The 109,768-nt window shown below is 40.3% G+C and carries 110 protein-coding genes, 6 pseudogenes and 1 riboswitch; of the genes and pseudogenes, 21 read left to right on the plus strand and 95 right to left on the minus strand.

Annotated elements, in window-relative coordinates; translation table 11 throughout:
- A partial coding sequence (locus A3I3_RS0100005) for a transposase (RefSeq protein ID WP_018370691.1) occupies window positions 1–201 on the plus strand: 201 nt, incomplete at its 5' end.
- A 69-nt stretch (window positions 202–270) separates the two neighbouring features.
- Here the strand turns inward: A3I3_RS0100005 and A3I3_RS10025 are convergent.
- From A3I3_RS10025 to A3I3_RS0100170, 34 genes and pseudogenes are all read right to left on the minus strand, one after another.
- Window positions 271–1,635, minus strand: a pseudogene (locus A3I3_RS10025) (VirB4-like conjugal transfer ATPase, CD1110 family); the annotation flags it as partial.
- Entirely contained in the window at window positions 1,538–1,936 is a 399-nt protein-coding gene (locus A3I3_RS0100015; RefSeq protein WP_000542589.1) for a PrgI family protein, read from the minus strand. The gene A3I3_RS0100015 and the pseudogene A3I3_RS10025, both read right to left, overlap by 98 nt.
- A 3-nt stretch (window positions 1,937–1,939) precedes the next feature.
- On the minus strand, window positions 1,940–2,206 hold the full coding sequence (locus A3I3_RS0100020; RefSeq protein WP_018370693.1) for a hypothetical protein: 267 nt from the start codon (window positions 2,204–2,206) through the stop codon (window positions 1,940–1,942).
- Between the two features lie 147 nt (window positions 2,207–2,353).
- Entirely contained in the window at window positions 2,354–3,367 is a 1,014-nt protein-coding gene (locus A3I3_RS0100025; protein ID WP_018370694.1) for a tyrosine-type recombinase/integrase, read from the minus strand.
- Window positions 3,354–4,313, minus strand: a complete 960-nt coding sequence (locus A3I3_RS0100030; RefSeq protein ID WP_018370695.1) for a tyrosine-type recombinase/integrase — start codon at window positions 4,311–4,313, stop codon at window positions 3,354–3,356. The genes A3I3_RS0100025 and A3I3_RS0100030 overlap by 14 nt, the downstream gene beginning before the upstream one ends.
- Window positions 4,313–5,590: a tyrosine-type recombinase/integrase gene (locus tag A3I3_RS0100035; RefSeq protein WP_240366762.1), complete on the minus strand. Its 1,278-nt coding sequence runs from the start codon at window positions 5,588–5,590 to the stop codon at window positions 4,313–4,315. The genes A3I3_RS0100030 and A3I3_RS0100035 overlap by 1 nt, the downstream gene beginning before the upstream one ends.
- Window positions 5,591–5,715: 125 nt before the next feature.
- The gene (locus tag A3I3_RS0100040) at window positions 5,716–6,579 is read right to left on the minus strand and encodes a VirB6/TrbL-like conjugal transfer protein, CD1112 family (RefSeq protein WP_018370697.1); all 864 of its coding nucleotides are present in this window, start codon (window positions 6,577–6,579) and stop codon (window positions 5,716–5,718) included.
- Between the two features lie 12 nt (window positions 6,580–6,591).
- A complete protein-coding gene (locus tag A3I3_RS0100045; protein WP_000394209.1) occupies window positions 6,592–6,807 on the minus strand; it encodes a Maff2 family mobile element protein in 216 nt (71 codons plus the stop codon).
- Window positions 6,808–6,810: 3 nt separating this feature from the next.
- On the minus strand, window positions 6,811–7,122 hold the full coding sequence (locus A3I3_RS0100050; protein WP_018370698.1) for a hypothetical protein: 312 nt from the start codon (window positions 7,120–7,122) through the stop codon (window positions 6,811–6,813).
- Between the two features lie 316 nt (window positions 7,123–7,438).
- A complete protein-coding gene (locus A3I3_RS0100055) occupies window positions 7,439–7,876 on the minus strand; it encodes a GNAT family N-acetyltransferase (RefSeq protein ID WP_018370699.1) in 438 nt (145 codons plus the stop codon).
- Between the two features lie 76 nt (window positions 7,877–7,952).
- A pseudogene (locus tag A3I3_RS10030) lies at window positions 7,953–9,185 on the minus strand (VirD4-like conjugal transfer protein, CD1115 family); the annotation flags it as partial.
- Between the two features lie 41 nt (window positions 9,186–9,226).
- Entirely contained in the window at window positions 9,227–9,391 is a 165-nt protein-coding gene (locus A3I3_RS0100065) for a transposon-encoded TnpW family protein (RefSeq protein WP_004831908.1), read from the minus strand.
- Between the two features lie 174 nt (window positions 9,392–9,565).
- The gene (locus A3I3_RS0100070; protein WP_018370700.1) at window positions 9,566–10,354 is read right to left on the minus strand and encodes an alpha/beta fold hydrolase; all 789 of its coding nucleotides are present in this window, start codon (window positions 10,352–10,354) and stop codon (window positions 9,566–9,568) included.
- On the minus strand, window positions 10,351–10,548 hold the full coding sequence (locus tag A3I3_RS0100075; RefSeq protein WP_018370701.1) for a hypothetical protein: 198 nt from the start codon (window positions 10,546–10,548) through the stop codon (window positions 10,351–10,353). Before A3I3_RS0100075 ends, A3I3_RS0100070 begins: the two co-directional genes overlap by 4 nt.
- Window positions 10,549–10,619: 71 nt before the next feature.
- Entirely contained in the window at window positions 10,620–12,080 is a 1,461-nt protein-coding gene (gene mobQ / locus A3I3_RS0100080) for a MobQ family relaxase (protein ID WP_018370702.1), read from the minus strand.
- A gap of 239 nt (window positions 12,081–12,319) precedes the next feature.
- The gene (locus tag A3I3_RS0100085; RefSeq protein WP_009216383.1) at window positions 12,320–12,640 is read right to left on the minus strand and encodes a DUF3847 domain-containing protein; all 321 of its coding nucleotides are present in this window, start codon (window positions 12,638–12,640) and stop codon (window positions 12,320–12,322) included.
- Between the two features lie 128 nt (window positions 12,641–12,768).
- Window positions 12,769–13,521: an alpha/beta fold hydrolase gene (locus tag A3I3_RS0100090; protein ID WP_018370703.1), complete on the minus strand. Its 753-nt coding sequence runs from the start codon at window positions 13,519–13,521 to the stop codon at window positions 12,769–12,771.
- Window positions 13,522–13,589: 68 nt separating this feature from the next.
- Window positions 13,590–15,260: a recombinase family protein gene (locus tag A3I3_RS0100095; RefSeq protein ID WP_018370704.1), complete on the minus strand. Its 1,671-nt coding sequence runs from the start codon at window positions 15,258–15,260 to the stop codon at window positions 13,590–13,592.
- Between the two features lie 52 nt (window positions 15,261–15,312).
- Window positions 15,313–15,552 (minus strand): annotated as a pseudogene (locus A3I3_RS10365) (type IV secretory system conjugative DNA transfer family protein); the annotation flags it as partial.
- Between the two features lie 143 nt (window positions 15,553–15,695).
- Window positions 15,696–16,313 (minus strand): SAP domain-containing protein, encoded by a 618-nt coding sequence (locus A3I3_RS0100100; RefSeq protein WP_018370705.1) that lies wholly within the window; start codon window positions 16,311–16,313, stop codon window positions 15,696–15,698.
- 37 nt (window positions 16,314–16,350) lie between these two features.
- Window positions 16,351–16,746 carry a nuclear transport factor 2 family protein gene (locus A3I3_RS0100105; protein WP_018370706.1) on the minus strand — a complete coding sequence of 132 codons (396 nt, stop codon included), beginning with the start codon at window positions 16,744–16,746 and terminating at the stop codon, window positions 16,351–16,353.
- A 61-nt stretch (window positions 16,747–16,807) separates the two neighbouring features.
- Window positions 16,808–18,268, minus strand: coding sequence for a MobQ family relaxase (gene mobQ / locus A3I3_RS0100110; protein WP_018370707.1), 1,461 nt, complete (start codon window positions 18,266–18,268; stop codon window positions 16,808–16,810).
- Window positions 18,269–18,509: 241 nt separating this feature from the next.
- A complete protein-coding gene (locus A3I3_RS0100115) occupies window positions 18,510–18,830 on the minus strand; it encodes a DUF3847 domain-containing protein (RefSeq protein WP_004611934.1) in 321 nt (106 codons plus the stop codon).
- A 110-nt stretch (window positions 18,831–18,940) separates the two neighbouring features.
- A complete protein-coding gene (locus A3I3_RS0100120; protein ID WP_018370708.1) occupies window positions 18,941–19,876 on the minus strand; it encodes an acyl-CoA thioester hydrolase/BAAT C-terminal domain-containing protein in 936 nt (311 codons plus the stop codon).
- 102 nt (window positions 19,877–19,978) lie between these two features.
- Window positions 19,979–20,170 (minus strand): transposon-encoded TnpW family protein, encoded by a 192-nt coding sequence (locus tag A3I3_RS0100125; RefSeq protein WP_018370709.1) that lies wholly within the window; start codon window positions 20,168–20,170, stop codon window positions 19,979–19,981.
- A gap of 80 nt (window positions 20,171–20,250) precedes the next feature.
- Window positions 20,251–22,089 (minus strand): recombinase family protein, encoded by a 1,839-nt coding sequence (locus A3I3_RS0100130; protein WP_018370710.1) that lies wholly within the window; start codon window positions 22,087–22,089, stop codon window positions 20,251–20,253.
- A 59-nt stretch (window positions 22,090–22,148) separates the two neighbouring features.
- Window positions 22,149–22,478, minus strand: a pseudogene (locus tag A3I3_RS0100135) (VirD4-like conjugal transfer protein, CD1115 family); the annotation flags it as partial.
- Entirely contained in the window at window positions 22,475–22,960 is a 486-nt protein-coding gene (locus tag A3I3_RS0100140; protein ID WP_018370712.1) for a PcfB family protein, read from the minus strand. The gene A3I3_RS0100140 and the pseudogene A3I3_RS0100135, both read right to left, overlap by 4 nt.
- Window positions 22,960–23,997: a DUF6017 domain-containing protein gene (locus A3I3_RS0100145; RefSeq protein ID WP_018370713.1), complete on the minus strand. Its 1,038-nt coding sequence runs from the start codon at window positions 23,995–23,997 to the stop codon at window positions 22,960–22,962. Before A3I3_RS0100145 ends, A3I3_RS0100140 begins: the two co-directional genes overlap by 1 nt.
- A 73-nt stretch (window positions 23,998–24,070) precedes the next feature.
- A complete protein-coding gene (locus A3I3_RS0100150; protein WP_018370714.1) occupies window positions 24,071–24,352 on the minus strand; it encodes a CD1845 family protein in 282 nt (93 codons plus the stop codon).
- Window positions 24,353–24,363: 11 nt separating this feature from the next.
- Window positions 24,364–25,212, minus strand: a complete 849-nt coding sequence (locus tag A3I3_RS0100155; RefSeq protein WP_018370715.1) for a KilA-N domain-containing protein — start codon at window positions 25,210–25,212, stop codon at window positions 24,364–24,366.
- A gap of 110 nt (window positions 25,213–25,322) precedes the next feature.
- Window positions 25,323–26,069 (minus strand): annotated as a pseudogene (locus tag A3I3_RS10035) (type I restriction-modification system subunit M); the annotation flags it as partial.
- Window positions 26,070–26,145: 76 nt separating this feature from the next.
- Window positions 26,146–27,081, minus strand: coding sequence for a dihydroorotate oxidase (locus A3I3_RS0100165; RefSeq protein ID WP_018370717.1), 936 nt, complete (start codon window positions 27,079–27,081; stop codon window positions 26,146–26,148).
- A gap of 121 nt (window positions 27,082–27,202) precedes the next feature.
- A complete protein-coding gene (locus tag A3I3_RS0100170) occupies window positions 27,203–28,327 on the minus strand; it encodes an AI-2E family transporter (protein ID WP_018370718.1) in 1,125 nt (374 codons plus the stop codon).
- 123 nt (window positions 28,328–28,450) lie between these two features.
- Here A3I3_RS0100170 and A3I3_RS0100175 point away from each other — a divergent pair, with 123 nt between their 5' ends.
- Window positions 28,451–29,245, plus strand: a complete 795-nt coding sequence (locus A3I3_RS0100175) for an ABC transporter ATP-binding protein (RefSeq protein WP_018370719.1) — start codon at window positions 28,451–28,453, stop codon at window positions 29,243–29,245.
- On the plus strand, window positions 29,238–30,773 hold the full coding sequence (locus A3I3_RS0100180) for a hypothetical protein (RefSeq protein WP_018370720.1): 1,536 nt from the start codon (window positions 29,238–29,240) through the stop codon (window positions 30,771–30,773). The genes A3I3_RS0100175 and A3I3_RS0100180 overlap by 8 nt, the downstream gene beginning before the upstream one ends.
- Before the next feature lie 38 nt (window positions 30,774–30,811).
- Here the strand turns inward: A3I3_RS0100180 and A3I3_RS0100185 are convergent, their stop codons facing one another.
- From A3I3_RS0100185 to A3I3_RS0100290, 22 genes are all read right to left on the minus strand, one after another.
- Window positions 30,812–32,869 carry a cation:proton antiporter gene (locus A3I3_RS0100185; protein WP_018370721.1) on the minus strand — a complete coding sequence of 686 codons (2,058 nt, stop codon included), beginning with the start codon at window positions 32,867–32,869 and terminating at the stop codon, window positions 30,812–30,814.
- Between the two features lie 17 nt (window positions 32,870–32,886).
- A complete protein-coding gene (locus tag A3I3_RS0100190) occupies window positions 32,887–33,138 on the minus strand; it encodes a hypothetical protein (RefSeq protein WP_026129823.1) in 252 nt (83 codons plus the stop codon).
- A gap of 348 nt (window positions 33,139–33,486) precedes the next feature.
- Window positions 33,487–34,044: a tRNA 5-(aminomethyl)-2-thiouridylate-methyltransferase MnmM gene (mnmM, locus tag A3I3_RS0100195; protein WP_018370723.1), complete on the minus strand. Its 558-nt coding sequence runs from the start codon at window positions 34,042–34,044 to the stop codon at window positions 33,487–33,489.
- Entirely contained in the window at window positions 34,038–34,973 is a 936-nt protein-coding gene (gene mnmL / locus A3I3_RS0100200; RefSeq protein WP_018370724.1) for a tRNA modification radical SAM protein MnmL/YtqA, read from the minus strand. The genes mnmM and mnmL overlap by 7 nt, the downstream gene beginning before the upstream one ends.
- Window positions 34,974–35,074: 101 nt before the next feature.
- On the minus strand, window positions 35,075–35,377 hold the full coding sequence (locus tag A3I3_RS0100205; RefSeq protein ID WP_018370725.1) for an MGMT family protein: 303 nt from the start codon (window positions 35,375–35,377) through the stop codon (window positions 35,075–35,077).
- On the minus strand, window positions 35,374–36,024 hold the full coding sequence (locus A3I3_RS0100210; RefSeq protein WP_018370726.1) for a phosphatase PAP2 family protein: 651 nt from the start codon (window positions 36,022–36,024) through the stop codon (window positions 35,374–35,376). The genes A3I3_RS0100205 and A3I3_RS0100210 overlap by 4 nt, the downstream gene beginning before the upstream one ends.
- Window positions 36,014–36,592, minus strand: a complete 579-nt coding sequence (locus A3I3_RS0100215; protein ID WP_338092257.1) for an ECF transporter S component — start codon at window positions 36,590–36,592, stop codon at window positions 36,014–36,016. The genes A3I3_RS0100210 and A3I3_RS0100215 overlap by 11 nt, the downstream gene beginning before the upstream one ends.
- Before the next feature lie 119 nt (window positions 36,593–36,711).
- Window positions 36,712–36,824, minus strand: a riboswitch (FMN riboswitch).
- 40 nt (window positions 36,825–36,864) lie between these two features.
- Window positions 36,865–37,380, minus strand: coding sequence for a tRNA (cytidine(34)-2'-O)-methyltransferase (locus A3I3_RS0100220; RefSeq protein ID WP_018370728.1), 516 nt, complete (start codon window positions 37,378–37,380; stop codon window positions 36,865–36,867).
- 166 nt (window positions 37,381–37,546) lie between these two features.
- On the minus strand, window positions 37,547–37,792 hold the full coding sequence (gene yidD, locus A3I3_RS0100225) for a membrane protein insertion efficiency factor YidD (RefSeq protein WP_018370729.1): 246 nt from the start codon (window positions 37,790–37,792) through the stop codon (window positions 37,547–37,549).
- Window positions 37,789–38,511 carry a pseudouridine synthase gene (locus tag A3I3_RS0100230; protein WP_018370730.1) on the minus strand — a complete coding sequence of 241 codons (723 nt, stop codon included), beginning with the start codon at window positions 38,509–38,511 and terminating at the stop codon, window positions 37,789–37,791. The genes yidD and A3I3_RS0100230 overlap by 4 nt, the downstream gene beginning before the upstream one ends.
- Window positions 38,501–39,079, minus strand: a complete 579-nt coding sequence (gene scpB, locus A3I3_RS0100235) for an SMC-Scp complex subunit ScpB (RefSeq protein WP_018370731.1) — start codon at window positions 39,077–39,079, stop codon at window positions 38,501–38,503. The genes A3I3_RS0100230 and scpB overlap by 11 nt, the downstream gene beginning before the upstream one ends.
- The gene (locus A3I3_RS0100240) at window positions 39,072–39,782 is read right to left on the minus strand and encodes a segregation/condensation protein A (RefSeq protein WP_018370732.1); all 711 of its coding nucleotides are present in this window, start codon (window positions 39,780–39,782) and stop codon (window positions 39,072–39,074) included. Before A3I3_RS0100240 ends, scpB begins: the two co-directional genes overlap by 8 nt.
- Window positions 39,782–40,528, minus strand: coding sequence for a site-specific tyrosine recombinase XerD (xerD, locus tag A3I3_RS0100245; protein WP_018370733.1), 747 nt, complete (start codon window positions 40,526–40,528; stop codon window positions 39,782–39,784). The genes A3I3_RS0100240 and xerD overlap by 1 nt, the downstream gene beginning before the upstream one ends.
- The gene (cbpB, locus tag A3I3_RS0100250; RefSeq protein WP_018370734.1) at window positions 40,525–40,986 is read right to left on the minus strand and encodes a cyclic-di-AMP-binding protein CbpB; all 462 of its coding nucleotides are present in this window, start codon (window positions 40,984–40,986) and stop codon (window positions 40,525–40,527) included. Before cbpB ends, xerD begins: the two co-directional genes overlap by 4 nt.
- Window positions 40,983–41,507, minus strand: a complete 525-nt coding sequence (locus A3I3_RS0100255) for a metallophosphoesterase (protein WP_018370735.1) — start codon at window positions 41,505–41,507, stop codon at window positions 40,983–40,985. Before A3I3_RS0100255 ends, cbpB begins: the two co-directional genes overlap by 4 nt.
- The gene (locus tag A3I3_RS0100260) at window positions 41,486–42,469 is read right to left on the minus strand and encodes a nucleoside-triphosphate diphosphatase (protein ID WP_018370736.1); all 984 of its coding nucleotides are present in this window, start codon (window positions 42,467–42,469) and stop codon (window positions 41,486–41,488) included. Before A3I3_RS0100260 ends, A3I3_RS0100255 begins: the two co-directional genes overlap by 22 nt.
- Window positions 42,466–43,260 carry a glutamate racemase gene (gene racE / locus A3I3_RS0100265; RefSeq protein WP_018370737.1) on the minus strand — a complete coding sequence of 265 codons (795 nt, stop codon included), beginning with the start codon at window positions 43,258–43,260 and terminating at the stop codon, window positions 42,466–42,468. The genes A3I3_RS0100260 and racE overlap by 4 nt, the downstream gene beginning before the upstream one ends.
- Before the next feature lie 319 nt (window positions 43,261–43,579).
- Window positions 43,580–43,825: a YneF family protein gene (locus A3I3_RS0100270; protein WP_018370738.1), complete on the minus strand. Its 246-nt coding sequence runs from the start codon at window positions 43,823–43,825 to the stop codon at window positions 43,580–43,582.
- Between the two features lie 50 nt (window positions 43,826–43,875).
- The gene (locus tag A3I3_RS0100275; RefSeq protein ID WP_018370739.1) at window positions 43,876–45,126 is read right to left on the minus strand and encodes a diaminopimelate decarboxylase; all 1,251 of its coding nucleotides are present in this window, start codon (window positions 45,124–45,126) and stop codon (window positions 43,876–43,878) included.
- Between the two features lie 99 nt (window positions 45,127–45,225).
- Window positions 45,226–45,915, minus strand: coding sequence for a Bax inhibitor-1/YccA family protein (locus A3I3_RS0100280; RefSeq protein ID WP_018370740.1), 690 nt, complete (start codon window positions 45,913–45,915; stop codon window positions 45,226–45,228).
- A 22-nt stretch (window positions 45,916–45,937) separates the two neighbouring features.
- Window positions 45,938–46,429: an HD domain-containing protein gene (locus tag A3I3_RS0100285; RefSeq protein ID WP_018370741.1), complete on the minus strand. Its 492-nt coding sequence runs from the start codon at window positions 46,427–46,429 to the stop codon at window positions 45,938–45,940.
- A 45-nt stretch (window positions 46,430–46,474) separates the two neighbouring features.
- A complete protein-coding gene (locus A3I3_RS0100290) occupies window positions 46,475–47,215 on the minus strand; it encodes a TrmH family RNA methyltransferase (protein ID WP_018370742.1) in 741 nt (246 codons plus the stop codon).
- 30 nt (window positions 47,216–47,245) lie between these two features.
- Between A3I3_RS0100290 and A3I3_RS0100295 the strand changes: the two genes are divergently transcribed.
- Both A3I3_RS0100295 and yidC read left to right on the plus strand, forming a co-directional pair.
- The gene (locus A3I3_RS0100295; RefSeq protein WP_018370743.1) at window positions 47,246–47,524 is read left to right on the plus strand and encodes an acylphosphatase; all 279 of its coding nucleotides are present in this window, start codon (window positions 47,246–47,248) and stop codon (window positions 47,522–47,524) included.
- 140 nt (window positions 47,525–47,664) lie between these two features.
- On the plus strand, window positions 47,665–48,555 hold the full coding sequence (gene yidC, locus A3I3_RS0100300; protein ID WP_051073097.1) for a membrane protein insertase YidC: 891 nt from the start codon (window positions 47,665–47,667) through the stop codon (window positions 48,553–48,555).
- A gap of 87 nt (window positions 48,556–48,642) precedes the next feature.
- On the opposite strand, the gene greA is transcribed toward yidC, so the two are convergent.
- From greA to gndA, 17 genes are all read right to left on the minus strand, one after another.
- A complete protein-coding gene (gene greA / locus A3I3_RS0100305) occupies window positions 48,643–49,125 on the minus strand; it encodes a transcription elongation factor GreA (protein WP_018370745.1) in 483 nt (160 codons plus the stop codon).
- Between the two features lie 65 nt (window positions 49,126–49,190).
- Window positions 49,191–50,882 carry an endolytic transglycosylase MltG gene (gene mltG / locus A3I3_RS0100310; RefSeq protein WP_018370746.1) on the minus strand — a complete coding sequence of 564 codons (1,692 nt, stop codon included), beginning with the start codon at window positions 50,880–50,882 and terminating at the stop codon, window positions 49,191–49,193.
- A gap of 169 nt (window positions 50,883–51,051) precedes the next feature.
- Complete coding sequence (locus tag A3I3_RS0100315; RefSeq protein ID WP_018370747.1) at window positions 51,052–51,543, minus strand: GNAT family N-acetyltransferase; 492 nt, start codon at window positions 51,541–51,543, stop codon at window positions 51,052–51,054.
- A complete protein-coding gene (locus A3I3_RS0100320; protein ID WP_174222130.1) occupies window positions 51,533–52,069 on the minus strand; it encodes a GNAT family N-acetyltransferase in 537 nt (178 codons plus the stop codon). The genes A3I3_RS0100315 and A3I3_RS0100320 overlap by 11 nt, the downstream gene beginning before the upstream one ends.
- Before the next feature lies 1 nt (window position 52,070).
- Window positions 52,071–53,402, minus strand: coding sequence for a UDP-N-acetylmuramate--L-alanine ligase (gene murC / locus A3I3_RS0100325; protein WP_018370749.1), 1,332 nt, complete (start codon window positions 53,400–53,402; stop codon window positions 52,071–52,073).
- Window positions 53,403–53,424: 22 nt separating this feature from the next.
- Window positions 53,425–54,021 (minus strand): divisome accessory protein ZapJ, encoded by a 597-nt coding sequence (gene zapJ / locus A3I3_RS0100330; protein ID WP_018370750.1) that lies wholly within the window; start codon window positions 54,019–54,021, stop codon window positions 53,425–53,427.
- Window positions 54,022–54,148: 127 nt separating this feature from the next.
- Complete coding sequence (locus A3I3_RS0100335) at window positions 54,149–57,244, minus strand: pilus expression-regulating Snf2 family helicase (RefSeq protein WP_018370751.1); 3,096 nt, start codon at window positions 57,242–57,244, stop codon at window positions 54,149–54,151.
- 88 nt (window positions 57,245–57,332) lie between these two features.
- Window positions 57,333–57,593 carry a SemiSWEET family transporter gene (locus tag A3I3_RS0100340; protein ID WP_018370752.1) on the minus strand — a complete coding sequence of 87 codons (261 nt, stop codon included), beginning with the start codon at window positions 57,591–57,593 and terminating at the stop codon, window positions 57,333–57,335.
- Between the two features lie 42 nt (window positions 57,594–57,635).
- Window positions 57,636–58,946: a ribosome biogenesis GTPase Der gene (der, locus tag A3I3_RS0100345; RefSeq protein ID WP_018370753.1), complete on the minus strand. Its 1,311-nt coding sequence runs from the start codon at window positions 58,944–58,946 to the stop codon at window positions 57,636–57,638.
- A gap of 18 nt (window positions 58,947–58,964) precedes the next feature.
- On the minus strand, window positions 58,965–59,678 hold the full coding sequence (locus tag A3I3_RS0100350; RefSeq protein ID WP_018370754.1) for a nitroreductase family protein: 714 nt from the start codon (window positions 59,676–59,678) through the stop codon (window positions 58,965–58,967).
- Window positions 59,675–60,574: a primosomal protein DnaI gene (gene dnaI / locus A3I3_RS0100355; RefSeq protein ID WP_018370755.1), complete on the minus strand. Its 900-nt coding sequence runs from the start codon at window positions 60,572–60,574 to the stop codon at window positions 59,675–59,677. Before dnaI ends, A3I3_RS0100350 begins: the two co-directional genes overlap by 4 nt.
- The gene (locus tag A3I3_RS0100360; RefSeq protein ID WP_018370756.1) at window positions 60,575–61,747 is read right to left on the minus strand and encodes a hypothetical protein; all 1,173 of its coding nucleotides are present in this window, start codon (window positions 61,745–61,747) and stop codon (window positions 60,575–60,577) included.
- Window positions 61,748–61,749: 2 nt separating this feature from the next.
- Window positions 61,750–62,220, minus strand: coding sequence for a transcriptional regulator NrdR (gene nrdR / locus A3I3_RS0100365; protein ID WP_018370757.1), 471 nt, complete (start codon window positions 62,218–62,220; stop codon window positions 61,750–61,752).
- A gap of 182 nt (window positions 62,221–62,402) precedes the next feature.
- A complete protein-coding gene (locus A3I3_RS0100370; protein ID WP_003029933.1) occupies window positions 62,403–63,218 on the minus strand; it encodes an endonuclease/exonuclease/phosphatase family protein in 816 nt (271 codons plus the stop codon).
- A 16-nt stretch (window positions 63,219–63,234) separates the two neighbouring features.
- Entirely contained in the window at window positions 63,235–65,424 is a 2,190-nt protein-coding gene (locus tag A3I3_RS0100375) for a PTS transporter subunit IIBC (protein WP_018370758.1), read from the minus strand.
- Window positions 65,425–65,634: 210 nt separating this feature from the next.
- Window positions 65,635–66,324, minus strand: coding sequence for a response regulator transcription factor (locus A3I3_RS0100380; protein WP_018370759.1), 690 nt, complete (start codon window positions 66,322–66,324; stop codon window positions 65,635–65,637).
- Between the two features lie 133 nt (window positions 66,325–66,457).
- Window positions 66,458–67,882 (minus strand): NADP-dependent phosphogluconate dehydrogenase, encoded by a 1,425-nt coding sequence (gene gndA, locus A3I3_RS0100385; RefSeq protein WP_018370760.1) that lies wholly within the window; start codon window positions 67,880–67,882, stop codon window positions 66,458–66,460.
- A gap of 206 nt (window positions 67,883–68,088) precedes the next feature.
- On the opposite strand from gndA, the gene A3I3_RS0100390 reads away from it, so the two are divergent.
- The 4 genes from A3I3_RS0100390 to A3I3_RS0100405 are packed head-to-tail and all read left to right on the plus strand — an operon-like array spanning window position 68,089 to window position 70,417.
- Entirely contained in the window at window positions 68,089–68,754 is a 666-nt protein-coding gene (locus A3I3_RS0100390) for a TetR/AcrR family transcriptional regulator (protein ID WP_018370761.1), read from the plus strand.
- Window positions 68,744–69,478 carry an ABC transporter ATP-binding protein gene (locus A3I3_RS0100395; RefSeq protein WP_003029928.1) on the plus strand — a complete coding sequence of 245 codons (735 nt, stop codon included), beginning with the start codon at window positions 68,744–68,746 and terminating at the stop codon, window positions 69,476–69,478. Before A3I3_RS0100390 ends, A3I3_RS0100395 begins: the two co-directional genes overlap by 11 nt.
- Window position 69,479: 1 nt before the next feature.
- Window positions 69,480–70,190: an ABC transporter permease gene (locus A3I3_RS0100400; protein WP_223873782.1), complete on the plus strand. Its 711-nt coding sequence runs from the start codon at window positions 69,480–69,482 to the stop codon at window positions 70,188–70,190.
- Window positions 70,190–70,417: a hypothetical protein gene (locus A3I3_RS0100405; protein ID WP_018370763.1), complete on the plus strand. Its 228-nt coding sequence runs from the start codon at window positions 70,190–70,192 to the stop codon at window positions 70,415–70,417. Before A3I3_RS0100400 ends, A3I3_RS0100405 begins: the two co-directional genes overlap by 1 nt.
- A gap of 180 nt (window positions 70,418–70,597) precedes the next feature.
- On the opposite strand, the gene A3I3_RS0100410 is transcribed toward A3I3_RS0100405, so the two are convergent.
- Window positions 70,598–71,137, minus strand: coding sequence for a DUF177 domain-containing protein (locus A3I3_RS0100410; protein ID WP_018370764.1), 540 nt, complete (start codon window positions 71,135–71,137; stop codon window positions 70,598–70,600).
- A gap of 186 nt (window positions 71,138–71,323) precedes the next feature.
- Between A3I3_RS0100410 and A3I3_RS0100415 the strand changes: the two genes are divergently transcribed.
- Together A3I3_RS0100415 and A3I3_RS0100420 are read left to right on the plus strand one after the other, a co-directional pair.
- The gene (locus A3I3_RS0100415; protein ID WP_003041551.1) at window positions 71,324–71,524 is read left to right on the plus strand and encodes a hypothetical protein; all 201 of its coding nucleotides are present in this window, start codon (window positions 71,324–71,326) and stop codon (window positions 71,522–71,524) included.
- Window positions 71,508–72,737 (plus strand): MFS transporter, encoded by a 1,230-nt coding sequence (locus A3I3_RS0100420; RefSeq protein ID WP_018370765.1) that lies wholly within the window; start codon window positions 71,508–71,510, stop codon window positions 72,735–72,737. The genes A3I3_RS0100415 and A3I3_RS0100420 overlap by 17 nt, the downstream gene beginning before the upstream one ends.
- A gap of 38 nt (window positions 72,738–72,775) precedes the next feature.
- Here A3I3_RS0100420 and htpX read toward each other — a convergent pair whose 3' ends face one another.
- The 4 genes from htpX to A3I3_RS0100440 all read right to left on the minus strand — a co-directional run bounded on the left by htpX (window position 72,776) and on the right by A3I3_RS0100440 (window position 76,505).
- The gene (htpX, locus tag A3I3_RS0100425; RefSeq protein WP_018370766.1) at window positions 72,776–73,678 is read right to left on the minus strand and encodes a zinc metalloprotease HtpX; all 903 of its coding nucleotides are present in this window, start codon (window positions 73,676–73,678) and stop codon (window positions 72,776–72,778) included.
- Between the two features lie 2 nt (window positions 73,679–73,680).
- Complete coding sequence (locus tag A3I3_RS0100430) at window positions 73,681–74,247, minus strand: LemA family protein (RefSeq protein ID WP_018370767.1); 567 nt, start codon at window positions 74,245–74,247, stop codon at window positions 73,681–73,683.
- Between the two features lie 108 nt (window positions 74,248–74,355).
- Window positions 74,356–75,795 (minus strand): NCS2 family permease, encoded by a 1,440-nt coding sequence (locus A3I3_RS0100435; RefSeq protein WP_018370768.1) that lies wholly within the window; start codon window positions 75,793–75,795, stop codon window positions 74,356–74,358.
- A gap of 107 nt (window positions 75,796–75,902) precedes the next feature.
- Window positions 75,903–76,505 carry a DUF1361 domain-containing protein gene (locus A3I3_RS0100440; protein WP_018370769.1) on the minus strand — a complete coding sequence of 201 codons (603 nt, stop codon included), beginning with the start codon at window positions 76,503–76,505 and terminating at the stop codon, window positions 75,903–75,905.
- Between the two features lie 126 nt (window positions 76,506–76,631).
- Here A3I3_RS0100440 and A3I3_RS0100445 point away from each other — a divergent pair, with 126 nt between their 5' ends.
- The 8 genes from A3I3_RS0100445 (at window position 76,632) to A3I3_RS0100480 (ending at window position 84,949) form a co-directional block, all read left to right on the plus strand.
- Window positions 76,632–77,447 (plus strand): Cof-type HAD-IIB family hydrolase, encoded by an 816-nt coding sequence (locus tag A3I3_RS0100445; protein ID WP_018370770.1) that lies wholly within the window; start codon window positions 76,632–76,634, stop codon window positions 77,445–77,447.
- Window positions 77,448–77,685: 238 nt separating this feature from the next.
- Window positions 77,686–78,708 (plus strand): alcohol dehydrogenase AdhP, encoded by a 1,023-nt coding sequence (gene adhP / locus A3I3_RS0100450; protein WP_018370771.1) that lies wholly within the window; start codon window positions 77,686–77,688, stop codon window positions 78,706–78,708.
- Window positions 78,709–78,928: 220 nt separating this feature from the next.
- Window positions 78,929–79,918, plus strand: a complete 990-nt coding sequence (locus A3I3_RS0100455) for a PTS sugar transporter subunit IIB (RefSeq protein ID WP_018370772.1) — start codon at window positions 78,929–78,931, stop codon at window positions 79,916–79,918.
- A gap of 457 nt (window positions 79,919–80,375) precedes the next feature.
- Complete coding sequence (locus tag A3I3_RS0100460) at window positions 80,376–81,179, plus strand: PTS mannose/fructose/sorbose transporter subunit IIC (RefSeq protein ID WP_018370773.1); 804 nt, start codon at window positions 80,376–80,378, stop codon at window positions 81,177–81,179.
- A gap of 17 nt (window positions 81,180–81,196) precedes the next feature.
- A complete protein-coding gene (locus tag A3I3_RS0100465; protein ID WP_018370774.1) occupies window positions 81,197–82,108 on the plus strand; it encodes a PTS system mannose/fructose/sorbose family transporter subunit IID in 912 nt (303 codons plus the stop codon).
- A gap of 72 nt (window positions 82,109–82,180) precedes the next feature.
- Entirely contained in the window at window positions 82,181–82,555 is a 375-nt protein-coding gene (locus A3I3_RS0100470) for a DUF956 family protein (protein WP_018370775.1), read from the plus strand.
- Window positions 82,556–82,764: 209 nt separating this feature from the next.
- A complete protein-coding gene (serS, locus tag A3I3_RS0100475) occupies window positions 82,765–84,039 on the plus strand; it encodes a serine--tRNA ligase (RefSeq protein WP_018370776.1) in 1,275 nt (424 codons plus the stop codon).
- Between the two features lie 109 nt (window positions 84,040–84,148).
- On the plus strand, window positions 84,149–84,949 hold the full coding sequence (locus A3I3_RS0100480) for a PrsW family glutamic-type intramembrane protease (protein WP_018370777.1): 801 nt from the start codon (window positions 84,149–84,151) through the stop codon (window positions 84,947–84,949).
- A 47-nt stretch (window positions 84,950–84,996) separates the two neighbouring features.
- Here the strand turns inward: A3I3_RS0100480 and A3I3_RS0100485 are convergent, their stop codons facing one another.
- Both A3I3_RS0100485 and A3I3_RS0100490 read right to left on the minus strand, forming a co-directional pair.
- Window positions 84,997–85,635: a GDSL-type esterase/lipase family protein gene (locus A3I3_RS0100485; RefSeq protein ID WP_018370778.1), complete on the minus strand. Its 639-nt coding sequence runs from the start codon at window positions 85,633–85,635 to the stop codon at window positions 84,997–84,999.
- 158 nt (window positions 85,636–85,793) lie between these two features.
- Complete coding sequence (locus A3I3_RS0100490; RefSeq protein ID WP_018370779.1) at window positions 85,794–87,230, minus strand: glycoside hydrolase family 1 protein; 1,437 nt, start codon at window positions 87,228–87,230, stop codon at window positions 85,794–85,796.
- A 116-nt stretch (window positions 87,231–87,346) separates the two neighbouring features.
- On the opposite strand from A3I3_RS0100490, the gene A3I3_RS0100495 reads away from it, so the two are divergent.
- On the plus strand, window positions 87,347–88,222 hold the full coding sequence (locus A3I3_RS0100495; RefSeq protein WP_018370780.1) for a helix-turn-helix transcriptional regulator: 876 nt from the start codon (window positions 87,347–87,349) through the stop codon (window positions 88,220–88,222).
- 48 nt (window positions 88,223–88,270) lie between these two features.
- Here A3I3_RS0100495 and A3I3_RS0100500 read toward each other — a convergent pair whose 3' ends face one another.
- From A3I3_RS0100500 to A3I3_RS0100575, 15 genes are all read right to left on the minus strand, one after another.
- A complete protein-coding gene (locus A3I3_RS0100500) occupies window positions 88,271–89,506 on the minus strand; it encodes a CapA family protein (protein ID WP_018370781.1) in 1,236 nt (411 codons plus the stop codon).
- 12 nt (window positions 89,507–89,518) lie between these two features.
- Entirely contained in the window at window positions 89,519–90,241 is a 723-nt protein-coding gene (locus A3I3_RS0100505) for a DUF554 domain-containing protein (RefSeq protein WP_018370782.1), read from the minus strand.
- A gap of 111 nt (window positions 90,242–90,352) precedes the next feature.
- A complete protein-coding gene (locus A3I3_RS0100510; RefSeq protein WP_018370783.1) occupies window positions 90,353–92,275 on the minus strand; it encodes a beta-glucoside-specific PTS transporter subunit IIABC in 1,923 nt (640 codons plus the stop codon).
- Between the two features lie 461 nt (window positions 92,276–92,736).
- A complete protein-coding gene (gene recG, locus A3I3_RS0100520; protein WP_018370784.1) occupies window positions 92,737–94,752 on the minus strand; it encodes an ATP-dependent DNA helicase RecG in 2,016 nt (671 codons plus the stop codon).
- A 35-nt stretch (window positions 94,753–94,787) separates the two neighbouring features.
- Window positions 94,788–95,897: an alanine racemase gene (gene alr, locus A3I3_RS0100525; protein WP_018370785.1), complete on the minus strand. Its 1,110-nt coding sequence runs from the start codon at window positions 95,895–95,897 to the stop codon at window positions 94,788–94,790.
- Complete coding sequence (gene acpS, locus A3I3_RS0100530; protein WP_019231880.1) at window positions 95,887–96,249, minus strand: holo-ACP synthase; 363 nt, start codon at window positions 96,247–96,249, stop codon at window positions 95,887–95,889. Before acpS ends, alr begins: the two co-directional genes overlap by 11 nt.
- A 60-nt stretch (window positions 96,250–96,309) precedes the next feature.
- On the minus strand, window positions 96,310–97,341 hold the full coding sequence (locus A3I3_RS0100535; protein ID WP_018370787.1) for a 3-deoxy-7-phosphoheptulonate synthase: 1,032 nt from the start codon (window positions 97,339–97,341) through the stop codon (window positions 96,310–96,312).
- Window positions 97,342–97,357: 16 nt separating this feature from the next.
- On the minus strand, window positions 97,358–98,389 hold the full coding sequence (locus tag A3I3_RS0100540) for a 3-deoxy-7-phosphoheptulonate synthase (RefSeq protein WP_018370788.1): 1,032 nt from the start codon (window positions 98,387–98,389) through the stop codon (window positions 97,358–97,360).
- 75 nt (window positions 98,390–98,464) lie between these two features.
- Complete coding sequence (gene secA, locus A3I3_RS0100545) at window positions 98,465–100,981, minus strand: preprotein translocase subunit SecA (protein ID WP_018370789.1); 2,517 nt, start codon at window positions 100,979–100,981, stop codon at window positions 98,465–98,467.
- Between the two features lie 119 nt (window positions 100,982–101,100).
- A complete protein-coding gene (locus A3I3_RS0100550) occupies window positions 101,101–102,948 on the minus strand; it encodes an APC family permease (protein WP_018370790.1) in 1,848 nt (615 codons plus the stop codon).
- A gap of 152 nt (window positions 102,949–103,100) precedes the next feature.
- Entirely contained in the window at window positions 103,101–104,045 is a 945-nt protein-coding gene (gene manA, locus A3I3_RS0100555) for a mannose-6-phosphate isomerase, class I (RefSeq protein WP_018370791.1), read from the minus strand.
- A 308-nt stretch (window positions 104,046–104,353) separates the two neighbouring features.
- On the minus strand, window positions 104,354–105,205 hold the full coding sequence (locus tag A3I3_RS0100560) for a 5'-nucleotidase, lipoprotein e(P4) family (protein WP_018370792.1): 852 nt from the start codon (window positions 105,203–105,205) through the stop codon (window positions 104,354–104,356).
- Window positions 105,206–105,551: 346 nt separating this feature from the next.
- Window positions 105,552–107,174, minus strand: a complete 1,623-nt coding sequence (locus A3I3_RS0100565) for an ABC transporter ATP-binding protein (RefSeq protein ID WP_018370793.1) — start codon at window positions 107,172–107,174, stop codon at window positions 105,552–105,554.
- Window positions 107,164–108,930: an ABC transporter ATP-binding protein gene (locus A3I3_RS0100570; RefSeq protein WP_018370794.1), complete on the minus strand. Its 1,767-nt coding sequence runs from the start codon at window positions 108,928–108,930 to the stop codon at window positions 107,164–107,166. The genes A3I3_RS0100565 and A3I3_RS0100570 overlap by 11 nt, the downstream gene beginning before the upstream one ends.
- Complete coding sequence (locus A3I3_RS0100575) at window positions 108,923–109,384, minus strand: MarR family winged helix-turn-helix transcriptional regulator (protein ID WP_018370795.1); 462 nt, start codon at window positions 109,382–109,384, stop codon at window positions 108,923–108,925. The genes A3I3_RS0100570 and A3I3_RS0100575 overlap by 8 nt, the downstream gene beginning before the upstream one ends.
- 249 nt (window positions 109,385–109,633) lie before the next feature.
- Here A3I3_RS0100575 and A3I3_RS10765 point away from each other — a divergent pair.
- Window positions 109,634–109,768, plus strand: a pseudogene (locus A3I3_RS10765) (ISL3 family transposase); the annotation flags it as partial.

Raw genomic sequence — 109,768 nt, forward strand, 5'->3', positions numbered from 1 at the left:
CAGGCGCTTTTATCTCCCCAAGGTAGACAGATTTTCGCTCAACGCAAGATTGATGTGGAACCTGTCTTTGGGCAGATAAAGGCTTGTTTGGGTTACAAGAGATGTAATCTGAGAGGGAAGCGTCAAGTGAGAATTGACATGGGATTGGTACTTATGGCCAATAACCTCCTAAAATACAATAAGAGAACGACTCAAAATTAAAAAGCTAGAGTTCCGCAATTGGGAAGCTCTAGCTTTTTTTGTGGCTGAGAATTATTTTGTCCCAGGCTCTAAGGCATTTAATCCATAGTACAAGCTATTTGACGAGTTTATGAAAAGCTCCTCTGTTGTAAATGGTAAAAAGACTGCTGTAGATGATGAGGTTAACCCTCTATCTATCTCAATCTTATTTACGCCAAGAGGTAATACACTGATAAAACCTTGTTCTTGACTATGATCTAAGCGTTTAATCTTACAATTATGCTTACTTGCAATAGATGAAATCTGAGAAATAGTCGTATCTAGCTTTTGTACTGTCCTTGCAAAATTCATAAAGACAATCGTTACGATAAACATATGCTCATCTCTTGTCTGGAGGTCTTTTAAAAGCATCTTAATATTATCACCATAGGTAATTAAATCACTTGGTAAGATATCCATGTCATAGCCACTTCTAACTGCCTTTTTATTTTCCTCAATCTTCATCTTATCAATATCTGTATTTTTTCTTTTCACCATTTTAATAGCTTCTGTCTGCTCAACTGCCTTGATATGAAAAGAAATATTGATGTTGTCATCTATATCTAAAAATTCTGCAAGCATTCTATCCGATAGCTCACTTGCAAGTATTTGAAGATGACTTACAGCTCCAATATATTTTCCAAACTTAAAATACTTACTTGGCACGAAGTTAAAAGAATCTGGTGCAATAACAGTCTTTGTACTTTCTCTTGGTTTTAAGTCTTTATAGGAAAAAGAAAAGAGCTTATCTGGATTTAAAATATCATGCAATACCTTTAATCTTTCTTCTCCAGTTAAGCCCTCAGCACGAACTCCCATGCTCTTTAGATTTGATAATATATCAATCTCAAGTCGCTCAAGTTTTGCAGTCGCTTGCTCCAAACTATCCGCTTCAACTCCAAAGGTGATATACTTCGATTTCTTTAAACCATTATTTCCCTTTGCAAGCTGACTTTTTAACATCTCACGAAACTCTAATCGAATATCATCATAACCATCATTTTTATCCGGCATCTGAATAGCTGCTTTTAATTCATTATTTCTTCCAAGCTGATTGATATATGAAAACTCAATATCTACACTTGGATCAAAAGAGTTTAAGACATTCGCAAATTGATTGAAAATCAAATCCTTATCTTCTTCTAAGGCAAGCTGATAGTTTATATCCTGAAATGCAATACACTTATTATAGTGCTTTTCATCAAGCTGGCATATTCCACTTTTTAGCATTCTCAGATAAGGTATTGTATCTTCAACAGTATATCTCTTAGGCTCTTTCTTAAATATTAAGTCGATTAGAGAAGCTTTTTTCTTCTGCTTAGTCAGCTTTTCTTTTTTCAGGTTTCTTTTGTTTTCCTTTAATACCTTTTGATTTTTTTCTAATTGAATTTGCTGTATTTTTCTTTTCTTGTTCAAGGTAAACCTCCTTTCTCACTCGCTTCTGTGGTTGATAAAACTTGTGTAGATATATGTGCTTAAAATATTTCTCAAAGGTAAGTCCATCTTTTTCAAATAGTGTTACAAAGAAGATTGGAAGAGTTGATACAATTAAAAACAGTATCGCTATATCATTAGGCATAAACTTTCTCATAAATAAATAGACTGGTATACCAACCAGTCCAGCAAGTGTAAATCCAATTAATTGTCTTCTTGTAAGGTTAAAGGCTACCTTTGTTTTTACCTTTTTTAAATCTTTGGGAATTGGTACATAGCCCATAGCTTACCTCCCATCTTCTTTTTCCTTTGAAAATGCTTCAAAATGTTCATAGCATGAAGCAACTTCATTTCTCATCTCTTCTAATTCTGACTCAATGAATGCATTTTTCTGCTCTTGATAATAAAGAATAGATTTTACATCATCTCTTGTACTTTTTACTTCATCTTCTAAATTCTTTAATTTGTTCCTGTTAAAAATCGAGATAGCAAATGCTCCAATTCCTACTGCAATAATTGAAACAGGAAACAACTTTTTCTTTACTTCTATCATTAAAAATCCTCCTTAATGTGCGTTTAGAATATTAGACCGATGTCGGTCTAACGTATTTAATGCCTCGTAAAAAATAAGACCGACATTCCTATTAAAACCAAGGTCTGTCCCTTTGTTTATGGCAAAAAATATCGGTCTAATTCTAAGTTATTTTAGTCCTAATAATTTTAACTTTTCATCCTCAGAAAGGCTGTCCCACTTTCTTGAGGGTTGAGTGCCAATCATCTTTCTTAATGCTTCTGCCACCATTTCAATATCTGTTTCTGCGTAGATTTCTGTGGTTGAAATAAATTCATGACCAAGAAGCTTTGCAATCTCCGGTAGTGAAAGCCCAAGACGGTACATTTGTGCACCATAAGAATGGCGAAGCAGGTGTGGATGCACAGACGGAATAGAAGAATCTGTTTTTCTGGCAGAATCTCCATATTTTTTAAGGATTCGCTGCACATTATCTTCTGACATGGGATTTAACCGACCATGTATGGTTGTATAAAACAGATATTCCTCTTGGTTGTTCTCTGGGTGGAAAAGTTCACAATAATAATTGAAGTTTTCAACAAACGCACTTTCCGAAACAGGAACAATTCTTGGTTTATTGCCTTTTCCAGTTAAGCAGACATATGGATAATTATCTTCCATAACAACATCTTTGACTTTTACAGATAGCATTTCATTTAACCTTGCGCCTGTGGAAAACAAAAAAAGGATGATAAATCTATCTCTGATTCCGATTCGAGTGCGTAGCGGTTGTTCCAAAAGCAAAAGTACTTGTTCTTTACCAAGCCAGTTGTGTTTTTTAGGACGCACTGTTTTACTTTTCAATGTGGAAAGGCTTATTTGCAATGGTACTAATTCGATGTTCTTGGAAGCAATGTATTTCACGTATGATTTTAGTGCTGCAAGCCGGACATTTCGTGTACCGATACTGTTGTTCTCCGCTACCCATCCGATATATTCACGAATAAGCGGATCTGTAACAAAATCAAAAGTTATAGAGTCCACTTGTTTTGAATACTTTTCCAAAAGATACATTCGGAAAGAGTTAAGGGATTCCCTGTAGGTGTTGACAGTTCGTTCGCTTTTTAATTCAATCCGCATATCATTGAAAAAGTCTTTCACATAGGAAAAGAACATCGCTTTCTGTTGTTTATTCTTCGACATATACAACACCGATCCTTTCCTCCAGTTCCTTCAGCTTTTTCCTGTAAACAGGAAAAAGCTGTGAAGTAATGTGAAGATAATACATGGTATAACGGATATGCTTATGCCCCATATATCTGCATAAGTATTGCATCCAGTTGTAAAAGTCTTCTCCGTATTCTGCACATTTTTTGATATTTTGTACCGCAAACAAGTGCCGCAATCCGTGAGCCGTGAACTTTTTGCCGGTACTCTCATAAAAAGTAGCTTGCTTTAATACGGAGTCAAAAACTTTTCCGACATTGTAGCTTTTATAGTTTTCTTTAATAATACTTGGTTGGAAGAAATATTTACGGTTAGGAACTACACTGCTATAAGCGTTATTAAAAGAGTTACACAGGGCACAAAGGTCATCACTTATTGGCAGTTCTCGGTCTTTGAATCCTTTACTGTTGAAAATTCGTAGTTTTCCTTGAATAAGATCAACATCTTCAACCTTTAGATTACAAGCTTCAGAAGAACGAAGTCCGCAACTGTAAGTCATCCTAAAAAGTACAGGAAAAATCATGTCGTTATGTGGAAATGTTGGTGTGTTTGTGATGGAAGAATCAACCAGTTCAAAAAACTCTACTAACTGCTCATCACTGAAAATTCGTGGTTCTTCTGCATGGGCGTATCTGATTCTGTAACTTGGAAGATATGCCGGTTTCCCAATCGCCTGTTGGTATTCTCCAAGATGTGCCATTGTGCGTACACGGCGAGACATGTGGCAACGGGATTCAGAACTTGTATTGTGAATCCACTCTTCTGCAATGGTATCGGATAATATATCCTCATCGGGATAATTTACAATGCAAAAGTTATCAAAATCACGCAAGAAAAAATCAATATATTGAAGTTGCAGACCGCCATTTCTTAATACGGCAAGCATTTCATTTATATCGTGGGAAAATTTACTTTGATACATTAAAAAGCCCTCCCATGATACGGTATTGCCGAAAGCTCAAGGGCACAGCGTTTCATCTTTGTTTCATCAGTGGAAAGATAGCATTGAACAGCATTCTTATCAATGTGTCCCAACATTTCAGAAATCATAGGAAGTGGTGTGCCGCATTTGAGCAACCTTGAAGCATAGGTTCTTCTGAAAATATGAAGCCCATCGTGTGGGATTGCTTCAAAAGACTCCGTGTTTTTTGCACGGTATTTAATGCGATAATGCTTTCGTGCAATTTTTTGTGGTGGTCCGACAGCAGTAATAAAAATATATGCAGTTTTACAATCACGGCGTTCATTCAGAACATAATCAATAATTGCGTTCTGAGTTTTATTATCAATGGGCATTTGCAGAGCAACTCCCGTTTTTTGTTGGCGGATAGTTATAACACCTTTTTCCCAGTCAATGTCATTGAATTTCAGATTTCTGATGTCGCATTCTCTAAGTCCAACATGGAGTGCAAGAAAAGCAATTGCTTTATCCCGGAGATTTACAAGACTATCAGGTTCATCCGCAATAATATCCCTCTCCATCTGTGAGGTGAGAGTAGTGATGATTCTTTCAGTGGACAGTCGTAATCGTGGAATAGCACAGTGAAGATATTTTTGATCAGTATGTCCATCTTCCACAAGGAATACAAGGAATTTTTTCAGGCTGCAAACTTCTGTCTGAATTCCTTTGGGTTTTCGGTTGTAAAATCGTTCTGATGCAAAGTAGCTGACGATTTCTGCATTACGGACTTGCGATATTTGACTGATTCCTTGTTTTTCCAAGTAAAGTAACATAAATCGTGCTTCAGAGACATATCTCGGAATCGTATTTTCATTTAAAACTCCAGAAAGATAGATTTTATATTTTTCTAAGACTTCTTGGAATACTATACTTTTAGGCTGTATAGGAGTTTTGCTCTGATAATGTGTCCAGTGAGTCAGTGTCTCTGATCGTTGCTTTTCAATGAGGATAATAAAACGGCGCAAAGCTATCCATTCAATATATGAGGTGCTCATTTTTGACGGTGGATCATGCTCAAGACTATCTACCCATTGTAGGCATAAATCACAATTAAACGGCTTATCCCGTGAACGAAGGTGCTCCACAAGACGATCTGTAAACTGCCGGAACTTATCTATCAGGGTGCCTGACGTAGTTCCCATGGCGGTAATGGTTTTGTGTGTTTCGTCAATTAGATGACGAAGTTCAATTTCATTAAAATTCATTTTTTCTACCCTTTCTTCTGTATTAAGCGACAACGCCGCTATTTGAAATATACCAGAAGCTTAGGGTAGTTAAGCAAAGCAACTTAGAATTAGACCGATATTTTTTGCCATAAACAAAGGGACAGACTAAGGCAAAAGAGATTTATCGGTATAAATAATTACGAGGCATTAAATACACTCTTTGCAAGCGTTCCACTCTTTAGCATTATTAGACCAAGAAGTAATGCATAGCCTAATATCATAAAGGTACTTGCATGAATGTCCGTTATCTTTATCGTCTTTACTAAAACTGCGTAAATACCCAAGCATATAATCAAGAATAAGCCTTGAAGCCCAATAGCAAATAGACCTTTGATATAATTTGTTCCAATTTGTCCCCATTCCTTATTTCCCATAGTGGCAAATGGAATTGCTGAAACTGAACAGTAAACATATATCTCAAACATTCTGCCATATACAACTAGCATAATGACTACCGACATAACCTGTATTGCAACTTTAACAAGTGAGGTTTCAAAGAGTATCATCACCAGTTCTCCAAGACCTTTATCTTTTAATCCCTCAACCATCTGAACAATTTGATCACCTGAAACGGTAGCAGAAGTATTGATTACTCCTGCCGCCTGATTTACAAGGTGTTGTGCAACATCAAAGACTGCCATTGAGAATGTAAAGGCATGAGATACTAGCCATACCGCTATCCACATCTTTATCATGTATTTAAAAAACTCAAAGGTATCTGTATCGTGCATATTGTTCTTTTGCATAACCATATTTATCAGCTCAATACATAAAACTGCTGTAATGATCAAACCTGCAATTGGAATAATGACACTATCATTGATACTCTTAATAAAGTTAAATACCTCTGAGTTCCATCCCATTGGTGTCTTTCCTATATCGGTTGCAACTGCTCCGACTTTATCATTAATGTCGATAAACATTGACTCAAGATTTGCTTGGATACCTCCGAGAAGAAGCTCTTTAAAAAATTCCTCTATCTTATCGAAAATACCAAACATAGGCTACTCTCCTTACTTCAATACATTTGAAAGTAATGGGATTAATTTTAAGCCGATTAGAACAATGCCGCCCCCAGCCATAAGTTGTTTAATACCTTGAGATTTTGCTCCAGGGTTATCATTACCATATCCCTCCATAAGGTTGATAACACCCCATGCTCCAAGACCAGCACCTACTGCCATTACCAAAATCTTTAATACATTTACCGCCTGTGTAAAAAATTCCATTGTTTATTCCTCCTCGTTTTCTTCTTTCTTTTCAATTTTGTTCATAGACATAACTACAAAATTCTTATATGTCTTTTCATTTTTAGTTCGTTTATTAAAGTATCCATATACATGAATGAAATCACCTTCTGAAAATTCCTTAGCCACTTCAGATTTATTGCCATAGGCTGCACAGTTGATATACTCTCTACCTTTTCCATATCCTTTCGAAAGGGCAAAATTTACAACTTGAACTTCTTCATCACCTCTTGTAAAAGTTCCAAAAGTAGGTTCTTTTAACAGATTGGCATTGATATTAATCATTTCTTTGTCCATTTTTTCCTCCAATTAAAAAGCAACTGAAAAGTTAATTCCAATCGCCAAGTATTTGTATATTTAGTTATCTATTAGGTAGGGCTTCTTATCCTTATCATCTTTTCTCCTTTACTTTCTGTAACATATTTAAAGGAACTAGCATTTTGTCGTGTATATATTAGTGAGCGGCATTTGAAATACTAGTTAGCAACTCTTGCGAGTTTTCCCTATTTATTGATCGCAATATAAATTGAAAATAGGCATGAAAAAAGACGATAGATGTTGCTTTTCTATCGTCTTTAATATCTTATATTCAGTTCGACAAACTGGGATTTATCTAATCAAAAATTTTAATGAATCTCTTCTGTATTTTGTCACATAAATATCCAATATTTTCATAGAATTTGTGTGCTTCCAAACGTGTTGATGCTGAATTTAATCTGATAAATGCTAATGAATCACTTTTAGCTTTTAGTTCCAACTGACTCATCAATTTCTTTCCAATGCCTTTACCTTGAAAATCCGGAAGTACTGCTAATCCCAGAATATTTAATCCCACATCTGAATAAAGACTTTCATAAACTTCTGCATGTACAAATCCAACAATTGTATGTGAATCCTCATCCTCATACACATAAATGTAATGATGGTTTATATCGTTTGATAACTTTTCTATTTGTCTACTTATTAATTCAACAGATGCCTTATACCCTAAAGAAATATCACATATTTTTTGTATTAATGCAGCATCATCTTTTCTTATATTTCTTATCATCATATCTCTCCATAAATTCTAATTTGTTCTATTATACCAAATATACCCATGTCACATAAAGCTATAACAGAAAATATTACAATCTTGTAATTACTGTATTTCTATTCATCTTAACTTTGCCTTTTCTTCTGATGTATTCTTCAATATCAAACACATTCTTTTTATCATAGTCTTCCAAGAGCTTGTAATTCTTGTGCTTTGTAATATCGAATTTGTCTGACAAAAACGGTCTGACACCTCGAAGCTGAAAAATACACTTACTGCCATCCATAACCGTTATCTCATCCTGACTCATCAGCTCCTTTCCTGTCTTTTGATAATTCAGTCCATAACTATTGGCATTGGATCTTGTTTCCGATGTGTTATATAGGTCTATGGTTTCTTTACCCAGTGTTTCAGATAGTTCTTTAAGTGTGGTCTTTTCCTTTCCACCAAGAAACAAGGTACTATCACAGTTACCTACAATCGTATCTGCATTATCTTTATAAATTGCCTTTAGCTGAGATTGTGCTTGCAAGATAATACTTGCTGAAATTTCTCTTGAACGGATTGTCGCAATCAATTTCTCAAATTTGGGAATTAAGCCGATATTTGCAAACTCATCAAGCAAACACCTTACATGGACAGGTAATCTTCCTCCATATTCGTCATCTGCCTTATCACAAAGTAAGTTAAATAGCTGTGAGTACATAATAGACACCACAAAGTTAAAAGTATCATCTGTATCTGAAATAATGACAAACAATGCTGTCTTTCTATCTCCAAGTGTATCAAGTTCAAGTTCATCTTCTTTCATCAAGTCCCTAAGCTCTTGAATATCAAAAGGTGCAAGCCTTGCACCACAAGAAATAAGAATAGACTTCGCCGTTTTTCCAGCAGCAAGTTTGTATTTCTTATATTGCTTAACTGCAAAGTGTGTAGGCTCTTTCTTTTCCAATGCTTCAAATAGTCTATCAATGGGATTCATATATGTTTCATCATCTTCCCTGACTTCTGAAGCGTCTATCATATCCAGTAGTGTTGCAAAGTTCTTTTCTTCTCTTGGAGCTTCATAGAAGATATATCCAATAAGAGCTGTATAGTAGAGCTTTTCAGCTTTCACCCAAAAATCCTCACCTGCTTTTTCACCCTCTCCCTTTGTGTTTGCAATGATTGTCTGTACCAATTTGAGTATGTCTTTTTCACTTCTGAGATAGGCGAATGGATTATACTTCATGCTTTTTTTGAAGTTGATGGTATTTAAGATTTTTATCTCATAGCCATTATCTTCAAGCATCTTGCCACACTCAATAACTATCGTTCCTTTTGGGAAGATTTGTCAAGGACATAAACAAAATTTCTTTGACAAATTTATATCTTTTCTGTTTCTCTCTTGATTAACTTCAGTATTTTATCCTTGTATGTTTCTCCTGTACCTTGTTTGAAATGTAGGTTTACAGTATATTTTGTCTTTCCAATATCCATTATTAACTGTTTATTGGGTGGTGCTTGTATTTCTCTTTTTTCTTCTTTCATAAGTCCTCCTTTCCGATTTTAGACAAAGAAAAAACAGTAAACCAATTTGATTTACTGTTTTCAAAATAATATTCTATTGTATTATTTAATTTCTATTTTCAGTTAGAAAAACTGGGATTTGTTTTCCCACAGCATTCAATTTTTCTCATAAAAAACAATATCTTTTCAGTCTATTTATTCTGCACTTGTCCAAAAATCCTCTACAGTTTCATTAAACTCTTGTGGCACATCCATATTGACACAGTGTCCTGCATTTTCAAAAATGGCTACCCTACAATTTGGCTCACTTATTTTCCATTGTTTTACTGCCTCTAATTCCATTGGAATATCAAAGCTTCCACATCCAATCAACAAAGGGTAATTTCGTTTTCCAGTTTTATACTTATTTATCATACTATTGAGCCTTGCCATAAATATAAATGATTTTTTAGGAAAAAGTATGTTCATATCAAAAAACTCATCTTGTGCCTGTAAAGTATACGCAGAAATTTTCTTGTTCTCTTTTGCAAACCACTTAATCGAAAAGAGAGCTTTCAACATCATCACCTTCTGTTTCGCACCATTTTGCTTTTGCATTTTAATATCAACATTATTGATATCATATCCTCCAAAGCAAGCCATTGAACTTACTGAGTTTGGATAATGATTCGCAAAATCCTGTGCCAATACTGCTCCTAATGAAACACCGACAATATGTACTTTTTCAATATTTTCCACCTTTAAGATTTCGAATATCCATTCTGACATTTTATCTATGCCATCCCCTTTTTGGGTATCCGTTGACTGCCCATGACCAATAATGTCAACAGCCAAAATATTGTATTTGTTGTGAAAGTATTCAAACTGTGATTTGAACATATTATGATTGACAAAAGCAGCGTGAATAAAAAGTATCCATTCAGTATAATCTCTTCCACTGATAAAATATGTGATTGGTGAATTAACTAACTTTATTGATTTCATATCTTGCTTCCTTTCATTTCATCAAGAAGTTTTTGCCACCACTCGATATTGAATTTCATAAGATCTTTTCCATATCGAGTTGCAGTAAACTGATAATGAAGAATATCCTTATTTTCATCAAAACTTTGAAGCATAGTTTCTGCAGTGCCGTTCAAAACAGGTTTTATTTTCTCTTGCATTTCTATTTTCCCCAAATGTAAACGCCTCCTTCAAATTTTATTTTTTGTCTTCACTAGTTAATATTATATACTTTTTTTACTTAGTTTTATAGGTCTAACTCATTCCTATTTACCTGTGATAGTTGTTTTTCTTGTTCCTGTAACTGCTCTATACAGGTCTTAACTTTTTCAGCATGCTCTACTTCTTCTCGTATTTCTAATATTTGACTATATAGGCTCTTTTTATCTTTCTTCAAAGTGGTAAGTTCCGATTTCCATTTGGATATATTTAAGGTCTTACTTTCCCCTAAATGCTCTTTGAGATGTTTCCTTGCACTTTCAAATAGAATAAGCTCCGCCGTATGCTCATTATAAAAATCTTCCTGTTTTATTTTCTTTAATTTCGTATAGGCTTTGTAGATGTCCTTATACTTCAAATATTTCTCGGCTTGGTCAATAAGCTGTACTTTACCATCTATTTTCTTTTCAGTATCTTTAATGGCTCTTGTGGTCTTGTAATTCTTATCTCTTAAAGTAACTATACTTTCTTTCAGTTCAGATAAGGAAATAATGTTTTTCTCTTTTAAGAATTGATAGCTTTCGATGTATTTTTCTAAATCTGTATTATGGTTATCTGCATTTTTACGGATAAGATTTTCAAAAACGGATAGCAAATTTTCTTTGGGTGGGAGGGTGGATTTGAGTTTATCAGTTTCTGCTTTTTCTTCTTTTCCAATTCCCCTTATCCATCTCATTAAGGCTTTTATTCTTAACTTGATTTCTTGTAATAGCCTATTCTGTTTTCTGATTTCCCGATTGATATTTCCTCTGTCGGTGGCTATACCTTTCTTCTCCATTTGACTTGCTGATACTCCTAAATGAATGGTCGGTATTTCTTCTATGCCCTGTCTTTGATAGGAACGATGGTCTACTTTTTCCTGTATGCTATTTTCTTCAAGATATTTGTTTGTAATATCTGCCCATGTCTTTCGCCACTCTTCCGCTTTGTCTTGCTCGTTCCAATCGACTGTATTTATTTTCCTTGTTTTGTAATTGCCATTTTTGAGTTTTACTTTTTCTCCGTTTTCATCAAGGATATATTCCTTTTTTGATTTTGCTCCCCATTTTTTATCTTCATTTAACGGTCTCATAGTTAATAGGATATGAGCGTGTGGATTCCCGTCATTTTTATCGTGCAAAGCAATATCGGCACACATACCGACTTTTACAAAATTTTCTTTTACATATTCTCTTACAAGTTCTATCTGTTTTTCCCTGTTTAATTCTTTGGGTAAGGCGATTTCTATTTCTCTTGCAAGCTGTGAGTTTTTACTTTTTTCTATTTTCTCTACACTGTTCCATAGCGTTCCTCTGTCTGAAAATTCCTGTGGTGCGTTTTGTGGTAATAGGATTTCTGTATGTGCTATTCCGCCTTTTCTTGTAAAGTCATGGACTATGCCGTCATATTCATTTTTTATCTTTTCGCCACTTCGATAAGAAGCTGCTGCAACCGCACTTTTGCCTTTGCCTCTTGAGATAATCTTTATACTAAGATGATATATCGCCATAGCTAAAACCTCCTCTCTTTTTCTGATGTGGATACAGTGGCGATGGATAAGACTTACTAAAAAAATCGGATTGTTTTTTATCCGGTTTCTTTTGGTAAGTACACAAGGGGTAGGAAATTTATTTCCGTAGGGGAGTGTAGCTCCCCTGTATCAGCTTTAGCTGATATGCTCTCTGCAAGAGCCTTCGGAGAACGCACACACCCTTTAGGGTGTATAAGTGCGCTCTTGTAAACAAGGGACTACTGCTCTGTTTCCGTTACTTTCTCTTGTTTTTCTATGTTTTCTTCTTCCGTTTTTTCTCTTTTCTCCATGATTTTTAGGATTTTTTCATTTATTGCTTCTTTGATATTTGGGAATGTAATTAGCTGATAAAATTCATCTTTGGTAAAATCCTTGCTTTCGTTAAAGATACTTTCAAAAACTGCTCCTTTTTCATAAAGCCTTTTATCTCTTTTCTTTCGTTCTTCCTGTTTCTGCTGACTGATGAGTTTTTTTCTTTTGTTTTGTAACTGCTTAATTTCCTCTTCTGCCATTAAGATTTTTTCATCTATATTTTTCATTTTCTGTTCTCCTTTCTGATTTTTAGTAAAGAAAAAACAGTAAACCGATTTGATTTACTGTTTCGTGAACTGCTATGTTATAGCTTGTATTTAATTGTTTTACTTCGACAAACTGCAATTTGTCTGTCTCAAAACAATTCGTTTATCATTGTCACAAATAAATCCGGTTTCAGTAAAACAAGACCTGCATGCCCCAGTTTAGGCAAAACCTTGAATTCTGTTTGCGGAAAATGCTGATTCATGTAGGCGATATCAAGTTTTCGCTCCTTTTCTTCGCCATCGGCATACCAGTAATGCATTTGCGTATCGACCTTCGGAATGGGCTGTGGAATCTTATAGTTGTTGCATGAGTCAAAAGTTCTCCATAACGTTTTTCTACTGGAGCACTTCAAAACATCTGCAACATATTGAAGATCTTCCTTCGAATATTCATCGGTAGCAAAAGCCTTCTCAAGCAAGCGCACTCCACCTGTCCTGCCCAGCATCACCATGAGATAGTCTCTCAAGGCGATAAAGCGTGTGACAAGCCATGGTAGCTGATATGGTGTAATGCCTCCGTCCATAATGCAGTGTCTGATTGGAATAAGTTGTCCAAGCGTTACCATTAAAGCAACGGAGCCGCCCATCGAGCACCCATATACTGCATACAATTCGGCAATCTCTTCAGCCTGAAGCCACTCATTCAATTCGGCAGCGATCTTCTCAATGCTTGTAAAGTCACTTTCATCCTCAGAATCATATCCGGGAAGAGCCGGGATAATCAGATGATATTTGTTTTTGAGAAGCGGAATTAAATGTTCAAAATAATCCCATCTTACAACAGAAGGATGTATCAGCAGAATTGCTTGTTCATTACCTTTTCCAAATTCATGTATATTCATTAGTCTAATCCATCCTGTGTACAAATTCTAATTTTTCTCTCTAAATAATTAACAATGTTATACCATTTTTAAGCCATTTTTTCTATATCGGCTTTTTGTGGTACTTGACAGTTGCCTATAAAGTTAAAATACACATCAACTTGTTGTTTTCTATCTTTTCCTTTTCTTCCCCCTGTGGCTTCATGGACTACAACTTTTTCTATATACTCATTTATCATTGGGACTGTCAGTTCTTCAATATCGGTATATTTTTCTATCATCTTTAGGAATTTATCGGTGTCAACTTTTCTCTGATGATAGCTTTCTATTTCATCTTCAAAATACTGTATTTGCTTTTCTAATTCTTGTTGCTCCGTGTCATAGATATTAAATAATCTATCAAAGTGTTTTGCGGGAATTTTTCCAAGTGCATGGTCTTCATATAGCTTTGTAATAAGGGTTGTTAGTTCTTCATTTCTTGAAGATAATTTTTCTAATTTCGTTTTATCATCTTGATACTTTTCTTCCCTTTTTTCATCGGATAATTTGTTCATCACTTTTAGAAATTCTTGCTTTTCTTCTTTTGCAAAATCTGTGATTTCTTTGATTGATTTTAGGAGAATTTCATTCACTGTTTTTACCTTGATGTAGTGCATACTGCAAGAGCCTTTTCTGTGTCTGTAATGTTGACATACAAAGCAATAATCACAATCATATTTCTTTTCTTTATATTCTGCCGGCTCTCTGTAACTTAATTTACCTCCACAATCTGCACAGATTAAAAGTCCTGTAAAGGGGTGTGAGGTTGTTCCGTACTTTGGACTTCTTCTCACTGTTTTTCTTAACCTTTGAGCGTTATTCCATGTTTCTTCGTCAATGATGGCTTTATGGGTGTTTTTGAAGATAATGAGTTCATCTTCTTTTGCCTTTCTGCGTTTCTTAGTTTTGTAATCAAGGCATATTGTTTTACCAAGTACAGTATGACCCATATATTCTCTTTTTTCTAAGATATAACCTACTGTGGTCGGTGTCCAAAAATACGGGTCTTCTATTCCTCTTTTCTTTGAGCTATGGTTATTTTCGGGGTAATGTATTTGGGCATAGGCTGACGGAATAAGGACTTTATCTTTGGTTAATATGTCTGCTATATGTGTTACTCCATATCCCTCTATTACAAGCCTGTAAATGCGTTTTACGACCTTTGCACTCTCTTTATCGACAAGTAACTCCTGTTTGTTCTTAGGATTTCTATAATAGCCGTATGGAACGCTTGGTGATACTCTTTTACCCTCTTCCATTCTTGCTCTAAAGATGGATTGTATTTTTCTTGAGGTATCTCTTGCATACCATTCATTCATAATATTTAGAAATGGGGTAAAGTCGCTTTCTGCTTGTTTTTCGCTATCTATTCCGTTATTGATGGCGATAAACCTTACTCCCTTTTCTTTGAAAAGTATTTCGGTGTAAAAGCCTACTTTAAGGTAATCTCTGCCAAACCTACTCATATCTTTTACTATCACAGTAGATACTTTGTTTTCTTCTACTGCTTTTATCATTTTCTGAAATCCCTCTCTATCAAAGGTTGTTCCGCTTACTCCATCATCGGTATAGTGATAGATATTTACAAAGCCGTTTCTTTTCGCATAACTTTCAAGTAGTTGCTTTTGATTAGTGATGGAATTGCTTTCTCCCTGCATTTCATCATCTCGACTTAAACGCTCATAAAGGGCTGTTTGTCCTGTTCTTTTTGTATTTGACATGAGAATTACCTCCTTTCCAAGTTTTTTATTTTCTCTGTCCCTAAGAGGTTAATCCTTTAGGATCTGTTACGCAATATGACGAGTGCATTTGCATTAGGTTTGGCTTTACATAAAATCTTGTCTTTCCGGAGCCTGAACCACCAATAACAAGTACATTTTTATTTCTTGCATACTTTGGATTTGCTGGTCTGCCATTCATGGTTAATCGCTCAGTTTGAGTAAGCAAGATATTGTTTTGGAATTTTCCATCCATATACGGCTCTATATCTTTTCTTGTTCCCCATGAAGCGGTTCGTCAAGTACCTTTTTATATATATGGATGCTTTTTCTATAAGGCTTTTTTCTTTTGGGCAGAGAAAAACAGTAAACCTTTTTTGATTTACTGTTTTCGTGTTAGCTTTTATTAAATTGTTGGTTTAGCAAGCTGAAAATATCCTACTTGCAATACTCTTTTATTTTATAAGCATATTCAGTCAAAATATTCTTTGAATAAATTTTTTCATTTCTTGAATTTCTAACTTCTTTCCAAAGAATGGAAGCTACTTTTAATTTATTTGAATAGTTGCAACTATTTTCATCTGCACAGAAATCCTTTAAAAATTGATTCCATTGACAAACCGAATTATCATACTTGGCATAATCCGATTTTCCATAATAAACTTTCAGCATATCTTGAATTGTAAAACTCAAATCATTTTCGCTTTTTACTTTTCTCCAAGCAGTAGCCATATCAGCAGTAAATTTAAATGGTGAAACATCTGTTAAAATTGAGAAATATTCTCTAAATTGTGTGTTAAATGAGAACCCACATTCAAGTAATGGCATATCTAAGGTAATAGTTTCCACTTTTTTCTTTTCATTTTTTATTGATGACTTTTTAATCAAATTACCCTTAAAGTACTGCTCAATAATATCATTCAGTTCCTGTTTTGTCCCTCTATATTCAAGTCCTAATGACTTACATATCTGTGAAAGTTCATCACGGTACCAATAGTATTTATTAAACTCATCAAAGGATGCGATTTTATCAAACTCAGGTCTACTCTCTATCAAAAAAAACACCTCCTTAAAAACAGTTTAGATTTTCATCTTAAAATAATGGTGTTTCACTCTCTTTATAAGGATTGTAGTTATTGCAATTACAGCCAAACTCTTTTAATGCTTTTATCTTATTATCGGCTGTCCAAACAATCAAAGAAATACCGTCAAATTCTTCAACTTTCCCCTCATTCATTTTATTTTTGAAGTGCCATTCTACAATAGTTTGATTATCCTTATGAAAAAATTGCTTTATATCCCACGCAAGCACTATTCCTCTTGTATTCCACTCGTTAAACCAGTGCTTTACTGTTTGACGGTTTTCATACTTAGGACACCAACTCTCAATATAAATTACATCATCAGAAAAAATTTCATCTATCCCTAAGTCTTGTTGTGTAAGCCACATATCAAACCATAAGCGAATGATTTTCTCTCTTTCATTCATAAATTTAAGCACCTCCAAAATCAAATAATTATTTATAATTATACCATTTTTTCGCTTAGTTTTATAGGTCTAACTCGTTCCGCTTTACCTGTAATAGTTGCTTTTCTTGTCCCTGTATCTGCTCTATACAGGTTTTAACTTTTTCTGCCTGTTCTACTTCTTCTCTTATCTCTAATATTTGATTGTAAAGGCTCTTTTTCTCTTTCTTCAAAGTGGTAACTTCTGTTTCCCATTTACTGATGGCTAAGTTCTTACTTTCTCCTAAATGCTCTTTCAAATATTTCTTGGCACTCTCAAATAAAATAAGTTCTGCTGTATGCTCGTTATAAAAATCTTCCTGTTTACTTTTCTTTAATTTTGCATAGACTTTGTAGGTGTCTTTATTCTTCAAATATTTTTCTGACTGGTCGATGAGTTGTGTTTTTTCATCAATCTTTTTCTCGGTATCTTTTAAGACTCTTGTGGTCTTGTAATTCTTATCTCGTAAATTAGTAATGCTTTCTTTTAATTGATTGATACTTGTAATGTTTTTCTCTTTGAGTAACTGATAACTTTCAATATATTTCTCTAAATCTGCATTATTCTTATCTGCATTTTTATGGATAAGATTTTCAAAGATGAATAACAGGTTATCTTTGGGTGGGAGGGTGGATTTTGTATTTTCTTTTTCTGTTTTTTCTTCTTTTCCAATTCCTCTTATCCAATTTAGTAATGCCTTTATTCTTCTTGAGATTTCTCTTAAAATCATATTTTGATGTTTGATTTCTCGGTTGATATTTCCTCTGTCTGTGGCTATGCCTTTCTTCTCCATTTGGGTTGCTGATGCTCCTAAATGAATGGTAGGTATTTGCTCTATGCCTTGTCTTTGATAAGAGCGGTGATCCACTTTGTCTTGTATGCTGTTTTCTTCAAGATATTTGTTTGTAATGTCTGCCCATGCTTTTCGCCATTCTTCTGCTTTGTATTGCTCATTCCAATCTGTTGTATTTATCTTTCTTGTTTTGTAATTGCCATTTCTAAGTTTTACTTTCTCGCCATTTTCATCAAGGATATATTCCTTTTTTGATTTTGCTCCCCATGTTTTATCTTCGTTTAATGGTCGCATGGTTAGTAAGATATGAGCGTGTGGGTTTCCGTCATTTTTATCGTGTAGGGCAATATCGGCACACATACCGACTTTCACAAAATTTTCTTTTACATACTCTCTTACAAGTTCTATCTGTTTTTCTCGGTCTAACTCTTTGGGTAAGGCAATTTCTATTTCTCTCGCAAGCTGTGAGTTTTTGCTTTTTTCTATTTTCTCGACACTGTTCCATAGTGTTCCTCTATCTAAAAATTCTTGTGGTGCGTTTTGCGGTAAAAGAATTTCAGTATGGGCTATTCCGCCCTTTCTTGTAAAGTCGTGGACTACTCCGTCATACTCGTTTTTTATATTTTCGCCACTTCGATACGCAGAAGCTGCTACTGCACTTTTGCCTTTGCCTCTTGAGATAATCTTTATGCAAAGATGATATATCGCCATAAGAAAAAACCTCCTTTCATTTTTCGATATGGTTATGGTGGCGATAGATAAGACTTCCTAAAAAAATCGGATAGCTTTTTATCCGATTTCTTTTGGGAAGTACACAAGGGGTAGGAAATTTATTTCCGTAGGGGAGTGTAACTCCCCTGTATCAGCGTTAGCTGATATGCCCTCTGCTAAGAGCCTTCGGAGAACGCACGCACCTGTTAAGGTGTATATGTGCGCCCTTGTAAACAAGGGACTATTCCTCGATGTCCGTTACAATCTCTTGGTTTTCTATATTTTTACTTTCTGTTTCTTCTCTGCTTTCAATGATTTTTAGTATTTTAAGATTGGCTTCTTCTTTACGAATTAGAGATGTGATGAGCTGATAAAATTCATCTTTGGTTAAATCCTTGCTTTCGGTAAAGATACTTTCAAAGACTGCCCCTTTTTCATATATCCTTTTATCTCTCTTTTTTCGTTCTTCCTGTTTCTGCTGACTGATGAGCTTTTTCCTTTTGTTTTGTAACTGCTTGATTTCTTCATCTGCCATTAAGATTTTTTCTTCAATGTTTTTCATTTTCTCGTTTCCTCCCTTTCTAATTTTGAGTAAAGAAAAACAGTAAACCTTTTTTGATTTACTGTTCCTGTGGTAATTTTTATTAAATTGTTAGTTCTACAAACTGAGATTTAACGATCCGAATTTATCCACTGATGCAGTTCTTCCGATACACGCGCATCAACATCAATTCGCGCCTGCTTACATTCTTTCGGATATTGCTTTGCCTCTTGAAAACACATACCGATAAACAGGCCGGAACCCACGGGAAGAATCCCTGTGAGCATGGTCTGCGGAAACATAAAATGCGTTCCATGTTCATAGGTCATGAGAACTACGCTGTTATCCGCCTTCTTTTCTTTCAGTCTGTCACCCATTCTGCGAATGTATTTGCAAGTATCCCAGAGCACGTCATCCTCCGCCCCGATCAGCAGAATGCGGCCTTTTATGTTTTCAACTTTAATTTTTTCTTCTTCCTGCAGAGGATGCCTTTTCTCCGATTCATCAAACATATCGCGGCTGGCAACCATTGCCCCACGCCGTTTGGATTCTTCAGAAATCTTCTGCCAGTATTCCGGGTGCCGGTACGCGTAGGGCAGGTACGGGAGCGGCTCGCCATGATACGAAACGGAGGACTCCCCATCCCCGGGCCGCTCATGGGCGCCGTCCTTTCCGTCCTGATAAAAGCCCTCCATCAAAAAATCAGAGGGAGAAACGGCAATGGTCAGCGTGATTTCCGGAAAGTAAGACGCCGCGACAAGCGCAAGCATCCCAGTTGTTGATGCACCCATAATCCCAATTTTTTCATTGCCCATCGTTTTAAGAAAAGCAATCGCTTTCTCGAAGCGTTCGAGCGGATAGTTATGGTGGCCGTAATCCTTCTTTGCCGGAGACATGGTAAGTACATTCAGTCCTCTTTTTTGCAGCCATTTAACGCCGCCCTTTGCCATTAAATCTTTTGTATCATCTCCGAGCATGGCGATGATACCGCACTTGCCGCCATTCGGATTCGGCCAGTATACGCCGTTATAGCCATCTTTCTCTATTGTTTTGATTTCTTTTTTCACATCTCACATCTCCTCTGAAAATTCTAATTCGTTTATCTATATTGACTAATATTATAGCATTTTTTTCGATATTTTTCTACTGTCATATTTCTCTACTCACTACTATTTACCCTTTGAATGTATAACTTTGAACATTTTATCTTGAAATGTTTCTTTACTATTTTTATCAAAATATATCTCTGTTATAAAGGTCTTTCCATTTATCTTCTTTGTAAGAATACCATCTGGCTTTTGGAGTTTTGGTTGTTCTTCTGTCTGTATTTCTTTCATATCTGTTTTCTCATTTTCTGCCATTTAGTTCCTCCTTTCTACTTGCACAAAAAAAGATTTCCTGTACTTAGGAAACCTCTTTTGCGATTGGTTGATATTTGGTTTTAGGTTGTTGCTTGTAACTTCTTTTTTGCCCTGTATTCTCTTGCTTTTAATTTTTCATACTCTCGGCACTTTTCAAGGTTTTTGGCTCGGTATTCTTTGTAATATGCCCTACGATATGCTCTGGCTTTTTCTTTCTTTGCTTCTTCTATTTCTTCCCTCATTTGTAGCATTTCTTCTTTTGTCGGCTCTATCTGTTTTGTAAGTTCATTTTCAAATTTTCCGATATAGTTAAAATAAATCTCTATTCGCTGAACAACATATTTTGCTCTTTTTATATCTCTTTCATGTACTATGATTTTACTGATAAACTCATTGATAATGGTGGGGGTAAGTTCTTCAAAGTTGGAATAGCTTTCTGCAAGTCTGATAAATCTCTTTGCTCTTTTGTTTGCATTTTCACATTCGGATAAGCGTTCTTTGATTTCTTCTTTTTCTTCTTTTAAGGTGTAATATTCTTCTGCATACTTTCTTGATAACTGTTCATAGCGTTCTGTATCCATATTTCCAAGTGCATTATCTTCATAGAGCTTATTCATCACTCTTTCTATCTGTTCCATTCGGTCTGTGATTTGTGGCATACGCTTTTGGTTCTTCTTGACTTCTTCGGTCTGTTCTTTATACAGACTTTTCTTTACAAGTTTCTCAAATTCTGCTTTGTTTTCCAAAGAATACTGTGCTATCTTTCGCAAGACTTCTGCAATATTTTCCATGACTTCATCTACATCAATGCGATGTGGGGAGTTGCATTTAGGGTGCTTTGCTTTTCCTTTGGCATATTCACTGCAATAGGTTACATGCTGTACTTTTCCGTTTTTGTGTATGGTGCGAATGTGCATTTTAGTTCCACAATCTTTACAGTACATCAAACCTGATAGTGCGTGAATTTCTCCGTCTCCGTTTGGTCTTTTGACAGGTGCGTTTTTTAGCATACGCTCTACATTTTCAAAGGTAGTTCTATCTATTATCGGCTCATGGACATTTTCTGTTATTTGCCATTTGCTTTTATCTACATAATGGTTTCTCTTATCTCTGTAATGCTTTTCGGTTTTGAAGTTGACTACATCGCCACAATACTCCTGTCTTTTCAGTATGCGTGTTAGGGTTGCTTTGTTCCAGTTATATCTGTTTTCCTCATTGAGAGGTTTGCTTTTGGCTGTTCCTCTGTCTTGTTGTTTCATATAAAAGGCTGGGGTTAGTATTTCTTTTTCTTTCAGATAAACGGCTATCTGATTTCTGTTTTTCCCCTCCATAAATAGCCTAAAAATGAGTTTTACAACTTCGGCAGCTTCTCTATCGACTATCCAATAATCTTTGTTGTTAGGGTCTTTTATATAGCCGTATGGAGCTTCTGTTGCGACAGGCTTTCCGTTTGCTCCTTTGGTCTTAATTCCTGTTTTTACTTTCTTGCTGATGTCTCTTGCATACCACTCTGACATGATGTTGATAAAGGGGGCAAATTCCAATGTGTTTTGGTCAATACTGTCTATACCGTTATTGATGGCGATAAAGCGTACATTGTTTCTTCTAAATATCTCCATTGCATTACCGACTTGAAGATAATCTCTTCCCCATCTCGTCATATCTTTCATGATGACAATTCCGATTTTGCCTTGCTCTACATCGCTTATCATCTGTGTATAAGCTGAACGGTCAAAGAACCTACCGCTTTCATCATCGTCGATATAGTGGCGAATGTTTATCAGCTTTTTATCTCTTGCATACCTTTCTAAAAATGCTTTTTGATTGACAATACTATTACTCTCGCCACCATCTCTATCTTCATCACCAACTGAAAGGCGGGAGTATAGTGCTGTGATTTTATTGTGATATTCTATCATGGCATTATCCTCCTTTTTTGTGTCTATATATCACTCCTGTTCAGTTAATATTATGCAACCCATCGTGCTGAACCATACTCTTTCCCCTGTCGGAACTTTTTTGCATTTTTACCTTTGGTATAGACAATAAATTTAATTAAAGCCGCCACTCCCACGCCCATTAAAACATCAGTCGGATGAATACTTGGAATAAAGCTCATGGTGTTAAGTTCCAATATTCCTTGGAAAATTTTGTCTATTACATCGCCACCCGTATATGCTCTTACATGGTGAGAGAAGATGTTGCAAATATATAAAAATGCAAGATAGGGAATGTTCTGCTTTAGAAACTTTGCCTTATCTTGCACTTTGAATAAGCCTTTGATGTCTTTTAATATCTTATCTATCATAGGCTCTGCTCCTTTTGTTTATTCTTGACTTTATCTTTAGAAATAGTATTCTTTGCCATCTCTTTGAATTTCTCTATGTTCTCATGAATTGACTCCTTATTTTTCTCTTTCTTCTCAATATTTGAAAGCACTTTTTGAAAAGCTTTATTCATAACTTTTGTATCTTTTGCTTGGAAAAATACCGAATGTGTACCTGTTTCCTTATCTTTCATCACTGAGAATTTAACACCATGTTTATTCAATTCTTTTTTTAGTTCTTTTAATTCACCATCTTTAACATTGATTTCTTCAAGCTGACCTTTCTTAACCATATCTTTTAGTTTGATTTCATTTCCCTCAGCCTTGATAAGTTTATCTAAGCCACCATGTTGTTTAGATCTCTGTTGTAACTTCTTTACCTGGCTTAAGATTTCTTGGTAGGTTGCCTTTAAGACATTCACTTCAATATTAACTACTCTATTAGAAATTTCTTCATTTATCATTAGTAACCTCCTTCCCTCATATCATAACTAACAAGTGCTGTATAATAGGCATCCATATTGCTTGGGGCATTATATGCTGCCGTTAAGATAAATGCTCTTACATTTCTTATTTTTGATTCGTTCTCTGATAAAGCATTTACAAGATACTCCATATGCGAAGAATCTAATTCTCTAAATCTCTCTTGAACAACATATGCTGGTAATTTTGTTTGATTTATTGTGACTGTATCTTCCGCATTTAATACCATAACATCAGCTAAAACTTTAATTATTTCATCAAAGGTTTTAGCAATAATCTTATTGCCCAGTTTCATATGTTCGTTGTATCCTGTGCTTTCTCTTAATTCTTCTAAACAAGATTTATATGATTTTATTTGTTTACGTCCTTCCTCCATTCTGTCCCCTGAATAAAACAGATCTCTTTCATAGATGGGTAGGTGGGAGGAATTCTCTGTAGAAATATCTGAAGTAATCTTTGATGAATTATTTGTAGTAATCTCTGGTAATGGTTCATGCAAGTTGCCATAATGCACTGGTAGATTTTCATCAAATGCATCGGTGCTAATTGCCTCATTGCATTGATTGATTTTGCCCTCTTCCATTGGTGCATTTTGCCCTAATGCATTAGACATAGCTCTTTTACTTACTTGTTCTAATATTTTTCTTTCTTCCTCTTGTTTTCTTTGATTTAGTTCAAGATAAAGTTCTTCTAATTTCTTGTCATTTATTGTGTACCACTTCGTTTTGTCTCTAGGATCTTTATTATAATTACCGACTAAAAGATAGCCCGCTTTTTCAAGCTTAGAAAAAGTTCGTTTCACTGTATCAACACTTAAATAGTCGAAATCTTTTTCTTGCCATGCTCGTATTGAGTTATATGTCCAATACTTGCCATCATGATAATTGTTGCCAGACTTCTTATTTATTTCAATCCAGTAATTTATTTGTTGAAGCACAAGAGCTTCATTTAAACCTAGTTCTCTGGCTAATGCTTTATTTGCCAGTATTGGTTGTTCATCAAATAAATACATACTCATATCATCGCCTCCTTTCTCTTAAATTTAGGCATAGAAAAAGACGATAGATTTATATTCCATCGTCTTAACTCTCTTATATTTCCTTTAATGGATCTTTTGCTACTTCAAGGTATGCTGTAATCCACAGTGCAATTTTAGGTAGCCCATAAGGACTGATCAAGAATGACAGTAGTAATGCTGCTATTCCTGTTGCCATATCTTTTTGTATAAAGCAAGCTACTGCTCCTATAAATACTAGAAAAGATATTATACCTAAAATCATTCCACTAACTTTTATAATAAATTTTAGAAAAGCAATTAGTATCGACAAGAGCAATATTATTGGAAATAAGATAATTTTCAATGCCCATCTCATAACACACCTCTCTACTTCTTTGACTTATCCTCTAAACTCTTAATTCCTGTATTGTTCAACTTCTCAATTGACATCAGCTGAGTTCTGGCAAGCTTTCTAAGTTCTATCATTCTTTCTTTTTGTTCCATACCTTTACCGATAAGAACCGCATTATAGCTTTCCATATTTGCAAGTACAAGTAACTCATTCAAACTTGCATAATCTCTCATGTTACCCTTTAAGTCAGGATTTTCTTCACGCCACTGTTTAGCTCTTTTATTAAATAATGCAACATTGAGCATATCTGCTTCACTTGCGTATTTATAAGATAACTGTTCGCTAGTAAGATCCTTTAAGAGGTATTCTTTGATTGCATTCGTATGGATTTTGTAGTTGATTTTTGAAATTTCTCTATTCAGATTCCATCCCAGTGACAATCTTGAATTTTCATCTGATTTAAGTCTCTTATAATCTTGAATAATGTAAAGCTTAAATTCTGGTGAAATCCATGAAGCAAATTCCATTGCTATATCGCTATGAGCAAATGTGCCTCCATATCGTCCTGACTTAGAAACAATGCCTATCGCATTTGTCTTTTCAATCCATTTTTGTGGTGATAGTGTAAATGCGTTACTACCTGCTTCATTTCTAAACCTATCGAATTCGATAGGTTTAAAATCAGGATTATGCATTGATTCCCATAAACCTAAAAATTGAATATTATCTTTGCTTCTCAACCAGTTATTAATAACTATAAATGGTTCATCACTTTTATATCTAGCAATATCCGTTAGACTTATATAGTCGTTTTTAAAGTCTTCAGTATAAATTTGAATAGCAAAACCTTTTGCTTCAATCGTCTCTTTTTTCGCCTTAGACATACGAGTTCCTCCTTTATGCTGATGTACTGTTTACAACATTTATTATCGTAATAACTGCTCTAAACAGCACACCAACTATTCATTTTTTTGATTTTAAACTTTGGTAGAAGCTCTAAAACCCTTGTATTTACTTGACTATTTGCCTGTGTCATTATTATGACACGAAACCCGCATGCAGGATCGTAAATTTTGTTGATTTTATTTTTCTCATCTTTTCCAAGCATGACAATTTTAGCCAATAGTTTAGAAACACTTTGCGGTGTGAAAAATTCTCCACCCGATTTACCAGCATTAGAAGCATAATTGGAAATTAAATACTCATAAGCATCACCAAACAAGTCAATTTTATTATCTTCAAAACTACCAAAATTAAGCTCCGCAATTCCTTTTAATACATCTGCTAAACGCTGATTTCTTTCTTTTACAGTATTTCCCAAGCGATTACTAGTTGTATCAATGTCGTCAAAGAGCCCTTTGATGTCTCTCTCACTAGCATAGCCTACTGCGCTAGCTTCAATCGCATCAAAAATTGCCTTCAAATCGGTATTAAGGTCTTCATTTGTATTTGCTTTCTCAACCACATTTGAAAACAACTGACTAGGCATGATAAAGTACCCTTTTGTTTTAATGGCATCGTCTTTGATTTCAGGAGTGAGCTGCTCTTCCGGGAAAGACGCATAATCCACATCAGGATCTCCAGCTTCAATATAATTTTGAAAGTTTTCGCTAATAAATCGATAAAATAGAATTCCTAAAACATATTGTTTAAAATCCCAACCGTCTACTGCCCCTCGAACATCGTCTGCTATTTTCCAAATTTTTGAATGAAGTTCCTGGCGTTGTTGTTCTTCTGTCATAATAAATACCTCAGTTTTTAATCCTCTCTATTATATCAAATTTTAGGCATAAAGAAAGAGAGCAAGGCTCTCTTATTTATCCTATATACCCCAACTTACCGCGGAAATCATCTAGGTTTTGATAGCCTTTGGCTACCATGATTTCCTCTAATTCCTTAGTAATGCGCTCAAAGGCAGCCACACCTTCCTTATGCAGGGTCGTTCCGACCTGCACCATGCTGGCACCGCAGAGAATATGCTCAAAAGCATCGCGCCCTGTCAGCACACCGCCCGTTCCGATGATTTGGATTTCAGGCTTCAAACGTTGGTAAAAAGCATGCACATTGGCAAGCGCTGTCGGCTTGACATACTGGCCGCCAATTCCACCAAAGCCATTCTTAGGGCGAATGACTACCGTCTCATCCTCAATATAAAGCCCATTACCAATAGAATTGATGCAGTTGACAAAGCGAAGCGGGAATTGATTGAAAATCGCTGCCGCTTGGTCAAAATGCACAATATCAAAATAAGGCGGGAGCTTGATGCCCAGAGGCTTCTTGAAATAGGCAAAAACTTCTGTCAAAATTCTCTCTGTCGTCTCAAAATCATAGGCAATTTGCGGCTTACCCGGAACATTAGGGCAGGAAAGATTGAGCTCGGTCAAGCCCTTGAAACCACTCTCTTCTACCTTATGTAAAATGGTATGCGTGTCTTCTGGCGACATACCGACCAAGGAGAGAAAGAAGGTCCGATTGGGCTCCTTTTCCTGCAAATCCAAGAGATAGTCGAGATAGTAGTCCAAGCCTTGATTAGGCAGCCCCATAGAGTTAATCGAGCCTAGGGGCACATCTTGATAGCGGGGCTCGGGATTACCAGCACGCGCTTCCAAGGTAGCCGTCTTGGTGACAAAAGTCCCAGCTGCTGAGCCTTTGACTTCATCTAGCTCGGCAATGGTCATACAGTGCACACCCGCCGCATTCATGAGGCAGTTGTCAAAAGAAAAACCAGCAATTTGTGTCTGTGTTGAGGGCATCATATTCTCCTTTTGCGATAAATAAAGATTAAACACTTTCATTCTAGCAAAAAACTCACCATGTCGCCAGTAGAAAACAGAGACGTTCGGATTTTAAAAAGGTTGAAGAAAATCTCCAACCTTATTTATTGATAATGCCAAATTCTTCATTTTTCTTCAGTTCCTGTGCTTCACGATGGTTATCGTATAGTTGAGCGAGGAAACGAACAATTTCTTTTAAAATAGAATAGGTCGGAATCGCGACAACCATTCCCATGATACCATAGATATTACTGGACAAGAGCAAGAGAACCATAATCGTGATCGGATGAACTTTCATCACTCCGCCGACAATCCGTGGGTAAAGGATGTTCCCATCAATCTGCTGAACAACGAGCATATAAACCACCGCAATCAGCATTTTTTTATAGTCAGTAAAAGCATAAGTGATAATCATCGGAATAAGCCCAATAGACGGTCCCACATAAGGAATGAGGTTTGTCAATCCTGAAAAGATAGCAAATACCAAGGCAAACTTTAGTCCAATCACACTGTAACCAATGTAAGCCAACATAAAAATAATAAAAGCATCAATGGAAATTCCGCTGATATAGCGCGCTACTGTCCGATTTAGTCGTGTCAATAATTGAGCAATCTGTAGTTTATCACGCTTTAGGATCGTCCGCTCTAGCAGGGGTAAGAGTTTTCTTCCGTCCAAGAGGAAATAAACCAGAAAAATGGGTGTCATAATCAAAATCAACACCGTATTAATGACCGCCGAAACCACATTTCCCAAACTATTGGTTACGCTATTTAAGATATTTTGAAGAATATCCACATAGGAAAGATTGAGCTGTTGAAGGGTTGATTGAATATTAAGATTTTCAAAGACCGGATTTTTAGACAGGCTGTTGACAAAATTTTGTAGCTCCACATAGAGTCCTTGACTACTGCGAATAAGGCTAGTCAACTGATTGATCAAGATTGGCAAAAGATAGACAAAAGCCAGAACAATGCCACCAATTAACAGAAAGAGTGCTAAAAAGATGCCAAAAACACGCTTGATTTTAAAATTCTTTTCTAAAAATTCTACAAAAGGATTGGTAATATAATAAAGGAAACCTGCCAACACAAAAGGAATAAGCACAGTATTTAATACACCCACAAAAGGCGATACCAAATCCCCCATTTGACGCCAAAGATAAAAAATTAAAGTTGATAGCAGAACTTCTACTGTCCAGAAAAAGAGTTTACTTTTGTTAAACATATCCCTCTCCATTCAAGTACTCTCACTAGGTCAAAACATAGACTAGCAATTTCATTTTCTTTCCCTACCCATTTTACCACAATTTTGATAGAATAGGATGAATAGAAAAAAGAAAGTAACAAAATGGAAACAATCATTTCGATGAAAGATCTAAGTTTCGTTCGGCAAGGGCAGAAAATCTTAGATCAACTGAATTGGCAGGTTAAGAGAGGGGAAACCTGGGCCATTCTGGGATTGAACGGTGCTGGAAAATCCAGCCTTTTACGTCTAATCATGGCAGAGAACTGGGCTTTTAAAGGAGACTTAACTGTTCTAGGTACCACTTTTGGAAAGGGCGATATTCCCAATTTGCGCAAAAGAATTGGCGTGGTTGGATCCTTTATTGCCGAACGATTTCCGACACGTATGCTAGCAGAAGAAATTATACTTACTGGTCGTTATAAGAGTAGCATCCTCTACCAGGCCTATGAGCCAAAAGAGTTAGAGCAAGCAAAAGACCTTTTAGCAAGACTCGGTGGCAAGCATTTGATCGGACGAGTTTACCAGAGCTTGTCCCAAGGAGAACGCCAAACTCTGCTTATCGCTCGCAGTCTCATGGACGTACCAGACCTTTTAATTTTTGACGAAGCAACCAGTGGCTTGGACCTATTTGCACGTGAAAATTTAATCACACAGGTTGAGCAAATTGTAACACAAGAACAGGCTCCAACCGTACTTTTTGTCACACACCACGCAGAAGAAATCTCTCCTGCCATCACCCATCTCCTGCTACTGAAAAACGGTAAAATCATCGCTCAAGGCCCCAGGGAAAATATCCTAATCAGATCAGTTCTGACAGATTTTTATGAACAACCTGTCCAGTTAATCCCAATCGGACAAGGTCGTTATTTTGTTCAGCCGGAGGTGAGACATGCTTAAAAAACTATCCGAAGGCCTTTTTGAATTCGGCTACTTTATCTTATTAAGCTTAGCGGCACTTGTCTTTCTTTTTTTAAGTATACAAATCCTTCTAGGGGGAACTTATATCCCCTTGCGCATTGCTGAAGGAATTGAATTTCACTCCCAAAGTGGAAGTTTCTACCTGTTTTTGCTTACTTTCTTTCTGCTCCTTCTTTTGGTGCGCCGACTTTTGAAAAAGTTCACTGAAAAGCAACTTTTCTGCGCTTTTAGCCTTTTATATCTAGTAGCTGGAGCCTATCTCATTTTAAATGTACCCAGTATGATTCGGGCAGACGCTAAACATGTTTACCTAGCTGGAATGGCTTTTAATCAAGGCGATTATTCTTCCCTAACGACAGTGGGAGCATATATGTACCGCAATCCTCACCAACTGGGGCTTTTGACCTTGGAGCGGTTCTATGCTTTTATCTATCCAGCACCACGCCTCATCTTTATCTTTAATCTAGCATTTACAATCGGAAATAACTTTCTTCTCTACAAGGTGACCGATCGGCTTTTAGGACGATCCATGGTCAACAAGTATTTGATTTTTCTATCCTTTCTCTTTCTCCCTCACTTTTTCTTTATCCTTTTTGCCTATGGCTCAACGCCGGGAATTTTCTTTGGTCTCTTTGCTCTTTATCATTTGATCAAATTAGAACAGACTTCCAACTGGAGCTCACTCTTTCTGGCCACAGTGGGAATTAGTCTGGCCTGCCTCATTCGTAATAATTATTTTATTTTTGGGTTGACCTTGATTGCTTGCCTGCTTTTGTCTCTCTTACATAAATGGCAATGGAAAAAGATTCTGGCTGTTCTCTTGATTGCCATTGGAATGGTACTTCCCAGTAAAATGCTCAACCATTACTATGAGGGACTTATCAAGCAGCCAATCGGCGAGGGGACCCCAAAAATTGCCTATATTACTATGGGGCTGCGCGATGATCCTCATCGACAAACACTGGGCGGCTGGTATGATGCTTATAACACTAAAATTCTTAAGCGAAACAAGTATGATGAGAAAAAAGCTACTCAAATGGCAACAGTCGATTTGGAAAAATTGATTATCAACTTTGTTCAGAAGCCTGATTATGCCGTTAAGTTTTTCTATGAAAAGATCAAATCTACTTGGACCGAGCCAACCTTTCAATCCATCTGGACAGGCCCGCAGCTAGAGCGCAGACAAAAGACTCAGACCAAAGTTCTTCAGTCTATTTACGAGGAAAAGACTGGTTATCATATTCTTAATCAGTTCGGTATGGTCTATTTAGCAACAATCTATCTCTTAGTCTTTGCCTTTATCCTTCACCGCCTTGTCTGGTCCCGTGAGGGCTTACGCCCTTTCAGTCTTTATCCCTACATCTTCTTTTTAGGTGGTTTTGTTTTTCATATCTTTTGGGAAACCAAAAGTCAGTATGTCTATATTTATATTCTGCTCCTTTTACCCGTTGCAGCACGCGCCCTCAACTGGATGGGAGAATGGTTAGATAAACGAAAACTACTCTGATATTTAAGTAAAAACAGCAACCCAAAAGGGTTGCATTTTTATCTTCCTCTAGCATAATTGAGCATATCATAAGGCAGGGTATTGGCTTTTTCTTTTAGGGAATAATTTTCCAGATTGTTCACATTTTGGCGCAAGTGTTTGGCATAATGAGCCGAAATCAGCTTTTCTTTTTCGTACTCAAAGATGAGCTTGCGCTCCAGATAATAACCATACATCATCTCATCAATATTATTGGGTTTGAGCCGCATGATTACCCGATCGATGAAAGCACCGCTTCCGATAATCGCTGTTTCACGAATTCTAGATTCCTGTAGAAAATCAATCATTGAAGTCTGGTAGACCCCTTTTAGATTTTCCAAACTATCCATCATCACTTCTGTATTGGCTAGGTAGAGCTCGGCGATTGCTTCTGCATCTTCTCGAGTCATTCGTGGACTTCCTGTTTTAAGCCAAGTACGCAAGCTAGAGCCCAAGGTCAATAATTGGTACATCATCAGGCGTAGCAGGCGAAAACCTACTAAGAACACATAAGTCAGGCGGGAAGCAAAATTCCGATTGATCCGTTTTTCCATACCACGAAGATAACGCTGGTAAACACGATAGGCTTGGGGGCTGATTTTCTCTTCTTCTGCCGCCTGCTCTAAACCGTCATTTTCAATACTGAGAACCAGCATCTGTAACTCCGCCCAGTCACGCTGAGAGTCGCTAGATTCTTGTTCGATGATTAGCTGCGCAATCCGACCGTGATAATTGTCAATGGCCGCGTAGAGCGAGCCTTTTGCGCGCGTGTGGGGCAATTCTGCCTCTAAACTTGTCACAACGTCATTTAAAATAGCAATATGCATGAGTGTTTCGGATTTTTCTTCCCGACTTTGAGATAACTTAGGTAAAACAAGGATACCCGTCAAAAAACTAAGCAAGGTCACTCCAGCCACTAAAAACAAAAGCAAGGGATAACTTTCCTTAACCGTCGTCGGTAGCAGCAAGACCGTCGCAATCGACACCGTCCCTTTGACCCCAGAGAAGGTCAAGGTCAAAATATCGTTGAGATAGGTTTTGCCCATTTTTTTCTTGAGTTTCCATGCCCGATAGCCATAAAAAGCAAAAATCATGAGAAAACGAATAGCGAAAAGAACCAGAGTCAAAACAAGACAGACCAGCAACATGAGGAAATTATCGTAGAGCGGACTTTTGACAATTGGCTCGACAATATTGACCAACTCTACTCCCAAAAGCAGGAAGACTGAGCCATTGAGCATGAAAGTGACAGTCCGCCAGACTGTTTCTGTCACTGTGTCCACCTGCGCTTCCAGAAGGGTGATTTTCTTGAAACGACTGGCCTTGAGAATGCCTGCTACCACGACCGCAATAATTCCTGAAACGTGGATTTCCTCTGCTAAGAAAAAGGTCATCAAAGGCAGGCTCAGCTCTAGAAGCAGTTCGCTCGCTATATCAGAAGCCTTGACACTGAGTAAGAAATTGTGCAGGCCACGATTGACCAAAGCGGTCAGTAGACCGATGACAATCCCTCCCAAAATGGATAAAACTAAGGATGAACTCGCTTGGGATAAAGAAAAGGCGCCTGTGGTTAATGCTGCTACGGCTACCTGAAAAGCGACCAAGCCACTGGCATCATTGAGCAAACCTTCCCCTTTGAGAATATTTTCAATCCGCTTGGGAAAGGAGAAACGCTCCGATAAAGACGAAAAGGCAACTAAATCCGTCGGCCCAAGTGCCGCTCCGACTGCTAAGCAGGCCGCCAAAGGAAGACCGACCAACATGGCTTGTGCGACACGACCTAGCGCCAAGGTGGAAACAAAAATCACAGGGAAAATCAAAAAGATGATGATCCGCCAGTGTTTGAGAATGCTGGTAATATCGCTCTCTTCAGCCTCACGAAAAAGGAGGGGACCGATGATTAAAGCGAGAAAAATCTCTGTGTCAATCCGAATAGAGCCCGTTTCTAATAACAAGCCTAAACCCATTCCCAGCAAAATCTGAATGAGTGGGACTGGAATCCGAGGAGCTAATTTATTGATTGCATTTGAGATAATCAAGCAAAATAAAAATGTCAGAATAAAAAGAAGTAATTCCAAAGGTTCCTCCCTTCTATCTAGCCTCGCCTACGGCACTGCTCAAAGAGGGATTTTTGAACCATGATTTTCTCGTCAATCTTGCTGCAATCACGATGTTCAATCTGTTTATGACAACGTTCCATTTCTAGGCTGACAAGTTTTTTCTTGATTTTCTGCATTTTTTTATCGGAAAATCGGTTCAGATCAGTAGCAAACTGACCCTCCCTAACCGATTCGATGTATTTGCTGCGCATTCCTGCTAATTTTTCTTGTAAATATTGCTTGTCCATAAGATGTGAGAGCGTTAAAAAAACGACAGAAAATTAGGATATTCGACGAAGGAGCCATGCTCCTAGGAGAATATATAGCGCAGTAGCTGATTGGCTAGAATGCTTCTAACCTAATCAGCCTTGCGGGGGTCTCACTACAAAATTGTTTTACAATTTTTGTTCGGCCGCCTATTTTCCGAGTTTTTAGCTCGAACTCAATTCCTTTCTAAAGATGTGAGAGCCTTAGCTCATTCCTTTTCTTTCTTCAGTTTTTCAATCATAATTAAAAATGGAGGGCGATTGATTTGGTTGATGTTCTGAGTTTTTAGCTCGAACTCAATTTCTTTCTAAAGATGTGAGAGCCTTAGCTCATTCCTTTTCTTTCTTCAATTTTTCAATCATAATTAAAAATGGGGGGCGATTGATTTGGTTGATGTTCTGGTAAAGTGCCACGGTGAATTCCTGCTGAGGCAGAGATTTGACAAAATCCAGTACCGCATCTTTCTCTTCTTGACCGCCCTCATGCCCATAGTATACCATGACCGCAATCCGACCGCCAAATGATAAGGCTTGACAAAGTTTGTCTAGAGCCATGAGGGTCGTTTCGGGCAGGGTAATGACTGATTTGTCTGCCGCAGGTAAATAGCCCAGATTAAAAATAGCTGCACGGACGGGCTCGGTCACATACTGATCTACCTGCTCATGCCCGTCTAATATCAAGGCAACATTGCTTATATTTTCTTTCTGTAATTGCTCTTGGGTCTTTTGCACAGCCTCTTTCTGAATATCAAAAGCATAGACTTTCTTAGCCAATTTTGCCAAAAATAGCGTATCATGCCCGTTGCCCATGGTGGCGTCAACAGCGACCGCCTCCTTATCTAAGACTTCTGCTAGGAACTGATGAGCCATTTCTAAAGGTCTTAACATACAAACACCTGCTCTTTCGCCTTACAGCCCTGCACGCTGCCCCGCCGCCGCATTTCCTGCTCGATAGCGTTTAGCACTTCCCATTTATTGAGGCTCCACATGGGGCCAATCAGCATCTCGCGCGGCGCATCGCCCGTAATCCGATGAATGACGATATGTTCAGGAATGATTTCCAGCTGGTCGCAGACAATGTTGACATACTCTTCTTGGCTGAGCAGCCGCAGACGCCCCTCGTGGTAATCACGCTGCATGCGGGTATTGGTCATCAGGTGCAATAAATGCAGCTTAATTCCTTGAATATCATTGTCCGTCACACAACGGCGAACATTTTCCAGCATCATGTCGTGCGTTTCACCGGGTAGCCCATTGATCAAATGTGAAACAATCTCAATCTTGGGAAATTTCCGCAAACGCTTGACCGTTTCCACATAGAGCTCATAAGAATGCGCGCGGTTAATCAAATCCGATGTGGCTTCATAAGTCGTCTGCAAGCCCAGCTCCACCGTCACATGCATGCGCTCAGACAGCTCAGCCAAGTAAGCAATCGTCTCGTCGGGCAGGCAGTCAGGCCGCGTCCCGATATTGATACCGACCACACCCGACTCATTGATTGCCTGCTCATAGCGCTCACGAATGACTTCCACCCGCTCATGCGTATTGGTAAAATTTTGAAAATAAACCAGATATTTCTGAACTTCCGGCCACTTGCGGTGCATAAAATCAATCTCGTGGTAAAATTGCTCGCGAATGGGGGCGTCAGGCGCCACAATGGCATCGCCCGAGCCCGACACCGTACAAAAAGTACAGCCGCCGTGAGCAACCGTACCGTCGCGATTGGGACAGTCAAACCCCGCGTCAATCGGCACCTTAAAAGTCTTCTCCCCAAATAATTTCCGATAATAATCATTCAAAGCGTTGTAAGGTTTCATAGAATATATTATAACACACATCAGTAAAGTTAGAATAAAAAAGCCCTATAAGGCTTTTTATTTTTATGTCCTGAAGAGTTTTTCGTTTACAAAATATGCGATTATTTCTCCCACTGGCAACTTTTCATATCCACACAGCCGTTGGGTTTGAAAATCACGCCTTCTGCCCAGAGTAGGTGTTCTTGCTCCTCCCAGCTGGGGGCAAGGCGCCCTGCATGATTGACCACACGGTGGCAAGGATATTTCCCATAATTTTCTGCTTGGCTGAGCACTTTTCCGACCAGCCGAGCATTTTTGCTCCGTCCGATGAGGCGCGCGATTTGCCCATAGGTCGCAACTTTCCCTTGAGGAATATGAGCGACGACCGCTAGGACGTCAGCAACTACTTTTTTGTCAATCGTCATTTTTGCTTACTCTTAAATCGCCATTGAAAGCGCAACTTGTCGTAAAAAGGAAATTCAATATTGATGATTGCAAATCCCAAGAGCAAGCCAGCCAGCACGTCCGTCGGATAATGCACGCCCAGATAGACCCGCGATAGCAAAATGATGAAAATGAGAGATGCCAACAAGGCTTGCAACAAGAGTCTGAGCCGCTTGTTTTGAAGACGCTGCTGAACGATGATGATAAGGCTAGCCAAAATCAAGGTTGCAGCCAGCGAATGCGCACTGGGAAATGAAAAACCGTTTTCCTTAACCAGATGAATGATAGCTGGACGCTGCCTCTGATAAACAGGCTTGAGCACAAAGGGAACCAAGCCCGCCAAAACCAGATTTCCTACTAAAAGCAGGGCTTCAGCCTTCCATTTTTTATAGAGGAAAAAAGCAGCTAAAAGCAGAACCCAGACGGTCAGCACAACTGGATTAAAGACGCTGGTAAGGGCGCTTAAAATCGTTGTCAGAAGCTGGGGCAAATCTCCTCGTATCGCTGTCTGAATACTGGCGTCAAAGCCTATCAAATTTTCAGGATAAAACTTGACGACATAGCCCAAGATTACAAATAGTAAAAGGGCGAAAGAGCCCTTAGTCAAATAAGATTGTTTATTTTTCATAGTTTTTCAAAGTTGGTTTTAAGAATACATAGATGAGCCAGAAGGCAAGGGTAAAAATAGCGCCTTCTAAAAGATTAAAGGGAAGGACCATTGCAAATAAATAATTGGCAAGTCCCAAGGTCTGTGAAATATCAAAATTAGCAAATTTCGCATACAAAGGCACGGCATAGACGTAATTCAGCAGAAACATGACGGCGGTCAAACTGATTGTCCCTACAAGCCCCGCTAGCCAAAAACGACTGGTGCTTTTCTTTTGCTTCCAAATCCAAGCAAAGGCAAGGACGAAGACGGCAACTGCTAGAAAATTCATGGGCAGACCGATGTAAGTATTGACCCCCTGATTGTTCAAAATCAGCTTTAAAAGCGAACGAAGAAGGAGAATGCTAAAAGCTCCGCTTAAGTCTAGCATGGTCAAGCCTAGTAAAATCGGCACAATGCTAAAATCAATTTTCAAAAAGCTGGCCCCCGGCAAAAGCGGAAAATCAAAGAACATCAGCAGAAAAGAAATCGCTGAGAGAATGGCAATCAAAGCCATTTTACGTGTTTTTGTCATCATAGGTTCCTCCAATTTATAAAAATTAGAGAAGCTAGAAAGGTAGCAAAAAATGCCTACTAAATCATACCTTTTTATGATACGAAATGGACCTTAAAAAAGATTAAAAATTTTGAGACGCCTTTTCGGCTGCCCTTCGTCTTCTCCCATCCAGACTATACTGTCGGTCGTGGAATTGCACCACATCAGCTTGCGCTCGCGGACTATCACCGCCGGTCGGGAATTACACCCTGCCCTGAAGACATTTTTATCATAACAAAAAAACCTTGTCTCTGCAAGGTTTTGATTTACTTTAATTTATCTCTATCGTAGGTATGTACCAATTCCAAGTCTTGAAAATCCTGTTGGCGAAGAGCTTCATAGACAATCATGCAGACTGTATTTGAGACATTGAGGCTCCTGACATGCTGGTCATTCATGGGAATGCGCAGGGCTTTGTCTCTATGTTGACGCATAAATTCCTCTGGCAATCCCTTATCCTCACGCCCAAACATAAAATAATGCTTGCCCGCAAGACTGAAATTCTCTTCCGAATACACCTTGTCTGCAAACTTGGAAATGAGATAGAGCTTGCCGTCCAATTTTTCCATAAAATCCGCCAAACTATCATAAAAATGGATTTCCAGCTTGTCCCAATAATCAAGTCCTGCCCGTTTCATCTTGCGGTCGTCAATGGGAAAGCCCATGGGCTGGATGATATGCAGGGGACTGTTGGTTGCGGCACAAGTTCGCGCGATATTGCCCGTATTTTGCGGGATTTGTGGCTCAAAGAGCACGATATGATTTTGACTTTCTTGCGGCATCTACATTTCTCCAAAAAAATAGCCACACTGCCCGGAGTCAAGCTCAGCAAACAGCATGGTTAAAACTTCATTAACTTACGTCACAACAGGTTTGAGGTAAATCAATGAGGGTACTTACTTAGTATATCACTTTATCTAGACAAGTCAAGCCAAAATACTCAAAATTTTAAGATTTTTTTGAGTTTCTTTTGAGGCTGAAATGGTCGGGCACAGGGTCGTCGCCCATTTTTGACCAAGGGTGGCAGCGGAGAATCCGTGCGATGCCCATGAGAACGCCCTTGGCGCCGTGTTTTTCAATCGCTTCAATCATATAATTGGAGCAGGTCGGACGAAAGCGACAGGACGGCGGAAAAATAGGCGAGATAAATCTTTGATAAAAGCGAACGGGTGCAATGAGAATTTTCTTTATCATTTCTTGGTGACAGCCAGAGTGTGGAGCTGGCTGATTTCCTTTTTATTGAGGCGGCGTGCTTCACCGGGACGAAGTCCAGTCAAGTCTAGCGTGCCAAAGCGAGTTCGCGACAGCTTATCCACTGGTAGACCGACCGCTTCAAACATCTTCTTGACCTGATGATTGCGCCCTTCATGAATGGTCAGCTGCACGACCGAACGATTTTTGGCAGGGTCAACCTTGATGATATCGTAGACCGCTGGCTTGGTTTTTTTGCCGTCAATCTCCAGTCCACGCGCCAAGGGACGCAGATTTTCCTTATTGGCAAGCCCCTGAACACGCGCCACATAGACCTTATCAATCTCATTTCTCGGGTGAATCATCTCGTCGGTAAAATCCCCGTCATTGGTCAAAATGAGCACGCCCGAAGTATCCCAGTCCAGGCGTCCGACAGGATAAATCCGCTCCTTAACCTGCGGCAGCAAATCAACCACGGTCTTACGCCCCTTTTCATCTGACACGCTTGAGATGACGCCACGCGGCTTATTGAGCAGATAATAGACCTTTTCTTCGTTGTAAATCGGTTGCCCCTCGACTTCCACGCGGTCAACCGACTTAATGGTCGTTGCGAGCTCACGTACCACTTGTCCGTTGACCGTCACCAAGCCCTTCTTAATCAAGTCCTCGGCTTTTCTACGACTGGCAACGCCCGCATGGGCGATGTATCTGTTAATTCTCATGTTCGTCTTCTTCCTCTATCCTTCTTTCTGCAAAGAGCTGCCCTTCCTCGGCTACCAATTCGGTTTCTTCCACTGCCGGCAATTCCTCAAGATGATTGATACCCATATAATCAAGGAAATAATTGGTCGTCACATAGAGATTGGGGCGACCCAGCACTTCCTTTTTGCCGTCCTCACGAATGAGCTCGAAAGCCTGCAATTTAGCAATGGCCCCGCTGGAATTAACCCCACGAATCTCGTCCACCTCGACCCGCGTAATGGGCTGCTTGTAGGCAATAATGGACAAGGTTTCAAGCGACGCCCGTGAGAGGCTCTGATTGATTGGCGCCTTGGAATAAGCCCGCAAAATCTCGGCAAATTCCTGCTTGGTCACCAGCTTATAGGTATTGGACGTCTCAAGCAGAGCCAGACTCGAATCCTCGTCCTTTTGGTATTTTTCGGCTAATTTCTCTAGACTTTGACTGACACCTGTCGGCGGCAAAGACAGGATGTCGGCAATTTGACGCAGCCGCAAGCCGTCCTCTCCTGCCACAAATAGCAGCGCTTCTATTTCTGATAACTTACTCATGTCGTTTTCCTATTAGATAAATCTCTCCAAAATTTTCTTCTTGTATCACTTGCACTTCCTGCACCTTGACTAATTCTAAGGTTGCCAAAAAGAGGGTGATGACCTCATTCATATCCTTGGTTTCTGAGAAAATCGCCTGCAAAGCCAAGCGCTTTTGAGTGCGACAACGCTCGCGCACCACATTCATCATATCCTCAATCTTATACTCGTCCTTGACAATGGTCGTGTGGCTCTTGCTAAATTCCTCTTGCTTTTTCGCCATAACCTTGGCAAAGGCCAAAAAGAGGTCAATCGTTGACTTGTCGTGAATGAGCTCCGCGTCTTCGTAAACCAGCTCTAACTTGGGCTTGGAATAATAGAGCGCCCGCTCTTGGTGCTGCTCTGCCATTTTCTCACCCAAGAGCTTGAACTTGCGATATTCCTCAATTTGCGATAGCAAATCCTGCTCTAAGTCATCTTCCTCATCGACAATATCCGCCACCTTGGGCAGGAGTTTGCGGCTTTTGATGAGCATGAGCTGGCTAGCCATAACCATATACTCGCCCGTCACTTCCAGCCTCATGGCTTGTAAGGTCGCCACATAAGCCAAATATTGCTCGATGACCTCGGTAATGGGCACATCGTAAATATCCATTTGGTATTTGGAGACCAAATGCAAGAGAAGGTCCAAGGGACCTTCAAAATCCTTAATCTTTATATCCATTATCTATATTTCTCTAATGTCAGACTGGTTTTCAGTCCTAAGTCTCGGGCAATATCGTGAATATCATGTCCTAAAGCACGCCGTCTCAGGATATGTTGTTCCCGCAATTTTTGGGCAGTCAAATCTTCGTAGCCGACTTCTTTTAAAAAACTTTCTAACTGGCGAAAGCCCCACTGACGAGAATAAGGACGGTCATTGTTCCCAAAGACGTAAATTCCTGTCATAAAAGGCTCAAATTCAGGTAACAATTCAGTCGGAATTTCTAGGATTCGCTGTTGACCAGCTTTTTGAATCCGTAAAATCCGAAAATCTAATTGAATATTTTTCACTTCTAGCTGTAAAGCCTCTGTCGGTTGCAAACCCAACTCAATAATGATAAGCGCCAAAAGGCGTCCAGAAGTCAAGCTGCTATATTCCCACAGCCGGGAAAGCTCTAAAAGCTCAACCGAACTATCTTCATTTACAGCCGGAGCGACTGATACTGTGGGCAAACTAATTTTATGAAATTGAGCTAGATTGCCATTTTGGTAAAGATAGAGGAGAAATTGGTTGACGGCAGAAACCTTACGTTTTTGCACAGTTAATTTAAAATTCTCCAAACTCTTTTCATATCGGCGCAGGTTTAGCTCGCTAATGCCCTTGTCACCCACCTCCTCAACAAACTGTTCTAGATCGTAGCGATAAGCTGCTTGAGAATTAGGTGCTAAATTTTTTTGTTCTAAAAAAGGTTGAATAGCTGTTTTCATTTTTTCTTCAATTCATATTCATTGGTAAACCCATGCAAAAGTGCATTAATCGCTTTTAGAATGGATTTTCTAGTAATAATACCCTGAAAAGTACTGTCTTCATCAACTACTGGTAGGAAAGACTCATCGACCAACTTGTGCATCACTTCAGTCAGACTGTAGTTCAAATCAACTTTGGTAACATTTTTCTTGGTCATATGAACAATATCTGTCTGGGCAAAAACATCCTCAGGCAGATTGTGATTCATTTGATAAGCTAAAATATCTGTTAAAGAAATTGTCCCGACAAACTTGTGCTCTGCTGTTACAACAGGCACACGCGAATAGGTCATTTGACTAAGCAAAAGAACCGCATGATCTGCATTGTGGGTATCCACTAGGACTGCTAAATTCTCTGCTGGCGTCAAAAAAGTCTCTTCTTGTTCCATCAAAAAAGCTTCAAATTCCTTAGCAATCATAAACGAGCAAACTCCTTTGAAAGACTTGGATAAAGTTTGTGATTTCGCGTATAAAAATCAACACGGAAATAATGGTCATCAATCTCCACCTTTGCATAGAGACACTCGTTAATCAAACCACGCGGTTGACTGATAGAACCCGGATTAAGAAAAAGAGTCTTTCCACTCATCCAAGCATCCGGAATGTGCAGATGTCCATACAGACAAATGTCTGCATTTTCCTCTTGAGCCCAGAGATCCAGTTTTTGAAAAGAAAAATTGATTTGAAATAGATGCCCGTGTGTTTGAGCAATTCTCGTCCCATTCAAATCTGTCACTAAACGATCTGGATAGTTGCCATAAAAATCCATGTTGCCAGCAACTACATAGATACCCTCCCACACAGAATCATCACTATGAAGCTCTGAATCTCCATTATGGAAAATCGCATCTACCTTGCCTAAATAACGTTCTTTAATCTCCTCGACTATTGCTCGGTCGCCGTGAGAATCACTCATAACTATGATTGTTTGCTTTGCCATCTTGGAAATTCCTCCACTAATTTTGCTACCGCAAGCGCGCGGTGAGATTGCTTATTCTTTTCTTCTAAGCTAAGTTCAGCCGATGTATGACCTGTTTCTCCAACCAAAAAGAGTGGATCGTAGCCAAAACCATTATCACCCTTTGGCTGAAAAGCAATGTAACCTGGCCAATCAGCTTCCACTACAAGACTTTCTCGGTCAGGACTAGCCACGACCAAGGTTGTATGAAAATGGGCAGCACGGTCTTTCTGCTCAAAAACCATGGCTAATTCATGAAGAAGTTTAGCATTGTTTTCATCATCCGTCGCATCTGTCCCAGCAAAGCGAGCCGACCAGACACCCGGCAAGCCACCCAAGATATCCACTTGCAGCCCCGAATCATCTGCCAAGACCATTTTACCCGTTAGCTGGCTAATGGTTTCTGCCTTGAGCCGAGCATTCTCCTCAAAGGTCGTACCCGTCTCCGCTACTTCTGGCAAGTCAGGGTAGTCGTTGAGATTTTCAACTTTATAACCCAGTTTTTCAAAAATAGCACGAAACTCACGAGTTTTTCCTTCATTGCGGGTCGCAATGAGGAGAGTTTCTTTGAGCTCTCCGCCAAAGAAAGAATTGGTCAAAACACCCCCTTCTGGCAGATGGACAAAAAGAAGTTGGTCTTTTTCAACCAAAAGGAGAGCTCCACTACGATTGAGCAACTGAACTTCACGATTTTCACGTTCATTCACCAAGCCAATGACAAAGCTAACCAGCTTTGCAAAAGAGCTGATCCGTGCCACAAAAAGGTCAGGTAAAAGCATCTGATTCCTTAAAGCCTCTCTTAGACTAATATAGTCATTCCAAAAACTATCGCCTCGATCTTCATCCTTGGGCTCAAAGCGCTGAAACATAGGCCCAAATCCGTCACCAAACTGAGCCAGATACCAGTCCTTGTCAGCCTTGTATTCATAAATTTTATTCGTCATAATGTCATATGCTCCACGTGAATTGAATAGTTAAGCCAAGTTTCGGCAATATCTGCAAAACTCTTAGCACTAGCTGTCGTATAAAATTGATGCTTCAGTTCTTGCTTGTCACGATTACGGTTGATTTCAAAATAATTGAGCAAAACGGAAACATCCCGCACACACTCTGCACCACTGTCAATCAATTTCACATCTTTACCCATAGCGTTTTGGATAATGGGCTTGAGCAAGGGATAATGGGTACAGCCCAAAACTAGCGTATCCACCCTACCCACTAAAGGTTGCAAACTCTTATAAATAACTTTTTTGGTAATGCTAGACGTTAATTGATTGGACTCCACCAGTGGAGTAAACTTGGGACAGGCCAGACTTTGAACATTCATCTCAGGCGACAATGCTTGGATTTTTTTGCGGTAAATATCTGACTGAACCGTCATGGGGGTTCCGATGACACCGATCTTTCCAGTTGTCGTGGACTTAATGGCTGCCGCTGCACCCGGTAAAATCACACCCAGCACAGGAATTTCCAGCTTTTCCTTGATTTCTTCCCAAACGACTGCTGTCGCAGTATTACAAGCAATGACAATCATCTTGACATCTTTTGTTAATAGAAAATTAACAAGCTGCCAAGTATAGGCTCTAATCTGTTCAGCAGGCCTTGGACCATAAGGAGCTCGTGCAGAATCACCAATATAGACGACTTCTTCATGAGGAAGCTGACGCATTAGTTCACGTACCACAGTCAGCCCCCCTACACCCGAATCTAAAAAGCCAATAGGGCGATTATCCATAAATATTTACTCACTCCTTTTAGTTATCATAATTTGAGTGCATTAAAACCAATGTAAACACTTCAGAATATTTGTAGATTACAAAAATCAATTATTTTAATACAACTAGAAAAGCCGAACAAACCCCGCCCGGACTCTTTCCAAGCGGAGTTTGTGCTCACTGAAAGAGGCGAATCCTCTTTTGGGAAGGCTGAAATAATCCTATTCAGCCTCATTTTCAATGTCTAATCTTTTTACCTTGACTAGTTTCAATTCTACTAATGAAACTAGTCATCAACTTCAGAAGCTCTCTTGATTTATCAAGCTCCTGATTTATTCTCTATTTTTTCTTCTTAGCGTTTTTTGCTTGTTTTTGTTGGCGGTTGATTTGACGAACCACTTGTTGAACTTTTGCTTCACTTGGTTTTTGTCCCATTGAGCTCATCATTGTCCGTATAACATCCTCATTAAGTGGAGGATTTTTTTCCAAATAGTCTTCCATTTGACGGCGTGCTAAAAACATACCTAAAAATGAACCTCCAGCAAAAGCTGCTACAATTAAAATCAGTGCTAGCCACAAAGCCATAATAAAATCTCCTCTAAATTACATTCTTCTTTCATTATACCAAATTTTGCTTATTTTTCAAAATTAAAGCCATAGAGTGTGACCAAATAATCTTCTGGCTTCTCCGCCCGCCGAATCATCTGAGCCTGGCCGTCTTCGCGCAGCAAAATTTCGCTGGAACGGAGCTTGGCATTGTACTGATAGCCCATAGAAAAGCCGTGCGCCCCTGCATCGTGAATGACCAAGGTATCACCAAGTCGGCTCTCAGGCAATGCTCGCCCAATAGCAAATTTGTCGTTGTTCTCACAGAGGCTACCGACCACATCAACTACTTCCAGCTGGCCGTCTGGATTGCTCATATTGCTGATATGGTGATAAGAGCCGTACATGGCGGGACGCAGCAAGTTGACCGCTGACGCGTCAACCCCGACATAGGTTCGATAAGTTTGCTTTTTGTGCGTCACCTTGGTAACCAAAAGCCCGTGCGGCGCCAGCATAAAGCGACCCAGCTCAGCAAAGATTTTGACCTGACCCAAGCCAGCAGGCGTGAGTACTCGCTCATAGACCTGACGCACACCTTCTCCAATCACAGCGATGTCATTAGCTGTTTCTTCTGGCCGATAATTGACACCGATACCGCCAGACAAGTTGATAAAGTCTAGGTCGACCTTGGTCTCCGCTACGACTTCCACTGCCAACTCAAACAACTGACGCGCCAACTCTGGATAGTAATCATTGCTGACAGTGTTTGAAGCAAGGAGGGCATGAATACCAAACTTTTTCACACCTAGCGCTTTTAACTCTTTGAAAGCCTGAATAAGCTGCGCCTTGGTCATCCCAAATTTGGCGTCTTCTGGGTGATCCATAATGTCCGTCCCCAGCTCAAACGTTCCGCCAGGATTGTAGCGGCAAGAAATAGTCTCTGGAATCCCCGCCACTTCCTGCAAGAAAGCAATATCTTCGTAGGCGTCCAAGTTAATAGTCGCGCCTAGCTCTCTGGCATATTGAAACTCTTCTGCTGGTGTATTGTTTGACGAAAACATGATGTCGCTCCCCTCAAAGCCCACTTTGTGGCTCATGAGCAGCTCGACATAACTGGCACAATCTACGCCGCAGCCTTCTTCTTGCAATATTTTCAGAATAGTCGGATTTGGCGTCGCCTTAACGGCAAAATATTCCTTAAAACCCTTATTCCAAGCGAAAGCCTGATTAACCGCTCGCGCTTTTTCGCGAATGCCTTTTTCATCATACAGGTGAAAGGGAGTTGGAAATTGTTTCGTAATTTCTGCCAATTTTTTAGAAGTAATAAATGGTGTCTTCATGGTCTCATCTCTTTCTAAGTTGTTGAACTATTATAACATAACTTTAGACAAGAAAAAACTCCGTCAACTGACGAAGTTTCAAAATTAGATGTTTATCATTTAGTCATTCCGTCCAAAAATACGTAAGAGGCTCAAGAAGAGGTTGATAAAGTCAAGATAAAGACTGAGTGCTAAAGATACAGCCCAACCATTGCTAACATTACCCCCTGCTTGCTCATAAACATAACGAATCTTTTGATTATCCCAAGCAGTTAAACCTGCAAAGACAAGAACAGTTACAATGCTAAGCATAAAGTCAAAAGCTGAACTTGCCATAAAGAAATTTACAATACTAGCAATGATAATTCCCCAAAGTGCTGCAATCAATGCTCGTCCCATACCTGACAGATCTTTTTTAACCACGCGCCCCATAGCAGCCATGACAAAAAAGAGAACCGAACTAGAGATAAAAGCTGAAAGCACTGTTCCTTGCGTATAACGCGCTACGATGAAACTGATAGTGAAACCGTTAAGAGCCGAGTAGCCCAGAAAAACTGGTAAGGCTGATGGGCTGTTTTTCATAGCCAAGCCAGAAGCCCAGAAAACTAGGATAAGCTCTGCAATGATAGATCCGTAAACTAACCAGCTACTTGTTGTTGCAATCGTAAATAAGGTATTCTGCAAAACAGTTAACATGAGACCTGCAACTAGGGCTGAAACTCCAATCCCCAATCCAACAAAAGCATAAACACGTGAGTAAAAAGCGTTGAGACCACTAGTCTCTTGAATGATTGTGTTATTGTTGTTCATAAATTCTCCTCTTTTCCAATAATTAATGTTTTAATTCCTTGCGATGGAAATGTTTGCGATTTTTGATAGCCATTCTCATAGGCGTCAGTGCTTCCTTGATCGCCCAATATTTGTCTACCATGGTTACGATATAAGCCTCTTTATAACGCGGTGGAGCTAATGTCGCCCCCCACATATGCTTGACAATAATGTCTTCTTCTTTTTTATTGAGATTCGTTATTTTTCTAGCATTACGAACAGCTAGGCGCGGATGCACCCAAGCATGACTTTTATTAAACTTAGTCACGCGCCAATCGTAGAAAAAGAAATCATGTAACAGTCCACCACGAGCCGTACTACGCGCATCCCAACCTAATTTTTTTGCAATTTTAAAGCTGGTGTAGCTAACATTGATCGAATGCTCTAAGCGATTAGAGTGCATATGTTGAGGAATATCCTCTAACTTTTGCACTTTAGGATTGGCAATCAGCTGTCCCACATGAGCCATATATTCTTTATCTTGGTGGTAGGTCATATCCTCACCTCCTATATCACTTTATTATACCGCAAATTCTAAATTTTAGCTTAAAGCAAACATTAAAATTCCTGCTGCAACTGCTACATTCAGACTTTCGGCTTGTCCTTTCATAGAAATATGCAGGAGCTGATCCGCATTTTCAGCCATCTGTTGGCTAATTCCTTGCCCTTCATTTCCCATAACTAGGACAAAATCAGTCATTTTATCCACTTCTTGATAATCAATAGATTGCTTGGATAAAGTTGTTGCAAGTATAGGAAGATGGCTAGACTTTGCGCATGTTAAAAAGTTCGGCAACTGCATCCGATAAATAGGTAAATGAAAATGACTGCCCTGCATGGAACGTAGGGTTTTCATATTATAGATGTCAGCCGTACGGTTAGAAATAATAACTCCGTCAAATCCCGCTGCATCAGCTGTACGAATCATGGTCCCAACATTTCCCGGATCCTGCACATCTTCAAGCATCAACCACTTGCCAGATAAGGCCTCGGGAACTTTTTGCTCACCAAAAGCAATCTCTGCGACAATCCCCTGAGGTGTTTTTGAGTCCGCTAGATCCGCAAGAACATTTTCTGCTACCCAATGAACTCGAGAAAAATTAGCCAAACGTTCTTCGTAGTCCACCAGAGCAAATATGGATAAGATTTCTGCACCATTTGCCAGCGCTTCCTCAAAAAGATGCCAGCCTTCAATCAAGTAGGAAGCTTTTCGGTGTTTTTTTTCTTGTAATTTTTTAGCTTTTTTTACCAAAGGATTGGCTTTAGAGGTTATAATAGTCATAGAACCATTATACCACACGGAGGTCATAAGATGAAAAAAGTACGCATGATTGCCCAAGGTCGCGTCCAAGGAGTCGGTTTTCGCTGGGGTGTTTTTAGCCTGGCTCAGGAAATCGGTGGCATCACTGGACGAGTCTGGAACCGAGATGACGGCACTGTAGAAATCCTCGCTCAAAGCGAAGACCCTAGTCTCATGGCAAAATTTATCCAAGAAATCAGAAAAGGTCCTACTCCATTTTCAAAAGTGACCTATCTAGACGTTACCATGAGCAACTTTGAAAGCTATTCTGACTTTAAAATTTCAAATTAGGTCGCAAGAACTATTGTTTATTTTACAAAAAAACAGTAGAATAGAAAGGTATATTTTTTAATGAATTAAAAATTTTACTATTCTTAGAAAAAGGAAAAAATAAAGTGAATAAATATTTAAAACGAATTCTTGGGTCAAGCATGATCCTAAGTGCTTTGATTTTTCTATCTGGCTGTGTCCAAGTCAAAAATGGCAAGCCCTACGGACTGATTTGGGACTACCTAGGCAAACCAATGTCACTTGCCATTGAATATTTTGCTAATAATCAAGGCTTAGGCTATGGTATTGGGCTGATTATCGTCGTTATTCTTGCTCGATTAATCATTTTCCCATTAGGGATTTACCAATCAAAAAATGCAACTTACCACTCTGAAAAGCGTAACTACCTCAGTCCAATTTTCACGCCGATCAATGAGCGTATGAAAAATGCTGAAACGCAGGAAGAAAAACTGGCAGCGCAACAAGAACTGATGGCTGCTCAAAAAGAGCACGGTGTCAGCATTATGGGAGGAATAGGCTGTCTTCCAATCCTCATTCAACTTCCTTTCTTTTCTGCTATCTACTTTGCCGCAGCTAACACACCCGGTATTAAAGAAAGCGTCTTTTTAGGAATTAACCTTGGTAAGCCAAGTATCCTCCTCACTGCTATTGTAGCGATTCTTTATTATTTGCAAAGTCGAATGTCTATGTATGGACTTGACCAAGAACAGCGCGATCAGATGAAAAATATGATGTACATGTCACCAATCATGATGATTATGTTCTCTATTGGTGCCCAAGCTGGGGTTACTCTCTATTGGGTTGTCGGTGGTCTTTTCCAAATCTTGCAACAACTCGTCATCAACTACTGGGTTCGTCCAAGCATGAAGAAAAAAGTAGCTGCTGAATTTGAAGCCAATCCACCCAAATGGGATAAATACAAGAACACTCGCACTAAAGACGTTACTCCAAAAGCGACTGGCGCTATCAGTACAAATCAGCACAAAAAGAAAAAATCTAATCGCAATGCTGGAAAACAGCGTTCTAGATAAGAAAAAAGGACAAGGTTCAATGAATCTTGTCTTTTCCTTTTTTACATAAAATAAAAACGCTGAGTTTAGCGTATTTATTTTAGTTTATTAGGCTGTTTTTTCGACTTTAAGAATTTTCACGTCGTAGCTGCCAACAGGTGTCTCAACGGTTGCCGTATCCCCTGTTTTCTTACCAATCAGGGCCTGACCGATTGGACTTTCATTTGAAACCTTACCTGCAAAAGCATCAGCTCCAGCTGAACCAACGATCATATAGGTCTCTTCTTCACTTTCACCGACTTCCTGAATGGTTACAGTCTTTCCAATCGCCACTTCATCTTTTGCAACAGCATCACTATCCACAATCTCTGCATAGCGAATTTTCGTCTCAAGACTTGAAATTTGTCCTTCAACAAAAGCTTGTTCGTCCTTAGCTGCTTCATATTCACTATTTTCTGACAAGTCACCATAAGAACGAGCAACCTTAATTCGTTCTACTACTTCTGGACGACGAACTAGTTTTAATTCTTCTAATTCTTGCTCCAATTTTTCTTTTTCTGCCAAGGTCATTGGGTATGTTTTTTCTGCCATAATTTTTATTCTCTTTTCTATATTTATTAAAATCAATAACATTATGCAGGTTGCCCTGCATAATGTTAATTGGATGAACTATTTTTGGTTAATTTACTGTTTACATGTTCTTCAACGTTTTTACTATGCTCTTCAAATGTTTGAGCAAAATAGACATTTCCTGTCTCAACATTTGCCACAAAGTAAAGATAATCTGTCTTATTTGGATTGATTGCTGCTTCAATAGCGGATTTACCGGGATTATCTACTGCCCCTGGCATTAGTCCTGCGTTTTTATAAACATTGTAAGGAGAATCAATCTCTGTGTTAATTGCTGCATCCTCGGCTAGACTTGTCTTTTGACCAAGTTTGCCTTGTGCATAAAGGATAGCAATATTGCTTTGCAATGGCATGCCTTGATTGAGACGATTGTAGAAGACACTGGCAATATTCTTACGATCTGTATCAGTAGCTCCCTCTTTCTCAACCAATGAAGCAATTGTTAAAGCCTCGTTGACGGTCAGGTTTTTGCTAGTCAGAACGCCATAATAGTTTGTCATGGTTTGGTTCATCGTTGCAAGCATTTGATCAATCAGATCTTCCACAGTCGTTTCCTGACCATAGTTATAGGTCGCTGGGAAAAGATAGCCTTCTAAGCGATATTTAACACCTGTATCCTTAGCTGGAAGACTTCCTAAAAGCTGTGGATATTTAGCAATTTCACGATTGATAAAAGCATCGTCTTGTATCGCCTTCAGAAAATCAGCCGCTTTAAATGGAGTTTTTTCCTTCTTTTTTGAAGCAGCATTAACTGTTACAGTTTGGGCAATCTGGTCAATCGTATAACCTTCTGGAATTGTTACTCTACCAATTACCGGAGGTTGTGGTGTATCTGTTCCACCTTCCTCTAATTTCTTGGCAATTGTGTCTAGATCCATACTCTTTTGTAGATTGTAGTAGCCTGATTGGAAATTCCCATAATTTTTAAATTTTGTATAGAAATTAAAAATCTGCGCACTTTTAATCAAACCAGCCTTTTCAAGAACTGTTCCGACCTGCTTATTACCAGAGCCTTTCGGAATTTCTACAGTGACATACTTAGTATCCTTAGTATTTACCGGTTCTAGACCAGATGAAACAAAACGATAGGCCATAAAACCAGTTACAGCAAGACCTAACAAGACAAGAGCAGTCACGCTCCAAATGATCCGACTAACAATCTTATTTTTCTTCTTAGCCTTATGGTACTTGCTAGCGGCATGCTTAGCACGAGATCGTGTTACAGGCTCGTCTTTTGCTTCCTCATGTGGTGCGACAAATACACTAGGCTGAACATCCCGCTTTTTCTCCAAAGATTGTGCCGAAAGGTTAGTCTTCACATCATCAGGCTGAGAGGGCTGTTCTGTTTGTTCAGACGCTAAATCTTCTTGTGAAGGCGTCTGCAAGTCTTCTTGAGGAATATTCTCCGTTACTGGCTGGCTATCTGTCCGATAGGAAACAGACAACTTACGCGTATATGCTTCTTCTTGTTCTGGTTCCTGTGATTCAACTTGGTTTCTCTCTTTAGTAAACAACTGATCCAAGCTAGAATCAGTCAACTGACTAGCATTATTCACAGAAAGAGGTTGTTCCTCTAACTCATCACGAGTGCCAAGTTCATGAAGCATTTCATCTGAGTCTAACTGCTGATTTTTAGAAAGATCAGTCCGTTTTAAGTCCCTTAAAATCTGATCCTTAAAACTCAGTTTTTCCTCATTTTCTTTATTATGATCAGTCAAATACCTGACCTCCTTTTAAGAGTTGAGCTCGTTCAGCCAGAAAAAAGGGTGAACCTGATTTCCATTTATAGCTAAACGCGCTATTAGGATTGTAGCAACAAAAGTGCCCCTATCCATAATCTCTAATATTATATCTTAAACAGCCTATAAATGCAACGACTTTCTTTGGTTAAACTGGAGCTTCCCAAACCATATCATACCAGATCTCACCAGCATAAGTCGATGCAGATAAACCTTCATTGACAAAACCATGTTTTTCATAGTAGTGAATCAGATAATCGTGACAGGTTAGGTTAATCCCTAATCGTCCATCTTGAACCGCTATTTTCTTCATTGCTTCAATGAGTTTCCGTCCGAGACCCAGACTCTGTGCTTCTGGCGCAATGGAAAGGCTAGTGATTGAAATATAACCATTTGGTAGATGACTAAGATCTTCAACTTTCTCAAAAGAGGAATCTATCAAATAGCGCTCTGGGCGAACAGGTCCTTCTAAGTAGCCTTGAATTTTTCCATCAACTTCTGCTACTAAAAAACTAGTTTGAATCTTTTTAATGTGATCCGCCAAAGCTTCACGACTAATCGCTTCTTCGGAACTAAAATTTGCCCATTCAATCGCTACGATCTCGTCTAAATCCCTAAGTTGTGCCCGCCTAATCTGCATCATCTGCTCCTTTATAATCAGAGTTTTCCCAGACCATGTCGTACCAAGTCGCACCGCCGTGGCTTGAATCGGACTCTCCCTCATCATTAAAACCATTCATCTCATAGTAAGAAATAAGATAATCATGACAGGTTAAGCTGACCCCTGCACGGTTTTGCTCCTTAGCAATCTCTTTTAAAGCCGCCAGAAGCAAGGTTCCTAGTCCTTGTCCTTTGTAAGCAGGAGAAATGGATAAACTTTGAATTGCAATATAGCCACCTGTCGGTGGATTTCTGACAACCTGTTCAAAAAGATCATCTGTTAGGTGACGGTTAGCAACGGCTGGTCCAACCACATAGCCGGCCAACTGGTTTTCTACTTCAACGACTAAAAAAGTATCTGCTATAAGAGAAAGCCGCTGACGCAAAGCTGCTGGACTAGCTGCTTCTTCTGGGCTAAAATTTTCTTCTTCAATACGCACGATGTCCTCCCAATCACTTGGCAGGACATTACGAATGAAGGTATTTTCATTAACTTCTATTTTCATGCTATTGTACATTACTGCTTAGGTTTGACAAGAGGTGCTCAAAAGAGTATTCATAAGTTTGAATGTCGCCTGCCCCCATAAAGACATAGACTGCATTGTCATGATCCAGCAGCGGGGACACATTGTCCACAGTGATGACTTGCGCTTTCTTGACAATCTTAGCCGCCAAGTCTTCGACCTTGACATCACCGTGGTCAACCTCACGCGCAGACCCGTAGATTTGCGCCAAATAAACCGCGTCTGCTTGGTTGAGTGCTTCTGCAAATTCGTCTAAAAGGGCAATGGTTCGCGTAAAGGTATGCGGTTGGAAAATTGCTACGATTTCCTTGCTTGGATATTTTTGGCGAGCCGCATCTAAGGTAGCTATGATTTCTGTTGGGTGATGGGCAAAATCATCAATAATCGTCGTACCATTAACGATTTTCTCAGTGAAGCGACGTTTGACACCAGAAAAAGTCACTAAATGCTTTCTTACCAGATTTAAATCAAAGCCCGCTGTGTAAAGCAAACCAATCACAGCTGTTGCATTCATAATATTGTGACGACCAAAGGTTGGAATCTTAAACTCACCCAGTTCTTTTCCACGGAAGGAAACCTTAAAGCTAGAACCTGTCGTTGAGCGCAGCAGGTCATGGGCAACAAAATCATCACCTTCATTAAAACCATAGTAATAAATCGGCGCATCTGACTTAATGCGACGGAGATTTTCATCTTCGCCATAGACAAAAAGTCCTTTGGTAATCTGCTTAGCGTAATCATTAAAGGCATTAAAGACGTCTTCAAGACTTGTAAAATAATCTGGATGATCGAAGTCAATATTGGTGATGATTGAATATTCTGGGTGATAAGGCATAAAGTGGCGCTCGTATTCATCTGATTCAAAGACAAAGTACTCAGTCCCCACAGAACCACGCCCAGTTCCATCTCCAATCAGATAAGAGGTATCTGTGATATTTGAGAGGACATGCGACAAAATCCCTGTCGTTGAAGTCTTTCCATGAGCTCCAGCTACACCAAAGCTAGTGAACTGGCGCATGAACTCTCCTAAAAATTCGTGATAACGCTTATAGATCAAGCCATTTTTATCCGCATAGGCAATTTCCACATTGTTATCTGGACGAAAAGCATTCCCAGCTATAATCTCAATATCGCCTGTAAGATTTTTCTCATCAAAAGGAAAAATAGCAATTCCTGCCTGCTCTAGTCCACGTTGGGTAAAATAATATTTTTCCACATCGCTTCCCTGAACCTTATAGCCCATTTGATGAAGCATAAGGGCAAGAGCACTCATGCCTGATCCTTTAATTCCGATAAAATGGTAGGTTTTTGTCATAATATTTGCTATCTCTTTTCTTTTAATTCTGATCATCTAACTGAGTCAGGTTTAGTTCCTGAGCAATTTTGCGTTCACGTTGGCTAGGTTGTTCTTTTTGATTATAAATCTGACTTTTCTTCAGGAAGTCGTAATTATTTTTCTTAGGTTTTTCAGTCGGTTGAATTTGCTGCTCACGATTATAGGTTGGAGCAATATCAGCCAAAATATAGTTATCTTGGTGTAAATTTTGACCTAATCGAGTGAACTTCCCTGCCTCTTCCTTTACCAACAGAGCAGTTGGCTTGCTAGTTACTTTCTGTTTTTTACTGAAATTATGCGTTTTAGCAGGAGCATCAGAGCGCAAATAGGCCGCTGAACGCTTCTTTTTCAAATCTGCTCGCGCTTCCTCACGCGCTAATTCTGCATAGGTCTTAGTAGGTTTCAACTCTTCTCTTAGATTGGTTGGATGTGGCGCCTGAGTGCTACCTGCGATAGGCTGCCAATCCAAATAATTTTTCTCAACATAGTCACCTAAAATATTACTAATCAAGTCACTATCATCATAGAGATTCATCTGCGGCATTGGCGTAAGCATAGGCTCACCGTCTGCCACAAGGGGAAATAATTTTTCTGTCATTCTTCTTTCCTCTTCTTTTTACTCATGAGGGCAAATCTTATTTCAACACTTCATTATAACCTATTTAGCTGAATTTTCAAGACCTAGCATTAATTTTCTTAACTTGGGAGCTAAAAAAGGCAAAAGATTAGCTTTCAAGACCAATTCCCAAAATTTCACGAATGTCCTCAATAGTGAGGCTAGCCCGTGACTCTTTCCCATCAAGAACTGTAGAAACTAGGTTACGTTTGCTTTCTTGGAGCTCTTGTATTTTTTCTTCAATGGTACCACGCGTAATCAGGCGGTAAACCTTAACATTGCGTTCTTGACCCATACGATGGGCGCGTCCAATAGCCTGAGCTTCAACAGCAGGATTCCACCAAAGGTCAACGAGAATTACTGTATCTGCACCTGTTAAATTGAGCCCAACGCCACCTGCTTTAAGTGAAATCAGAAAAGCGTCTCCCTCACCGTTATTAAATGCAGTCGTCATATCCTGACGCTCACGGGCTGGAGTTGACCCAGTAATCTTAAAAGACTTCATTTCAAGGTTGGCAAGTGTTTGTTCAACAAGGTCTAACATTCCCCGAAATTGTGAGAAAATAAGTACACGATGCTCACTATCTTTGACTTGTTCAAGCAACTGCCGTAGACTTTCTAACTTGCCGCTTTCATCATTATAGTCTTCTATAAAGAGAGCTGGTGTATCACAAATCTGCCGCAGGCGCATCAATCCAGAGAGAATCTCTACCTTGCTGCGATTAAGTTCCTCATCAGATGATGTCAATACTCGCTCCTGCATTTGACCTAATTGTGCTAGATAGATAGCTTTTTGGCTATCAACTAGCTCATTATGGTAGACAATTTCAGTTAAATCTGGCAATTCTTGAAGCACATCTTCTTTTCTACGTCGCATGATAAATGGTTTGACGAAACGAGCGACCGTCTCAGCTGGCATTTTTAAAAAGTCCTTTTTACTTGGTAAGAGCCCCGGTAAAACGATTTGAAAAATAGACCAGATTTCACCTAAATGATTTTCTATCGGCGTTCCTGATAAGGCAAAAGTATGTTTAACATCAAAATTGCGTAAATATTGTGCAATTTTTGTTTGAGCATTTTTCATGACCTGAGCTTCATCCAAGAAAAGAAAATCAAAACTCCTTTCACGATATTCTTCCACATCTTGACGAAAAGAAGCATAACTAGTAATCAAAACTTGGTGATTTTCAGTAATCAATTTATCGCGCAAATCCTTTGTGCCATAAACGACGGTCACATCAAGTTGAGGAGCAAACTTAGCACACTCACTAGCCCAATTATAAACGAGGCTAGATGGTGCAAGAATTAAGGCTCGTTTCTTTTCAGTCAACTGGCTGGAAAGAAAGGCTATGGTTTGTAGCGTCTTTCCCAACCCCATATCATCAGCTAAAATCCCGCCAAAGCCATAATGATTGAGCATGGATAACCACTTAACACCTATTTCTTGGTAATCACGTAGTTTGGCTTTGACTTGAATTTTTGGCAAGATGAAATCCTCTGGGTGGGTCAGATCATATGCCAAGTGCCGGAATTCTTCTGAAAAATGAACCTGCTCTTTACCTGCAAATATCTCAGATAATTGATAAGCTGCTAACTTATTTGTCTTAAATTGTCCATTTTTGCTTGGTCGCACCCGTAATTTTTTAAGAGTCTCAGAAACCTTTTTTGTTTCTTCATCAAAAATTAAAATGTTGCCAGATTTGCTGATATAGTAATCCTGTGCATTGAAGAGAGCCGCTAAAGCCTCATCAATTTCTGACTGTTCAACACTAGCAAATTCAAAACCGATAGAAAGAAGCCCACTATCTGAATGTAGTGCTACAGTTGGCTGTTCTACATGATAAAGTTCCTGCAAGCGATCTGAGACATGGACTTCCGCTAACTGTGCAAAATTGGTCAAAGTTTGCTGAAAAAAAGGATAAATATCATTTGTTTTTAAAGGAGGGCGACTTGTTTCAAAGTCAGGTGTAAAACCCGCCTCTTGAATCATTCTAAATAATGCTTCCTGATGCTCATAATGGCTAGCAAAAGGGAGTTTTGCCAAATCATCAAAGTTATTGACTTGCTGTTGTCCATAATCAAAACTGATTGTAAGAAGAACCTCTCCTGTCTCTGCTAAATCTAAATTAAAATAAGCTTTAAAATCATGGATTCTCAAATTATCAGGCGCGACAACTTGCCCCATTTTACGAAATTCTAAAATGCCAGATGCCAACTTGGCTTGTTCCAGTCGGTCAAATTGAAGAACTTTAACTCGATTGCTATCAATCGGGAGCTCTAAAATCGCGTGTAAAATCTGCTGCTGCTCTTGACTGAGTTGGTAGAAAGTCCCGTTGTAAAAGAGGAATTCCCCACCGTAGAGAACCTTATAAATACTTTCAATAATTGTCAATTCAAAAAAGGGTTCTTGCTCTGTCACCTCAAAACGAAAAAGACCAGCTTCCTCATGTAAATCTTGAAAAAAGACTTCTGGATAATCATACATGCTATGCTCTAGACAAAAATCAGATAAGTTTGCTAGGCGAGTGACTCCTTCTTCAAATAGACTAGCAGGAAAAGCCAAATGTCGTCCTTGATTGATAAAAACAAACTCAGAGCGATCATTGTCTCTTGTTAGTCCCCAAAGGTAGACCAAAAGCTCCTGACTAGGCTCATCAAAAGCTGAGAAAGTCAAAGGCTCATAATAACTTTTACCAATTTGATAATGCTGTTCCTTACGCACGGCGTCTAAGAAAGCTCGAATATCACGCACCACATAAGAGCGCTCATCGGGCAAGCGACTAATTCGTAAGGTCCAAATGAACTGACCTGTCAGGTCATCTTCCTGTCCCAAAGCAGAAAGTTGAAAACGAGGACTTTTCACTTTTTTCGGTAAAATAGCATCTAAAAAAAGACTACCAAAAGACACGCGCGTCTGGACTTCCTGACTGTCTGATTCATGATTTTCCATTTTTGTCAAAATTAGTTTGCCATTATCATCATTTTTCAGGTAATATTCCAGCGCTGCTAAATGGACACAATATTTTTTCTTCTGGAAAAAATCACAAGCACAAAAAACAACCTCATCTTCCAAACTATAGCGAAGATTTTCGTTTCCGACACGCGCAAAAAGTAAGTCCTCCTTGCGATCCATGATGACCACTTTCCCCTGTTGGTAAAGCGCCATTCCTTCAGTTCGGATTTTCCCTGGGATTAATTTTGCCATAAAACCACCTTTATATTATCCCTTTATTATAACATAATTTCCGTCTAAAGAAAAAGAGAGCAAGCCAAAACTCGTCTCTTTTTCTTTTTTACATCAAGGCGGTAATCGCTGTAATCAAGCCAAACACAATCCCAGGCATATTAGCTGCGGCTAATGGAATATCTCGTTCTTTTTTAAAGAGTCCATAGTAAACCCAAAGACTACAGTTGATTGCTGCTACTAAAGGCTGAACAAAATTCCCCTTACTGCCAGAAAGGTTATCCATAATCTGCGGAATATAGGACACATACATCATGACCGACATAAAAGTCGCCACCCAACCCAAAATAATCATATGTTTTTCTTTCATTTTAAAACCTTTCTTTTACTTAAATATTATCGCATTAACAACTTACTTCCGTTTTCTTGCAATCAAATGGATGGGCGTACCTTCAAAAACAAAGGCTTTGCGGATTTGATTTTCCAAGAAACGCAGGTAAGAAAAGTGCATGAGTTCTTCTTCGTTGACAAAGATAACGAAGGTTGGCGGTTTGACCGCCACTTGCGTCGCGTAGAAAATCTTGAGGCGCTTGCCCTTGTCGGTCGGTGTGGGATTGATTGCCACCGCGTCCATAATCACATCGTTCAAGACAGAAGACGGAATGCGCGTATTTTGGCTCTCGCTGATATGCTTGATGAGAGCTGGCAATTTGTTTAAGCGCTGCTTGGTCAGGGCAGATACGTAGACAATCGGCGCATAAGCGAGGTACTGGAATTGGTCGCGAATGTCCGCCTCCCAATTTTGCATGGTTTTGTTGTCCTTTTCCAGCGTGTCCCACTTGTTGACCACGATAATGATGCCTTTTCCTGCCTCGTGGGCGAAGCCCGCAATCCGCTTGTCATACTCACGAATGCCTTCTTCGGCATTAAGCACCATAAGCACCACATCCGAGCGGTCAATCGCCCGCATAGCCCGCATGACTGAGTATTTCTCGGTGTTTTCATAAACCTTGCCCGACTTGCGCATGCCAGCCGTATCAATCATGGTAAATTCTTGCCCCTCGCTGTCAACAAAATGCGTATCAATCGCATCGCGCGTCGTTCCAGCCACTGGACTGGCAATAACTCGCTCCTCACCCAGAATAGCATTGATGAGGCTGGATTTACCGACATTGGGACGACCAATCAGGCTGAACTTGATCAGATTGGGATTTTCTTCCACGTGCTCCGTTGGCAGATTGTCCACGATAGCGTCCAGCACATCGCCCGTCCCAATCCCATGGACAGAAGAAACTGGATAGGGCTCGCCCAAGCCCAGCGCATAAAAATCATAAATATCGGCACGCATTTCCGGATTATCGACCTTGTTGACTGCGAGGATAACAGGTTTGTGGGTCTTGTAAAGCATGCGCGCCACGTATTCGTCAGCATCGGTAATGCCCTCTTTTCCTGACACCACAAAAACGATGACATCGGCTTCATTCATGGCAATCTCAGCTTGGTGCTTGATTTGTTCCATGAAAGGAGCATCGACATCATCAATTCCTCCCGTGTCAATAATACTAAATTTACGATTGAGCCAGTCTGCCGTGGCATAAATGCGGTCGCGGGTAACGCCTTCGACGTCTTCGACGATTGAAATCCGCTCGCCTGCAATCCGATTGAAAAGCGTTGATTTGCCGACATTGGGCCGCCCCACGATAGCTATAGTTGGTAAAGCCATGATTGTTCTCTTTTCTAATTATAATAATTTCTTCTCTTGTAAATAGTCGGAGCTGGCTGGATTTGCTGGCGCGCCAAATTGCTGCGCTAAACGCTCGCTCCAAGTCGCTAGGGCACGGTCTCCTGCATAATCCGCCTGCACCTGGTCATAAGCCTTGATAACGGTCTCGTCCTGCTCTTGATACATTTCGTCAAAAACCACCGCTTCATAAGGCAGTCGCGGTTTGACAGCGTGCTCTTCTGCCGCTTGACCCAGAGCCATACCAAAAATCGGATAGGTGTAAGCTGGCAAGTCGAAAAGCTGACCGATTCCCTTGGAAGCATAACGCACCAAGCCAATAATCACACCAGCATAACCCAGACTTTCAGCAGCCAGCAAGGTGTTTTGCGCAGCTAGCGCCGCATCAACCGAGCTAATGAGAAGATTTTCCGTCCCTTCAGGGTAAAACTCGTCCGTGTGAAGCGCCACGCCCTTTTGCGCGCGATTGAGGTCACCGACAAAGAGCAAAAAAACAGAAGATTGACGAATAGCTTCCTGCGGCACCAAGTCAAAAAGTGCTGCTTTTTTCTCATTGCTACGCACCACAATAATGGAGTAAGACTGAAAATTTTTCCAGCTTGACGCCGCGCGCCCCGCATTGATCATATTTTTCAAGTCTTCTTCAGAAATTTCTTTGTCAGTAAAACGCCGAATAGACCTGTGCTGCCTCATCAAATCAATGGTTTCTGTCATCTGCGATTTACTCCTTCCAAGCGAACTTCCTGCGCCAAGTATTTAATTCGTTCCATGACCCGCTTGGCTTGCCAAGTTTCATCCCCATTTTTCGCCGTTGCAAAATGACGCTCCAGCTCTTGGAAATTAAAATTGGAAGTAAAGAAAGTCGGAAGATTTTCCTGCATGCGATGCTGCAAAATGACCTGCAAAATCTCATCGCGCATCCAAGGACTGGATTGCTCGGCACCAATATCATCCAAAATCAAAACTTGCGCGACCTTGACCGCATCAATCTTTTCCTTGACGAGGCCTGAGCTAATAGCATTCTTGACATCCAAGACAAAGCTAGGATAATGCAGCAAGGTCGTTGACACGCCGCGCTTTTCTGACAAATCATGCGCTAAAGCGGCCAACATGTAGCTCTTGCCCACCCCAAAGTCTCCGTAAAGATAGAGGGCTTTTTGGTAGTCAGGATAATCAGCGACAAAGTTGGTCAAAAGCTCAAAAGCCTTGTAGCGCCCTACGTCATCCAGGTCAACCTGCGCCAGACTCGCTTCCTTGAGACTGGCTGGCAGACTAATCAAGTTGAGGCGATTTTTTATCGCTTCCTGCTTTTGCTGCTCAATCAGCTCAGGTGTCTCCTCATAAGAAACATCTGCATAGCCTTCATTTTTGATCAAAATAGGCTTGTAGCCCTTGGCAATATAGTCTTGGTCACCCAGCAAAAAGCGATTACGCTCGCTAATATACTGGTTAAACTTGGAAATGCTTCGCGAAATTTCTTCTGGGATCAACTTTTCTTGCTCAATAAAAGCCGCCACATCTGGGTCGCTAACGATTTGTGCAACCAGTTCATCATACTTGAACTGATGCGGATTGTTCTTATGTGACAAGGTTTGTCCGATTTTCTCCATTTAGTCACCTCCTCCGTCTAGTTTGGCTAAGAGACGCCGTTTTTGCTCCTCTAACTTCGCCTGCTGCTCCGTGCTCGTTTCATTCTTGTAATCAGGATTGCTCCAGTCAGGTACATTGCTAGCTGGTTTCTTCTGATTTACTTGTCTATTTCGATCTTGCTTGGCTGAGCGAATCTCTCTGATCTTCAAAACGGCTTCTTCTGCACTTTTAATATCTTGACTAGAAAAATCATTAGCAAGTTTTAGACTATATTTCTCATTTAAATTTGCAGAAATTGATTTACTAAAACTAAATAGCAAAATGATATTGATTACTTCGTCCAAAAGTCCTAGTAGCCCCATGCTGTGTAAAACTTGACGCTCACTTTGTAAAATCATACCTTTACGGGCTTGTTTAAGTTCTGCTAAAAATTGAAGTGGCTTTTGCCTTTTCGCTTCTGCAATGATCGTTCGTTCTTGCTGGGTGAAGTTCTCGGTCACTTTTGTCTGAGCTAATTTTTGCTGCATCCGTTTGACTGAAATCACCTGATTGTGAGCCGTTTCTTTAGCCAAAATAAAGGTTTCATACCAAGTCCAATTTTGCTCCTCTGCTATAGCAAAAAGTTGCAATACAGCTTCTTGTTCATTTTCAAAGCGTAACTGTTCACGCGCCATAAGCTGCTTAAAAGCTTCCAAATCAAAGCTAGGTGCCTTTTTTTTAGATGAATCCATTGAAGATACTGTTTTTTGAACATCATTTAAGCTGAAAATCTCTGAAAAACTGCTCTCAACAATCCGCCCACTTGGCTGTGTCAAACGTAATTTATTAACCGCAGCTTCTCCAATTTTATTTTCCAAAAGCTTAACATAAATGCTATTAGCCAAGAATTCTTCTGATGATAGCAGAGGCAGAAATTTGAGAGCATAGGCTTTTTCGCCTTGATATAGCTCCATCAGCCCTAAAGCAATTAAATTTTTTAAAGCCTGCTCAAGTTGTGGCATAGATATATTCAGATGATTGAGCACTTCATGAAAACCGTGAGTTACCTGTCCATTATCCCCAAAAATCAGCAGATAATGGTAAACATCGGTTGACATCTGACCCAAAAGTGGACGATAGCAAGCCATCAAACTCCATTCATCTGGATAAATGCGATTATTTTTTACATAAGTAAAGAGCTCGTTTGGTCTCATAATTAGTCCTTCTTCTTACGGCTACCTTGAGTAATCTGCTGAAGCAGGCTTTCTAACTCAGCCACATCCTTGAAACTCCGATAAACACTGGCAAAACGCACATAGGTAATCTCATCTAGTTCAGCCAACTCGTCCATAACAAGACTACCGATGTAGTCACTGCTAATTTCATTATCATTGCTACCAATGAGTTTTTGCTCGACCCGACGGACAACACCTTCGATCTCATCGCTTGATACGGGGCGCTTCTGAGCTGAACGGATAATTCCATTAAAAATTTTATCACGCGAAAATTGTTCTCTTGTTCCATCTTTTTTTACAACGACGATTGTTCTTTCTTCCACACGCTCATATGTTGTAAAACGATGTTGACATTCTTCACAAACCCTGCGACGACGAATCGTTGTTCCCTCTTCGGCCTGTCGACTATCAATAACACTAGATTTATTTGCACCACACTTTGGACAACGCATCTGCTTCCCTCCTGAATTCTTAATGCTTCATTATACCATGTTTTAAGAAATAACAAAAGCTAGTAAATTGGTATTCCCATAGTATAGTGAAATTTCAGCTATCTATTTAGAAAACATTCACTCCGAAAAGATGACAATCAAAAAACGAGAAATTTCATTTCAAAACTTCCCGTTTTTGATTGTTAAAATGCAACTTCTGCTTCTAACCCAAAATGGTCACTAACAACAGGTGTTGCTTTGCCGTCAAAAACAACAGCAGATTTTTCAATGTTGAAATCTTTACTTGTAAAGATATAATCAATTTTTAGAGCTTCCTTATTTCCAGCCCAGCCAGCAATATCGCCTTCAACCGTTGCTGTACCAACGACTGTAGCAGCAACAGCATGACTATCTTGCAAAGCAAGTGGACTTCTTAAAATGTGCTGATAGCCTTCATAACCGACAGGATTGTTAAAATCTCCCATCAATACCAAAGGCATGTTGCATTGTAACAATTCTTCTTCTATCTGTGCCCACTCTTCTTGGAAGCCTTTATTCCACCAGGAAAGATGACAGGAAGCCACCGTTACAAGCCGTCCATCAACTTCTGTTTCCGCCAAAAGTACTTTTCTAGTGTGATAATCCGTTGGATCGTTGGCATCTGAAACCAATAACTCCCTTGGTTTCAATGGATTTAAGGATAAAATAGCAACTCCCTCATGAAACCGATCAAAACCAATATGATTATAAGCCCAAGACCAATGATAAATAAGACCTTTCTCTACCAATCTCTCCACAAGACAATGTGCAAAGTGGTCTTTATGAATCGCAATAGCACCATCTACCGCATGATAAAATGGAGCCTGAACAACCTGTTCAGACTCCATTTCTTGATTGACTTCCTGCAGGCAAATGACATCATATTTTTCTTGAAGAATCCGCTCAGCTAGTTGATCTAGCTTTTTTTCTTGCTCATCTTCCATCCAACTATGAGTATTTAAAGTCAGGAATTTTGCCATGATTTCTCTTTTCTATTTACAATTCTACTTTAGCAACAACCGTTTTCGCTGCTACTTTGCCGAATGTTTCAACCGTTACAGATTTAATAGCTTGTGCATTTGTGAAGACAACAACTGTTGAAGTTTCACGACCTGCCGCTTTGATAGCTTCTAAATCAGCTGTCACAAGAAGATCACCTGCTGCAACTTTTTGTCCTTCTGCAACATGTACTTCAAATGGTTTACCTTCAAGACTGACTGTATCAAGTCCGATATGAACAAGCACTTCAAGACCATTATCAGTCAAGAGACCAAGAGCGTGTTTTGTAGGGAAAATGCTTGTAACAGTACCTGCTACTGGTGAGTAGATATTCCCATTTTCAGGTTCAACTGCAAATCCGTCACCCATCATTTTTTGTGAGAAGACAGGATCTTTCACATCAGAGATAGCAATGACTTCACCGTCAGCAACCGTTTCAACTTCTTCTGTTACACCTTTGTAGCTCACTTCCGCAGCTTGTGAAGCTGTCATTTGACTCGGAAGAGTTTCAGGAATCACTTCACCTGAGTCAAGTAAGTCTTGAATATCAGATTTCAAAACATCCGCTTTTGGTCCATAAATTGCTTGAACACCTTGACCTTTCATCACCAAGCCCATAGCTCCTTCGGCTTTCCATTGCTCTTCTGTACCAACTTTTTCTGCATCTTTAACAGTTACACGAAGACGTGTCATACATGCGTCAACATCAACAATGTTTGCACGTCCACCAAGAAGATTGATAATATTCACAGCTTGAGATGCCTCTGCTACTTTGCCACCAGCTGGGGCAGACGAAGGACTATCTTCTCCATCAGCTGTTTCATAGTTTCCGTTACGTCCTGGAGTTGCGTAGTTAAATTTCTTAATCATGAAGTTGGCAATAAAATACATTCCAACTGCAAAGAGCACTGTTACCCAAACAAAATTAATAATATCCATACCCAAACCAGCATTGATGGCTAGTGGAGTACGAGTCAGAAATTCGATTGAACCAAATGAGTGCATACGCAAGTGAACAATATCTGCCATAGCAAAGGCTAACCCTTGCACAACAGCATACACCAAATAAAGAGGTGTTGCAACAAACATAAACATGTATTCAATTGGTTCTGTAACACCTGTTAAGAAAGTTGCAAGTCCTGTTGCAATCATCATCCCTTTGTATTTATGTTTCTTATCATCATCTACATTTCGATAAATTGCAAAGGCAACCCCCATCAAAATACCAAATGAACCAATCATTTGCCCAACTTTAAAACGAGCTGGAGTAATACTATTTAGAAGATGTTGATATTGGTCAGCGTGTGAACCTTTTAAATTAACAAGGTCTGTTACCCAAGCCAACCATAATGGATCTTGACCAAATACAGTCGTTCCTTTAGCAGCCCCTGTCAACACTTCATATGTCCCACCTAATTGAGTATAGTTGATTGGAATTGTCAACATATGGTGAAGTCCAAATGGTAAAAGAAGACGTTCTAAAGTACCAAACAAGAATGGTGCGAGAATTGGAGCTGTCTTTTGAGAGTTAGCAATCCAAATACCAAAATTGTTGATTCCAGTTTGAACAACTGGCCAAAATACTGCAAGAATCAAAGCCACAATTGTAGAACGCAAAATAACAACGAATGGCACAAACCGTTTACCATTAAAGAATGAAAGCGCATCTGGTAATTTACGGTAATTATAATATTTGTTGTAAGCAGTTGCTCCAACAAAACCGGCAATGATACCAACAAACACCCCCATATTAAGAGCAGGAGCTTCAAGTACACTTACAAAATAATCAGCCACCTTAATGGTTCCACCAAAGACAGTTTTTACAGTAGCTCCTTGTTTTGTAAGAAGGTCTGAAGTTACTCCAAAAAAGACCCCTGTAATACGGTTAATTAAAATAAATGAAAGTCCGGCCGCAAATGCACCACCAGCACGTTCCTTTGCCCAGCTACCTCCAATAGCTAATGCAAACAAAATGTGAAGGTTTCCGATAACTCCCCAACCAATTTGCTCAAGAATACCGCCTGTTGTAACAAGAGCAGCTACGTTTGGATTGATCATTGGAATTGACTTACCAATACTGATCATCAAACCAGCCGCGGGCATTACTGCGATAACGACCATCAGAGCTTTTCCGAATTTTTGCCAAAATTCGAAACTGAATATGTTTTTGAATGTCTCTTTTATCATTCGTATCTCCTTATAAAATTTTCCGCAAGCGCTTTCCGCAAACGTTTGCATTTATTTGACTCTTTAATTATATCATATATTTCTATTTTGTAAAGCGTTTTTATATAATATTTTAAAAACTTTCCCTATTTTTTACTTGCAAAGTATAACAGATAAAAAAACATCCCCATTAGAAAAGTGCAGAAAAACGATATTTCCTGCACTTCACGTTTATTCCTGCATGGCATATCCTACACCACGTACAGTTTTGATATAGCTTTTTTGATGTGGAAGGTCAATTTTCCCACGCAGATAACGGATATACACATCCACCACATTCGTTTCAGTCGCACTTTCATATTTCCAGACACGATCTAGTAATTGCTCCCGTGTCAAAGTTTGATTACTCCCCATTAGCGTTGCCAAAAGGTCATACTCACGACGAGTCAAGGAAATTAACTCGTCTCCTCGATAGACCAAATGATTTTGCACATCAATCCGCAAATTTCGATAAGAAGTTGGAACACGCATCTGGCTGCAATGCTGATCAATAAAATCACGCCCACGGAAAATGGCTGAAATTTTATCAACTAGTTGAGAGACTAATACCGGTTTACGAACAGCAGCGACTGCAAAACGCTGCACTTCTTCCTCTCGCCCTGTTAAATCTTCTGGGTAGGCCATGACGATAATAACGGATGCTGGACGAAACTCCGCCAATTTCTCCGCAAAAAAGCTGACTGACATATCAGCAAGATTTAATCCTAGTAAAAAAAGGTCGTATTCTTTCTCTTTGGCTAGTTCAAGCCCTTCCTGATTAGTTGTGACCCGTTCGACAACTAGTCCCTCCTTTTGGAGTTCCAAGCTTAAAAAATGCCCCAAATTCTTCTCTTGTTCAATCAATAAAATTTTTTTCGCCATAATTTGTTCATTCTTCTTTTATTTATAAGTAGAGGCTGGAACACTGTTTCCAACCTCTATCGTATAGCCTGAGCAAATATAAAATTTCCTAAATCTGCCTACATCATTGAAAAAATTAAGTCAGCAGACCTGATTATTGTTCGTCATACCAAGAATAGTGGTAGACGCCTTCTTTGTCTTTACGCTCGTAAGTGTGAGCACCGAAGTAGTCGCGCTGCGCTTGAATGAGGTTGGCTGGCAAGTTTTCAGCGCGGTAGCTGTCAAAGTAAGCGATAGCGCTTGAGAAAGTCGGAACTGGAATCCCTGCTTGAACAGCCAGACTAACCACATTGCGGACAGATTGTTGGTATTTAGCTGTAATATCCATGAAGTACTCGTCCAAAAGCAAGTTAGCCAAGTCTGCATCACGGTTGTAAGCGTCTGTAATCTTTTGCAAGAAACGAGCACGAATGATACAACCAGCACGCCAGATTGAGGCAATTTCGCCAAATGGCAAGTTCCAGTTATTTTCCTTACTTGCAACGCGCAGTTGGGCAAATCCTTGCGCATAAGACATGATTTTTGAGAAGTAGAGCGCTTGGCGGATTTTCTCAATCAACTCAGCCTTGTCGCCCTCAAATTTGAAAGGAGCTGGTTTTGGCAAGAGCTTGCTTGCATGAACACGCTCGTCCTTGTAAGTCGAAATGTAGCGTGCAAAGACAGATTCGGTAATCAAAGGCAGCGGCACACCGAGGTCGAGTGAAGATTGGCTGGTCCATTTACCCGTTCCTTTGTTGCCAGCAGCATCCAAGATATAATCCACAATCGGACCGTCTTGTCCTTCATCATCCTTACGAGTCAAGATGTCTGAAGTGATTTCAATCAAGTAGCTGTCCAGCTCGCCTTTGTTCCACTCGGTGAAAATTTCAGCCATTTCAGCAGCTGAGAAGCCCAGCAAGTGCTGCATCAAATCATAACTTTCAGCGATGAGTTGCATGTCGCCGTACTCAATTCCGTTGTGAACCATTTTGACATAGTGACCAGCACCGTCAGGACCAATGTAAGTCACACATGGAGCACCGTCTTCTGGCGCCTTAGCAGAGATTTCTTCCAAAACATCAGCTACCAAGTCGTAGGCTTCTTTTTGTCCACCCGGCATGATAGACGGCCCTTCAAGAGCACCTTTTTCACCACCAGAGACACCTGTACCGATAAAGTTGATACCTGAATTTGCCAACTCTTCGCTACGGCGAATGGTATCTTTGTAGAAGGTATTCCCACCGTCAATCAAAATATCGCCCTTATCAAGGTAAGGCAAAAGAGCTTGAATAGTCGCGTCTGTTCCCGGCCCAGCCTGCACCATGAGCATAATCCGACGTGGTTTTTCAATCGAATTTACAAAAGACTCAATATCATAGCTCGGTAGAAAATTCTTATCTGGATGCGTCGCAACGACGTCCTCTGTCTTTTCCTTGCTGCGGTTAAAAATGGCCACACGGTAGCCACGAGATTCGATGTTTAGGGCAAGGTTACGACCCATAACGGCCATACCCACAACGCCAAAGTTTGCTTTTGTCATGTCTTACTCCTATTTATAGTTACTAGTCTTATTGTAACATTTTGCAAGCATAATTGAAAGTACTTTGCCATGATATGAATTATAAAAAGAGTGAAACTGCAACTAAGTGAACAAAATATTTTTCACAGCTTGACAAAAAAGACCTTTTATTATATAATAAAACCGACCGGTCGGTATGTTTTTTTAAAAAAAAGAAGGTAAATAATATGCAAAAAAAGTATGATTCAAAGGTTACTATCGAAACCATTTTAACTGTTTCAACCAAATTATTTTTAGAAAAAGGTTTTGATAAAACCAGTATGCGAGATATTGCAGAAGCAGCAAATGTGTCAAAAGGTGCCATTTATCATCATTTCAAATCGAAAGATGATGTTATAAATGCTGTAACAAAAAGGCAAACTGAAGCTACAAAAGGGACAATGAAGCTCTTACTATCCCAAACAAGCTCTCTGAGCGGAAAAGAACAATTGTCACTTATTTTAGAAAAGACTATTGAAAATCAAGAAATTCATTATTTAGATGATGCCATGGTTCCAAAAATGAAAAGTGCAGAATTTGTTATCTCCTACATGAAAGATTGTGTAAATAACGATGCTCCTTTTCTTTCTAAAATTATTCAAAAAGGGATTGATGATGGATCTATTGTTACAAAATATCCTGATGAATGCGCAGAAATCTTTTTGCTATTATTAAATGTGTGGTGTGACCCTGCGGTATTTACTTGTGATGAAGAGAAGCTATTAACACGATTAAATTTCTTACAAACCCTAATGGCTTCTCTAGGCATTGATGTATTGAATGATACGCTCATTGAAAAATTCATGAACTTATTGCACAGATTATATTTTAAGGAGGGTAACAATGAAACATAATTTAGCAGTCGAAACAGACAATCTAACCAAAACCTTTGATAAAAAAGAGGTTATCAGAGCTTGCAATATTCACGTAGAAAAAGGAAGTATCTACGGATTTCTAGGAGCAAATGGAGCTGGAAAAACAACTGTATTTAAACTACTGTCCGGGCTACTCATACCAACAATGGGCAAGATACAAATCTTGGGATTAGATATTGGAAAACAGCGAAATGAAATCCTATCAGAAATAGGCACCTTAATTGAAACGCCTGTATTTTATGAACATTTATCAGCCGAGGAAAATTTACAAATCCATCTCTCCTATATGGGAAAAGAAGGTAAAGATTGTGTCTCTGCTTTGCAAAAGGTTGGGCTAAATAACACTGGAACCTTGCCAGTATCTAAATTTTCTTTGGGCATGCGACAACGTTTAGCAATCGCGCGAGCCATTGTCCATGAACCAGAACTACTCATCTTAGACGAACCAATAAATGGTCTGGATCCTATGGGAATCAGAGAAATGCGAGAATTATTCTTGCAACTAAAGAATGAACAAGGTATGACCATTCTAGTATCTAGCCATATATTAAGTGAAATAGAACATATTGCAGATACTATCGGTGTCATTGTGAATGGCACCGTTGTAGAGGAAGTTAGCTTGTCTGCAATAGAAAATCAATTCCCAAATGGACTGGAAGACTATTTCTTCAATATCATGAGTGGGGGTGAAAAAATTGTTTAAATTGATAAAATTAGAATTAAAAAGAAATAATATCAAAACATATGTAATTGCAAGTAGCGTTACCTTTATTGTAATGCTTGGCTTTATTTACTTGTTTGCATATGCCCCTCAAATAAATCCAGACCCAGATCTACAAATATTTGCAGGATATCCTAAAATTATTTCCTTATTTTCAACACTAAGTATGGCTGTCTTCGCAACACTCTCTGCCACCATGTGTACACGGTTTATCATTGATGAATACAAAGATAAACGAGCTATTTTATTATTTTCCTACCCTATCAGAAGAGATAAAATATTATGTTCAAAATTAATGGTTGTCTTTCTTTTTACGCTCATGGCAATGGTATCTTGTAATGTGCTAGCCTTTGGCATATTTGGCATCACAGAGTCCATTAGTCCTTTGGTTGAAGGCACATGGACTGTCTCTCTTATGATGAGAGCAATCAAAATAACAATCATCATGTCCATGATAGCAGCATCAACTGGGATTATAGCTGTAGGTATTGGTTTTTTGAAAAAATCTATACCAACTACCATTTTGTCGGCTGTCTTTCTTTCCTCTTTATTTTGTAATATCCTGTTTAGTTTTATAGAAAATAGCAATAAAAATGATGTAGCCGCTCTTATCTTAATGTGCCTTACTGTTTTGGGTGGAATTGGTGTGTCATTGTTGCTTACTAAAAAAATAAACCATATGGAGGTAGAATAATGGAACGGACCTTAGATAATACAGTTAATACTGTGCTTGAAAGCATTTTTGGTAAAAACGGTTTGCAAATCAATATGATTTTTGGATTCATCATTTTGGTAGTAGGAATAGGCATATTTTTATTTTCAAAAAATAATTCGTCTTCTAAAAAGCGAACAATTGGATGGATTTGCATTGGATTAGGCTGCTTAGGAATTATCAGTGGTATCATTCAGTTATTGTTATAATTATTCTTAGTTACTTTCAATTTTCCAAGAGATATCCACGTCAAAAGAATAAATCCTAACATTTAAAAATATTAAAAAATATTAAAACAAGAGATATCCACGTCAAAAGAATAAATCCTAACATTTAAAAATATTAAAACAAATATATATTTGTGTGTTTCTTCTATCTGGATTATTAACTCAATTTTCTTCATCAAACAGGTTCTTCAGGCTAGCAAAAGGGCTCTTACTTGCTTTTTGCTCTTCTTGCTGGCGGCGGTATTCTTCCTCGGTCATGACCTGCCAGTCTTGTCCCACTGGAAAATCCTGCCCTGCTTCTTCCTCAGCCGTCAAGACCTTAAGCGGGATATTGAGCAAGATATTATCCGCTACACTTTCTGCCAGATCAATCTCATCGCCCTCAAGCCCCAAAACGAGGTCATCATCAATCAAGTCTTGGCTGATCTTCTCGCCATGATTTTCCATGAAAATCTCATTGACCAAGTAAGTTTCCTTGCGCTCAACAGGCTCCATGCTGCGGCTGGACGCCAGAGTAATCGTGTAGGACAAATCATAGTCTAAAAAGTAAAGACCGTCCTCATACTGAGCCTTGCCTCTTGCAAGCACATCGCGGATGCCCAAAATTTCAGGGTTACGCCCTTTTAAATCAGCAACTAAGTCAAAATTCACTTCAAAGTCTAGTCCATCGGGGTTCTTACGAATTTCATGAATATTTAGCATATACTTTTCCTCCAATATTCCTTAAACCATTATAGCATTTTCTTTCTGTTTGTGCGCCTTTCTTTGCAACTTACCCTATCATTTCTACCAGTTACTTTCTCTTTGGTACCACTTGGTTAAAAGACCTTGAAAACCCAATTACACCCCGCTATAATGGTGGCAATAAAGCTTTTAGGAGAACAATTTATGAATATATACATTGAAAAGAAAAGAATTACTCTCACATCAAGTGAAAGTCGAATTGTTAAGCGAACCATAAAGAGTGATATTCGTCAGGTTTGGGAATTTGTCACACAGGGTAAAAGGTTTCAACTCAAAAGTCCTAGCCTCGCTAAACAACTTGTCAAAAAATATTCAGGAGATAAAGCAGATGAAACTATTGATTAAAAATTCACTTTTTCGTGTCATAGCTCTTTCTCGCTTTTTCAACTACTTAGGAGCCTCTATCTACAATCTCGTTTTTGTAGTTTTTGCAGCAAGTCTGCCCCATGCTAAATTCGCAGTTGGAACTGCCAATATTATCTTACTTGCTCCTATTCTCTTTACTGTTTATGTCGGTAAACGAGCTGACCACACGCGCGACAAAGGTTACTGGCTGATTGCCACAGGCTACATTCAAGCAATATTGTTTGTCCTTGTCGCCATGCTGACGTATCAAAAAAGTTTAATCGCTTTTTCCTTCGTTTGCCTGATTAACATCATCTCAGATATTCTCAGTGACTACCGTGGCGGTTTGCAAATGCCTATTTTCCAGAAAAATATTCCTGAAGAAGATCGTATGGAAGCCTATAGTTTTACTCAATTTCTCTCTATCATTTGTTCTATTTCGGGACAAGCTCTGGGAGTATGGCTACTCGCCATTAGCAATCAAAATTTCTTTTTCGTTGCCTCTATCAATGCTCTGGCTTTCCTGCTTTCTTCAACTATCCTCTATTTCTACCGCAAACAGCTAACTCATGCACCTGTCACTATTAAAAAATCAGAGAAAAATACTTTTTTCCTTACTCAAGCCAAAGAAATTTTTAAATTGGGCGAAGAAATTTTCCAAAAGGAAGAAAAGAGCAACTTTATACTGCTCCTAGCCATCATTGCCATTATCAATGCCTTGGGTGGCAGCTTAAACGCTATCTTTAATCTTAGTCTTTTAAATCGTCCCTTCTGGAATCTCACTTTCAGTCAATCACTATTTCTCATCCAAGTAGTAGTCATGGCAGGTATGGTTCTCGGAAGTCTCACTCCCAAAGACTACTTCGCCAAACTCTCCGTCGCTCAAATTGTTTTATGGGCAATCCTTCCTATTGTTTTAATTGGATTAAATCAAATATTTTATAGTTCTCAACTAATTACTCTTCTTTCCGCCATGTTCCTCATGTATCTGGCAGCGAAGGTCAATCCCAAACTCAACGCCCTTCTTCTCAACAACCTACCATCTGATATTCTCGCACAGACCAGCTCTTTTTTATCCCTTCTCTTTAGTCTCTCCCTTCCTGTCGGAACTACTCTTTTTACAGCTCTTGCCGTTTGGAATATGACTATTTGTTGGACTGTGTTTACTCTACTGGGATTATTTGCTCTTGGGCTTGCTTGGAAAAATAGATAAGAAAACTCTCCCAAACAGTGTGAATGGGAGAGTTATTTTTACATATTTTTCAAACGTTCAATCCGCTCACTAATCGGAGGGTGAGTGTGAAAAAGTTTTTGTAAGCCACCCGGCTTTTTAGGATCGTTGATATAGAGAGCTGCACTAGCATCATCGACCTTACGATGCATGGGCTCACTTCCATCTAACTTTTGCAAAGCATTAATCATACCTTGAGGATTACGAGTCAACTCAACACTGGAAGCATCGGCTAAAAATTCCCGCTGGCGCGAAATAGCCAACTGCACCAAAGTTGCTGCTAGAGGAGCAAGAACAATGACTATCAAAGATAGCAACAGCATGATGATCCCTAAACCACCACCACTATCACGATCATCATTGCTTCTACGTCGGCTGCCACCACCAAACCACATCATGCGTCCTGCGATACTGGACAACATCGTCACAGCACTTGCCAGAGCTACTGCAATTGTCGAAATCCGAATATCGTAATTGCGAATATGGCTGACTTCATGCCCGATAACAGCTTCAAGCTCTTCACGGTTCATAAGTTGTAAAATCCCCGTCGTTGCTGCCACAGCCGCATTTTTAGGACTGGAGCCTGTCGCAAAAGCATTTGGTGACGGATCATCTACAACATAAACTCGCGGCATAGGAATCTGCGCTACCAAGGCCATATCTTCAACGATATGGTAAAGCTCAGGTTCTTCTTGTTCAGAAACTTGCCGCGCACCATTCATGGACATGACGACTTCTGTTGACTGAAAAATCATGCTCCCTGCATAAATTGCACCGATGATAAGAGCAATAAGAACTCCACCAAGAGCACTGTCTAGCCACAGATAACCTACTGCGGCCCCAATTGCAGCCAAAAGAGCAAAGAAAGTAATGAGCAAAAACCATGTTCGCCTTTTATTACTGGCAATCTGATCAAACAGCATGGTTAGTCACCAACTCCCGTGCTACCAAAATCAACTTTAGGCACCGCTTTTTCTTCTTCAGGTGTTGCAAGGAAGTCTACTCTTCTAAAGCCAAACATTCCCGCAATAATGTTGCTTGGGAAAGTTTCCAATTTAACATTGAAATTCCCAGTTACTGAATTGTAAAGCTGACGAGAATAAGCAATTTTATTTTCTGTATTTGTCAACTCTTCTTGCAGTTTAAGATAGTTAGTATTTGCCTTAAGTTCTGGGTAATTTTCTGCTACTGCAAAGATTCCAGAAATTTGACGCGTAAGGGCATCACTAGCCTTCATCGCTTCAGCTGGACTAGATGCATTTGCTACTTGAGCGCGGAGTTGAGTCACCTTTTCAAGGGTTGACTGTTCATATTTCCCATATCCCTTGACCGTTTCAACCAAATTCGGCAAAAGATCATTCCGACGTTTAAGCTGCACATCAATTTGACTCCAAGCTTCCTGCGTTTGCATGCGAGCACGTACCAAGCCATTGTAAACAGCAATGACAAATAAAGCTACTACGACAATAATCGCTAAAATAATCCACAACATGATTGTTCCTCATTTCATTAGTGTTGTTACTATTATACCAAATTTTTAAATGTTTGCCAGAAATTATCTCAAAAACCAACCTAGTTTCCCAGATTGGTTTGTAATTTTTTAAGCCAGTGCTAGGCTGACAAAATTAAGGATAAAAAGGATATCCAAAACCCAGATAATTGGGTGAACTTCTTTAGCTTGACCTTTAATAACTTTAACTAAGGCATACATGATAAATCCTGCGGTAATTCCATGAGTAATACTGTAAGTAAATCCCATAAAAATAGATGTAAAGAAGGCAGGAATGGCTTCAGCCATATCATCCCAGCGGATATTTTTCATGCTAGCTAGCATCATAATCCCCACAATGATGAGGATAGGCGCCACTGCCACTGTCGGCACAATGGCAAGCAGTGGACTAAAGAAACTTGCAATGGCAAAGAGAATGGCTACGACAAGGGCAGTCAGACCAGTCCGTCCACCCGCTTCAATCCCTGCGGCAGATTCGACATAAGTGGTAACATTTGAAGTCCCTGCAATCGCGCCGACTGTCGTTCCGACCATATCTGAAAAGAGCGCTTTGTCCATTTTAGTTTGCAGACCAGATGAGTCTTTGGCTGCTTCTTCATCTGCGATATTGAAAATACCTGCCTTACGCCCTGTCGAAATCAAGGTGCCGATATTGTCAAAAATATCTGTCAAGGAGAAAGCCAGAATGGCGAGCAGAACCTCTGGAATACGAGCTGGATTGGCAAAGAGAGCACCCAGTCCCTTGCTGCCCAAGGCTGCACCAAAAATAGTACCCAGATCCTTGACCGCTGCCCCGATATTATTGGACGCAAAGTTGATCTCTGAAAGGTTAACCACACCTGCCAAAATAGCTACTACTGTCGTTGCCGCAATGGAAAGAATAATTCCTCCCTTAACACGCTTTAAAACTAAGATGATCGTAATCACAATCCCAAACAGAGCCACCAAAACAGCTGGATTGTTGAAATCAACTAAGCCTGGAGTTGCCATACCATTTGCCGTGATAGCTGCCTTGGCCTGATCAGCTCCCTTGCCCGCCACTGTATAAGTACCTGGGTCAATCGAAAACTTCAGCAGCCCCGCCTTTTTAATACCAATATAAGCAAGGAAAATCCCAATTCCACCTGAAATGGCATATTGCAGGCTTTCAGGAATAGCGTGGATAATGACCTTACGAATTTTCGTCAGCGTGACAATGATACTGATAATACCGCATAGGAAAACCATGGCTAGCGCTTCTTGCCAGGTGTAGCCCAGAGCAAAAACCACCGTGTAGGTGAAAAAGGCATTGAGCCCCATACCTGGTGCTTGCGCGTAAGGGATGTTGGCATAAAAAGCCATCATCAGCGTCCCAGCTACCGTCCCGATAATGGTAGCCAGAAAGACCCCTTGTGCTGGCATGCCGGTCTGGCTCAGCATTTCAGGATTGACAAAGAGAATGTAACTCATGGCAAAGAAAGTCGTCAGTCCCGCCAAAATCTCCGTCCGAACAGTCGTACCATTCTCTTTTAATTTAAAAAACTTGTCCATTTTTAGACAATCTCCTTATATTTTTTACAGCGCCCGCTAAATAACGAACGATAGAAAAGATTATAACAAAAAACATTCACTTTTTCAAGGTGAATGTTTGATAAATCTTATTTTTTATTAGTAGAATGATCCAAAAAAACTAAACACATGGTTTGAATAAGAGCAAAACCTAAAATAAAAAGCAAACGTTCTGGCTGCAAAGCGCCGATCAAACGGTGATACACTTCGCTTGGATTGCTAACCAAATCCCAAGAATTGAGCCGATCATAGCGCCCAATATAAATGGCCATACTGGAGATAAAAGACAATACCACAATGCTGATATGTCTTACGAGCCAATTCAACCTGAGCCGCTCAACAATCATATTCCAAGAAGCAATCCCACACATCACTCCAAACAAAATGCTGGGTACAAAAGCCATAAATAGTTTCAAGCTAGCTCGGTTCCAAAGCGTTTGCCCAACCCAGTCCATATGTACCAAATCTGTAATCATATAAAAAGTATTGGGATAGAAAACTAGCCAAATGAGTAAAACAGGCCAAACAAGCCATTTATTTTTTACGTAGTTAGCAATGACCGCAGCATCATAAGCTACGAGTGCTAAAACCATATTCCAAACCAAGTCCGGACCAGCAGTCGGAATTCCCTGCCAATAAACTAAAGCAGATATTACCAAAAAGAAGAGATGAACTAAAACATGTTTTTTCATTAAAAAATATTCCTTTCACAGATTTCATACAAGAGATTGTCGTTCATTATACCATAACTTCTTAAAATCTGCTATAATAGCTGGTAACCCACCCGATAGAAAATATAGAAAGATTGGTCATTAAGTATGAATAAAAAAATGATTGCACTTGATCTTGATGGAACTCTTCTTAATAACGAGAGCAAATTATCTGAAAAGACTAAAAAAGTGCTAAAGAAAGTGATGGAAAAAGGGCACCACGTCATCATTACCACAGGGCGTCCTTATTGGATGGCTCACGAGTTTTACAAGGAGTTGGAGCTTCATGAACCGATGATTAATTTCAACGGCGCTCTCACACATATTCCTGAAAAAAAATGGGAATTTGAACATTCACGAAAAATTGATAAGGATTTGCTGGTTGATATGATCGAACAGGCTGACGCCATTGAAGCAGATTTCATTGCCAGTCAATATCGCAGAAAATTTTTCATCCAAGAGCAAAACAACTTTCAAGTCAATCCAGAATTTTTTGGAGTGGAGAGTTTTCCAAAAGGCAGCCAATTTCAATTGGATAAGGTCACTAAAGGACCAAACGGCATTCTTTTACAAACACGAGTAAAAAATAGATACGATTTAGCACATGAGTTAGAAAAACATTATCAAAATGCACTTTCTATCAACACCTGGGGCGGTCCATTCAATATTTTAGAATGTAGTGCTTATGGGGTCAATAAAGCCTATGCTCTTAACTATCTCCTCAGTGTTTACAAAATGGATAAGCGAGATCTGATCGCCTTTGGGGACGAGCACAACGATACTGAAATGTTAGAATTTGCAGGGACTGGCTATGCCATGAAAAATGCCAATCCAGCTATACTTGAGCACGCTGATAAACAAACCGCTCTATCAAATGATGAAGACGGCGTCGCCCACGAACTGGAAAAATTATTCCTAGAATAAGGAAAATCAGAGACACAGCATGTTTCGATTTTCTTGCCGAGATGTTTGATTGAGTTAAAAGACGAATAAAATTTATTCGTCTTTTTTAATTTAAATACTTTCCTACCTCAAATTTGTTAACCAGTTAACTTTCTGAAAATTTTCATTAATTACAATTGTTAGCGCTTGCAAAATTCCCGAAAACATGTTAAACTATTCACATAATATAAATCAAAATAAATTAAGGAGGCTACTTTTTATGAAAGCAGTTGTTGTCAATCAAGAAGGTACTGGCGTTGAAATCGTCGACCAAAATATTCGTCCAATTGAAGCTGGCGAAGCACTCGTTGAAGTTGAGTACTGCGGTGTCTGCCACACAGACTTGCACGTAGCTCATGGAGATTTTGGTAAGGTTCCCGGTCGTGTCCTTGGTCACGAAGGAATCGGTATCGTTAAAGAGGTTGCTCCTGATGTTGATAGCCTTAAAGTAGGCGATCGTGTCAGCATTGCTTGGTTCTTTGAAGGTTGTGGTCGTTGCGAATATTGTACAACTGGTCGCGAAACTCTTTGCCGTAGTGTAAAAAATGCTGGCTACTCTGTTGATGGAGGAATGGCACAGGAATGTATCGTCACAGCAGATTACGCTGTTAAAGTTCCTGAAAATTTGGATCCAGCCCAAGCATCCTCTATTACTTGTGCTGGTGTCACTACCTACAAAGCTATCAAAGAAGCACATGCTGAACCAGGTCAATGGGTCGTTGTTTACGGTGCTGGTGGACTTGGTAACTTGGCTGTTCAATACGCTAAGAAAGTCTTTAACGCTCACGTCATCGCAGTCGACATCAACAATGACAAGTTGGAATTAGCTAAAGAAGTCGGAGCTGACTTCACTATCAATGGTCGTGAAGTTGAAGATGTTCCAGGTCTCATTAAAGAACACACTGGCGGCGGCGCTCATTCTGCTGTTGTAACTGCCGTTTCTAAAGTTGCTTTCAATCAAGCTGTGGACAGCGTTCGTGCTGGTGGTCGTGTTGTTGCAGTTGGTCTGCCTTCTGAAATGATGGATCTTAGTATCGTTAAGACTGTTCTAGATGGTATCCAAGTTATTGGTTCTCTAGTTGGTACGCGTAAAGATTTGGAAGAAGCTTTCCAATTTGGTGCAGAAGGTCTGGTCGTTCCAGTTGTTCAACTTCGCCCAGTTGAAGATGCTTGCCATGTTTTCGATGAAATGGAAGCTGGAACTATCCAAGGACGTATGGTATTAGATTTCAAAAACTTGTGACATATTTAATCACTCTAAAGCACTTATCTGACAGCGATAAGTGCTTTTTTTGATATGTATTCCTGAAATATACCCCATATTATGCTATTGATATGTTTTGAAAATTTTTGAAAGTTTTTGGTGCGAAACCCTTGTATTTTTCATGAAAACGTTTTATAATAAGATGTCTTAAAGTTTTCTTAAACTTAAGTCAAACATATATAAAGGAGGAAAGACAATAATGAGTATCGGAATCATTATTGCAAGCCATGGTGAGTTTGCTTCTGGCATTCACCAATCTGGTTCCATGATTTTTGGAGACCAAGAAAAGGTGCAAGTAGTGACTTTCATGCCAAGTGAAGGTCCAGATGACTTGTATGCCAAGTTTAACAATGCTGTGGCTGCTTTTGATGCGGATGACGAAGTCTTGGTTTTGGCCGACCTTTGGAGTGGGTCTCCATTTAACCAGGCAAGTCGGGTCATGGGTGAAAATCCAGATCGCAAATTCGCAATCATCACAGGTCTCAACCTGCCTATGTTAATCCAAGCCTATACCGAACGTATGATGGATGCCAACGCAGGAGTTGAGGCTGTCGCTGCTAATATTATCAAGGAAGCCAAAGATGGTGTCAAGGCGCTCCCTGAGGAACTCAATCCAGCTGAAGTAACTGCAACTAATGCTGCAGCTCCTGTCGCTCAAACAGCTATTCCAGAAGGAACAGTCATTGGCGATGGCAAGCTTAAGATCAACTTAGCACGGATTGACACACGTCTCTTGCACGGTCAGGTTGCAACAGCTTGGACGCCAGACTCTAAGGCAGACCGTATCATCGTTGCTTCAGACAGCGTTTCTCAAGATAGCCTGCGGAAAGAACTAATCAAGCAAGCTGCACCGGGAAATGTTAAGGCAAACGTTGTACCAATTGACAAATTGATCGCTGCTGCGAAAGACCCACGTTTTGGAGGAACTCACGCGCTCATTCTTTTTGAAACACCACAAGATGCTCTGCGCGCAATTGAGGGCGGTGTGCCAATCAAAACTCTCAATGTTGGATCTATGGCTCACTCAACTGGTAAAACAATGGTCAACAACGTTCTTTCTATGGACAAAGACGATGTTGCTACCTTTGAAAAATTACGCGACCTTGGAGTTACATTTGATGTGCGGAAAGTACCAAATGACTCTAAGAAAGATTTGTTTGACTTAATTAATAAAGCCAACGTTCAATAAAAAGTGAACCTCGGGCTTTTCTATCTTACTTAAAATGAAACTCGGGCTGAAGCGAGGAAGTTCACTTCCCGCGACTGTTGCGTTTGCTAACGCCCTCATATCTTAATAAACTGAACACGCCCTAAAAACTTCGGAAAATCGCAAACGAAAAAGCTGTGACTTCAAGACGCAGTGCTCTTGTTTTCCGACATTTCAAAATCAAAACGATATCTTTTGATTTTGAAATTAGTGTAGAGTTTAGAAAGGACGCGCTAGCGGTTTTCGTTTCGTGACAGTACTGGAAAGTACTAGACACGAATAACTCTGCTAACGGGCTTCGTAACTTAATAAAACTGAACTCGGGCTAAAAGCTCGGAAAATAGATAAATCCTCCTAGAAGCCGTGGCTTCGTTGTCGGATTTCCTAATTTTCAGTCGCTTTTTTCACGCCCTCATATCTTATGAAAGGATCTAGAATAATGTCAATTATTTCTATGGTATTAGTTGTCTTTGTTGCCTTCCTTGCTGGTTTGGAAGGAATCTTAGACCAATTTCAATTCCACCAACCTTTGGTTGCTTGTACCTTGATCGGTCTTGTAACTGGGCACCTAGAAGCAGGTCTTATGCTTGGTGGATCTTTGCAAATGATCGCTCTTGGTTGGGCAAATATCGGTGCTGCTGTTGCGCCTGATGCTGCTCTTGCCTCTGTTGCCGCTGCAATTATCATGGTGCAAGGTGGAGATTACACAACTAAAGGTGTTGCTGTTGCAACCGCCGTTGCTATCCCACTTGCTGTTGCCGGCCTTTTCCTTACAATGATCGTACGTACGATCTCCGTTGCTCTTGTTCACGGTGCAGATGCTGCTGCTAAGAAAGGCGACATCCGCGGAGTTGAACGCGCTCATATTGTTGCACTTCTTCTTCAAGGAATCCGTATTGCTCTTCCTGCGGGACTGCTCCTTGCTATCCCAGCTGAAGCTGTACAAGACTTGCTTTCTAAAATGCCTGCTTGGTTGTCTGATGGTATGGCTATCGGTGGTGGTATGGTCGTTGCCGTTGGTTACGCTATGGTTATCAACATGATGGCAACTCGTGAAGTATGGCCATTCTTCGCTCTTGGTTTTGCTCTTGCAGCTGTTAGTCAATTAACCCTTATCGCTCTTGGTACAATCGGTGTTGCAATCGCCCTTATCTACCTTAACCTTTCTAAAAAAGGTGGAAATGGTGGTGGAGGCGCTGCTACATCTAACGACCCAATCGGTGATATTTTAGAAGACTACTAAGAAAGGAGCTACTAATCATGACAGAAAAAATTCAATTATCAAAATCAGATCGTCAAAAAATTTGGTGGCGTTCAACTTTCTTGCAAGGTTCTTGGAACTATGAACGTATGCAAAACTTAGGTTGGGCATATGCGTTGATTCCAGCTATCAAAAAATTATACACTAAAAAAGAAGACCAAGCTGCTGCGCTTGAACGTCACTTGGAATTCTTTAACACTCACCCATACGTAGCTGCTCCTATTATCGGGGTAACGCTCGCCCTTGAAGAAGAAAAAGCAAATGGTGCTGAAATTGATGATGCAGCTATCCAAGGGGTTAAAATCGGTATGATGGGGCCTCTTGCCGGTATTGGTGAGTCAGTCTTCTGGTTTACAGTACGTCCAATCCTCGGTGCTCTTGGTGCATCTCTTGCTCAAGCAGGAAATATCATGGGACCACTCCTCTTCTTCGTTCTTTGGAACGCTATCCGTATGGGCTTCCTTTGGTACACTCAAGAACTTGGTTATAAAGCTGGTTCTGAAATCACCAAAGATATGTCTGGTGGTATTCTCCAAGACATCACTAAAGGAGCATCAATCCTTGGTATGTTTATTCTTGCCGTTCTCGTTGAACGCTGGGTAAATATTAGCTTTGCCCTCCAACTTCCTTCAACAAAACTTTCTGAAGGTGCTTATATCAACTTCCCTAAAGGTGCAGTATCTGGATCTGAACTTCAAAAGATCCTAGGTGATGTTGCTAGCGGATTGAGCTTGACTCCAGAAAAGACTAACACTCTTCAAGGACAATTAAACTCATTGATCCCTGGTTTGATGGGACTTCTCCTTACCTTCCTTTGCATGTGGTTGCTTAAGAAGAAAGTTTCACCAATCACAATTATCATCGGCCTCTTCATCGTTGGTATTGTAGCCAAAGTTATTGGTTTGATGTAATCAACAAAAAAGAAGGTTTCGGCCTTCTTTTTATTATGGTATAATAGAGAAGATGACAGCAAGGAGTGAAGCATGGCACAATCGCAAAATAAAGAAATTGAATTTCAAACAACTGGAACTTCCTATTTAGCTATCGGTGGCAAAGTCGGAAAGTTTTTAATTGGAGATAAAGCACTGGAATTTTACGCAGACGCGAATGTCGAGGACTATATTCAAATCCCTTGGACCAGCATTGAAAAAATGGGCGCCAATGTGTCTGGTAAAAAGGTCAGCCGCCACTTTGAAATTTTTACGGATAAAGGGCGCTTCCTCTTTGCCTCCAAAGATGCTGGCAAGATTTTAAAAATTGCCAGAGAGCATATCGGCAATGAAAAAGTCGTCAAATTACCGACTCTTTTACAAACGATTGGACGCTTTTTTAAAAATTTATTTGCAAAAAAAGCCTAAGTAGGGTATAATCATAGCAACGGATAAGTAGGTTTGGAGCTTTTTCAGAAAGTCTGCGGTCGCTGCGAGCAGATAAAGCGAAAAATTGAAATTCTACCGTTGGATACAATTACATAAATAATCAAGTGCACTCCTGTGAAGTTGGATGGAACCGCGTTGACTAAGCGCTCCAACAATTAATAGGGGTGCTTTTATAGTGGAGGAGACATATGCTCGATTTAAAACGAATTCGGACCGACTTTGATACGGTTGCTGAAAAATTAGCAACCAGAGGCGTTGAAGCTGCGGTGCTAAATGAAATGAAAGAAATAGACGCCAAACGCCGCGACTTGCTGGTCAAGGTAGAGCAGCTCAAAGCTGAACGCAATACCGTTTCAGCCGAGATTGCCCAAGCCAAACGTAACAAGGAAAATGCAGATGATAAAATCGCTGCTATGCAAAAACTAGCTGCCGAGGTTAAGGCGCTTGATGCTGAGCTAGCTGAGCTGGATGCCAAGCTGACTGAATTTACCACGACCCTGCCAAATATCCCTCACGACAGCGTACCTGTCGGGCTTGATGAAGACGATAATGTCGAGGTGCGCCGTTGGGGCACGCCACGTCAATTTGACTTTGAAATCAAGGCTCACTGGGACTTGGGTGAGGAGTTGGGGATTCTCGACTGGGAGCGCGGAGCAAAGGTTACTGGCGCTCGCTTCCTCTTTTATAAAGGGCTTGGAGCTCGGCTTGAGCGCGCCATCTATAACTTTATGCTGGAGGAGCATGGCAAGGAAGGCTACACGGAAGTCATCCCGCCTTACATGGTCAACCACGACTCGATGTTTGGGACAGGCCAGTATCCTAAGTTCAAGGAAGATACCTTCGAGCTTAGCGATACGAATTTTGTCCTCATTCCGACGGCTGAGGTGCCGCTGACCAACTACTACCGCGATGAAATTATTGACGGCAAGGATTTGCCTATCTACTTCACAGCTATGAGCCCGTCTTTCCGCTCGGAAGCTGGTTCTGCTGGTCGCGATACACGGGGGCTCATCCGCCTGCACCAATTCCACAAGGTCGAAATGGTCAAGTTTGCCAAACCAGAAGAATCTTATGTAGAATTGGAAAAAATGACCGCCAATGCTGAAAATATTTTGCAAAAACTGGAGCTTCCTTATCGAGTTGTTGCCCTATCCACTGGCGACATGGGCTTCTCCGCTGCCAAAACCTATGATTTAGAGGTTTGGATTCCAGCGCAAAATACCTACCGCGAAATTTCTAGCTGCTCCAACACCGAAGATTTCCAGGCTCGCCGCGCACAAATTCGCTACCGCGATGAGGCCGACGGCAAGGTCAAACTCCTTCACACCCTCAACGGCTCTGGTCTGGCTGTCGGACGGACCGTCGCTGCTATTTTGGAAAACTACCAAAATGCAGACGGATCAATCACCATTCCAGCAGTACTTCGTCCTTACATGGGCGGACTTAAAGTCATTAAAGCTTAATCATATCTAAAGCGCTTTTAAAGAGCGCTTTTTTGCTTATTTGCCTATTTACGGATAGTCCCTCACATGCTATACTAGATGGGTATAAAAATATTGCGAGGACAATCTTATGAAGAAAAAATTAATCTTCTTTGCTTTTTGGCTTATGGTTTGTATTGGGCTAGAGCAAGAATTTTACACCTATACGAGCGACCATATGACTGGAACAGAATATGACATTGCTCTCTACTGTAGCTTGCTCTTGCTACTTTATATCGTACCCGCCGCTTTTGCCCTTCGTTATTTACAAAAGAAATGGAACTTACAACCACGCCTTATTTGGCTGAGCCTCACAGCAGGCGCCTTTATTTCTGGTTGGCTTGCAGCCTACGGTAACGATGGTGTTGATTGGTTTTTGGATCTTTTTATTAAAAACAAAGAAATTTTTGATACACTAGGAGCTCTGTCTGCTCCCATCATCGAAGAACCTATCAAGCTCTTTGCTGCCTTTATGACTCTTCTGCTATTGGGAACTTGGAAGCCGCGGCAAGTGCTAACCGCAGGTATCGGAGCGGGTCTTGGTTTTCAGATTATCGAAGATTTTGCCTACATCAATAGCAATGTTTCAGAAGGTTTAACCTATAGTGTGGCAGATATTTTTGGACGCATGACTGGGGCAATTGCTTCTCATTGGCTCTATTCTGCCTTAGTTGTTTTTGGACTTTATCTCCTCACCGCTAGAAATTTAGAAAAATCTACTAAAAAACTGGGACGTATTCTCTTTATGGCTGGATTTATTCTTCACTTCCTCTGGAATTCGCCATTAATTGATCTTAAAACTCCACTCCCACTCGTTGGACCAATCCTTTCTGCGGCAGGACTTTGTCTCTTTTCTCTAGCTTATGAAAAAGCAGAAACTATCAAAGACTAGAAAGGCAATGAAAAAGACAAGGCTACTTTATAACCTTGTCCTTTTTATTATTTGACCAGATAATTCTGTACTAGTTTTGACAATTCTACATAACCAGCTATGCTTAAGTGTAGACCATCCACGGTGTAGATAGAGTTTAGCTGGTTTTGGTTATCTAGTAGCTGACTATAGGCTGAGATATAAGTCACTTGCTGAGTACATTCAGCTAAATCTTGATAAGCCTGATTGAGTTTTTCTATTGTGCTATTTTTCCTAATATGTACTGTATTTCGATAAAAAGGTTCTTCATTAACTGGCAAAACCGAGATCAAAGCAATTTCCACATGTGGAAATTCTCGCTGAATCATCTGAACGGTTAATTCCACATTTTCAACGATCTCTGCAATTGGGCGCTCCAAAGCCAAGTCGTTTGTCCCGATAAGAAGAAAAACTTGTTCTAAATTTTCTCCAAAAATATGGTCTGAAAAATGTTCTAAAATTTGATGAGACTTATATCCTTTAATTCCACGATTAATCATCACCTTATCTGTGTCCAAAAGCTCTCCCAGCGGATAGTAATCAATAATTGAATCTCCGACAAAAATAACCTGAGGTTTATGAATGCCCACCTGATTCAGAACACGAAAATTTTCCTGCATTTGCTTTTGTTCTTTTAGTAACCATTGGTCAAGTAATTGTACTGCCATGACTGCCCTCCTTTTTTCTCATATTATACCCCAAGAGGCAACAAAAAACCAAGTACGAGACTTGGTTCAATATTTTGTTCAATAATTTTTTTTTAGATTTTGCATACTGCTCGCTTTGTTTTCAACTCAACTGCACAACCTAACTTGTTTTTTTAGTGTTAATCTTGATAAAGTGACTCCCCATTGGTCGCAATGACTTCCTTGTACCAAGCGAAAGATTTTTTCTTGTAGCGAGCGAGACTTCCTGTGCCGTCGTCATTTCTATCGACATAGATAAAACCGTAGCGCTTGCTCATTTCAGCGGTCGAAGCAGAGACTAGGTCAATACAGCCCCAAGTCGTGTAGCCCCAAAGCTCTACACCATCTTCCAGCGCTTCTCCCACCTGCTGCAAATGCTGCTTGAGGTAGTCAATGCGGTAATCGTCCTCCACCGTCGGACCATTTGCCCCGTCAACCAAAACATCCTTGGCACCCAGACCATTTTCCACAATGAAAAGCGGCAGTTGGTAGCGGTCGTAAAAAGCATTTAGCACCAAGCGCAGCCCAACTGGGTCCACCTGCCAGCCCCATTCAGAGCTTTCTAGATAAGGATTGCTGATGCCACCCAGGATATTGCCAGCCCCTGTCGCGTAGTTTTCCGGGTCATGTGCCTGAACGACACTCATATAGTAGCTAAAGGAGATGAAGTCCACTGTGTGCTCCGCCAAAAGCTCCTCATCGCCGGGCGCAAATTGGATATTGATGTCATTTTCCTTGAAAAAGCGTTTGATGTAGTTGGGATATTTTCCACGCGCATGTAGGTCTGAGAACAGATAATTTTGATTTTCAAAGAGGCGAGCAGCCAGTACATCCTCAGGCTTGGGCGTCATTGGATAAGCCGGCATGGCAAGCACCATGCAGCCGATTTTAAAGTCTGGATTGATTTGGTGTCCAATCTTTGTTGCCAGAGCAGATGCTACCAACTCATGATGCACTGCTTGATACAGGTCTTGCTGTGAGAGCTCTTCTGGCGGTGTCGCAATCCCTCCACTCATAAAGGGAGCATGGAGCACGGAATTGACTTCGTTGAAAGTCAGCCAGTACTTGACCTTGTCTTTGTAGCGTGTAAAGACGGTTCGCACATAACGCTCATAAAAACCAATCAAATCGCGATTGGCCCAGCCATTATACTGGCGCGCCAAATGGAGCGGCGTTTCATAGTGAGACAAGGTGACCAAAGGCTCAATGCCGTATTTTGCCAGTTCATCGAAAAGGTCGTCATAGAACTGCAAGCCTGCTTCGTTGGGCTTTTCTTCATCGCCATTGGGGAAAATCCGTGTCCAAGCGATAGAGGTTCGGTAAACCTTAAAGCCCATTTCCGCAAAAAGCGCAATGTCTTCCTTGTAGCGGTGGTAAAAGTCAATCCCTTCCAGCTTGAGATTGTCAGGCGTCGGCTCTTCTGTGATGACTGGGCTAGACTTGCCTGGCGCAGGAACCCCACCTTTAGGGGTCACATCTTGGACGGACAAGCCCTTGCCGTCAACATTATAGGCACCTTCGTATTGGTTGGCAGCGGTCGCGCCGCCCCAGAGAAAGTCTTTTGGAAATTTACTCATTTGTTTTTCCTTTCGTTTTTTGCTTATTTATATTATAATCTTAAGTAAGATTGATTTCTTGCACAATTATCTTATTTTTCAATACTATTCTATGATTTTAAAAAGGACGGAAAGCTATGGAACTGCATCAGCTACAGCAAAATATTGCCTACAAAGAACAGGGGACGCCTTATTCTTTGACCCGCACCATTACTGAAAATGGACAGCCCGATATTCTCTTTCACTGGCATACTGATGTTGAAATTGTTTATGTACACGAGGGAACAGCGCGTTTTCACATTGATTACGATTATTTTAATAGTGAGGCTGGCGATATTATCCTCATCCGCCCCAATGCTCTCCATTCCATTCACCCGATTGGGCAGGAGCGGCACTGCATGGATGCTCTGAATTTTCATCTGGATTTGACAGGCTACTCAACCATGGATGCCGCTAGCATCAACTATCTTCAGCCACTTTATAATGGCGAGCTGGATTTCGTTCGTGTGATAAAGCCGCAGCAAGCTGCTTATCAAGCCATTAAATCTTGTCTTTTTGCTGCTATGGAGATTGGCTATGAGCGTAAGGAGCATTTTGAGTTTTTGCTCAAAGCTCAGCTCAATCAGTTGCTTTATCTGCTCTTTAGTCAAGGCTATGTCACTTCTAAGGAAATGAGTCTCGACAGCTACCGCAAGGAGGAGAAAATCCGCTCCTTGATTGACTATATCGGAGAGCATTATCAGGAAAATTTGACCATTGAGCACCTCGCAAATTATTGCGGCTACAGCGCTACTCACTTTATGAACTTTTTCAAAAAGCACCTGGGCGTTTCCTGCATCGAATACTTGATTCAATTTCGCCTGCGTAAAGCGGCTGAGCTTTTGCAACACTCGACCATTAGCGTCCTTGAAATTGCCCAGCAAATCGGCTTTAATAACCTGTCCAACTTCAACCGCCAATTCAAAAAATACTATCAAATGACCCCCAGCCAGTATCGGAAAAAAGTGAGCTAGCCTCTATGCCGAAAGTAACCTTCTTGTCTACACAAGAAGGCTACTTTTTTATTTCCAATTTAAATTGACATGCTCTTTCATTTCACGATAGGCCGTGTCTACACGTTCGCGAGTTGCCTCATCAATCTTATTGCGGTAAGGTCCCCCTTCGATAAAATCCTCTAAAATATAGGTTTGATAGAGATAGGCAGGATAGCCTTCGTCTGTTAGATATCCCTTTTCCGTACGATTGACCCAAGTTGGATGAGCCTGAGCTGTCTTGATGATTGTTCCCTTGGCTGACTTCTCAAGCATCACGTCCATCAGTACACCTCTCTCAGTCCAGATGGCATCTGGCAACTCTCCTACAGTCTCCAAGCGCTGATTGGACAGAAAATTTCCCATAGAATAAATAATCAGTTTCTTGTCTTTACCCTTTTTTACAATCTCTGCTGGCTCAACCACGTGTGGATGCCCACCAAAGACAATATCAGCTCCCCATTCAATCATCTTGTGGTAAAGAGCCACTTGTTCTTTCGTCGGCTCTAATTGGTACTCGACGCCCATCTGTGGCATGACAATAGTAATATCTGCTTCCTTTTCAGCACGCTCAATTTCAGCCTTCATTTTGTTTTCATCAAGATTAGACAAGGTTTGATCATAGTCCTCTTGACTGATATTTTTTTCCAGCCCATTATAACCATAAGAATAGGCTAGAATAGCGATCTTGATACCATTTACTTCTTTAATCAAGAGAGGTGCCTTTGCCCGTTCTTGCTTTGTGTACACACCCACAGTATTGATTCCAACCTTATCAAAAGCCGCTACTGTCGTTGACACCCCTTCAAGTCCTGAATCCAGAATGTGATTGTGGGCTAAATCTAAAACATCATAGCCCGCATCCTTGATAGCTGCTGCAACCTCTTGTGGTGCATTAAATAAGGGATAACCTGCTAGAGGCAAATTAGGATTAATTGTTCCCTCAAAATCCCCTAAAACCAGATTTGCCTTTTCTAGCCAAGGTGTTACATAGTGATAATTCTCCGTAAAATCATAAGTCCCATCTGCTTGCCGTGCACTCATATAGATAATGTCGTGATAAAGAAGATCCCCATTTGCCATAATGCGAGCACGGGTCACTTGTGTTTTCTTAGGGGTACTTTGTTTCTGAGTGCTTTTACTTCCTAAGGGTTGTTTTGCTAACCTTTCCAAGCAGAGAACAAGACCCGCAGCCAGAGCAACAGCTGTTAGTAAGCCAAAGATAAAAACAGGTAAACTTTGTTTCTTTCGATTTTGCTTTTCCATAAAAAATCCCTTCTAAAAAAATGGTAAAAATGCAGCAATAACTGCAACTAAAAGTGCTGGCAAAAGGTTAGCAACTTTGATCAATTTACCCCAAATGAGGTTGACTCCAACACAAAAAATGAGAATAGAGCCGACAAGAGAGAGATTACTGAGAGCCACTGGAGTCATTATCCCTGCCAGTAGGCGAGCCAATAAAGTTAAACTTCCTTGAATTAGGATAATGGGAACAGCTGCAAAAATAGCCCCCTTCCCTTTTGAAGCAGTCAAAATGAGGACAAGTATCAAATCTAGAATGGCTTTGGCAATCAGAGTCGCAGGATTTCCGGACAGTCCATCCTGAATAGAACCAACCACTGCCATCGCACCAAGACAAATCGTTAGTGACGTCGTAACAAAAGCATCAATAAAGTTGGCATCCCCTTCATTTTGACTGATGCGTCTGAGCCAAGCTCCAAAATCTTCAAAGCGCTGCTCAATATTGACCCATTCACCTAAGAGAGCACCTAGAGTTAAACTAGCAATGATCATCATACTGCCACGAGTCGAAAGATGTTGGTTTTCCACTGCTAGCATTTGCTCCATTGTCCCTGCTAATCCCAGAAAAAGTACTGCCAAACCAGTAGCTTTCATCAAACTATCTTGCACCCTCTTGGATAAATGTTGCCCAAGTAAAAGTCCTAACAGACCGCCGACCACAACTCCTAAGGCGTTGACTAGGGTTCCCAAACCAATCATCATACTCTCTTTTCACCTGAATTAACTACCTCTATTGTAACACAAATCAAACTAAAAACGAATGACTTCTTTTTCTTGAAATCATTCGTTTTGTTTTATTTATAAAGAATTTTATTTCTTAACTTCCAGCAAAGGAGCACCGAAATCAATTTCTTCTTTTGCTAAAGTTGTAATATTTGCATAATCAGCTGTATTGGTTACAATGATCGGAGTTGTCACCTTATAACCTGCTTCCTTAATAGCAGCAATGTCAAAGCTGAGAAGAAGTTGCCCTGCTTTAACTTTTGATCCTTGAGTAATATGTGCGGTAAAACCTTTACCGTCAAGTTCAACTGTGTCCATACCGACGTGGATAAGGATTTCTGCCCCATCATCAGTTGCCAAACCGATTGCGTGATTGGTTGGGAAAAGGAGACGCACAACACCGTCTGCTGGTGCAATGACTTCACCGATTTTTGGCTCAATCGCCACACCTTGTCCCATAGCTCCACTGGCAAAAACAGCGTCTGGTGTATCTTCAAGAGCAATCACTTGGCCAGAAAGTGGGCTATTTACAACTTGATCAAGTACTTCAGCTGGTTTAATCTCTTTTGTTTCTGCTTCAACAGATCCAGCATCTTCGCTATAAAGCAATGGAATTTTCGTAAATTGAGTAAGAACAAATCCAAGAACAAAACTCATGACAATAGCAATCAAGAAATGAATAACTGCAAAGGAATTTTTAGGGTCAATGAAAGATGGAATCGCAAAGGCGCCCATACCACCCATAGCTTGTAATTTAATATTAAAGAAAGATAGGTAGGCACCTTGAATAGCTCCGGCAATACAGGTCATAATAAATGGCGTCCGCATTGGCAAAGTAATACCGTAAATGGCAGGTTCTGTTACCCCAAAGAGAGCTGAAATAAAGGCAGGGATAGACAGTTGACGCACTTTTTCTTCCTTAGTACGCATCATGATATTTAGAAGAGCACCGGCTTGAGCAAAACAGATAGCAACAGAGGCTACTAGGAGGACACCCGGCCCTTTTGTAAGCTCTAAAATTGCAAGTGGTACAAGTCCCCAGTGAAGTCCGAACATAACCAAAACTTGCCAAAAAGCCCCTAGTACAACACCATAAATGACTGGGTTAAAGTTATAGATACTAGAGAAGGCCGCTCCAACTAAATCAGAAGCCCAAGTCATAACTGGACCGATAACGATGAAAGCAAGTGGTACTGTAATCAAAAGAGTGAAAAATGGTACGACAAAAACTTTGACCACATCAGGAATAATTTTCTTAAAGAAGGTCTCGATTTTTGATCCCGTCCAAACTGCCAAGATGACAGGTAACACTGTTGAAAGGTAACTAGAAGCCGGGAAAATAATTGGCAAACCTAGGAAGGTCGCATAGATTTTTGACTCAATCAGGGTTCCTGAAAACAATGTGTATAACGGCTGATCCCCTGTAAAGCTGGCTGAAATATTTGGATACACTAAGGCAAAGCCAATCGCTAGGGCAGTAAATTGGTTAATTTTAAAACGTTTTGCAGAGGTAATGGCTAAAACCAAAGGTAGAAATTGGAAAAGTCCATCACCAGCAGCGTTAAGAATGATATAAGCTCCATCTGTTTTTTGTACGCCACAGGCTACTAGAATAGCAACCACACCTTTGATCATACCGGCAGCAGATAGCACGCCCAGCATTGGTTGGAAAAGTCCTGACACCAAGGCGATAAAACGGTCAAAGAGATTGCCTTGCGGAACATCTCCCTCATCAGCATCGATACTTCCGTCACCAGAAAGCCCAGTGACTTTCAAGACTGTATCGTAGACATCTGGCACATGGTTACCAATAACGACTTGGTACTGTCCACCAGCCTTAACAACGGTTACAATGCCATCTCTTTTTTTGAGATACTCATCGTCTGCCTTGCTTTCATCCTTGAGTGAGAAGCGCAAGCGTGTCACACAGTGAACGAGCTTGGTAATATTTTCCTTGCCGCCCACATGAGCGACAATATCTTGGGCCAATTCAGTATAATCTTTAGCCATGAGGATTCCTCCATTATTCTTTTTTGGTCTTGCAGTCCCCTATTTAAACTAGTATTGAGGGAAGAAAAAAACCTAAATAAATATCAAATAGAAAGTAGAACAAGCCACTTTATACTTCATATTTATCTAGGTTTTGCCTGCCTGACCAGTAACAATCCATGAGTTTAGTATACCACAAGTTTTTAAAATTGCAAGCGGTTTCTGTAAAAAAATTTTAAAAAATAGCAGGAAATAAAATTTCCTACTACTTCAAGGATTTATTATCTGTCATTTTTTGAAACTGTTTCTTGCTGAAGGTTTTGCTATAGCTTACTTTTACTTTAATTGTCATAGGCTTTACCTCGTTTCTTTTTGATTGACTACAGTATATAGCTGCAAACTTAAAGCTGACTTATAAAAAACTTGCAGAAAACTTAATCAAAAAAATTCTTTTGCAGCAAAAAACGGGGCTTGCACCCCCGTCAATCTAAATAATCTTTTTTGTCTAAATGGCTAGCGACCAGCTGCCAGTTCCTGTCCTTGCGCCAATCTGGACTGACAACGATCTGGCTGGCTATTTTTCTCGCTTCTTCCAAAATCGGATAATCTTCGACAATATCCGCCACCTGAAATTCTGGCAAGCCGGACTGACGCGTCCCGAAAATTTCACCAGAGCCGCGCATTTTCAAATCTTCCTCAGCCAGCAGAAAACCGTCTGTCGTTTCCGTCATGATTTTCATCCGTTTTTGACCAGACTCTGTCTTGGGATTGGCAACTAAGACAGCATAAGATTGCTTATGACCACGCCCGACCCGACCGCGCAGCTGGTGCAGCTGACTGAGCCCAAAACGGTCGGCATCCATAATCACCATGACCGTGGCATTGGGCACATTGACCCCGACTTCAATAACGGTGGTTGATACTAAAATATCAATCTTTTTGTCCTTAAAATCCTGCATAATGGCGTCTTTTTCGTCGTTTTTCATTTTTCCATGGAGAAGAGCCACGCGCGCCCGCGCTGCAAAATAAGCCTGCAGCTCTTCCTCCAAGGCCACCGCATTTTTCAAATCCAGCGCCTCTGACTCCTCAATCAAGGGAGAAATGAAGTAGACCTGCGCCCCGTGAGCCAGCTGCTTATCCAGCCAGTCCAGCACCACCGGCAACTGCTCGTGCTTAATCCAGCGAGTGATAATCGGCTTGCGCCCCGCAGGCATCTGGTCAATAATGGACACATCCATATCGCCAAAAGCCGTAATAGCAAGGGTTCGCGGAATCGGTGTCGCCGTCATCATGAGGACATCAGGATTGTCGCCTTTTTCCCGCAAAATCCGCCGCTGCGCCACACCAAAGCGGTGCTGCTCGTCAATAATGACCAAGCCCAGCTTGTGGTAGCGGACCCCCTCTTGAATCAGGGCATGGGTTCCCACAATCATATCTATCTTCCCCGCTTCAATCGCTGCCAAACGCTCTCTTCGCTCCGCCGTCTTCATGCCGCCAGTCAGCAGCACAATTTTCAAGTCAGGAAAGAGCTGCTTTAAGCTCTCGGCGTGCTGCTCTGCTAAAATCTCGGTCGGCACCATGAGAGCCGATTGGAAGCCCGCCGTATGAACGGCATACATGGCAAGTCCCGCAACCACCGTCTTCCCGCTGCCGACATCGCCCTGCAAGAGCCGATTCATGTGGGCACTTGACTTCATATCCGTGAGAATTTCGGCTAAGCTGCGTTCTTGGGCTTCTGTCAGAGCAAAAGGCAAACTGGCTTTTTTAGCTACCAGCAAATCCACCTGCCAATCCAAAACCAAGCCATTTTTGACATCCTTGCTTTCAGCCTTTAAGACCTGCAACTGCATTTGAAAATAGAATAATTCCTCAAACTTGATGCGCCTCAGCGCCTGCTTGTAATCTGCCAAATCCCTCGGAAAATGCATGGCACGCACCGCTTGACTTCGCCCCATGAGCTGGTAACGTTCCAGCAAAACCGCTGGCACATTTTCCTCCAAAAGCAAATCCAAACCTTGGTCAAAAGCCGTCTTTATCAACTTCGTGAGACTAGCTTGGCTAACGCCCTGCGCCAAACGATAGACGGGCTGCAAGTCATCTTCTACCTGCGCTAAGATTTTCATGCCTGTCAGACTAGCCTTGGTCTTGTCCCATTTCCCAAAAATGGCAATGGTCGCACCCAGCTCTACCTTATCAGCCAGATAGGGCTGATTGAAAAAATTAACCGCAATGGCAAGCTCGCCCTGCTTTATGGTAAAACGCAGGCGATTGCGCTTGTAGCCATAATACTGGACATTGGCTGGCGTTGCCACTTGACCAGAGATGACCGCCTTCTCGCCGTCCTCCAAATCAAGGACATTTTTGGATTTAAAGTCCTCATAGCGAAAAGGAAAATAGAGCAGCAAATCCTGCAAGGTCTCTATGCCTAGCTTGGTAAATTTCTCGGCTGATTTTGGTCCCACACCTGGCAGAACCGTCAAAGGTTGGTGTAAATTCATATCTTCCTCTTTTCAGTTCTGGCAAGCAAGGGCAGCTAGTCTGCCTTGTAGTCTCTAGGAACGCGGTCGCTCAACAAACAGACCACCTCGTAGTTAATCGTGCCGCGCTGTTCCGCCACATCGGTCGCTGAAATTTCAGAAGCGCCGCTTCTTCCAATCAAGACAACTGGCGTTCCCAAAGGATAGGATTTGGGCAAATGAATGGTAATCTGATCCATGGACACGCGCCCGACAATAGGACAGAATTGCCCGTCCACGAGAACTGAAAAGCCCTGCATATCGCGCGTCCAGCCGTCGGCATAGCCGATCGGAACGGTGCCAATGAACTCTTTTTCTTTTGCCTCATAAGTCGCTCCGTAACCAACTTTGCTACCCGGCTCTATTTCTTTAACATGCACCAATTCTGACTCTAAGCGTAAGGCTGGTTTGATTTCATAAGGTAACTCCAAGACTGATCCACTTGGATTAAGGCCATACATCACATCGCCCAAGCGAACTGCTTGCATGATCGTATCGCTATGCCAGAGTGTGGTCGCCGAATTGCTAGCATGAACTAAGCGCGGACGAATTTCCATTTTCTCCACAAAAGAACGAAATTGGTGCAACTGCTGTTCAAAATGATCCACTTCTTTCTCATCTGCTGTTGCAAAATGAGTAAATACCCCTTCTATATCAGCACCTGCTGCTTGGAGCTTTGTAAGACTTTCATTCAGCACAGACAAATCACGAAAACCAATGCGCCCCATACCGCTATCTATCTTGATGTGCACAGTCAAACCAGTCAAATCTGGATAAGTAGCTAAGGCCAAAGCCAACCATTCCTTACTTGCAACTGTTAGTGTAATCCTGTGCTCAATAGCTAATGGTATGCTTTCCACCGCCGATACGCCCAAAATTAAAATAGGAAGTTCTATTGCCGCTTCCCGCAATTCTAGTGCCTCATCAATATTAGATACACAAAAAGCATCCACTTTATCCTGCAAACTCTTTGCTACTGCGATAACGCCGTGACCATAAGCATTCGCCTTAACCACGGCGAATTTTTTTACTCCTTTAGGGATATGGCGGCTAATTTGTTCAACATTAAAACAAATAGCTCCCAAATCAATAATGGCCCTTGTTGGTCTATGTAAACTAGCTTTCATTTTTTTCCTCCAAAATCACACTGGCAGACACTAAATCACCTGTGTGGCTAATTGATACCCAAACATGCCCTTTAAAAGGCGACTGACTAAAATACGGCGCCCCTTTGGTGTCTGTTAACAGCTCCAAATCTTGAAAGCGGAGCTTGCCAATTCCTGTCCCCCAAGCCTTAGAAAAAGCTTCTTTTGCCGACCAGCGTCCTGCCAGATATTCCATTTTCCGCTTACCAGAAAGCTCCTCAAAACGCCGCCACTCGGTCTCCGTCAAGACTTTCTTGGCAAAGCGAGGATTTTTTTCATAGGCTTTTTTTACAGAAGAAATCTCTTCTATATCAATTCCATGTCCTTTAATCATCATTTTACTCCATCAAAAAGGAGGCACTTGTTGGCCTCCTGCAAATATATTTTTACTTGCTTATTGACCAAGTGTGTCAAAAATTTCGCGTACCAAGCACTCCGTTTTGTCCCAACCAAGGCATGGATCCGTGATCGATTTCCCGAAAATTTCTGGTTCATCTTGCCGTCCATCTTCTAGATAAGATTCAATCATAAATCCGCGGACATATTTTCTAACATTTTCGTCCCAAGCTTGATTGATTAAGGTTTGACGGATAATGCGAATTTGTTCCAAATATTGCTTGCCTGAATTATCATGATTGGTATCAATAATAACAAATGGATTTGCTAGCCCCATTTTTTCGTACTGTAGTAGAACTTTTTTCAGCGTATTATAATAATAATTAGGTTCATAATCCCCATTTTTATCGGTGGAACCCCGTAAAATGGCATGCGCCAGAGGATTACCGTCCGTATCTACTTCAGCATTATGATAAATAAAACTTTGCTGATTTTGTGCAGCGTAAATACCATTAAACATGACATTGAGATTACCAGAGGTTGGATTTTTCATACCAACAGGATTGTCAATGCCGGAAGCCAAAAAACGATGTTCTTGATCTTCAACTGACCGTGCACCAACAGCGTGATAGCTGACTAAATCATCAATCAAAGCATAGTTAGATGGATAAAGCATTTCATCAGCTGTCGTCAAACCAGTTTCGGTAATGATTCGATAATGAAGCTGGCGCACCGCCTTAATACCATTGATCAGGCTTGGCGCGGCATCTGTATCTGGCTGGTGCATCAGCCCCTTGTAACCATCACCATTGGTTCGAGGTTTTGCCGTATAAACGCGCATCACCATAAATATGCGTTCCTTGACCTCTTTTTGCAAGCGAGCCAAACGATGCGCATACTCCAAGGCCGCCTCTTCATTGTCAGATGAACAAGGCCCTATAATGAGGAGCAAGCGCTTATCTTCACCACGAATAATGGCTGCCAACTCTCTATCACGCTCTGCTTTTTTAGCTGCCTGCTCGGGTGATAATTTCGCTAAACGCTTAATATCCTCCAACTGAATGGCTGAACCTTTCTGATGAATTCCCATACTTCCCTCCTAATGACTATTTCCCAAGTGTATCGTAAATCTCCCGCACTAACTGCTCAGTCTTATTCCAACCAAGGCATGGATCAGTGATCGACTTACCAAAAATTTCTGGTTCATCTTGCCGTCCATCTTCCAGATAAGATTCAATCATAAATCCACGAACATACTGCTTAATCTTTTCATTCCAATCACGATTAATCAAGGTCTGACGAACAATTCGTACTTGTTCTAAATATTGTTTGCCAGAATTGTCATGGTTTGTATCAATCACAATAAATGGATTTTCCAAACCCATTTTTTCGTAAAGTTCAATGGTTTCAAGTAGATTATCATAGTAGTAATTAGGGATATTTCTCCCATATTCATTGAGTGCACCACGCAGAATTACATGAGCCAAAGGATTGCCATTTGTTTCTACTTCTTGGTTATTGAAAAGAAAACTTTGCTTGTTTTGTGCAGCATAAATCCCGTTAAACATAACATTGAGATTGCCAGAGGTTGGATTTTTCATTCCAGCCGGAGCAGAAAAGCCCGAAGCTACAAACCGATGTTGCTGGTTTTCAACCGAACGAGCTCCCACAGCAATGTAGCTGACTAAGTCTTCTACCAGGGGCAGATTTTCTGGATAAAGCATTTCATCAGCTGTTGTTAAACCTGTTTCCTTGATAACCCGATAATGCAAGCGACGAACCGCATTGATCCCATTAATCAAACTTGGCGCTTCATCCGTTTCAGGCTGGTGGATCAATCCCTTGTAGCCATCACCATTGGTTCGAGGTTTTGCCGTGTAAACACGCATAACAATAAAAATACGTTCTTTCACTTCTTCTTGGAGTTGAGCCAAACGGCGCGCATACTCCAGTACCGCCTCTTCATTGTCAGACGAGCAAGGCCCCATAACAAGAAGAACTCGATTATCCTTACAACGGATAATAGCCTCAAGTTCACGATCACGCTTTTCTTTTAATTCTAGCGCTTTGCCCTCTAATCTGGCAAGACCACGCACTTTATCAATATCTATTTTTTCGCTAGTTGCTTTGAATGTCATCGTTCCCCTTTTTCTCACCAATATAGCAAAGAGGTTGGGGGTTGAATCCAAACCTCTTTCTATTTGTCTAATTTATCATTTACGCCCATGACAATTTTTGAATTTTTTACCAGAGCCACATGGACAAAGATCATTGCGACCGACTTTTGAGAGATCCACATTATTTGGTAATTGCGTATCTTGAGCTGCAATATTGCGAGTTGCAGTTGTTGAAATCTTATGCTCTGTCCGTGGACGTTCTTGCTCGTGAATTTGTGCTTTCATCATAAGACGAGTTACATCAAACTCAATAGAGCCAATCATGTCATTAAACATGCGGAAACCTTCAGATTGATACTCAACGACTGGATTATTTTGGGCATAACCACGAAGGCCAACTGCGTTACGAAGCTGATCAAGAGCATCGATGTGGTCAGTCCATTTGCTGTCAACCACGCGCAAGATCAAGACTTTTTGGAACTCCTGTACCGCTTCTTGATCACGTAATTTAGAAATCTGATTATCATAAACTCGCAGTGCACGTTCATACAAATAGTCTTTTATTTGAGTATCTGAAAGTCCCTGCAAATCTTCTGAATGAATCGATTCTTCATCTACCAGATTATATTTAGCAAAATTGAGAATAGCTGTAATCTTCTCGTTTTCTTCAGCACGTGCATTGCTATCCACAACTCGGTCAATCGTCCGCTTAATCATAGCCTTAATCTCAGGGCCTAGGTCACGATTGGCAGTAATGACATCACGACGTTCTGCATAGATAATCTCGCGCTGTTCACGCATTACATCATCGTATTGTAGGACTTGTTTACGAGTATCGTAGTTATTTCCCTCAACCCGTTTTTGTGCCCCTTCGACTTGGCGGGTCAACATCTTAGACTGAATAACAGATTCTTCTTCCTCCAGCTTGAAACGATCTAAGACTGCCTTGATCCGTTCAGAGCCGAACCGCTTCATAAGATCATCTTCTAGAGACAGGTAGAATTGAGACTCTCCTGGATCTCCTTGACGGCCAGAGCGTCCACGAAGCTGATTATCAATCCGACGGCTTTCATGGCGTTCTGTACCGATGACACATAGACCACCCAGTTCACGAACTCCTTCGCCCAGCTTAATATCGGTACCACGACCAGCCATGTTGGTCGCAATAGTAACCGCACCACGCTGACCAGCATTCATAATGATTTGAGCTTCTTTATAGTGGTTTTTAGCATTGAGCACTTCATGCGGAATACCAGCTGCTACTAATTTCTTAGAAATGTAGTCACTAGTTTCGACCGCAACGGTACCAACAAGAACTGGTTGCCCCTTTTCATAACGCGCTTTTACGTCTTCGACCACAGCCTTAAACTTCGACTCAAGACTTGGATAAAGAAGATCTGAATGGTCAATCCGAATCACCGGACGGTTGGTCGGAATTGGAATTACTCGAATATTATAGATTTCACGGAATTCTTCTTCCTCTGTCTTACCAGTACCCGTCATCCCAGCTAATTTTTTATACATACGGAAAAGATTTTGGTAGGTAATAGAGGCAGAGGTCTTGCTTTCGTCCTGAATTGGCACACCTTCTTTTGCTTCAATCGCTTGGTGAAGCCCATCAGAATAACGGCGCCCTTCCATCGTCCGACCTGTAAATTGGTCAACGATCAGAACTTCTTGCTCCTCAGTAACCACATAATCAATATCTAACAGCATAATGTAGTTAGCTCGTAAAGCATTGTCAATAAAGTGAGTTAGAGCTACATTTTCAAGGTCATAAAGATTGCTGAGTTTAAAGTAGCTTTCCGCCTTATCAATCCCTGAATCTGAGAGCCCAATCGTCTTAGACTGTACATCTATAATGTAGTCATCTTCATTTAGGCTCTTAACAAAACTATCTGCTAAATGGTAAAGTTGGTTGGTTTCAGACGAAGTTGGACCTGACACGATAAGTGGTGTCCGCGCTTCATCGATAAGAATAGAATCCACCTCATCAACTAAAGCATAGTTTAGTGGGCGCTGTACCATGTTTTCAGCTCGCACAACCATGTTATCACGGAGGTAGTCAAAACCAATTTCAGAGTTAGTTGAATAGGTGATATCACAAGCATAGGCTTCACGTTTTTCTTCTGATGATTTAGCAGCCAGATTAATACCGACAGATAGTCCCAACCATGAGTAAAGTTCACCCATTTCAGTCGCGTCACGTTCAGAAAGGTATTCGTTAACTGTGACAACGTGTACACCCTTACCTGCGAGTGCATTCAGATACACTGGCATAGTAGCCGTCAGTGTCTTTCCTTCACCCGTTCTCATTTCTGGAACATCACCATGATGAAGGACAATTCCTCCCATGATCTGCACAGGGTAAGGAAAGAGCCCCAAGACACGCTTAGCTCCTTCACGAACGACCGCAAAGGCCTCATAGAGCAGGTCGTCTAGACTTTCCCCATTTTGGTAACGTTGCTTAAACTCTTCTGTTTTAGCCCGCAACTCATCATCAGACATTGCAGCCATTTGGCTTTCATAGGCTATCACCTTGTTTGCCATTTTCTCTAAGCGACGTAACTCGCCCTTATCATTTTCAATAACTGTTTTTAAAATATTTGCCATGTTTTTCCTTACTTGAAAATTTATTTCTTAATTAAAATACTCTTTTCATTATAGCATATATCCCCCTTTCTTTTCAAGGAAAACAAGTAAATATCCCCCACTTATGTGGAGGATATAGTTTATTCCTTCAAATGATAGGCGTAACTAGCTACGACGATATTTTCCCGCCATTTAAGATAATATTTGAGTTTTAAACTCATTTGATTGTGGAGAATATTTTGCCAGCTGTGGTTAGGGATAAATTGCGGCACGACAACGGTTACAGTTTGTCCTTTTTGAGCAGCCAAAGCTGCGACTTTGTCGACATAACTGATCGTTGGATCGATAATACTGCGATAGCTCGTACGAACATTAGAAAAATGGATGTCTGGATATATTTCTCGAAACTCTTGAGCTACCTCTTCATCTTTTTCATGTGTTTCCTTAGTAGACACGTGCATAGCCACCACCTCATCACCAATACTGCGGGCATAGTTCATCGCTCCAATACTTGCCTTAGTCATATTTCCCACAAGAACAATGACTGTATTCCCCGCAAAGGTCAGTGGCTTGATTTCCCCTTCCAAACGCAATTGATCTGCAACCTTTTTGTAATGTTTCTTAATGGATAAAAAGAGCCAGGTCAATGCAGCAATAATTGGGAAGAAAGGCCAGATATCTCTTAAACGGAAAAGCAAAAGAATAGCAACGATAATGTAACAGATAGCCGCCCCAAGAATATTAGCAACCGAATGACTGAGATACTTCTTCCCAAATTGTTTTTTCCAGTGAATCACCATACCCGTTTGCGACAAAGCAAAAGGAATGAACACCCCGATAGTGTACAGCGGAATCAAGCGCTCGGTATTTCCCTTAAAAATAAAGAGGAGAGCGATGGCACCAAAGGCTAAGGTTAATATCCCATTTGAATAACCAAGACGGGCACCTTTTTCTAGATACATATGAGGCATATACTTATTTTTAGCCATATTGTAGGACAGCATTGGAAAGGCTGAAAATCCGGTATTTGCAGCCACTGCGAGGATCAAAGCCGTTGCCAACTGGAAGATGTAAAAGAGGATTTGACCTAGACCTGAATGACCTAAAATAGCCTGAGCCATTTGAGCCAGAGTTGTCACGCCTTTAGTCGGTACAATTCCCACCCAGTAGCTAAGAAATGTAATCCCAGCAAAGAGAAAGGCTAGAATCGCTGACATAGTCGCTAGAGTTGTAGCAGCATTCTTGGCTTTGGGATTTTTAAAGAAAGGAACTGAGTTAGAAATAGCTTCTACCCCAGTCAGAGAAGCAGAGCCACTAGTAAAGGCCCGCAGAAGGAGTACAATCGTCACTCCCGGAATGGACTGCCCGATATGAGCCGTTGCATTATAAGGCAGATGACCTGTTAGAATTTGGCCTAAACCGAGAATAATCAAGAACACCGTACTTATGATAAAAAGATAAACAGGAACCATAAGTGAAGTTGCCGATTCTCTTAAACCACGCAAATTCATCAACATAAGCAAAAGAACTAGAAAAATTGCAATATGAAGATTATAAGGGTGCAAGGCTGGAATAGCAGAAGTAATGGCATCTGCACCAGAAGAAACTGAAACAGCTACTGTTAGCATATAGTCTACCAAGAGACTACCACCCGCAATCAAACCAGCCGTCGGCGAAAGATTCTCTGTCGTTACCATATAGGCACCGCCACCTTGTGGATAGGCATGAATGACCTGACGGTATGAGATTGTCAAACTGGCTAAGAGGATGAGTACGACTACCCCAATCGGAAGTGACCACCAGATAGCTCCCGCAGATACAGCAGTCAAAACTAAAACAACTTGTTCTGGTCCATAAGCGACAGAGGACAAAGCGTCACTTGAAAGCATAGCCAAGGCTTGTAGTTTACCCAGGAGATGGTCATCGGCTCCTTCATCTCCTGATTTGAGCGGTCGCCCAATAAAAACATCCTTTATTTTTGAAAACATAATTTCTCCCATTCTTGAAATATTCTTCAAAGACCAAGTCATTATAACGCTTTTAACACTTTCTGACAAGACCTTTTTGGTAAAAAATGATAGGTTAGACCTATCATTTATCAATTTGTTAACTATCTGTAATATTTCACACAGTTTTCATATTAAGGATGACTGACAATCATTTCCAAATTTTCCCCAGTCATAGTCCAATTTTCTACATCATGGGGCAAAATAAAATGATCCCCTTTTGCTAAATCATAGGAAATTCCATCTACGATGAGTTGACCCTGTCCTCCAATAACACTGACCAGCAAATAATCTGCTGTGCGTTTGAAATCCACGCTTCCATGAATATCCCACTTATAAACAGCGAAAAAGTCACTTGCCACTAAAAGTGTTGATGTTAAGTGATCTGCCGAAACCGTTACAGGCCGACTATTGGCAGGTGCACCGATACTTAGCACATCAATAGATTTTTCCAGATGAAGCTCTCGGAGCTTGCCAGCTGCATCTTTACGATCAAAGTCATAAACCCGGTAAGTCGTGTCGCTTGATTGCTGGGTTTCAAGGATAAGGATACCACCGCCAATGGCGTGCATGGTGCCACTTGGTACATAAAAGAAGTCGCCTGCCTGAACGGGTATTTTCGTCAACAGTTGATCCCACTCACCTGCATAAATTTGTTTTCTTAATTCTTCTTTAGACTTGGCATTGTGCCCATAGATAATCTCAGCACCCTCGTCTGCTGCCAGAACGTACCAGCATTCTGTCTTTCCCAACTCACCCTCATGCTCAAATGCGTAACTATCATCAGGATGGACTTGAACACTGAGCCAGTCGTTGGCATCAAGAATCTTAGTTAAAAGTGGAAAAACTGGCTCTTTTCGTTTACCGAAAAGTTCTGGATGTTCCTTATAGAGAACATCTAAACCTTGCCCTGCAAAACGACCATTTTTAATGGTTGACACACCATTTGGATGAGCAGAAATCGCCCAATACTCACCAGTGGTCTCGCTTGGTATCTCGTAACCAAATACGTCACGAAGTTTGGTGCCACCCCAAATCTTCTCATGCATTTGTGACTTCATAAACAATGGTTCTGCCATTTCAAACCCCTTTTCTATTATTTTTAATCTTTACTACCACACAAAATTTTCTTTTTGGGCGGTTACCAATTTATAGCGATTGCATCTGAGCTTTAAAAATTTCACCATGCCCAAAAAGCCGCTTAGTATACATTTATGTTCCATAAGTGATTCTTCCATTTTCTCTATTATACCAAAAAAGGGCTTCTAATTGAAACCCTTTTCAGCTTTTTACTAAAGTTTTAGTGATTATTTAATAAAAGTTAATCTTAATGATTCATAGAGAAATTAACAATCATCTGCTATGTCTAAAGATTTTCTGCAATACATTATTTATAGCCTTGTAAAGCCGCTTCTCTCTTTTCTATTTGCCCTTTTGCATCTAACTTTTCACCTTTATAAACAGTTGATTCCCATGATCCATACATCGGGTTAGGGAAGATAATGAATTTTTCTCCAAATTCATTTTTCAATTCTTCCAACAACTTAGCGCGATCCGTTTCAGAAGTTTTAGAAAAGTCAGCAAAATCCACAAGATTGTCACCAAACAACATGACTAAATTAGTAGTTTCTCGAACTTTTTGGCGACGAGCTTCTTTTGATTTTACTCCTTTTTCCAAAAACATTAAATGATCTTTACCCTGAACTGGAATACCTTGCTCTTCAAGATTTTTCTTTGTTGCCTCGACCTGATTAGCTGCTCGATCAGAAATATAGTAAATCTGAACACCATTATCTGCCGCATATTTTAGAAACTCTTTCGCTCCAGCTACTGGTTTAGCAGCAGCTTTTTGAACCCACGCATCCCAACTAGCTGCATCAAAGGCTTTACCATCTTTAATATTTTGAACCTGATAAGGGCTGTTATCTAAAACCGTTTCATCCAAATCCAATACGATAGAATATGGCTTATCCGTCGGTTGTTGCAATAATTGTTTTAAACGTTCAGTTGCAATATGATACCCCTGCATATAGAGAGCCTTTACTTCGTCAGAGCGTTGATACCACAAAGTACCCATCGTATTTTGTTGCGAGCGCAGCTGATCGTAGGTTAAAGTCACGGAAGACTTCGTTTCAGTCTTTGTCGTTTGACTTTCCTTGGCCTGCTGACCACAACCAACTAACAAGACAGCTGTGGTCAAGACTGTCATAGCTGACAAGCGAAATTTTGTTACTTTCATCAGTAACCTCCTTTAATATAGGATTATCAAAATCTAAAAAATGCTTTCTCCTTAGATTTTATAATCCCTTTATAAACTTTTTAACTGTCCAAACACAATTAGTATATCATATTACTAACAGGTGAAGTGATAGAAAATGCTTTCTGAAAACATTTTTTCAACACATAAAAGGGAGTGGGACAGAAGTCATGATTTCGTAGAAATCGACTTCGTCGTCCCACTCCCGTAAGGTTGACGTGACTTGTAGAATGTTGATTTATCAAGATTTGACAAACCCGACAACTATCGCGTCAAGTTGTTCAAGCTCTGAAACTTAATACAGTCAAATATTTTCATTCCGACCTTTTTAGCTTGCTTCCTCATCTTCTTCTACAAATTGACTATTATAAAGTCCTGCATAGAAGCCTCCTTGAGCCATCAGTTCATCGTGATTTCCTTGCTCAATAATATTTCCATCACGCATGACAAGAATTAAGTCAGCATTTTTGATGGTAGAGAGACGGTGAGCGATAACAAAGGAAGTCCGACCTTCCATGAGCTTATCCATGGCCTTTTGAATCAATTCTTCCGTCCGCGTATCAACAGACGAAGTGGCCTCATCTAAAATCAGAAGCGGTGCATCTTTAAGCAAGGCACGCGCAATGGTTAGAAGTTGCTTTTGCCCAACCGAAAGCGTCAAACGATCATCCAGCACTGTATCATAACCATCAGGTAAGGTCGTGATATAGTGATGCACACCAACAGCCTTAGCTGCTGCTATTACTTGCTCATCTGTAATCCCCTTTTGATTATAGATAAGATTATCCCGAATACTTCCTTCAAAGAGCCATGTGTCTTGCAAGACCATCGAAAAGGCATCATGTACTTCAGAACGTTTCATATTCTTAATATCCACGCCGTCAATGCTAATGCTACCGTGGTTAATTTCGTAAAATTTCATAAGCAGGTTGACAATCGTCGTCTTCCCTGCACCAGTTGGTCCGACAATGGCAATTTTTTGCCCTGCTTTGGCTGTTGCTGAAAAGTCATGGATAATGGTCTTATCAGGTGTGTAGCCAAAGAAAACATCTTTAAAAGTAACATTCCCTTTAACCGTTTGTAGTTGCTGTGGCTTATGTCCATCATCTTCCATTTCAGGTTCAGCTAAAAATTCAAAAACTCGATTCATAGCTGCACCAGCTGATTGAAGAGTCGTGATCCCTTGAGCGATTTGTGACAAAGGCTGTGAGAAAGTCCGAACATAAATCATAAAGGCAACGATCGTCCCCATGGTCACATATCCATCAAGTGCTAAGGTTGCACCGACAATAACCACCGCTACATAACCAAAATTCCCAATGAAAATCATCAGCGGCATCATAATTCCTGAAATAAACTGTGATTTCCAAATACTATCATGAAGAGCAGAATTAAGCTCTCTAAACTGCTCTTGCGATTGTTCAACTGCATTGTAAGAGGTCACAACAGATAAGATAGCATTGGTCCAAAACATTGTCACAAGTACCGCAAACAGAAGAATAATAGAAGAAACAACCGTCGCCAAACTTTGGGTTAAAGATTGACTAGCCAAGTCTACATCGTTGGTTACGCGTGAAAGAGTATCCCCTTGTGAATGACTATCAAAGTAGCGCAAAGGCAGGCGATTGATCTTCTCAGCAATAGCAGTTCGCAGGCGTTTTGAAAAGTTTTGAATAATTGTCGCTAAGGTGTATGATTGGAAATAATTGATCAAGGCACCAATGACATAAAGAATAGCTAAGAAAAGGGCAATTCGTGATACAGCAGCTACATCTATATTACCAGTTAAACCTTTTGTAATGATATCGGTAATCTTCTTGAGCTGCCTTGGCCCCCAAACCGTAATGCTGCTAGAGATAATAGCTCCCACAACCGCTAAAACAAAAGGAAGTTGGAAACCTTTGATATAGGGTTTCATTTGGTTAAATAAAGATTTTTTCTTATTTTCCATTTTCTAACTCCTCCTTTGAAAGTTGTGAATAGGCAATTTCTTGATAAACTGCATTGTTTTCTAGAAGCTCCCTGTGGTTTCCTTGGCCGACCACTTTACCTTTATCGAGAACTAAGATTTGGTCAGCGTCCATAATGGTTGAAATCCGTTGTGCCACGATGAGTTTGGTCATATCGTGCGTGCGTTTAGCTAATTCTTCTCGTAAAACACGGTCAGTTCGATAATCAAGAGCAGAAAAAGAATCATCAAAGATAAGGATCTCAGGCTTACGTGCCAAAGCTCGAGCAATGGCTAGGCGCTGTCTTTGTCCACCCGAGAAGTTAGTTCCACCTTGTGCCACGCCAGAATGAAGACCATTTTCTTTTCCTTCAACAAAATCCCTAGCTTGAGCCAAGTCAAGTGCTTCCCAGATAGCATGATCAGATAAAGGCGTTTCTGTGCTCACACCGTAGTCAATATTGGAGTGAATATCACCAGTGAAAAGAACAGCTTTTTGAGGAATGTAACCTACTTTTTTATGTAAGCCCTCCTGCTTATACTGACGAACATCAACTCCATCAACTAAAATTCGTCCTTGGGTCACATCATAAAAGCGAGGAATAAGATTAACCAAGGTAGACTTACCAGAACCGGTTGAACCGATAAAGGCGACCGTTTGCCCTTTCTCAGCAGTAAAGCTAATATGTTCAATAACCGCCTCTGCATTTTTAGCATAACGGAAAGAGACATCTTCAAAGATCACTTGACCTACTTGACTATTATCTGCTTTAGATTGCTCTGGTGATTGTAGACTAGATGTCAGATCCAATACTTCATTGATCCGTCCAGCCGAAACCAGAGTCCGCGGCAAGACAATAAAGAGTGCACCCATGAGCAGAAAACCCATAACCACTTGCATCGCATAAGACATGAAAACGACCATATCACTAAAGATTGGCAAACGTTCATTTAAGGCTGCACCCTGAATCAAGTAAGCTCCAATCCAATAAATAGCTAGACTCAAGCCGCTCGAAATAGAAGTCATAATGGGATTCATAATTGCCATCAGACGATTGACAAAGAGGTTTAGCCGTGTTAATTCCTCATTCGATGCATCAAATTTATTATCTTGATAATCCTCAGCATTGTAAGCCCGTACAACACGAATCCCCGTCAGACTCTCACGTGTGACACTGTTAAGTTTGTCGGTCAAGCGCTGAACGACAGCTTGCTTAGGAAAGGCAAAAGTCACCAAAATAGTTATCATCAGAACATTAACTGCAACTGCGATCACAACTGCCATCAACCATTGATCAGATTTGCCAATAATTTTAGACAGAGCCCAAATGGCCATAATCGGTCCACGAGTTACAACTTGCAAGCCCATGGTAATCAGCACTTGAATTTGTGTAATGTCATTCGTTGTCCTTGTTAAAAGACTAGGAATACTAAAACGCTTAATCTCCGCGTCTGAATAATCTAAAACTCTGTGAAAAATATCTGCCCGCAGGTTTGTTGTAAAGCTGGCTGCTACTCTTGCAGCCACAAAGCCAACACCTACCATTGACAAAAAGCTAGCAAAAGATAGCCCCAGCATTTTTAAACCAGGAACCCACAGATCCTCTGCTTTTGTCCCAGCTGTCTGCAAGAGAGTAGTGATTTCTGACATATAGTTGGGCACTTCTAGTTCCAAACCAACCGTCAAACAAGTCAAGATAACACTGATCAAAATCAGGCCAAACTCCTTAGCTGTCAGCCGTTTAAATAGTTTAACCATTCGTTTCTCCTTCTCTTAATTTTTCAACATTTTTTTCAAATTGTCGTAATACTTTGAGAAAAGTCGCAAAGTCCTCCTCAGAGACCCCTTCAATCATATGACGATCCATTTCATCAAATAATTCGCGTGATTTTTGTACCTTATCTGAGGCAAGGGCTGTTAATCGCACATGTTTGCTACGTTTATCCTGATCCGATACTTCAATCGTCACAAAGCCATTTTTTTCCATGCGCTTGATCAGATTACTAGCTACAGATTTAGAAATTTCTAATTCTCGCTCAATATCCTTAATTGTACAAGATTGTTCACGATGGTCAAGAAAATGTATGACTTGTCCTTGGGGACCACCTAAAAATTCAATATCTCGCTTTCGCGCCAGATCCTGTAAGGTCAAATGCAACCGATGTCCTGTTCTCTTTAATTCAAACAGAGGTTTCTTATTAAGATCACCCATAATTTTCCTTTCTAAAAATAGTTCTCACAAGAACTAAATAATTCTCGTGAGAACTATTTTAACACATAAAAAAAGAAAGTCAAGGGAAAAGACTAATTTTCGTCCTCAACTTTCCGAATCAAATCTGGCTCTATAATTTCTGTAGTGGGTAAAATCACTTTAGGAATTATGGAGCCTATTTTGTTGTAGAAAAAAAGTCCCATAAGACCTATAATGAAAAGCGATCAAACCATCATTAGAAAGAATCTTATGGAACAATTAAATTTTATCACAAACTTACTGGAAATCAAAGACCCTAACATTACGATTTTGGATGTTCTAGATGCTGGTACACATAAAGAAATCATGGCTAAGCTAGATTATCCCGCTCCTAAATGCCCTCAC

It is taken from the genome of Streptococcus massiliensis DSM 18628 (assembly GCF_000380065.1).
In the GTDB taxonomy this organism is placed as follows: domain Bacteria; phylum Bacillota; class Bacilli; order Lactobacillales; family Streptococcaceae; genus Streptococcus; species Streptococcus massiliensis.

Excerpts from the sequence above, each read along its gene's own strand:
- A3I3_RS0100570 (WP_018370794.1), bottom strand. The coding sequence starts at position 108,930 with ATGGTTAAACTATTTAAACGGCTGACAGCTAAGGAGTTTGGCCTGATT.
- A3I3_RS0100500 (WP_018370781.1), bottom strand. The coding sequence starts at position 89,506 with ATGGAAAAGCAAAATCGAAAGAAACAAAGTTTACCTGTTTTTATCTTT.
- A3I3_RS0100170 (WP_018370718.1), bottom strand. The coding sequence starts at position 28,327 with ATGTTTAACAAAAGTAAACTCTTTTTCTGGACAGTAGAAGTTCTGCTA.
- A3I3_RS0100085 (WP_009216383.1), bottom strand. The coding sequence starts at position 12,640 with ATGAAAAATATAGATGAAAAAATCTTAATGGCAGAAGAGGAAATTAAG.
- manA (WP_018370791.1), bottom strand. The coding sequence starts at position 104,045 with ATGGCAGAACCATTGTTTATGAAGTCACAAATGCATGAGAAGATTTGG.
- A3I3_RS0100230 (WP_018370730.1), bottom strand. The coding sequence starts at position 38,511 with ATGAGAATTAACAGATACATCGCCCATGCGGGCGTTGCCAGTCGTAGA.
- A3I3_RS0100415 (WP_003041551.1), top strand. The coding sequence starts at position 71,324 with ATGAATATATACATTGAAAAGAAAAGAATTACTCTCACATCAAGTGAA.
- A3I3_RS0100210 (WP_018370726.1), bottom strand. The coding sequence starts at position 36,024 with ATGAAAAATAAACAATCTTATTTGACTAAGGGCTCTTTCGCCCTTTTA.
- A3I3_RS0100440 (WP_018370769.1), bottom strand. The coding sequence starts at position 76,505 with ATGAAAAAACATGTTTTAGTTCATCTCTTCTTTTTGGTAATATCTGCT.
- dnaI (WP_018370755.1), bottom strand. The coding sequence starts at position 60,574 with ATGGAGAAAATCGGACAAACCTTGTCACATAAGAACAATCCGCATCAG.
- A3I3_RS0100275 (WP_018370739.1), bottom strand. The coding sequence starts at position 45,126 with ATGAAGACACCATTTATTACTTCTAAAAAATTGGCAGAAATTACGAAA.
- A3I3_RS0100050 (WP_018370698.1), bottom strand. The coding sequence starts at position 7,122 with ATGGACAAAGAAATGATTAATATCAATGCCAATCTGTTAAAAGAACCT.
- A3I3_RS0100335 (WP_018370751.1), bottom strand. The coding sequence starts at position 57,244 with ATGGCAAAATTAATCCCAGGGAAAATCCGAACTGAAGGAATGGCGCTT.
- A3I3_RS0100105 (WP_018370706.1), bottom strand. The coding sequence starts at position 16,746 with ATGAATGAAAGAGAGAAAATCATTCGCTTATGGTTTGATATGTGGCTT.
- A3I3_RS0100130 (WP_018370710.1), bottom strand. The coding sequence starts at position 22,089 with ATGATAGAATATCACAATAAAATCACAGCACTATACTCCCGCCTTTCA.
- A3I3_RS0100505 (WP_018370782.1), bottom strand. The coding sequence starts at position 90,241 with ATGATTGGTTTGGGAACCCTAGTCAACGCCTTAGGAGTTGTGGTCGGC.
- A3I3_RS0100125 (WP_018370709.1), bottom strand. The coding sequence starts at position 20,170 with ATGGCAGAAAATGAGAAAACAGATATGAAAGAAATACAGACAGAAGAA.
- mnmM (WP_018370723.1), bottom strand. The coding sequence starts at position 34,044 with ATGTTAAGACCTTTAGAAATGGCTCATCAGTTCCTAGCAGAAGTCTTA.
- A3I3_RS0100280 (WP_018370740.1), bottom strand. The coding sequence starts at position 45,915 with ATGAACAACAATAACACAATCATTCAAGAGACTAGTGGTCTCAACGCT.
- A3I3_RS0100255 (WP_018370735.1), bottom strand. The coding sequence starts at position 41,507 with ATGGCAAAGCAAACAATCATAGTTATGAGTGATTCTCACGGCGACCGA.
- A3I3_RS0100065 (WP_004831908.1), bottom strand. The coding sequence starts at position 9,391 with ATGAAAGAAGAAAAAAGAGAAATACAAGCACCACCCAATAAACAGTTA.
- A3I3_RS0100070 (WP_018370700.1), bottom strand. The coding sequence starts at position 10,354 with ATGAAATCAATAAAGTTAGTTAATTCACCAATCACATATTTTATCAGT.
- acpS (WP_019231880.1), bottom strand. The coding sequence starts at position 96,249 with ATGATTAAAGGACATGGAATTGATATAGAAGAGATTTCTTCTGTAAAA.
- greA (WP_018370745.1), bottom strand. The coding sequence starts at position 49,125 with ATGGCAGAAAAAACATACCCAATGACCTTGGCAGAAAAAGAAAAATTG.
- A3I3_RS0100370 (WP_003029933.1), bottom strand. The coding sequence starts at position 63,218 with ATGGCAAAATTCCTGACTTTAAATACTCATAGTTGGATGGAAGATGAG.
- A3I3_RS0100290 (WP_018370742.1), bottom strand. The coding sequence starts at position 47,215 with ATGACTATTATAACCTCTAAAGCCAATCCTTTGGTAAAAAAAGCTAAA.
- A3I3_RS0100205 (WP_018370725.1), bottom strand. The coding sequence starts at position 35,377 with ATGACGATTGACAAAAAAGTAGTTGCTGACGTCCTAGCGGTCGTCGCT.
- murC (WP_018370749.1), bottom strand. The coding sequence starts at position 53,402 with ATGACAAAAACCTACCATTTTATCGGAATTAAAGGATCAGGCATGAGT.
- adhP (WP_018370771.1), top strand. The coding sequence starts at position 77,686 with ATGAAAGCAGTTGTTGTCAATCAAGAAGGTACTGGCGTTGAAATCGTC.
- A3I3_RS0100490 (WP_018370779.1), bottom strand. The coding sequence starts at position 87,230 with ATGAGTAAATTTCCAAAAGACTTTCTCTGGGGCGGCGCGACCGCTGCC.
- A3I3_RS0100350 (WP_018370754.1), bottom strand. The coding sequence starts at position 59,678 with ATGACAGAAACCATTGATTTGATGAGGCAGCACAGGTCTATTCGGCGT.
- A3I3_RS0100395 (WP_003029928.1), top strand. The coding sequence starts at position 68,744 with ATGAAACATAATTTAGCAGTCGAAACAGACAATCTAACCAAAACCTTT.
- A3I3_RS0100445 (WP_018370770.1), top strand. The coding sequence starts at position 76,632 with ATGAATAAAAAAATGATTGCACTTGATCTTGATGGAACTCTTCTTAAT.
- A3I3_RS0100155 (WP_018370715.1), bottom strand. The coding sequence starts at position 25,212 with ATGTCTAAGGCGAAAAAAGAGACGATTGAAGCAAAAGGTTTTGCTATT.
- A3I3_RS0100295 (WP_018370743.1), top strand. The coding sequence starts at position 47,246 with ATGAAAAAAGTACGCATGATTGCCCAAGGTCGCGTCCAAGGAGTCGGT.
- A3I3_RS0100420 (WP_018370765.1), top strand. The coding sequence starts at position 71,508 with ATGAAACTATTGATTAAAAATTCACTTTTTCGTGTCATAGCTCTTTCT.
- A3I3_RS0100030 (WP_018370695.1), bottom strand. The coding sequence starts at position 4,313 with ATGTATCAAAGTAAATTTTCCCACGATATAAATGAAATGCTTGCCGTA.
- secA (WP_018370789.1), bottom strand. The coding sequence starts at position 100,981 with ATGGCAAATATTTTAAAAACAGTTATTGAAAATGATAAGGGCGAGTTA.
- A3I3_RS0100390 (WP_018370761.1), top strand. The coding sequence starts at position 68,089 with ATGCAAAAAAAGTATGATTCAAAGGTTACTATCGAAACCATTTTAACT.
- A3I3_RS0100260 (WP_018370736.1), bottom strand. The coding sequence starts at position 42,469 with ATGACGAATAAAATTTATGAATACAAGGCTGACAAGGACTGGTATCTG.
- A3I3_RS0100145 (WP_018370713.1), bottom strand. The coding sequence starts at position 23,997 with ATGAGTATGTATTTATTTGATGAACAACCAATACTGGCAAATAAAGCA.
- A3I3_RS0100405 (WP_018370763.1), top strand. The coding sequence starts at position 70,190 with ATGGAACGGACCTTAGATAATACAGTTAATACTGTGCTTGAAAGCATT.
- A3I3_RS0100410 (WP_018370764.1), bottom strand. The coding sequence starts at position 71,137 with ATGCTAAATATTCATGAAATTCGTAAGAACCCCGATGGACTAGACTTT.
- A3I3_RS0100240 (WP_018370732.1), bottom strand. The coding sequence starts at position 39,782 with ATGGATATAAAGATTAAGGATTTTGAAGGTCCCTTGGACCTTCTCTTG.
- A3I3_RS0100510 (WP_018370783.1), bottom strand. The coding sequence starts at position 92,275 with ATGGCTAAAGATTATACTGAATTGGCCCAAGATATTGTCGCTCATGTG.
- A3I3_RS0100465 (WP_018370774.1), top strand. The coding sequence starts at position 81,197 with ATGACAGAAAAAATTCAATTATCAAAATCAGATCGTCAAAAAATTTGG.
- A3I3_RS0100220 (WP_018370728.1), bottom strand. The coding sequence starts at position 37,380 with ATGCCGCAAGAAAGTCAAAATCATATCGTGCTCTTTGAGCCACAAATC.
- scpB (WP_018370731.1), bottom strand. The coding sequence starts at position 39,079 with ATGAGTAAGTTATCAGAAATAGAAGCGCTGCTATTTGTGGCAGGAGAG.
- A3I3_RS0100575 (WP_018370795.1), bottom strand. The coding sequence starts at position 109,384 with ATGGGTGATCTTAATAAGAAACCTCTGTTTGAATTAAAGAGAACAGGA.
- mobQ (WP_018370707.1), bottom strand. The coding sequence starts at position 18,268 with ATGGCGATATATCATCTTTGCATAAAGATTATCTCAAGAGGCAAAGGC.
- A3I3_RS0100270 (WP_018370738.1), bottom strand. The coding sequence starts at position 43,825 with ATGGCTTTGTGGCTAGCACTGATTTTAATTGTAGCAGCTTTTGCTGGA.
- A3I3_RS0100140 (WP_018370712.1), bottom strand. The coding sequence starts at position 22,960 with ATGATAAATGAAGAAATTTCTAATAGAGTAGTTAATATTGAAGTGAAT.
- A3I3_RS0100380 (WP_018370759.1), bottom strand. The coding sequence starts at position 66,324 with ATGGCGAAAAAAATTTTATTGATTGAACAAGAGAAGAATTTGGGGCAT.
- A3I3_RS0100460 (WP_018370773.1), top strand. The coding sequence starts at position 80,376 with ATGTCAATTATTTCTATGGTATTAGTTGTCTTTGTTGCCTTCCTTGCT.
- alr (WP_018370785.1), bottom strand. The coding sequence starts at position 95,897 with ATGAAAGCTAGTTTACATAGACCAACAAGGGCCATTATTGATTTGGGA.
- A3I3_RS0100055 (WP_018370699.1), bottom strand. The coding sequence starts at position 7,876 with ATGATAAGAAATATAAGAAAAGATGATGCTGCATTAATACAAAAAATA.
- A3I3_RS0100430 (WP_018370767.1), bottom strand. The coding sequence starts at position 74,247 with ATGTTGTGGATTATTTTAGCGATTATTGTCGTAGTAGCTTTATTTGTC.
- A3I3_RS0100015 (WP_000542589.1), bottom strand. The coding sequence starts at position 1,936 with ATGGGCTATGTACCAATTCCCAAAGATTTAAAAAAGGTAAAAACAAAG.
- serS (WP_018370776.1), top strand. The coding sequence starts at position 82,765 with ATGCTCGATTTAAAACGAATTCGGACCGACTTTGATACGGTTGCTGAA.
- A3I3_RS0100165 (WP_018370717.1), bottom strand. The coding sequence starts at position 27,081 with ATGCCCTCAACACAGACACAAATTGCTGGTTTTTCTTTTGACAACTGC.
- cbpB (WP_018370734.1), bottom strand. The coding sequence starts at position 40,986 with ATGATTGCTAAGGAATTTGAAGCTTTTTTGATGGAACAAGAAGAGACT.
- racE (WP_018370737.1), bottom strand. The coding sequence starts at position 43,260 with ATGGATAATCGCCCTATTGGCTTTTTAGATTCGGGTGTAGGGGGGCTG.
- mobQ (WP_018370702.1), bottom strand. The coding sequence starts at position 12,080 with ATGGCGATATATCATCTTAGTATAAAGATTATCTCAAGAGGCAAAGGC.
- zapJ (WP_018370750.1), bottom strand. The coding sequence starts at position 54,021 with ATGACAGAAAAATTATTTCCCCTTGTGGCAGACGGTGAGCCTATGCTT.
- htpX (WP_018370766.1), bottom strand. The coding sequence starts at position 73,678 with ATGCTGTTTGATCAGATTGCCAGTAATAAAAGGCGAACATGGTTTTTG.
- A3I3_RS0100090 (WP_018370703.1), bottom strand. The coding sequence starts at position 13,521 with ATGAATATACATGAATTTGGAAAAGGTAATGAACAAGCAATTCTGCTG.
- A3I3_RS0100115 (WP_004611934.1), bottom strand. The coding sequence starts at position 18,830 with ATGAAAAACATTGAAGAAAAAATCTTAATGGCAGATGAAGAAATCAAG.
- A3I3_RS0100045 (WP_000394209.1), bottom strand. The coding sequence starts at position 6,807 with ATGGAATTTTTTACACAGGCGGTAAATGTATTAAAGATTTTGGTAATG.
- A3I3_RS0100485 (WP_018370778.1), bottom strand. The coding sequence starts at position 85,635 with ATGGCAGTACAATTACTTGACCAATGGTTACTAAAAGAACAAAAGCAA.
- A3I3_RS0100565 (WP_018370793.1), bottom strand. The coding sequence starts at position 107,174 with ATGGAAAATAAGAAAAAATCTTTATTTAACCAAATGAAACCCTATATC.
- A3I3_RS0100285 (WP_018370741.1), bottom strand. The coding sequence starts at position 46,429 with ATGACCTACCACCAAGATAAAGAATATATGGCTCATGTGGGACAGCTG.
- recG (WP_018370784.1), bottom strand. The coding sequence starts at position 94,752 with ATGAATTTACACCAACCTTTGACGGTTCTGCCAGGTGTGGGACCAAAA.
- A3I3_RS0100320 (WP_174222130.1), bottom strand. The coding sequence starts at position 52,069 with ATGAAAATAGAAGTTAATGAAAATACCTTCATTCGTAATGTCCTGCCA.
- gndA (WP_018370760.1), bottom strand. The coding sequence starts at position 67,882 with ATGACAAAAGCAAACTTTGGCGTTGTGGGTATGGCCGTTATGGGTCGT.
- mnmL (WP_018370724.1), bottom strand. The coding sequence starts at position 34,973 with ATGAAACCTTACAACGCTTTGAATGATTATTATCGGAAATTATTTGGG.
- A3I3_RS0100540 (WP_018370788.1), bottom strand. The coding sequence starts at position 98,389 with ATGACATTCAAAGCAACTAGCGAAAAAATAGATATTGATAAAGTGCGT.
- A3I3_RS0100190 (WP_026129823.1), bottom strand. The coding sequence starts at position 33,138 with ATGGACAAGCAATATTTACAAGAAAAATTAGCAGGAATGCGCAGCAAA.
- yidD (WP_018370729.1), bottom strand. The coding sequence starts at position 37,792 with ATGATAAAGAAAATTCTCATTGCACCCGTTCGCTTTTATCAAAGATTT.
- A3I3_RS0100535 (WP_018370787.1), bottom strand. The coding sequence starts at position 97,341 with ATGGGAATTCATCAGAAAGGTTCAGCCATTCAGTTGGAGGATATTAAG.
- A3I3_RS0100455 (WP_018370772.1), top strand. The coding sequence starts at position 78,929 with ATGAGTATCGGAATCATTATTGCAAGCCATGGTGAGTTTGCTTCTGGC.
- A3I3_RS0100175 (WP_018370719.1), top strand. The coding sequence starts at position 28,451 with ATGGAAACAATCATTTCGATGAAAGATCTAAGTTTCGTTCGGCAAGGG.
- A3I3_RS0100095 (WP_018370704.1), bottom strand. The coding sequence starts at position 15,260 with ATGTCAAATACAAAAAGAACAGGACAAACAGCCCTTTATGAGCGTTTA.
- A3I3_RS0100495 (WP_018370780.1), top strand. The coding sequence starts at position 87,347 with ATGGAACTGCATCAGCTACAGCAAAATATTGCCTACAAAGAACAGGGG.
- A3I3_RS0100150 (WP_018370714.1), bottom strand. The coding sequence starts at position 24,352 with ATGAGATGGGCATTGAAAATTATCTTATTTCCAATAATATTGCTCTTG.
- nrdR (WP_018370757.1), bottom strand. The coding sequence starts at position 62,220 with ATGCGTTGTCCAAAGTGTGGTGCAAATAAATCTAGTGTTATTGATAGT.
- A3I3_RS0100315 (WP_018370747.1), bottom strand. The coding sequence starts at position 51,543 with ATGCAGATTAGGCGGGCACAACTTAGGGATTTAGACGAGATCGTAGCG.
- A3I3_RS0100435 (WP_018370768.1), bottom strand. The coding sequence starts at position 75,795 with ATGGACAAGTTTTTTAAATTAAAAGAGAATGGTACGACTGTTCGGACG.
- der (WP_018370753.1), bottom strand. The coding sequence starts at position 58,946 with ATGGCTTTACCAACTATAGCTATCGTGGGGCGGCCCAATGTCGGCAAA.
- yidC (WP_051073097.1), top strand. The coding sequence starts at position 47,665 with ATGATCCTAAGTGCTTTGATTTTTCTATCTGGCTGTGTCCAAGTCAAA.
- A3I3_RS0100480 (WP_018370777.1), top strand. The coding sequence starts at position 84,149 with ATGAAGAAAAAATTAATCTTCTTTGCTTTTTGGCTTATGGTTTGTATT.
- A3I3_RS0100375 (WP_018370758.1), bottom strand. The coding sequence starts at position 65,424 with ATGATAAAAGAGACATTCAAAAACATATTCAGTTTCGAATTTTGGCAA.
- A3I3_RS0100025 (WP_018370694.1), bottom strand. The coding sequence starts at position 3,367 with ATGTCGAAGAATAAACAACAGAAAGCGATGTTCTTTTCCTATGTGAAA.
- A3I3_RS0100180 (WP_018370720.1), top strand. The coding sequence starts at position 29,238 with ATGCTTAAAAAACTATCCGAAGGCCTTTTTGAATTCGGCTACTTTATC.
- A3I3_RS0100550 (WP_018370790.1), bottom strand. The coding sequence starts at position 102,948 with ATGTTTTCAAAAATAAAGGATGTTTTTATTGGGCGACCGCTCAAATCA.
- A3I3_RS0100020 (WP_018370693.1), bottom strand. The coding sequence starts at position 2,206 with ATGATAGAAGTAAAGAAAAAGTTGTTTCCTGTTTCAATTATTGCAGTA.
- A3I3_RS0100360 (WP_018370756.1), bottom strand. The coding sequence starts at position 61,747 with ATGAGACCAAACGAGCTCTTTACTTATGTAAAAAATAATCGCATTTAT.
- A3I3_RS0100340 (WP_018370752.1), bottom strand. The coding sequence starts at position 57,593 with ATGAAAGAAAAACATATGATTATTTTGGGTTGGGTGGCGACTTTTATG.
- A3I3_RS0100040 (WP_018370697.1), bottom strand. The coding sequence starts at position 6,579 with ATGTTTGGTATTTTCGATAAGATAGAGGAATTTTTTAAAGAGCTTCTT.
- A3I3_RS0100470 (WP_018370775.1), top strand. The coding sequence starts at position 82,181 with ATGGCACAATCGCAAAATAAAGAAATTGAATTTCAAACAACTGGAACT.
- xerD (WP_018370733.1), bottom strand. The coding sequence starts at position 40,528 with ATGAAAACAGCTATTCAACCTTTTTTAGAACAAAAAAATTTAGCACCT.
- A3I3_RS0100560 (WP_018370792.1), bottom strand. The coding sequence starts at position 105,205 with ATGAAAGTAACAAAATTTCGCTTGTCAGCTATGACAGTCTTGACCACA.